This window comes from Sphingomonas sp. BK235, assembly GCF_004345855.1.
Classification (GTDB): Bacteria; Pseudomonadota; Alphaproteobacteria; order Sphingomonadales; family Sphingomonadaceae; genus Sphingomonas.
The window spans coordinates 1-114,813 of sequence record NZ_SLXN01000003.1; the positions used below are offsets into that span (position 1 = coordinate 1).

Genomic DNA, 114,813 nt, shown 5'->3' on the forward strand with positions numbered 1-114,813 from the left:
GACGTGAAACCCGACCGCGCCAATGGTACTACTGCCTAAGCAGTGGAAGAGTAGGTCGCCGCCAGGCATTGCAGCCCGCGCGTTGCACACCCATCACGAACAAGAACCCATTCACACACACCGCTCTCCACAAAGAGAGCGATCCCCACAGCACCGGACCTTGCACCCACCCCTTCGATGAAGGCAGGAGGGGGCATGGTACGTGCCCTTCTCGCGCTCGCGCTCGCCACCGGTCTCGTCGCGGCGACCCAGCAGCCGGCGATCGTGCCGCAGCCGCCGCTGCTTCCCTCCGGCCCCGACCCGCACATCGCGGCACGAGGCGGGTGGTTCTACGTGATGGTCACCCGCGGCGACCGGCTCGCGATCCGACGGACGCGTGACCTCGCGCGGCTAACCGACGCCCCCGAGCAGATCGTCTGGCGCGCCCCCGCCACCGGCCCCAATGCGCGTTCGATCTGGGCACCCGAACTGCACCATATCGATGGGCGCTGGTATATCTATTACACCGCCGCCGCGGCGGGAAAGGACGACGACGCGCATCGCGGCGTGTTCGTGCTCGAGAATGATGCCGCCGACCCGCTCGCCGGCACGTGGCGCGACCGCGGCCGGATCAACACGCGGCTGCCCGGGCTCGACGGCACCACCTTCACCGCGCGCGGACGCCGCTGGTTCGTCTATTCGGCCTATGATGGCCCGGACAGCGTGCTCGCGATCGCGCCCATGCGCGATCCCTGGACGCTGGCGCCCGGAGAGACCGTGATCGCGCGCCCGGATCAGCCGTGGGAGCGCCAGGGCGGGCGCCAGATCCTGGAGGGCCCGGCGTTTCTGCGCGGACCCACCGGTGACCTCTTCCTCGCTTACTCGGGCAGCGCCTGCTGGTCGGACGGTTATGCCGTGGGCGTGTTGCGCGCCGCTGCCGACGCCGACCCGCTCGACCCCCGCAGCTGGCACAAGGCGCCGCGGCCGATCCTGGCGAGCACCCCCGGCGCGCGCATCCATGCGCCCGGCCACAACGCCTTCTTCACCGCACGCGACGGCAGCGACTGGATCGTCTATCACGCCAATGCGGCGGCGGGGCAGGGATGTACCGCGCGCCGCGCGCCACGAGTCGCGCCGCTGCGATGGGACGCGACAGGGGCGCCGAGCGTCGCGCTCGACCGTCACGCCATGCCCGAGCCACCGCTTGACTGACCGGCACGACGCGAAAAGCCACCGTCCGCGGCGTGCCGGAGCGCACAAACGCATCGTTTAGCTTGCAGCTTCGTTCGCTCCGTGAGCAAACTACCGCCGCAGAGCATCGGCCGCTGGCGCCGTTGGGCATCTGATCTGCGAGAAAGAGGAGAGTGTGATGGCACGATCAGCAGAGAAGCGCGGCAAGGATGAAACCGCCGCGGCCGAGAAGAAGGTCAAGACCACCGGCAAGTCCGCCGGCGGCGCGCGCGGCGGCATCACCGCGCCCGTAACGCCCTCGCCCGAGCTGGCCGAGATCGTCGGCAAGAACGATCTGCCGCGAAGCGAGGTCGTCAGCAAGGTCTGGGACTACATCAAGAAGAACAACCTGCAGGACGAGAAGGACAAGCGGCAGATCAACGCCGACGACAAACTGCAGAAGATTTTCGGCAAGAAGTCGGCGAGCATGTTCGAGATGAACAAGCACCTGAGCGCGCATCTCAGCGCCAAGAAGGCCTGACCGCCGCGCCGCGCGGGGGCGGGGGCATCGTGCCGCCGTCGCCCGCGCGGCGATCCCGCTTGCGTCCGCGGCGACGCGCGATACGCTTTGTCCTTCACGTAAAAGGGGCATGGTGCATGGCGATCGGGCGCAATCTGTTTCTCGTCGGCGCGGCGTTCGCGCTGACCGCGACGCCGGCCCTGGCGCAGAACAAGGGCGCCGCGATCGGTTCCGAGGCGCAGGCGCTGGAGATCGCGCAGCGCGCGATCACGTTCCGCAGCGTTGCCGGCGCGGGCAACCAGACCCCCCAGCTCGCCGCCTATCTTCGATCGGTGCTGATCGCCGGTGGTTTCGCGCCGAGCGATGTCACGGTCACGCCGGTCGACGACACCGCCTATCTGGTGGCGCGCTGGCGCGGCAGCGACCCGGCGGCCAAGCCGCTGGTGATCTCGGGCCATATCGACGTGGTCGAGGCCAAGCCCGCCGACTGGCAGCGCGATCCCTTCACCCCCGTGGTCGAGAACGGCTATCTCTACGGCCGCGGCGCCACCGACATGAAGCTGGACGCGGCGGTGGCGATGACCGCGCTGCTGCGGATGAAGCAGGCGGGGTACAAGCCGCGCCGCGACATCGTGCTCGAATTCTCGGGCGACGAGGAGACGCGGATGAAGACCAGCGCGCTCATCGCCGAGCAGCTCAAGAATGCCGAGCTGGTGATCAACATCGACGGCGGGGGCGGGCGCTTCGCCGAGGACGGCAAGCCGCAGTTCTTCACCTGGAACGGCGCCGAGAAGACCTACGCCGACTTCGAGCTGACCGTCACCAACCCGGGCGGGCACAGCTCCGCGCCGCGGCCGCAGAATGCGATCAACCAGCTCTCCGCCGCGCTGGTGCGGATCGGGCAGTATCGTTTCACGCCGCAGCTCTCCGACGTCACCCGGACGTTCTTCCGCGAGGCGGCCAAGCAGAAGACCGGTGAGCTCGCCGCCGCGATGCGCGCCTTCGCCGAGGATCCGAAGGACGAGAAGGCGATCGCGGTGCTCGCCGCCGACCCGGCCTATGTCGGGCAGATCGGCACCACCTGCGTGTCGACGATGGTGTCGGGCGGGCACGCGCTCAACGCGCTGCCGCAACGCGCCACCGCCAACATCAACTGCCGCATCTTCCCCGGCGTGAAGCCCGCCGACGTCATGGCCACGCTCCAGCAGGTCGCGGCCGAGCCGGCGCTGACGATCCGCGACGTGAGCGAGGGCTCGGTCGCCAATGATGCCTCGCCGATGCGGGCGGACTTCGTCGCGGCGGTGACCAAGGCGCTGAGCGCGTCCTGGCCGGGCGTGCCGGTGTTCCCGAGCATGTCGGCGGGGGCGAGCGACAGCATGTGGTTCCGCTATCACCACGTCCCGAGCTACGGCGCGAGCCCGACCTTCATGAAAGAGTCGGACGATTTCAGCCACGGGCTCAACGAGCGGACCGAGGTGCGCAACATCGCGCCGGGGATCCGCTACTATGTCTCGCTGTTCGGTGACCTGGCGCGGTAGCGGCGCCGGGGTGGCTCGCGGCGCTTCGGCCGTCCCGACATGCCGGCAGTAGCGGTTCCATGCGGCCGGACCCAAGATGTTGATCGTCGCGGTAGCGGCTCGCCCTATCCGTCATCGCGGGCTCGACCCGGGATCCATGGTGCCGCGAGCGCCGCGGCGTTGCTCTCGCGGACGGATGGATCCCGGCTCAAGGCCGGGATGACAGGGTAGACCGCGTGGCCGGGGAAGGACCAGCAAACGGTTTCTCTCGTTGCAGCGTTGATCCGCACCCTTCGTCCGCACGCTCGCCGGGCGTGGCGCGGGACCGCCTCGTCGTGGCGACGTGACGGCAGGCTGCGACTCGTTCGGCCTGCTCCTGCCACCGCACTACCCGCCTGCTCACCTCAACCGGGTAGCGTTCACCCTGCCGCCGCGGCGACGATCGCGATCCAGCCTGCCTCGTCGACGACGCGGATGCCGAGCTCGGCCGCCTTCTTCGCCTTCGATCCCGCGCCCGGCCCCGCCACCAGCAGGTCGGTCTTCTTCGACACCGAGCCCGAGACGTGCGCGCCGAGCGATTCCGCCTGCGCCTTGGCCTCGTCGCGGCTGAGCGTCTCCAGCGTGCCGGTGAAGACGACGGTCTTGCCCGACACTTCCGAGGCGACGGTCTCGACGCGGAAGTCGGGCGGCGCCACCTCGGCGAGCAGATCGTCCCACACTGCGCGATTGTGCGGCTCGTGGAAGAAGTCGGCCAGCGCGTGGCCGACGGCGGCGCCGATATTCTCCACCCCGATCAGCTCGGCGATCGCCTTGTCGAGCCGGGTGCGCAGCTTGCTCGGCTCCTCCCCGAGCGCGGCAGTCGTGCGCTCGCGCAGCGCGATCAGCTCGTCCGCCAGCGCAGCGACCGCGGGCAACGTCACATAATGTTTGAGCAGGTCGCGCGCGGTGACGATCCCGACATGGCGGATGCCGAGCCCGAACAGCAGCCGCGCCGCGTCGGGCTGGCGCCGCGCCTCGATCGCGGCGAGCAGGGCATCGACCGATCTGGCCTGCCAACCCTCGCGCCCGACCAGCTCCTCGCGATGCGCACCGAGGCGGAAGATGTCGGCGGGTTCCGCGATCCAGCCGAGGTCGACGAACTCCACCAGCGTCTTCTCGCCCAGCCCGTCGATGTCGAGCGCGCCGCGGCCGACGAAATGCTTGAGCCGTTCGAGCCGCTGCGCCGGGCAGATCAGCCCGCCGGTGCAGCGCACGTCGACCTCGCCCTCCTCGGCCACCGCCTCGCTGCCGCAGCGCGGGCAATGGTCGGGAAAGATATAGGGTTCGCGCTCGGCGTCGCGCGGCAGCACCTCGACCACCTGCGGGATCACGTCGCCGGCGCGCTGGAGCAGCACGCGGTCGCCGACGCGTGCGTCGAGCCGCACGATCTCGTCGCGGTTGTGCAGCGTGGCGTTGGTGACGACCACGCCGCCGACCGTCACCGGGGTGAGCCGCGCGACGGGAGTGAGCTTGCCGGTGCGGCCGACCTGGATGTCGATCGCCTCGAGCACGGTCTCGGCGCGCTCGGCGGGGAATTTGTGCGCGATCGCCCAGCGCGGCGCGCGCCCGACGCTGCCGAGCCGCTGCTGATAGTCGAGCCGGTCGACCTTGTAGACCACGCCGTCGATGTCGAACGGCAGGTCGGCGCGCTGGTGCTCGATCGCGCGATAGACCGCCAGCGCGGCCGCGGCATCGTCGCAGCGCGCGAAAGCCTCGGCGATGGGGAAGCCCCAGGCGCGCAGCGCGGCGACGATCGCCTCCTGCGTGTCGCCGGGTACCGCGCTGGCCTCGCCCCAGCCGTGCGCGAGGAAGCGCAAGGGGCGCGCCTGGGTGACCGCGGCGTCCTTCTGGCGCAGCGAGCCCGCCGCGGCGTTGCGCGGGTTGGCGAAGCGCCGCGCCTCCTTGCCGCTCGCCTCGGCCTCGGCGGCGAGCCGGTGGTTGAGCGCGGCGAAGGCGGCCTTCTCCATATAGACCTCGCCGCGCACCTCGAAGACGGCGGGCGCCTCGTCGGGGAGCGTGCGCGGGATGTCGTCGATCGTCAGCACGTTGGCGGTGACGTCCTCGCCGGTGGTGCCGTCGCCGCGGGTCAGCGCCTGGACGAGCCGGCGCTCCTCGTAGCGCAGCGAGCAGGACAGGCCGTCGATCTTGGGCTCGGCGGTGAGCGCGACCGGCTCGTCCTCGCCGAGGCGGAGGAAGCGGCGCACGCGGCGGACGAACTCCTCCACCTCCTCGTCGGCGAAGGCGTTGTCGAGGCTCATCATCGGCCGCGCGTGCGCGACCTTGGCGAGGTGCGCGGCGGGCGCGGCGCCGACCTGGCGGCCGGGTGAGTCGGCGCGGATCAGCGCGGGGAAGGCCGCCTCGATCGCGGCGTTGCGGCGAACCAGCGCGTCATAGGCGGCGTCGCTGATCTCGGGCGCGTCGTCGGTATGGTAGCGGGCGTTGTGGTACGCGATCTCGCGCGCGAGCCGCTCGAGCTCGGCAGCGGCGTCGGTCTCGGTGCTGGGCAGCGGCGCGTCGGTCATGCCCGCGTGGGTAAGCGCGGCGTGGCGGTGGGTCTAGCAAATAGCCGCGCGCTTACCCTTCCTCTCATCGTCATCTCCGCGGAGGCGACATCCGGACGCGCGGGTGTGGAAGGACGTAGCGGGCTGCCAGCGTCTCTGAAGCCCCGCCTTGGCGAAATTCTCGCGGGAGCCTTCGTCATCCCGGGCTTGACCCGGGATCCATCGCGCCGCGCGCGCCTTAGCCGTTGTTTCTGCGGCACCATGGATCCCGGCTCAAGGCCGGGATGACGGATAAGCAATCTCGCAGCGGCCTCGCTCCCGCGAGGATGACGGACGAGAGCGGAGAAAGTCGAGGGCGAACCCCACCACGAAAGACCTATTATCGGCGGCCCCGCGGCAGTCGCTGCCGCGTTCGCTCAAGCAGCGGCGAGCTGATTCGCGGTGGCGTCGGCCAGGCTGGTGCCGTCGAGGATGCGCGCGGTCTCGTCGCGCACGCGCATCATCGCGTGGCGGATCGCGCACTCGGCCTCGCTCTTGCAGTCCTTGCACGAGCGATAGGCGGTGCGGCTGACGCAGGGCACCAGCGCGAGCGGCCCCTCGATCACGCGGATCACCTCGCCGAGCGAGATCAGATGCGCCGGCCGCGACAGCACGTAACCGCCCATCTTGCCGCGGTGGCTGTGGAGCAGCCCGGCGTCGCGCAAATCGGCGAGGATCAGCTCGAGGAACTTGCGCGGCACGTTGGCCTCCGCGGCGATCCGGGTCATCGGGATCGGCGGCGATCCGGCCGGCGCGCCCGCCAGGAACAGCATGGAGCGAAGGGCGTAACGGGACCGCTGGGTGAGCATATCGCAGTATATACAGGGATATTGTGGCGGGCAAATGGCCGACCGGGGCTTTTCCCCTTCTCGCCGCCGCGTTCGTCGCGCGCGATGGTTGGTCCGCGCCGTTCGCCGGGCTAAACCCCCGACCGACGCGGTCATCACCGGCACGCGCGGCGGGAGGGTGCGGCATGACAGGGCGAGAGGGCGTGACCCGGCGGGGCGCGATCGGGGCGGCGGCCGGATCGGCGGCGGCGGTCGCGCTCCCCGCGGTCGCGGCGCGCGCAGCGGCCGATACCTCACGGCTCTGGTATCGACAGCCCGCCACCGTCTGGACCGAGGCGCTGCCGCTCGGCAACGGTCGGCTCGGCGCGATGGTGTTCGGCGGCACCGCGCGCGAGCGGCTCCAGCTCAACGAGAACAGTCTGTGGGGCGGCGGACCCTATGATCCCGTCAACCCAACGGCGCGCGAGGCGTTGCCCGAGGTGCGGCGCCTCATCGCCGCGGGGCGCTACGCCGAGGCGCAGCGGCTCGCCGACGCCAAGGTGATGGCGAGGCCGCTCAGCCAGATGTCATACCAGCCGATCGGCGACCTGTTGCTCGACCTGCCCGGGCTGGGCACGGTGAGCGACTATCATCGTGAGCTGGACCTCGACGCGGCGCGGGCGTCGACCCGCTTCGTCGCGGACGGGGTGCGCTATCGGCGTGTGGCGGTGGCGTCGCCGATCGACGAGGTGATCGCGGTCGAAGTGAGCGCCGACCGCACCGGCGCGATCGACCTCGATATCGCGCTTGCCTCACCCCAGCGCGCGCGCGTCACCGCGCACGGCGACACGATCGCGCTGGAAGGACAGGCGCCGGACGAACATGGCGTCGCGGGGGCGACGCGCTTCGCCGCGCTGGTCCGCGTGCTGCCGCGCGGAGGAAGGCTGCGCGCGGACGGCGACCGGCTGGTGCTGCGCGGTGCCGATGCGGTGACGATCCTGGTCGCGATCGCGACGAGCTATCGCCGCTTCGACGACGTCGGCGGCGACGCGCGCGCGCTCGCGACGGCGCAGCTCGCGACCGCGGCGGCGCGGCCGTTCGCCCGGATCGCGGCCGATGCGGCCGCGGCGCATCGGCGGCTGTTCCGCCGCGTCACGCTCGATCTCGGCCGCACCGCGGCGGCGGACCGGCCGACCGACGAGCGCGTCCGCACCAGCCAGCACGTCGCCGATCCGGCGCTGGCGCAGCTGTATTTCGACTATGGCCGCTACCTGCTGATCTGCTCGTCGCGCGCGGGAGGTCAGCCCGCCAACCTGCAAGGATTGTGGAACGACCGCGTCAAACCGCCATGGGGTTCAAAGTACACGATCAACATCAACACCGAGATGAACTATTGGCCGTCCGAGGCGACCGCGCTGCCCGAATGTACCGCGCCGCTGATCCAGATGGTGCGCGAGCTGGCGGTGACGGGGGAGCGCACCGCGCGCGCCATGTACGGTGCGCGCGGCTGGGTGGCGCATCACAATACCGACGGATGGCGCGCCACCGCGCCGATCGACGGCGCCCCCTGGGGCCTGTGGCCGACCGGCGGCGCGTGGCTCTGCACGCATCTGTGGGACCGCTACGATTACGGCCGTGACCTCGGCTATCTCCGCTCGGTGTATCCGCTGATGCGCGGCGCGGCGCTGTTCTTCCTCGACACGCTCGTGGCCGATCGCGCCAGCGGGCATCTGATGACCAGCCCGTCGCTCTCCCCCGAGAACGTCCACCCGCGCGGTGCCGCGCTGTGCGCCGGCCCGGCGATGGACCAGCAGATCCTGCGCGACCTGTTCGATCAGACCGCGCGCGCCGCCGGGCTGCTCGGCACCGACGCTGCCTTCGCGGGCGAGCTCGCCGCGGCGCGCGCGCGGCTCGCTCCGGACAAGATCGGCGCGCAGGGGCAATTGCAGGAGTGGCAGGAGGACTGGGACGCCGCGGCGCCCGAGCCGCACCATCGCCACGTCTCGCACCTGTACGGCCTGTTCCCGAGCACGCAGATCGACGTCGATCGCACCCCGGCGCTGGCCGCGGCGGCGAAGCGCTCGCTCGAGCTGCGCGGCGACGAGTCGACCGGCTGGGCGACCGCGTGGCGCGCCAATCTGTGGGCGCGGCTGCGCGACGGCGATCATGCGCACCGCATCCTCGCTTATCTGCTCGGCCCCGAGCGGACCTACCCGAACCTGTTTGACTCGCACCCGCCGTTCCAGATCGACGGCAATTTCGGCGGCGCGCGTGCGATCGCCGAGATGCTGATGCAGAGCGACGGCGACGAGATCCTGCTGCTCCCCGCGCTGCCGCGCGCGTGGCCGGGCGGCGCGGTGCGCGGGCTGCGCGCGAGGGGTGCACGGCGGGTCGACCTGACCTGGCGCGCGGGGGTGGTCGAGCGCGTCGCGATCACCGCCGACGTGGCGGGGTCGGTGACGGTGCGCGCCGGTACGAGACGCGTCACCGCGCGATTGGGTGCGGGCGAGGTGCTGCGGCTGCGCGGGCCGGACTTGCGACGCGGGTAGGATTGGATCCATCGACGCTGAAGCGTGCTCCGGCGAAAGCCGGAGCCCAGGGCCGCGAGGATGACGATCGCGGCACTGGGCTCCTGCTTGCGCAGGAGCACGCTCGGCTTTCAGATGTCGCAGATCATAATCTGCCTCGCGCCTTCGTCTCCGGGTTGCGGCGAGCGCTCCAACTGCGCCCAGCCGTCATCCCGGACCTGGTCCGGGATCCACTGTGCCGCGAGCGCCTCCGGCCGTCGCGCGAGCGGATGAGTGGACCCCGAAGCGAGTCCGGGTGACGGGGAGCGAGATGCTCGATCCGATCGGGCCACGCAGCCGCGCCCGCGCGGCCCGATCACGGCGCCTCGACGAACGGCCCGATCACGGTGCCGACGAAACCGCCGGCGCGCTGCGTGCTGAGGAAGGTCGTGTCGAGCCGCTCGGTCAGCGTTCGTCGCGCGCCGCCGACCGTATAGTCGAACGCCATCGTGCCGCCCTCGGCGCGGATCGTCAGCGTCACCGCGCTGCCGGCCTCGACCGGCGCCGAGGCGACCAACGTGTCGCTGTCCGCCAGGTCGCGCTGGTACAGCGCCACCATCGTCTTGCCGCCGACCCGCGTGACCGCGAACGCGAGCAGCGAACGGTCGTTCTGCACCGCCGCCAGACCGGCGCGTGCGCCGTCGCGCTCGGGGGCGAAGCGCAGCACCGTCGATACCGTGGCGACATGGTGCTGCTGGCGCCGACCGAGGAAGGCGGGCGTGCCGCTCAGGTCGCCGAAGCGCGCGGCGGCGCTCAGCTCGAGCACACCCCCGGCGAGCCGGTAGAAAGGGCGGCGCGGCGTGCGGATGCCGATCCACTGCAGGCCGAGCGTGGCGCCGTCGAACTCGTCGACATAGCCGAAGTCGCCGCTGGTCGGCAGCGTCGGAGCGGGGCCGGCGGGAAGCCGGGCCCGCGCCGCGGTGAAAGGGATCGCGCGGCCACGCTCCAGGATGTGCGGCCAGCCGCCGCGCCACGTCACCGGCAGCAGGAAAGTCTCGCGACCGATATTGTAATGGCCCTCGGCATAGGGGCGCGTCGCCAGGAAGGTCGCCCACCAGTCGCCGTTCTGCGTCTGCACCAGCTTGGCGTGCCCCGCCGAGGTGACCGGGTGCGCCCGGTTCGCGGGCAGATCGCGCTGGGTCAGGATCGGGTTGCCGGCATAGGGCATGAACGGTCCGCGCAGCGCGGGCGAGCGGAACACCACCTGCGAGTGATTGTCGCCGGTGCCGCCCTCCGCCGCGGTGAGATAATAGAAGCCGTCCTTCTTGAGCAGGTGCGGCCCCTCGATCCACACCGGCTTGGTGGCGAGGTCGACGCCGCCGTTGACGAGCTGCGTGCTCTCCCCGACCATCTTGCCCGCGCGCCAGTCATATTCCTGCACCCACAGCGCGCGGTGGCCGTCGTAGCGCGGCGGCTCGTTGGGCGCGCGATTGTTGATGATGTAGGCGCGGTCGCCCTCCCAGAAGATCGACGGGTCGATCCCCTCGAACGGCAGCCAGATCGGCTTGGACCAGGGGCCGGCAGGATCGCGCGCGGTGATGATGAAATTGCCGCCGCAGGAGACGCAGGTGTTGGCGATGTAGAAGACGCCGGCATGGTAGGAGATGTCCGGCGCGAACACCGCCTCCGATACGCGCCGACCGGTGAAGTCGAGCTGGTCCGGGCGGTCGATCGCATTGCCGATCTGAGTCCAGTCGACGAGGTTCGTCGAGCGGAACACCGGCAGGCCGGGAAAGTGCGCGAACGACGAGTTGACGAGGTAGTAATCGTCCCCGACCCGCGTGACCGACGGGTCTGGGTAATAGCCGCTCAATATGGGGTTGCGATACTGGCCGGCGGACAGCGGCGCCTGCTCCTGCGTGCGGCCCTGATAGGTGAAGCGCTCGAACCGCGCGACCTGCGCTGAGGCCGTGGCGCTGACGAGCGTCAGCAGCGTGGCCGCAAGGGTGCCCATCCGCCTCGTGACTTGCCGCATCTCGCCTCTCCCTTGTTTGTTACAGCGCATCGTTGAAGTTAACGCTACCATGACAAGGCGCGACCTTTCCACCAGCGTCATCCTGAACTCGTTTCAGGATCCATGGGCCCGCGTACGCCGCAGCCGGAGAGTATGCGGCACGGTGGATCCTGAAACGAGTTCAGGATGACGCTCTAGGAAGAGAGGGCGGGTGAATTGCTCCTTACACCGCCGCTCTCATCGCTTGCGCCCCTCCGGGAATGCTGTAGAACATATCAGATAGGATTCGTCGAGCCGTGTAGAGCATCGCGAACCGGGAGAGGAGAGGGTGATGAGACCAGCTCGTGCCACCATGATCGCGTGCCTCGTCGCCGCCGCGCCGGCGCTTTCGCAGACGACACCGCCGGCACCTTCCGCGGCGATCGCTGAGGACTTCAAACCGTCGTCGCTCAACCAGCCCGGCCAGGCCTATCCGCAGGTCAACTCGCAGGGCTATGTCCGCTTCCGCGTCACCGCGCCCGATGCCAAGGCGGTGCGGGTCAGCCTCGGCCTCGGCGGGCGCGGCGGCACCGTCCTGACCAAGGCGGCGGACGGCAGCTGGACCGGCACGTCGGAGGGGCCGCTCGACGAGGGCTTCCATTATTACCACCTCACCGTCGACGGCGGCACCTTCAACGATCCGGGCACGCTGAACTTCTACGGCTCGACGCGGTGGGAGAGCGGGATCGAGATCCCCGCGCACGACGCCGACATCTACGCGGTGAAGGACGTGCCGCACGGCCGGGTCGAGCAGATCCTGTTCGCCTCGCCGAGCACGCGCACGCACCGCCGCGCCTTCGTCTACACCCCGCCCGGCTATGACGCCGCGGATGGCAAGCGCTACCCCGTGCTGTACCTCCAGCACGGCTGGGGCGAGGACGAGACCGCCTGGTCCAACCAGGGCCACGCCAATCTCATCATGGACAATTTGCTCGCCGCGGGCAAAGCGCGGCCGTTCCTGATCGTCATGACCTATGGCATGACCAACGATGTCCGACCCGGCAGCCCGGGCGGGCTCGCCAGCTTCGACATCACGCCGTTCCGCACCGTGCTGATCGACGAACTGATCCCCTATGTCGACCGCCACTATCGCACGCAGGCCGATGCGCCGCACCGTGCGATGGCGGGGCTGTCGATGGGCGGGTTCGAGACCAAGCTGATCGCGCCCAAGAACCTCGACACGTTCGGCGCGATCGGGCTGCTGAGCGGCGGGACGATCGCGCCCGAGGATGTCGCCGCGGCGCCCGGCTATAAGGACAAGGTGCGGCTCACCTTCGTCAGCTACGGCAGCCGCGAGCTCGAGAACGGACGCACGCGGGGATCGGCCGCGCGGCCCAGCGTCGATCCGCGCGCCAATGCCGAGGCGCTGAAGCGCGCCGGGCTCAACAGCGTGTTCTACGTGTCGCCCGACACCGGGCATGAGTTTCTGTCGTGGCGCCGCAGCCTGTACCAGATGGCACCGCTGCTGTTCCGCGATTGAACCGCGTCCGCCTTCTACCTTGTCTATAAGCCGCTGTTATGTCGGCCAAATTTCTAGAGACGGGGCAGGCGGGGGAAGAACCGGGCGGAAAGGCAACAGCAAGTTTTTATTCGCGAGACCGAGTTGACACCGAGGGCGGTATGACTAGGCTTCCATGGTAACGTTACCGTTCTTCGCGAGCGACCCATCAAAGAGGTCGGGCGAAGGGTGGCGGTACGTACCGGTCGCGGTGCGAGAGTAGAGGAGGAGGATCGCTGCCGTCGGCGGATCGGCGGCAAGGCATTCGGTTCGACGCACGACAGCAACACGGCCACGATCGCGCATGATCGCTGGCGCCGGGTCTTGCCGCGCGCGCTCGTCCTCTTGGATCGACGAACCCATTAGTGCGGCCCGTACGCGGGCCGGCTGCCGCCGGCGCTCGTCCGGCGGAGATCAACGATAGAAGAACTGGGAGTAGGGGATGATGATGAGAGCAGAGACGATCGCGCATCGCGCGCGGGTGCGGACCGGCGCCGCGCTGGCCGCGATGGTGGCGGCCACCCTCGTTGCGGGCGCGGCCAGCGCGCAGTCGGCGCCGGCCGGACAGGAAGCGGGCACCGCGACGACGCCGCCCGAGGTGCCGCCGCAGCTCGACACCACCGCCGGCTCCACCGCCCAGCCGGAGCAGGGAACTGCGTCCAGCCGCGACGCCGCCGCGCAGGACATCATCGTCACCGGCTCGCGCATCACCACGAGCGGCTTCACCGCGCCGACGCCGACGACGGTGATCGATTCCGGCGCGATCGCGGCCAACGCCCAGCCCAACGTCTTCACCACGATCGCGCAGCTGCCGTCGCTCCAGGGCTCGAGCGGCACCAGCGTCAACACCTTCAGCACCTCGAGCGGCGCGCAGGGGCTGAGCTCCTTCTCGCTGCGCGGCGTGGGCGCGATCCGCACGCTGACGCTGATCGACGGCCAGCGCGTCGTCGGCGCCAACGTCACCGGCGTGCCCGACGTCAGCCAGTTCCCGCAGCTGCTGATCAAGCGAGTCGACGTGGTCAACGGCGGCGCCTCCGCTTCCTACGGTTCGGACGCGGTCGGCGGCGTGGTCAACTTCATCACCGACACGCGCTTCAAGGGCGTGAAGGGCAACGTCCAGGGCGGCATCACCGATTATGGCGACAACGAGCAGGTGCTCGTCCAGCTCGCCGCGGGCACCAGCCTGCTCGACGACCGGCTGCATATCGTCGGCAGCACCGAATATGCGCGCGACGAGGGTGTCGGCGGCGGCGAGTTCGGCATCGGGCTCGCCGGCGGCCGCGACTGGTTCAAGCAGACGACGCTGGTCAATCGCAACGTCACCAACGACGGCTCGCCGCAATATGTGCTGCGCGACTTCGCGCAATCGATCACCTTCGCGAAATACGGCCTGATCACCGCCGGGCCGTTGCAGGGCACCGCCTTCGACCAGTCGGGCAGCCCGTTCCAGTTCCAATACGGGTCGAACGGCGTGCCGTCGCGGACATCGTCGGGGGCGGTGATCGGCTGCTTCGCCGGTTTCTGCCAGGGCGGCGACCTCTCCGGCAACGTCGACGCCGGCCGCTCGCTGCTGTCGGGGCTGGAGCGGCTCAACAGCTATGGTCGGATCGGCTTCGACTTCGCGCCCAACAACGAGATCTATGTCACCTCGAACATCGCACAGGTGAAGACCAACAACCAGCCGGTCGGCGGGCAGAACCGCCCGGCGCTGACGATCCAGTGCGCCAATCCCTATGTCCCCGCGCAGGTCAAGGCGGCCTGCGCCACCGCGGGGATCACGCAATTCCAGTTCGGCACCAGCAACGCCGCGCTGGGCAACACCCAGGTCCATACCGATCGGCGCCAGTATCGCTTCGTGGTCGGCGCCAAAGGACGCCAGCCGGTGTTCGGATCGGACTGGAGCTACGATATCTACGTCGAGCACGGCACCAACCGTACCAAGATCGACGTCGACAACATCCTGCTGACCAACCGCTTCAACAACGCGATCAACGCCACGACGCTCGACGGCGCGATCGTCTGCGCCAATCCGGTCGCGCGCGCCGCGGGGTGCCAGCCGCTCAACGTCTTCGGCGGCAACCCGTCGCAGCAGGCGCTCGACTATGTCATGCCCGCCAATGGCCCGCGGCAGCGCACGCGCCAGACGCAGGACGTCGCCAGCCTCAACTTCTCGGGCTCGCCGTTCAGCTCCTGGGCCGGGCCGGTGTCGCTCGCGTTCGGCGGCGAGTTCCGGCACGAGTTCTACAAGGTCACCGCCGACCCTTATGGCGCGGGTATCGAGAACCAGCCGTACGACTCGATCTATCCGTTCGATCCGGTCCAGCTGCCCGGGGGCAACAACTGGTATGCCGGCAACTACAAGAACGGCACCGGCGCCTATAGCGTGAAGGAGGCGTTCGTCGAGGTCGACGTGCCGCTGCTCAACGGCGACTCGGTCGGTCGTGCCAGCGTCAACGGCGCGGCGCGCGTCACCGACTACAGCACCTCGGGCACGGTCTGGGCGTGGAAGGTCGGCGGTACCTGGGACCTGCCGATCGACGGCTTCCGCCTGCGCGGCGTGACCTCGCGCGACGTGCGCGCGCCCAACCTGTCCGAGCTGTTCGCCGCGCCGGTGACGACGACGCAGCCGAACTTCTTCGACCCGTTCCGCAACGTCAACGTGCTCGCGATCCAGAACACGATCGGCAACCCCAACCTGACGCCGGAGATCGCGCGCAACACCACCGCGGGCATCTCCTTCTCGGGATCGAGCTGGGCGCCGGGGCTGAGCCTGTCGTTCGACTGGTACAAGCTCAAGATCACCGACGTGATCTCGAGCCTGGGCGCGGGTGACATCGTCAACCTGTGCTTCCGCAATGTCCTCCCCGAGACGTGCAGCGCCTTCAACCTGAACAACCAGGCCGGCCCCAATTTCATCAACGTCCAGGCGTTCAACCTGGCGTCGATTGACACATCGGGCTTCGACATCGAGGCGAGCTACCGCTGGCAACGGCCGCTCGGGCTGCCCGGCCGCTTCACCGTGCGCGCGCTGGCGACGCATATCAGCAAGTTCGTCACCGACACCGGCCTCACCGGCACGATCCCCAACGACACCGCGGGCGTGAACACGGGCAATACGCCGGACTGGAAGTGGCTCGCGGTGCAGACCTACGAGACCGACGACTTCTCGCTGCTGGTGCAGGAGCGCTGGTTCAGCGACGGCGTGCTCGGACACCAATATATCGAGTGCGGCCCGGGCACCTGCCCGGAGTCGACGCCGCAGCGCCCGACGATCGACAAGAACTTCATGCCGGGCGCGTTCTACATGGACGTGGGCGGGACCTTCAACATCACCGAGGCGGTGACGGCCTATGCCAAGGTCGACAACCTCTTCAACCGCGACCCCGCCAAGTCGCCCTTCTTCGTCAACCCGGCGCTGTACGACGTGCTGGGGCGGACCTATCGTCTGGGGGTGCGCTTCAGCTTCTGATGGACGTGGGCGCGGTGCACGCGCACCGGTGTGCCGCCTGCTCTTAACGAAGAGTCATCCCGGCCTCGCGCCGGGACCCATCGTGCCGCCTACGCCACAGCGGTGGCGAAAGCGACACCATGGATGCCGGGTCGAGCCCGGCATGACGGGAGGGCGTCGAGCGTCGAGAAGCTTAAGAGGGGGGCGGGCCCAGCGCACGGCTCGCGGCGCCGAGCCGCTTCCCACAGCATCTTACGTTGATCGTATAAACCCTATATGATCGGGTCCGTACCTCCCACGGACCGGCGAACTCACTTGCGGCACCCCGACACGACCAGCACCGCCCCGACCCCCGCGCGCGCGGCGCGGCCTGCGCCCGGGCCGACCATGGTGGAGCGCGCGTATGACCATCTGCTCGACATGCTGATGAGCCTCAGGATCGCGCCGGGCGAGCGGATCGCGATCGACACCGTCGCGCGCCAGCTCGGCATCTCGCAGACGCCGGTGCGGGAGGCGATGAGCCAGCTCGAGGCCGAGAAGCTGGTCTACAAGATGCCGAACGTCGGCTATCGCGCCAGCCCGCAGATGACGCGGCATGAGGTGCGCGATCTCTATACACTGCGCCAGCTGATCGAGCCCTACGCCGCCGCGCGCGCCGCCGAAGCGATGACCGACGAGGCCATCGCGACCTTGCGCGCGATCGACCGCGACATGTCGGGCGTGGCGGACGGAGACGCACGCGCTTACGCCCGCTTCGCCGAGGCCGATGCCGCGCTCCACCGGCTGATCGCGACCGCCAGCGGCAACCGCCTGATCGCGGACACGATCGAACGGCTCCACGCGCACCTCCATATCTTTCGCGCGCTCTACGCCACCAACGCGCCGCACGAGGCCGCGCGCGAGCATCGCGCCATCATCGACGCGTTGGTGGCGCATGATCCCGCCGCGGCCGAGCAGGCGGTGCGCCACCATCTCTTATGCTCGCAGCAGCGGATGGACGACGTGCTCGCGGAAACGACGCCAAGCACCTGAGAACATTCGACTGGCGCGACGTTCCGGCGCTTGACAGCCAACCGGCCCCTACTTAGTCAGATCATATAGGATATGACATGGAGGGGAGTGCGATGCGGCGGTTTCGCCCAGGTCGCGCGCGGGCGATGGCTCGCGTCGGCGTCGCGGTAGCGGCGCTGTGTCTCGGCGGCGGGGCCGCGGCGGAGACGGTGGTGCTCGACCATGTCACGCTCTTCGACGGCACGGGCAGCGCGCCCCGCGCCGACCAAGCGCTGGTGATGACCGACGGCCGCATCACTTGGGTCGGCGCCTCCGCTTCGCGGCCAAAGCCGAGCGGCGCCACGGTCGAAGATCTGCGGGGCAAGTTCCTGATGCCGGGCCTGATCGACAGCCACGTCCATCTCGGGCTGGTCGACGGCGTCGATCAGAGCTTCCCCAAATATTACGACCGCGCCAATGTCGAGGCGCAGCTCAAGCTCTACGCGGCCTATGGTGTCACCTCGGTCTACACGCTCGGCACCGACGGTGACCTGATCCACCAGGTGATCGCCGATCAGCGCCGCGCCGGGCGGATCGACGTGGCGCGCGCCTACACCGCCGGACGGGGGGTGGTGTATAAGGGCAGCTACGGCGGCGTGCCGGGGCTGGAGCAGTCGGTGGCGACGCCGGCCGAGGCGACCGCGATGGTCCAGCGCGAGACCGCCAAGGGCGACGATTTCGTCAAATTGTGGATGGACGACGAGTTCGGCACCGTCGCCAAGCGCATGCCCTATGAGGTGAGCAAGGCGGTGATCGACGCTGCCCACGCCGCGGACAAGAAGGCGGCGGCACACATCTTCTACTACGACAACGCCGCGGAGCTGACGCGCGAGGGCGTCGACGTCTTCATGCACCAGGTGCGCGACCGTGTCGCCGACCCGGCGCTGACGGCCGCGATGAAGCGACGCGGCACGTGGCAGCTCGCCTCGACGCTCAGCCGCGAGGCGAGCTTCACCTACACGCTGCTGCCCTTCGTCGACGAGCCGTTCTTCGCGCGCGGGGTCGCGCCGTCGACGATCGCCACGCTGAAGAGCCAGGAGCGGCAGCAGAAGCTCGCCGCGTCACCGCTGTTCCCGAAATATCCGCCGGTGCTGCGCAACGCGATGGCCAGCCTCGCCGCCGAGGCGAAGGCGGGGGTGCGCTACGGCATGGGGACGGACAGCGGGCCGACCGCGCGCTTCCCCGGCTATTTCGCGCACTGGGAGCTGGAGCTGATGGTCAAGGCCGGGCTCACGCCGCTCCAGGCGCTCACCGCCGCGACCGGCACCAACGCCAGCTTCCTGCGCGAGAACGAGAGCGGCGTGCTGAAGCCGGGCAAATGGGCCGACCTGCTCGTGCTCGATCGCGACCCGACGCGAGAGATCCGCAACACGCGCGCGATCAACGCGGTCTATGTCGCCGGGCGCAAGGTGCCGACGATCTGGCAGACCTGCGTCGGCCGCGCCCCCGACGCCTGCGGCACGGCCAGGCCGTGACCCCCGCGAGCGCGCTGGCGGAGCCCGTACCGGCAGCGGGCGAGGGCGCGCTGCGCCCGACGCGAGTGCGCCACGCGGTGTTGTGGCTCACCGTGCTGGCCTATCTGATCACCTATATGGACCGTGTGGTGATCGCGACCGCGGCGCCGTCGATCCAGAAGGAATATGGCTTCTCCCTCGTCACGATGGGCTGGATCTTCGCCGCCTTCCAGTTCGCCTATGCGCTGTTCCAGATCCCGGGCGGCTGGCTCGGCGACCGCTTCGGCCCGCGCCGCGCGCTGACCGGGGTGGTGGTGTGGTGGTCGAGCTTCACCGCGGCGACCGCGCTGACCTGGTCGGCGGGATCGATGATGGTGTGCCGCTTCCTGTTCGGCCTCGGCGAGGCGGGGGCGTTTCCGATCGCGACGCGCTCGCTGTCGCGCTGGATGCTGCCGGCCGAGCGCGGCTGGGCGCAGGGGCTCACTCACGCCGGTGCGCGGCTGGGCGGTGCGGTGACCCCGGTGTTCGTGGCGCTGCTGATCGTCGACTTCGGCTGGCGCATGCCGTTCCTGCTGTTCGCCGGCGTCGGGCTGGTCTGGGCGATCGTCTGGTTCGCCTATTACCGCGACACGCCGCGCGAGCATCGCCGCGTCAACGCGACCGAGCGCGCGATGATCGAGGAGGCGCTCGGCACCGGTCCGGCGCGCGCCAAGGTGCCGTGGCGCCGGCTGCTGCGGCAGCCGCAGCTCTGGACGCTGTCGGCGATGTATTTCTGCTACGCTTATTGCATCAACATCTTCCTGACTTGGTTCCCCAAGTACCTCCACGACGCGCGCGGCTACGATCTCGCGGTGATGGGGCTGTTCGCCAGCCTGCCGCTGATGGCGGGGGTGGTGGGCGATCTCGCCGGCGGCTGGACCTCGGACCTGCTGGTCAAGCGCGGTGCCGGGCTGAAGATGGCGCGGCGCGTCGTCGCGTTGGTCGGGTTCGTCACCGCCGCGGTGATGATGCCGCTTGCCGCCGCGATCGACGCACCCGCCGCCAGCATCATCTGCTTCTGCGTCGCAGTGTTCGGGCTCGAGCTGACCGTCGGCGTATCCTGGGCGGTGACGCTCGACATCGGCGGCGAGTTCGCCGGCTCGGTTTCCGCGGTGATGAACACGCTGGGCAATCTCGGCGCGGCGATCGCCGCCGCGGTGACCGGCTATATCGTCACCGTCAGCGGCTGGTTCCCCGCCTTCATGGTGCTCGCGGTGCTGTGCGCGATCGCTGCCCTCCTGTTCCTGCGGATCGACGCGTCGCGGCGGCTCGCCACCGCTGACGAGGTCGTCGCGGCATGACTTCTGGAGACACTCGAATGACGTCCGACCCGACCGTGCCAGCCCTGTTCGGCGCGGCGCGCCTGCCGCGCTCCATCCTGTTCGGGCGCGGCCAGCGCGCCGCGCTCGGCTCGGCCAGCGCGCGGCTCGGGAAGCGTGCTTTGCTCTGCACCGACGAGCGCCAGGCCGCGCAGCCTGAGTTCGCCGCGATGCTCGCCGATCTCGCCGCACACGGCGTGGAGACGCGCGTGTTCGACGGCACCGTGCCCGACCTGCCGCTGCGCTCGATCGACGCCTGCGTCGCCGCGGCGGGCGGCTTCGACGCGGACGTGGTGATCGGCGTCGGCGGCGGCAGCTCGCTCGACCTCGCCAAGGTGGCCGCGGTGCTGCTCACGCATGGCGGCAGCGTGCGCGACTATTACGGCGAGTTCGCGGTGCCCGGGCCGGTGATGCCGCTGGTCGCCGTCCCGACCACCTCGGGCACCGGCTCGGAGGCGACCCCCGTCGCCGTCGTCGCCGACGAGGAGCGCGGCGCCAAGGTCGGCATCGCCAGCCCGCATCTGATCGCGCAGGTGGCGATCTGTGACCCCGAGCTGACCGTCACCTGTCCGCCCGCGCTGACCGCTTTCTCTGGTGCCGACGCGCTGACCCACGCGGTCGAGGCCTATACCACGCTGGCGCGCCCGATCGACGCGATGCTGACCGAGCAGCATGTGTTCGTCGGCAAGAACGTGCTGTCGGATCATTTCGCCAAGCTCGCCGTGACCAACGTGTTCCGCTACCTCGAGCGCGCCGTCGCCGACGGCAGCGACATCGAGGCGCGCGAGGGCGTGATGCTCGCCGCGCTCGCGGCGGGCTGCGCCTTCGGCACCGCCGGCACCGCGGCGGCGCACGCGCTGCAATATCCGGTAGGCAACCTCACGCATACCGCGCACGGGCAGGGCGTGGCGACGCTGCTCCCCTATGTCATGCAGTTCAACCGCCCCGCCTGCGCGGACGGATTCGCCGAGCTGGCCGAGCTGGTCGGAATCGCGGGTGCGACGCCGGCGGAGCGCGCGCAGGCGTTCATCGACGCGGTCGACGCCTTGTTCCAGCGGATCGCCATACCGCGCTCGCTCGCCGACCTTGGGTTGCGCGCCGAACAGCAGGACCATGTCGCGGAATATTCACTCAACGCGGCGCGGCTGATCAAGAATAACCCGCGGCCGCTCGATCTGGCCGCGATGCAGACCATCACGCGCGCCGCCTTCGCGGGCGACCGCGCCACGCTCCTCCACGCCTGATGCACGGGACGCCTCCGATGACCAGCTACACTCCGCCGGGCGACGGCCCGTTCGCCATCCCCACCGGCCTGCTGATCGGCGAGCGCTGGACCGCCGCCGCGAACGGCGCGACGATCGCGGTCGACGATCCCGCCACGGGCGCGACGCTCACCGAGGTCGCCGACGCCGCAGTGGCGGAGGGGATCGCGGCGGTGGACGCCGCGGCGGCAGCTGCGGCCGAATGGGCCGCGACCGCGCCGCGGAAGCGCGCCGACGTGCTGCTCGCCTGCTTCCACGCGATGATGGCGCAGCAGGAGTGGCTGGCGCAGCTGATCTCGCTGGAGAATGGCAAGGCGCTGACCGACGCGCGCGGCGAGGTGGCCTATGCCGCCGAGTTCTTCCGCTGGTACGCCGAGGAAGCGGTGCGCATCCCCGGCGAGCTGGGGACGTCGCCCGCGGGCGGCAACCGCATCATGGTGCAATATCAGCCGATCGGCATCGCGCTGCTGATCACGCCGTGGAACTTCCCCGCGGCGATGGCGACGCGCAAGATCGCGCCGGCGTTGGCGGCAGGCTGCACCTGCATCCTCAAGCCCGCGTCGGAGACGCCGCTGACCGCCTTGGCGGTGGCCGAGATCATGCGCCGCGCCGGCGTACCCGCGGGCGTGGTCAACGTCGTCACCACCAGCCAGCCCGGCGCGGTGTGCAGCGCGATCCTGCACGACCCGCGCGTGCGCAAGCTGTCCTTCACCGGCTCGACCCAGGTCGGCCGCGTGCTGCTGCGCGAGGCGGCCGACCAAGTGATCAGCGCGTCGATGGAACTCGGCGGCAACGCACCCTTCGTGGTGTTCGACGACGCCGACCTCGACGCCGCGATCGAGGGGGCGATGGTCGCCAAGATGCGCAACGCCGGCGAGGCCTGCACCGCCGCCAACCGGCTGTACGTCCAGCGCGGCATCCACGACGCCTTCGTGGCCAGATTGGTCGAGCGCATGGGCGCGCTGAAGGTCGGCGCCGGCACCGATCCCGCCACCCAGTGCGGCGCGATGATCAACCGCAAGGCGGTCGACAAGATCGAGCGACTCGTCGCCGACGCGGTCGCCAAGGGCGCGCGGGTCGAGCTGGGCGGCGAGACCCCCGCCGGCGACGGCTATTTCTACCCGCCCTCGGTGATCGCGGATGTGAGGCCCGGCTCCGAGATCCTGCGCGAGGAAGTGTTCGGCCCGGTCGCGGCGGTGACCGCGTTCGACACCGCCGAGGAGGCGGTCGCGCTAGCCAACGACACCGAGTACGGCCTCGCCGCTTATGTCTATTCGGCCGATCTCAAGCGCGCGCTGGCGGTAGCCGAGCGGATCGAGTGCGGCATGGTCGCGGTCAACCGCGGGCTGGTGTCGGACGCCGCCGCGCCGTTCGGCGGCATGAAGCAGAGCGGGCTCGGGCGCGAAGGGTCGCACCACGGCCTGCTCGAATATTGCGAGGCGAAATATATCGCGGTGACGTGGTGAGCGCGCCGGGTCTCACCCGCCGCCACCTGCTGGCGGGCACCGCCGCCTCGGCGCTGGTGCTCGCGATCGACCCGGCGGCGCTGGCGGCGCCGATGCAGGACGCGGACGCGCCGCCGCCCGACACCGAGTGGCGCAGCTACGCCGCGGACAAGGCGAACACGCGCTACTCGCCGCTCGACCAGATCAACGCCGACAATTTCAACGACCTCGAGATCGCCTGGAGCGTCAAGACCGACGTGTTCGGCGCGCGCAAGGAATATCAGTTCGAGCCGACCCCGCTGCTGGTGAAGGGCCGTCTGTTCCTCCCCGCCGGGTCGCGCCGCGACTGCGTCGCGCTCGACGCGGCGACCGGCGAGCTGCTGTGGATGCACCGCGTCGACGAGGGACAGCGCGCGCTCAACTCGCCGCGCCAGCTCTCCGGCCACGGCGTATCCTATTGGACCGACGGGACGGTCGAGCGGATCCTCTACGTCACGATCGGCTACCAGCTGGTCTCGCTCGACGCCAACACGGGCATCCCCGATCCCGATTTCGGCACCAACGGCATCGTCGATCTCAAGAAGGACTTCGACCAGGAGCTCGACGTCGACACCGCCGACGTCGGCCTCCACGCCACGCCGATGGTGGCGCGCGACACGGTGGTGGTCGGCGCGGCGCATACCGCGGGCGACGTGCCGGCGGTGCGCAAGAACGTGAAGGGCTATATCCGCGGCTTCGACGTGCGCACGGGCAAGCGCAAGTGGATCTTCCACACGATCCCGCGCAAGGGCGAGTACGGCTACGACACCTGGCTCAACGGCGACGCCGACGAGGCGGGCAATGCCGGTGCCTGGGCCGAGATGTCCGCCGACGAGGAACTGGGGCTCGTGTACGTCCCGGTCGAGCTGCCGACCGGCGACGAGATGGGCATGTTCCGGCGCGGCAACGCGCTGTTCGGCGAATCGCTGGTCGCGCTCGACCTCGAGACCGGGAAGCGCCGCTGGCATTATCAGCTGGTGCATCACGGGCTGTGGGATCGCGACATCCCGTGTGCGCCGATCCTGTGCGACATCCCGGTCGGCGGCCGCACCGTCAAGGCGCTCGCGCAGCCGACCAAGCAGGCGTTCCTGTACGTGCTCGACCGCGCGACGGGCAAGCCGATCTGGCCGATCGTCGAGCGCAAGGTCGAGCGCGGCGACGTGCCCGGCGAATGGTACAGCCCGACCCAGCCGGTCCCGTCCAAGCCGCCCGCCTATGACGTGCAGGGTGTGACCGAGGACGACCTCATCGACTTCACCCCGGCGCTCCGCGCCAAGGCGGTCGAGTTCGTGAAGTCGTACAAGATCGGCCCGCTCTTCACGCCGCCGACGGTGAGCAAGCCGGGCCGCTGGGGGACGATCTCGGCGCCGGGGGTCCAGGGCGGGACCAACTGGCCGGGCGGCTGCTACGACCCCGAGACGCACATGGTCTACGTCTATTCCAAGACGCAGCCCTCGCTGATGGGGATCGTGCCCAACGCCGATCCCAAGGTGTCCGAGTTCCCGCAGGTGCATGGCGTGGCCGGGCGCGAGGCGCGCGCGCTGCCGGCGATGGGCTCTACCAGGCCGAGGATGCCCAACATGGAGGCGCCGCCCGCGGGCGCCCCGGCGGGGGGCAAGCCCGCCGGCGCGTCCAAGGGACCGCCACCGGGCTTCCTCGCCGTCGACGGTCTGCCGCTGCTCAAGCCGCCGTACGGCCGGATCACCGCGATCGACCTGAGCAAGGGCGATCTCGCCTGGCAGGTCGCGCACGGCGAGACGCCCGACAACGTGCGCAACCATCCCGCGCTCAAGGGGCGCAAGATCCCGCGCACCGGCCGCGCCGGCAACCTTGGCCCATTGGTGACCAAGACCTTGGTGATCTGCGGCGAGGCGGGCTTCTACACCAACGAGTACGGCATCCGCGGCGCGATGCTGCGCGCCTATGACAAGGCCACCGGCGAGGAGAAAGGCGCGGTGTACATGACCGCGCCGCAGAGCGGATCGCCGATGACCTATCGTCTGAAAGGGCGCCAATATATCGTCGTCGCCACGGGCGGCGGCAATGCCAGCGCGGAGCTGGTCGCCTACCGACTGCCGGGAGTAGCGTGATGATGGAGCGGACGACGCGATATGGCCTCTGGGCGCTCGGCGCGGCGGCGCTGACGCTCGGCAGCGCGGTGGTGGTGCGGGCGCAGGGCGGGCAGCGCGACGTGTGGAACGGCGTCTACACCGCCGAGCAGGCCGCGCGCGGCAAGCTGGCCTATGCCGAGAATTGCGCCGCCTGCCACGGCGATACGCTGGCCGGGATCGACGTCGCGCCCGCGCTGGTCGGCGGCGGCTTCCTCAACAATTGGAACGGCACCTCCGCGGGCGACCTGTTCTCGCGCATCAAGACGACGATGCCGTTGAGCGCGCCCGGGAGCCTGCCGGGCAAGACCGTCGCCGACATTCAGGCCTATATCTTCGAGGTCAACGGTTTCCCCGCGGGCAAGCTGCCGCTGCCACCGAGCCAGCCGATGGCGGCGGGGATCATGATCGCGCCCAAGCCGGTGGGGTAGGGGAGGCTTGGACTGCCGCACTTGCCGGCGTCATCCTGAACTCGTTTGAGGATCCACCGTGCCGCACCACTAGGCGCCGGGGCGCTCGCGGGACAGTGGATCCTGAAACGAGTTCAGGATGACGCTAGTGGGAGATGCTCGCTCACTCCCCCGTCCACGCCGGCACACGCTTGGTCTTGGCCAGGAAGTCCGCCACGCCGCGCCGGAAATCGGCGCTGCCGTACACCTGCTCGATCAGCGGCTCGATCGCGGGCAGGCCGTCGAAGGTCATTCGCCGCAGCGTCTCCTTCGTCACCCGCGTCGTCAGCGGCGCGTTCTCCGCGGCGCGCGCGCACAGGGCCGCCACCTCGGCGTCGAGCGCGTCGCGCTCCACCACCTTGAGCAGGAAGCCGCTCGCGCGCAGCTCCTCCGCCCCGACGATCTCGCCGAGCAGCACCATCCGTCGCGCCACCGCCACGCCCACCGCGCCGCCGATCCGCGCCAGGCTGGCGGCGGAGAGGCAGTTGCCGATCGTCCGCCCGATCGGCGAGCCGAAGCGCGCGTCAGGGGTCGCCACGCGGAAGTCGCACGCCGAGCTGATGTTGAGCCCGCCGCCGACCGCCCAGCCTTCCACCACCGCGATCGTGGTGCACGGCAAGGCGTCGATCGCGCCCATACACTCGTCGATCTCGCGTTCGTAGGCGACGCCCTGCGCGCCCTCGGCGTAATCGGCGAATTTGGTGATGTCGGTGCCCGAGATGAACGCTTTCCCCCCGGTACCGCGGAAGGTCACCACGCGGACGCTGGGATCGTCCGCGACCGCGCGCGCGGCGTCGCGCAGCGCCAGCCACATCGCACTGGTCAGCGCGTTGTGCGCGGCGGGGTTGTCGAACCGGACATGGACCGCGTCACCGTCGCGCGTGACGACGATCCCGCTCACGCCACCGCCTCGGTCGCCGCGGGCAGCAGCCCGCGCTCGGCCAGCTCGCGGCGGATCTCGGCGTCATGCTCGTTGAGCAGGGGCGGGGGCAGGCGCACCTCCTGCGGTGTGCCGCGCATCTTCACGGGAAAGCCGAGCGCGCGGAACTCGCCCTCGACCGGATGCGGCACCTGCATCACCATGTCGCGCGCGACCGCCTGCTCGCTCGCCACCGCCTCGCCATAGTCGAGGATCGGCGCCGCCGGCACGCCCGCGGCGAGCAGCAGGTCGATCCACTCCTGGCTGGTGCGCGTCACGAAGGTCGGCGCCAGTTCCTCGATCAGCACCTCGCGGTTCGCCACGCGCGCGGCGTTGGTGGCGTAGCGCTCGTCGTCCTGCAGCTCGGGTCGGCCGATCACCTGGAGCAGCTTGAGCCACAGGCCCTGGTTCGCCGCGCCGATCACGAACCAATCGTCCGACGCGCGCACCGCCTGATACGGTGCCGACATGCGGTTGGCCGAGCCGATCGGCGTCGGCGCGCGGCCGGTGCCCCAATATTCGGTCGTCTCCCAGATCGAAAGCCCCATCGCGGCCTCGAGCAGCGAGGCGTCGATATACTGCCCCTGTCCCGACGCCTGCCGCCCGATTACCGCGCTGAGGATGCCGTACACCGAGAAGAGCCCGGCGCCGAGGTCCGCCACCGCGATCGAGTTCTTGGCCGGCTCCATGCCGGGAAAGCCGTTCGAGCTGAGCACGCCCGACATCGCCTGCGCGATCAGGTCGAAACCGGGGCGCTGCGCCCACGGGCCGGTCTGGCCGAAGCCGGAGATGCTGGCGTAGATCAGCCGCGGGTTGAGCGCGGCGAGCGTGTCATAGTCGATGCCGAGCCGCTGCGCGACGCCGGGGCGGGCGTTCTCCACCACGATGTCGGCGGTCTGCACCAAGGCGTAGAGCACCGCGCGGTCGGCCTCGTCCTTGAGGTCGAGCGTGATGCTGCGCTTGTTGCGGTTGAGCGCGAGGAAGCCGGGGCTGTCCTCGCCCTTGAGCCGAAAGCCCATCGAGTGGCGGGTCGAATCGCCGGTACGCGGCGGTTCGATCTTGATCACGTCCGCGCCCATGTCGCCGAGCAGCATGCAGCAGAACGGCCCCGCCATCACCTGCGAGATATCGAGCACTCTCAGGCCCTTCAGCGGCAAGTCCGGCATGTCTCTCTCCTCACACGTGACGCGGCCCCAGCCCGCGCCGATCCGCCACAGATCATATTGTATAGGATCGAGCGGCTTGCTAGCACCGTTGAAATGACGGGACAACGTTGTGGCCGCCCGGCGCGGAACGCAACGTCGCCGAACGGGAGAGTGGAGCGTGGCGAGCAGGATCAAGCGCCCTGAGAGGCGCGTCGCGCGGGCGGGGACGATGCTGGCCGCGGCGGCGGCGCTAATTGCGGGCGCGGGCGCGCCGCTGCTCGCGCAGGCCAAGGGCGACTGGCAGGGTTATGGCCGCGACGAGAGCCACGCGCGCCACTCGCCGCTGACCGAGATCACGCCCGCGAACGTCGCCAGGCTGCGGCAGGTGTGGACCTATCACATGCGCCCCGCGGGCACGACGGGCGAGACGATCCCGATGCCCGACAGCGTCCCCGCCAAGTTCCGCACCGGCTTCTCCGCCTCCGAGGCGACGCCGCTGGTGGTCAAGGGGATCATGTATCTCGCCACGCCCTACAAGCGCGTCGTCGCGCTGGATGCCGCGACGGGCGCGGAGCGCTGGGTCTTCGCGCTGCCGGGCAACGACCAGCCCTCGACGCGCGGCGTCGCTTACTGGCCCGGCGGCAAGGGGACGGGCGCGCGGATCGTCTTCGGCACGCGCAGCGGCAAGCTGATCGCGCTCGACGCCGCCACGGGTCAGCCCGCCGCCGGCTTCGGCACCGCCGGGGCGGTGGACATGAAGACGCCCGAGGTGATGAACGGCACGCGCGCGCCGCTCGGTATGAGCAGCCCGCCCGCGATCTACCGCGACGTCATCATCACCGGCTCGCGCGTGCAGGAGATGCCGGTGAAAGGCGCCGCCGGCGACGTGCGCGGCTGGGACGCGCGCACCGGCAGATTGCTCTGGACCTTCCACACCATCCCGCAGCCGGGCGAGCCCAATTTCGGCACCTGGGAGGGCGACAGCTGGCAGAAGCGCTCGGGCACGAACGTCTGGACCTTCGTGCTCGTCGACGACAAGCGCGGCATCGCCTATCTGCCGGTCGGCGCGCCGACGTTCGATCGCTGGGGCGGGGATCGCAAGGGGCAGAATCTGTACGGCAACTCGATCGTCGCGGTCGAGGCGGCGACGGGCAAGTATCTCTGGCACTTCCAGACGGTCCACCACGACATCTGGGACGTCGACCTGCCCAGCGCGACGCTGATCGAGGTGCGCCGCGGCGGCCGCACGATCCCCGCGATCGCGGTGATGAACAAGACTGCGACGATGTTCATCCTCGACCGCGTCACCGGCAAGCCGCTGTACGACGTGCGCGAAGTGCCGGTCCCGACCGACACCGATATCCCCGGCGAGCAGCCCTGGCCGACCCAGCCGATGCCGGTCACGCCGCCGCCGCTGGCGCGGCTGAGCTATGCCGCGACCGATCTGGTCGACGGGCCGCCCGCGCTGCGCGCCGCGTGCGAGAAGCTGGTCGCCGATCTCACCGTCGCGCCGAGCAAGCCGTTCCAGCCGCTGCGCGCCGACAGCGCGGTCAACTTCTTCCCCGGCAGCCTCGGCGGGGTCGACTGGGGCGGGGGCGCGTTCGATCCGAAAAGCGGGCTGTACGTCGTCAACGTCAACAATCTCGCCAGCCCGCAGCAGCTCGCGCAGCAGCCCGACGGCAGCTGGGGCATGAAGGCGGGCTACGCCTACTTCCAGGACAAGGAGACCGGCCTGCCGTGCCAGAAGGGGCCGTGGGGCGAGCTGGTCGCGGTGAACGTCGACACCGGCGCGGTGGCGTGGCGCAAGGTGCTGGGCACGAACGACGATCCCGCCTTCGCCGCGAACGGCGTGATCAGCGCGGGCGGACCGATCACCACTGCCAGCGGGCTGACCTTCATCGGCGCGACGCGCGACGCCACGATCCGCGGCTTCGAAACGAAGAGCGGCGCGCTGCTGTGGTCGGCGCCGCTGCCCGCGTCCAACTACGGCACGCCGATGACCTATCGCGCCGCCGACGGCCGCCAGATGGTCGCCGCGGTGGCGACCGGCGGCTTCGCCTTCCAACCCGCGACCAGCGACCAGGTGGTCGCCTTCGCCGTCCGCTGAGGTCCATCGCCATGACCGATCCGATCGTCCGTCTCGCCGCCGCCAGTGTCGCGGCCGCTGCCGCGGCGCTGCTGGGCGCGGCCGCGCTGGCGGCGCAGCAGCCCGCCACCCCCGCGCCGGGGCCGGGGCTGGACCTGATCAACGAGCGCTGCGGCTTCTGCCACACCACCAACCAGGTCTTCGCCGCGCACAAGTCCGCCGCCGAATGGCCGGCCCTGGTGCAGTCGATGATCGACCGCGGCGCCGAGCTCTCGCCCGAGGAACAGAAAGTGATGAGCGATTATCTCGTCGCCAATCTAGCGACCGACAGGAAGGCCGGCGCGACCGGGCATTGAGGGGAGGCGTCTGAGCCGGAGCGCGGCTCGCCCCAACCTTGCCGTCATCCTGAGCTTGTCTCAGGATCCACGGTGCCGCCAGCGCCTCGGCCTCTGGATGTGTGGATGGGTGGATCCTGAAACGAGTTCAGGATGACGCCAGTGTGTGATCGATCTGGTGTGACCCAGCGCAGGTGCTCCTGCGGAGGCAGGAGCCGAGGGCCACCAGCGTCACGCCTGCGGCCCTGGGCTCCGGCGTTCGCGGAGCACGGTCAACCTAAGTGGATCAAACAGCTAGGACGGGATGAGGCGAGGGCGCTAGACGGGCAGCGCAACCGCCCCCCTGTCACCGAGCGTAGCGCGGCAGCACCCCCGCCACGGTCGTGCGCAGTCGGTACACGCTGGTCGACGCCGTGATGTAGAGCGTGTGACCATCGCCCGCGAAGGCGAGGTTGGCGGCGACCTCGGGCAGCAGGATGCGGCCGAGCACCGTGCCCGCGGGCGAGATCACATGGACGCCGCCCGGCCCGGTCGCCCAGACGTTGCCGCGCGCGTCGACCTTGAGCCCGTCCGCGCCACCGTCGCCGCCCGCGGGAAAGGGGATCAGCACGCGCCGCCCTGACAGCGCCCCGCCACGTCCCACCCGATAGGCATAGATCGTGCCCGGTGGCCCGTAATCGGTGACGTACAAGGTGCGCCCGTCGGGCGAGAAGCCGATGCCGTTGGGCAGCGTCAGGTCGGTGATCACCGGCGTCAGCTTGCCGCCGGCGTAGCGGAACACCGCGTTGTACGGCAGCTGCTTGGCCGGATCACGGTCCATGCCGTTGAACAGGCCGAACGGCGGGTCGGTGAACCACAGCGCGCCGTCGCCGGCGAAGACGAGGTCGTTGGGGCTGTTGAGCCGCTTGCCGCGATAGTCGGCGATCACCGGCGTGACGCGGCGGTCCGCGCCGACGCGCACGATGCGGCGCGCGCCCATCTGCGCCAGCAGCACGCTGCCGTCGCGATCGGGTACCATCCCGTTGGGGCCGATGCTCTTGCCCGCGGGCGGGTCGGGCAGGCCGCCGGCGTTGGCGATCAGCTCCTCGACGCGGCCGGACGGGTCGACCGCGCGCAGCGTGTCGCCGCTGACGTCGGAGAACCACAGGCGCCCGTCATGCCACAAAGGACCCTCGGTGAAGCCGAAGCCGGTCGCGACCCGCTCGAGCGTCGTGCCCGGCGCGATCAGCGCGTCGAGCGCAGGGGCGAGCCGCTCGACCCGCGGGGCTTCCTCCTGCGCCGCGGCGGGGGCGGGGAGCGCCAGCAGCGCGGCGGCGAGCAGCAGAGCATTCCGCATCCTCACACCGCGTCGGTCAGCAGGACGAGATAGTCGCGGTTGAGCACGGTGCGCTCGATCAGCGGCCAGTTGCGCTCGTGCACGTCCGAGCGGATCCACACCTGGCGCTGCTCCTCGCTCTCATAGGTGAGCTGGAAGCGATAGTTCACCCCGGCGGGCGGCGCCGGCTGGCCCTGGATCACTGTCCGGAGCTTGAGCATCTTCAGGTCGATGAAGCCGCGACCGCGGAAGCTTCGCGCCGCGGGGAGGAAATGCTGGTGGAAGGCGTCGAGCATCTCCTGCTCGCGCGCGGGGTCGACCGCGAGGTCGCAGTAGAGCACGATCGGCTTGCGCGTCGGCGCGGCGGCGCGCGCGGCGGCTGGCACGGTCGAGCCGGCCCCTATCGCGGCGATCAGTTGCAGGAGCGAGCGGCGTTGCATCGGCAGGTCCTCTCCGAGGGTCAGCGTGGGGGAAGTGTGGCGGCGTAGGCGGCTTTGGCGGCGAGATCGCGCGCGACGCCGACCACCATCAGCTCGAGCGGCGCCGCGCCGGTAGCGCGCAGCGTGCGTGTGGTGCCGACCTCGACCGGCAGCGCGTCGCCGGCGCGCAGCGCGGCGCGCTCGCCCGCGACCTGCGCCTCGCCGGCGCCGGCGATGACATAGACCATCTCGCTGATGCCCGGCGCGGCGGCGCCGTCGAGCGCGGCGCCGGGAGGGACCAGCACATGATCGACGAACGCCCAGGGCGTGGTGAAGACCTCAGGCCCCAGCAGCCGGCGCATGCGCACCGCGCCGCGCGGCGTGAGCTTGTCGCGGTCGAACCTCACCGCCGCGAACTGCGCGACGCGGTCGAGCGGCGCGCCCTCGCGCGAGTCGCCGAGGTCGAGATTGTCGTAGCGCTTGGTCTGGCCGACGTTGATGTTGAGCCATTGCACCGGCCGGTCCGAGGCATTGTACAGCGCGTGCGCGTGGCCCATTCGGTCGGGTACCGCCGCCGGTCCCGCGATCGTGGCGGTGCGGCCGTCGACGGTGAACTGCGCCTCGCCGTCGAGGATGACGAACATCTCCTCGCACTGGTGGTGGAAATGCTGCCCGATCCCGCTGTGCGGCGCGATCACGCCGCGGTGGACGAAGATGAGGTTGGTGGACAGCGCGTCGGCGCCGAGCAGCGGCGCGAACGCCATCGTGCCCGCGCCGCCATGGACCTGGGCGAGCTGGCGATAGCGCGCGGGGTCGGTGTGGCCGATGCGCTGGTCGAGGGGGCGTGTCGGCGCGCGCGCGCCGTCGGCGACTATCGCATCGCCCGCGACCGCCGAGCCGCCGAGTGCCAGCGCCAGTATCGCGGCCGCACCGTGCGTGAAGGATCGCCTCGCCCCCACCCTGTCTCTCCCGTCAGCGCCCGATCGGGTCGGGCTTTACGCACGCTTACAACGGCTCTACACAGAATCATATAGGATATAATGCGGTCGTTAGCCGCGCGTCCGGGAGAGAGAGATGGCGGCGACGAGACGCACGTCGGTGCGGGTGAGGCTGGTGGCGATGCTGTTCGTCATCAGCGCGATCGCGTTCCTGGATCGCACCAACATCTCGGTCGCGGGCCTCCAGATGCGCCGGGACTATGCCATCGACCCGATCCAGCTCGGCTGGGTCTTCAGCGCCTTCCTGATCGGCTATGCCGCCTTTCAGATCCCGGCGGGCTGGCTCGCCGCGCGGATCGGCCCGCGCCTGCTGCTCACGCTCGCGCTGCTCTGGTGGGGCGTGTTCAGCGTCGCCACCGCCTGGGTGCCCGCGGGCAGCGCGCACGCGATCACGCTGCTGATCCTGGTGCGCTTCGGGCTCGGGATCGGCGAGGCCGCGGTCTACCCCTCGGGCAACCAGTTCGTCTCGCGCTGGGTGCCGGCGCAGGAGCGCGGCAAGGCCAACGGCCTGATCTTCGCGGGGGTGGGGGCGGGCTCGGGACTGACCCCGCCGCTCATCAGCGCGGTGATCGCGTTGGGCGGCTGGCGCGCGTCCTTCTACGTCTGCGCGCTGATCGGCGTGGTCGCGGCGGCGGTCTGGTATGCGATGGCGCGCGACCGGCCGCAGGATCACCCGAAGATCGATGCGGCCGAGCTGGCGCACATCGAGGCCGGGCTGCCGCACGAGCCCGACGAACCCGCCGGGCCGATCCCGTGGCGCGCGATCCTGACCAGCCGCGCGGTCTGGGGGCTGTTCCTCGGCTATTTCGCGTTCGGCTATGTCGTCTGGATCTTCTTCAGTTGGTTCTTCATCTATCTGGCGGAGGCGCGCGGGCTCGATCTGAAGGCGAGCGCGCTGTTCGGCATGGCCCCCTTCGTCGCGATGACGATCGGCTGTCTCGTCGGCGGCGTCGTCAACGACTGGGTGTCGCGGCGGCATGGCCTCTATTGGGGACGGTCGGGGCTGGCGATGCTGTCCTTCGCGCTGACCGCCTTGTTCCTGCTGATCGGGTCGCAGGTCGCCAGCGCGCCGCTGGCGGTGCTGACGCTCGCGCTCGGCGGCGGTGCGATGTACCTGTCGCAGAGCTCCTTCTGGTCGGTCACCGCGGACATCGCGGGGCGCCATACCGGGGTGGTCTCCGGGCTGATGAACGTCGGTTGCCAGCTCGGCGGCGCGCTGACCGCCTCGCTGACGCCGTGGATCGCGGCGCGCCACGGCTGGGCCGCGGCGTTCGGCACGGGCGCGGCGGTGGTGCTGGTCGGCATCGCCGCCTGGGCCGCGGTGGACCCGCGCCGGCTGATCGGCGGCGCGCGCGCCGCGGCGCTCGACCCAGCGCTGGCCGCGCGATGAGCCATGAGCATGAGAGGGGAGCAACGATGATCCACCACCGCCGCCGGAGCCGTGCCGTCGCGCTGGCGCTCGCCGCGCTCGCGCTGACCGCGCAAGCGCCCGCACCGCGTCCCGCGCCGCCCGCCCCGGTCGAGATGTGGGTGCCCAAGAAGACGCCCTACGCCGCCTATGACGCGCCCAACCGGCCGTGGTGGAAGCTCGCCGACGTCCGCGCGCTCCATCGCGGCGCGGCGGACTGGTCGCAGCCGATCGTGCGCAACCGCGATCTCGTCGCCGACTGGCACCAGCAGGCGCCGGGCAAGCGCACCGCCGCGGTGGCCTATGCCGACAATCGCACCGCGATCATCGTGTGGGAGGGGCAGCTACGCGTCGCGGTCGAGGGGCAGGCGCCGTTCGTCGCGGGCAAGGGGTTCGAGATCGACGTGCCGCTGCGCGTGCCGTTCACGCTCGAGACGGTCGGCGACCGGCCGGCATTATGGTTCGAGATCCATGCCGCGAGCGACCTGCCGCTCTATCCCGCCGTTGCCGAACGGCCGCGCGACGCGCCGGGGTTCCGCTACGAGCGGCGGCTCGTCTCGGGCGGGGCCGGCGCGCCCGACGCGACGCACCCGCTCTACCTCGATTATTTCAAGGACGTGGTGGAGGGTGGCGCGCGCGCCACCGCCTTCGTCGCGACCCAGCATCTGTTCGTGAACAACATCCGCGGCCGCGCCACGCCCACCCCGCCCGCGTCGAACCTGGGGCATTTCCATGTCGGCTACGACGAATTCTGGTTCGTGATGGAGGGCAATGTCGACCTCCAGATCGAGGGCGAGCCGCTGATCCGCGGTGCCAGCCCGGGGGACGTGCTGATCGCCAAACAGGGGCGCTGGCATCGCGCCAGCTTCGGCGGGCCGGAGGGGCAGATGGGGACGCGCGTCGCGGTCAATCCCTATCCGCAGGGGCTCCACGGCTATAGCGTGGAATCGCGCGGCCGGCAGTAGCGGCCGCGGCGCGGCGCCTTGAAAACGACCCCGCAGCGCTTATAACGGAAGCGCTGCCTCGGCAGCTATGATGGTAGAAGGTTTGGTGTAATAGGCGCAGCGGACCCGGGGGCGGTACCCGGCGGCTCCACGGAAAGCGACGGTCGTGATCGCCGTTTTCCGCGGGGCCGAACTAGGATCGACGTGTGTTGAAAGACCAGATTGCTGTCCGGCCTGATTGCGCCGTAAAACCGATCATATCCACAAGTGCCAACGACAACGAAGCACTCGCGATTGCGGCGTAACTGACGGCCTAACGGCCTGACGTTACACCAAAAAAGCGCGGTCGGACCCCACCGGGCAACAGAAGGGGATTCCAGCGGTTCGGGAGGCACCGGGCAACAGAAGCCTCCCACTCACGCGATCGTCGTCACCACAGGACGCTGCGCACCGGCTGGAGCGGGGCGGGGGCGTCATAGCCCGCGGCCTGGAGCAGATCGATCTCGATCGTCCGGCACATCGCGCTCAGCGGCACGTCGTGGACGGTGTTGGCGAAGGGATCGACCAGATCGTCCGCCACCTGCAGTCCCGCCAGGAACATGAACCCAGCGACCGACGAGCCGATCGGGGTGGCCCATTCCAGCGTCTCCACCAGCCCGAACGGCAGGAGCAGGCACATCAGCTTGGCGAAGAACACCGGGAAGGTGCGATATTGCGCGGGCAGCGGGGTGTTCTTGAGCCGCTCCATCCCGCCCTGCGCGTTGGCGATGTCGACCATCACGCGCTCGATCTGGGTCTGCTCGATCGTGTCGATCAGGCCCTCGCGGCGGATGTCCGCGATCATCCGCGTCGTGCCGTCGAGCAGCGCGTTGGCGGGGTTGGTGCGCGCGGTCACCTCGGCGGCGACCTCCGCGCCGAGCAGCCGCTCGATCTCGGGCGCGGGATCCTGCCGCCGCAACTGGCAGCGCAGGGCGTGGACATAAGCGATCTGGCGCCGGACGATCAGCCGCTTCATCGACGCCGCCGCGACGCTGTCGTCGGGGATGAAGCCGAGCACGGCGCGCGCGAGGCTGCGCGAGGCGTTGATCATCGCGCCCCAGAGCGTCCGCCCCTCCCACCAGCGCTGATAGGCCGAGTTGGTGCGGAAGCCGAGGAACAGGCCCAGCACCGTGCCGAACAGCGTGATCGGCAGCGCGGGCGCGGTGAAGGGCAGGGCGTAATAGAAGAGCGTGACCGCCGAGTCCCAGACGAACAGGACGGCGAGCGTCCGCCACGCCGGATAGAGCGTCTGGCGGATGCGCGGCGCGCGACCGACGATCATTCGGCGGGCGCGGCCTCGATCGCGAGCGCGCTGTCCTCGGCATCGTCGGGATCGTCGGCGCGCGCGACGATGTCGCCCAGCAGCTTGCGCGCACCCAGCAGGAAGACCAGCGCGAGCGCCTTGACGAACTCGCCCGACAGGGCGGGTGCCAGCTCCTGCTGCATCCGCGCCACCGCGATCACCAGCAACAGCGCGAAGGCGACGATCGGCAGCGCCTCGACGTCGCGCCAGCTCAGCGGCTCGTCATGATAGCGGTCGACCAGATAATGCATCATCCCGCAGCATCTCCGAGAGCGTGGCCACCTGCTCTCGGTTGCGACGCAGCAACGGGTCAACGCCGACGTGCGCGCGGAAACACTATGTCTCGCCGTTCGGAACGAGTGTTTCCGCGCGCACGCCTACGTGTCTGCAACGTTGCTGCGGTGCGGCACGAGCGTGTCCCGCGCACGGTCGGGCCGCGCTCGGGCGCGCGCCGCGACGAATCAGTCATCGCCGAGCAGCGACGACTTGCGCGGGATCGTCTCTCGCGCCGGCTGGCCCTTGTCGAGCGTGTCGCTGGGGCGACGCGCGTCGCCCTCGCGCTGGTGCTCGGTCGACAGATTGGGCCGCTCGGTCAGCTCGGTCGGCTTGGTGTCGTCCTCGGTCATGCACTGTCTCCTTCGCGCGGAGAACAAGCGGCGGCGGTGGGGCGTTCCGGATGTCGTCGTGCGGCCGATGCGTCGGGATCGAGGCGGCGACGCCGCTCGACGGGGCGGGGCCGACACCGCCTCGCCCACGCGGTCACGCGTCGATCCCGCCGCCCAGCGAGGCGTTGACCAGCCCGCCGTCGACCGCGATCGTCTCGCCGACGACATAGTCGCCGGCGCGGCTGGCAAGGAAGATCGCGGTGCCCGCCATGTCCTCGGCCTCGCCGATCCGCCGCGCCGGGATGCGCTTGGCCACGGCGTCGCCATGGTCGCGCGCGGCGCGGTTCATCTCGCTGGCGAAGGCGCCGGGCGCGATCGAGCTGACGTGGATACCGTCCTCGACCAGCCGCGCCGCCAGCCGGCGGGTGAGATGGATCAGCGCCGCCTTGGACGCCTGATAGCTGTACGTCTCCCATGGGTTGAGCCGCAGCCCGTCGATCGAGGTGATGTTGATGACCTTGGCCGGGGGATGCGCCGCCGCGCCCGCGCGCAGCAGCGGGTGAAGCGCCTGGGTCAGGAAGAAGGGCGATTTGACGTTGAGGTCCATCACCTTGTCCCAGCCGCTCTCGGGAAAGTCGGTGAACGGCATGCCCCAGGCCGCGCCCGCGTTGTTGACGAGCACGTCGAGCCGCTGCTCGCGCTCACCCAGCGCCGCCGCGAGCGCGCGGCACCCGTCGACCGACGCCACGTCCATCGGCAGCGCGTGGCAGCGCTCGCCCAGCGCGGCGGCGGTTTCCTCGCACGCCTCGGCCTTGCGGCTGGAGACATAGACGGTGGCGCCCTGCGCGACGAAACCCGCGGCGATCATCCGCCCGATCCCGCGGCTGCCCCCGGTGACGAGCGCGACGCGACCGTCGAGCCGGAACAGATGGTCGGTGTTCATATGCCTCTCCTGCTGCGAGACCGCCCGGTCACGACGCGGCCGATCCCCTGGTTCTCGATCGGCGCCGCCGCGCGCGCCGGCGCAGCGTGCGCGGTCATCTCAGCCGCCGCGCTTCAGCGTCTCGCGCGCGATGATCAGCTGCTGGATCTGGCTGGTGCCCTCGTAGAGGCGGAACAGCCGCACGTCGCGGTACAGCCGCTCGATCCCGTAATCGGCGATATAGCCCGCGCCGCCGTAGATCTGCACCGCGCGGTCGGCGACGCGGCCGACCATCTCGCTGGCGAAATATTTGGCGGCCGCGCTCTCCAGCACCACGTCGTCGCCGGCGTCCTTGGCGGCGGCGGTGGCGAGCACCAGCGCGCGTGCGGCGAGCGCCTCGGTCTTGCTGTCCGCGATCATCGCCTGGATCAGCTGATGCTCCGCGATCGGCTTGCCGAACTGGCGCCGCTCGCCGGCGTAAGCGACGCAGTCGGCGATCAGCCGCTCGGCCACGCCGACGCAGACCGCGGCGATGTGGAGCCGCCCGCGGTCGAGCACGCGCATCGCGATCTTGAACCCCTCTCCCTCCGCGCCGAGCCGGTTGGCGACGGGTACCGCGACGGCATCGAGATGGACGTCCGCGACCCTAGCGCCCTTCTGCCCCATCTTCCGTTCGGGCTCGCCGATCGACACGCCCGCGAGGTCGCGCGGCACCAGGAAGGCCGAGACGCCGCGTCCCCCGCTCTCCTCGCCCGTGCGCGCCATCACCGTGAACAGGTCGGCGCGATCGGCGTTGGTGATGTAACGTTTGGTCCCCGACAGGCGATAGACGTCCCCGTCGCGCACCGCGCGCGCCGTGACCGCGCCCGAGTCGCTTCCCACCGCGGGTTCGGTCAGCGCGAAGCTGGTGATGATCTCGCCGCTCGCGATCCCGGGCAGCCACTGCGCTTTCTGCTCGGGCGTGCCCGCGAGCACCAGCCCCTGGCTGCCGATCCCGACATTGGTGCCGAAGGTGGAGCGGAACGCGGGCGTGGTGCGACCCATCTCGATCGCGACCCGCGCCTCCTCCGCCATGGTGAGGCCGAGCCCGCCATAGTCCTCCGCGATCGACAGGCCGAACAGCCCCATCGCGCGCATCTCGGCGACGACCGCCTCGGGCACCGCGTCGTCGGCTTCCACCTGCGCCTCGAGCGGGCGCAGCCGCTCGGCGACGTAGCGGCGGACGGTCTCGATCAGCGCGGCGAACGTGTCGGGGTCGAGGGCCATGGGCGGGCAATCGGCTGTTGGTGGCGCCGCGACCCTAGGCGCGCAGCACGGGGCCGGCAAGCCGTTCGGCAAACCCGACGTTCGAAAATGGCGGAGTTGGTCGCCGCAGACACCATACTGGTCCGATGAAGGATGCGTGCGATCCAGCGAGGGCGTGGCGGAGCGAGGCGCGACGAATCGGGATTGCGGCGATTCGGGGGCCGCCAGACGTCGATTTTAATAGCTGATTCACACTCAGCGGCAGCCTTACTGACCCATCGGATCGGCGAGGTGTCGGCTCGTCGCCGCCGCAACTCGACTCGTCCGGAAAGGTTCCTCGCGCGTTTGTCGCGGTGCGATTTGCTGCCTAGCAGATCATCACCGTTTCGAGAGACCGGGGGGTCGCCCGTGAATTCCAAGACGCTGACGGCGCGCGTCGCGCTGGTGATGTCGTGCGCACTGATGACGGTGGCGCCCGCGCAGGCCCGCTACCTGCAATGCGTGCCGTTCGCGCGTGAGGTGTCGGGCATCGCTATCCGCGGCAACGCCAACACCTGGTGGGGCCAGGCCGCGGGCCGCTACGAGCGCGGGCACGTGCCGCAGGAAGGCGCCGTGATGGCGTTCAAGGCGACGCGCGGGATGCCGATCGGCCATGTCGCGATGGTCAGCCGGATCGTCAGCGAGCGCGAGGTGCTCCTCACCCACGCCAATTGGTCGCGCCGTGGCGGGATCGAGCGCGACGTGCGCGCGGTGGACGTCTCGCCCGCGGGCGACTGGAGCATGGTGCGGGTCTGGTATGCCGGCAACGGCGATCTCGGTACCACCAATTACCCGCTCGCCGGCTTCATCTATCCGGACAAGGCGCCGATGATCGAGGCCGAGGCGCCGCTCGCCCCGATGACGATCGCGACCACCGCCGCCGCGCCGGTCGCGGGCACGCTGCCGGTCGAGTAAGCGTCGCCGGTCGCGCGCCGCTCAGGCCGCGCGGAACGTCATCGCCACGCCGTTCATGCAATAACGCTTGCCCGTCGGCCGCGGTCCGTCGTCGAAGACGTGGCCGAGATGCCCGCCGCAGCGCCGGCAATGCACCTCCACCCGCGCCATGCCGAGGCTTCGATCGGTCCGCGTCGCCACCGCGCCGGGCAACGGCGCGTAGAAGCTCGGCCAGCCCGTCCCGCTGTCGAACTTGGTCCGCGACGCGAACAGCGGCGCGGCGCAGCCGCGACACGCGAAGGTACCGGCGCGATGCTCGTCGTTGAGCGGGCTGGAGAAGGGCCGCTCGGTGCCCTCGTGACGCAGCACGTCATAGGCGGCGGGGCCGAGCTGCTGGCGCCACTGCGCGTCGGTGCGGGTCACCGCGAACTGCTCGGGGGCGGCATCGGCCGCGCGGCCACAGCCCACCAGCGCGATCGCCGCGGTGCCGAGCGAGGCGAGCGCGACGAAGCCGCGACGGTCGACGGGGTCGGTCATCGTCGGGATATAAGCGCGCCCAGCGCCGACGCCAGCGCGGGAACCGGAATTTCCTCGCATGGGTTAAGTCGTGGCAACGGAGCGTTTTTCCATGTCATTCCAGCAGCTCGACCCGCCTCTTCCGGTTCATGTGCTCGATCGCGGGCCGGGCTATGCCTTCGCGGTGATCGATTACGGGCAGGAGCATAATCTGATCTGGGTCACCGCGATCAACGACACCGGCGAGATCTGGTGCGCGCCCAACCCGCGCGTCCGGCTCCAGGCGAATTGGACGATGGGCCGCGCGCGTCCGCCCGCGGTGGCGGCCGCGCGCGATGGCAGCTGCGCCCCGGCCGATCCGCCGGTGGCGGCGCAGGCGGTCTGAGCGACCCGGAAAAAGCACCGGGCGTGCTGGGCGATGACCCGGGCGCGTGCTACCCGCACGCGATGCTCGATCCCCAGTCACCCGTCGCCCTGATCGCCGCGCTCACCGCGCGTGCGCGTGTTGCCGCCGCGTCGCTCGCGGGGGCGGCGGATGCGGCCAAGGCACGCGCGCTGCGCCTCGCCGCCGACGCGCTGCGCGATCGCGCCGACGCCATCCTCGCGGCCAACGCCGAGGATGTGGCGCGCGCCACCGACAACGCTCTGTCGCCCGCGCTGATCGACCGCCTCCGGCTCGATCGCGCGCGGCTCGGCGCGACCGCGGACGGCGTGGCGACGGTGGCGGAGCTTCCCGACCCGGTCGGGCAGGTGATCGACCGCGCCACCCGCCCCAACGGACTCGCGCTCAGCCGCGTGCGCGTGCCGATCGGCGTGATCGGCATCGTCTACGAGAGCCGGCCCAATGTCACCGCCGACGCCGCGGCGCTGTGCGTTCGCTCGGGCAATGCGGTGATCCTGCGCGGCGGCTCGGAGGCGGTGGCGAGCAATCGCGCGCTCCATGCCGCCTTGGTGGAGGGGCTGGTCGCGGGCGGGCTGCCCGGCGACGCGGTCCAGCTGGTGCCCACCACCGATCGCGCCGCGGTGGGGGCGATGCTCGCCGCCGAGGGCGCGATCGACCTCATCATCCCGCGCGGCGGCAAGAGCCTGGTCGCGCGCGTTCAGGCCGAGGCGCGCGTGCCGGTGCTGGCGCACCTCGACGGGATCAACCACGTCTTCGTCGATCGCTCGGCGGAGCCCGCGATGGCGCGCGCGGTGGTGATCGACGCCAAGCTGCGTCGCACCGGCGTGTGCGGCGCGATGGAGACGCTGCTGATCGATCGCGCCTGGCCGCATGCCGCGGCGCTGCTCGCGAGCCTGGCGGAGGCGGGTTGCGCGCTGCGCGGCGACGCCGCGGCACAGGCGCTGCTGCCCGCGATCGCCCCCGCCGAGGCGGCCGACTGGGACACCGAATATCTCGACGCGATCGCCGCGGTCGCCTTGGTGGACGGGATCGACGGCGCGCTGGCGCATATCGCGCGGCACGGCTCGCACCACACCGACGCGATCGTCGCCGCCGACGCGGCGGTGGCCGAGCGCTTCCTCGCCGAGGTCGATTCGGCGATCGTGCTGTGGAACGCGTCGACCCAGTTCGCCGACGGCGCCGAATTCGGCCTGGGCGCCGAGATCGGCATCGCCACCGGGCGGCTTCACGCGCGCGGTCCGGTCGCGCTCGAGGGGCTGACCACGTACAAGTGGATCGGGCGCGGCAGCGGCCAGGTCCGCGGGTGAGCGCGCGCGGCGCGGCGTCGCGCGGCAACGCGCCAGCGCGGCCGTGAACCGCCGCATCGGCCTGCTCGGCGGCTCGTTCAACCCGGCGCACCGCGGCCATCGCCACCTGACGCTGGCGGCGATCCGCGCGCTCGACCTGGACGAGGTCTGGTGGCTGGTCTCGCCGGGCAATCCGCTCAAGCCGCGACGCGGGATGGCGCCGCTCGCGGCGCGGCTCGCCTCGGCGCGCGCGATGGCGCGACGCGCACCGATCCGCGCCACCGACATCGAGGCGCGGCTGCGGACGCGCTACACCGCGGACACGCTGTCCACTTTGTCGCGGCGCTACCCGCGCGCACGGTTCCTGTGGATCATGGGCGCAGACAATCTGACGCAATTTCATGAGTGGCAACGCTGGCGCACGATCGCGCGGACGATGCCGATTGCGGTGGTGGCGCGTCCGGGTTATGATGCGCGCGCCCTCGCGGCCCCCGCGATGGGTTGGCTGCGGCGCTTTCGGCGGCCCGCACGCCAGGCGAGGAAGTGGACCAAGTGGAGTGTGCCAGCCCTGGTGCTGCTGCGTTTCCGCCCTGACCCGACGTCCGCGACGCAGCTTCGCGCGGCTGATCCTGCCTGGCACGTACGTTTCGCCGGATTCCGATCCGCCACCGACACGCCCGCCGCAGCGCCCGCGGCATCTTGAGGAGCCACCTTGCCCGCCACTGACCCCGCTCACCGCACCGCCGACGCCGACCAGGCCGCGGCGCTGCACCGGCTCGTCCTGCAATCGCTCGACGACGACCAGGCGGTGGACACGATCTCGATCCCGCTCGCGGGCAAGTCGTCGATCGCGGACCATTTGGTGATCGCCAGCGGGCGCTCGACCCGCCAGGTCGCCTCGATGGCGTCGAAGCTGGCCGAGAAGATCAAGGGCGAGACCGGCCGCTCGGCACGGATCGAGGGCCTGCCCAGCGCGGACTGGGTGCTGATCGACGCCGGCGACGTGATCGTTCACCTGTTCCGTCCCGAGGTGCGCAGCTTCTACAATCTCGAGCGGATGTGGTCGTTCGGCGACGCGCCGCCCGCCGCCGGCGTGGCGTAGGACGGGCGGCAACGCCCCTCGGTAGAGGGGGCATCCCGATGATGGCGAGAGCCTTGCAGAAGGCTCCCGTCATCCCGGGCCCTTCGACAAGCTCAGGAGAGCCTTGACCCGGGATCCATCGCGCCGCGAGAATCGCCGGCGTTGCTCTCGCGGCACCATGGATCCCGGCGTGAGGCCGGGATGACGGTGATGAAAGACTAAGCCGCCTTTTGGGTCCGGACCCAAGGCGCATAGAGAGCCGCCGGCGTTGCTCTCGCGGGACGAAGGATCGCCGCGCCTGTCGCAGACATCGGATGACGCCGCGGCGCGCAGCCGCTAGTCTCGCGCCATGTTGCTCCACATCGTCGCGCGCGGACGGATCGGACGCTCGCCCGAGGCCGAGTTGGTCGACCGCTATCTCAAGCGGATCGCCTGGCCGACGCGGCTGAGCGAGCTGCCCGATCGCGGCGGACGCGAGCCCGACGGCATCGCGCAGGGCCGTCGCGTGCTGCTCGACGAGAAAGGCGAGGTGCTCGCCTCCACCGGCTTCGCGACCCTGCTCGGCCGGTGGCGCGACGATGGGGTGCGTGAGGCGCGCTTCCTGATCGGTGCCGCCGACGGCTTCTCCGACGCCGAGCGCGACAAGGCCGATCTGCTGCTGTCGTTCGGGCGCGCCACCTGGCCCCATCTGCTCGCCCGCGCGATGCTGGCGGAGCAATTGTTCCGCGCGACCAGCATCCTCGCCAACCATCCCTATCACCGCGAGGGCTGAGGCGATGCGGCTGATCCGCCTCGGCGCGGCGCTGTTCGCCGCGGCGCTGCTCGGCCCGGGCGCGGACGCGCTGCCCGAGCCGGCCGCGCGCCGCGCCGCGCCGTCCTTCGCCGGGGCGGAGGCCGAGATCGCGGCCGAGCGCGCGCGCGCCGCGGCGATCGCGACGCGGCTGGCGCGGCAGCGCGCGCGGCTGGCGGCGGAACAGGGGCCGGTGGTCCGGCTCGTCGCCGCGGCCGCGGCGATGGCACGCCGCCCGCGCGCCGCCGTGCTGGCCCGCCCGGGCAGCGTGAGCGATCTCGTCCATGTGGAAGCGGTGCTCGGCGCGCAGGCGGCGCGGCTCGACCAGCGCACCGCGCGCCTGCGCGGAGCACTGGCGCGGACGCGCGCGCTGTCGGCGAGTGCGCAGCTGACCGAACGCGCGCTCGTCGCGGAGCGCGCGCGGCTGGTCGAGGCGCGCGAGCGGCTCGCCGCGCTGGCCGGCGACGACGAACGCGCGCTGGCGCTGGAGGAAAGCGCGCGCGACACCGCGGATCGGATCGCCGCGCTGGGCGGGGCGGAGGCGGTGCTCGGTGACCTGATCGCGCTGCCGGGGCCGCCGCGCAGCGACGCGCCGGCGGCGCGGCCGTCGCCGGCCTATCGCCTGCCCGCGACCGGGCGCCTGATCACCGGGCTGGGCGAGCTGTCGGACAATGGGGTCCGCTCGCGCGGCCTGACGCTGGCGGTGACGCGCGGCGCGACGCTGGTCGCGCCCGCGGCGGGGGTGGTGCGCTATGTCGGGCCGTTCCGCAGCTATGGCACGATCGTGATCCTCGACCATGGCGCCGGCTGGCAGACGCTGGTGACCGGTGTCGGCGCCGCAGCGGTGGCGCGCGGCGATCGCGTGGCCGCGGGCGCCGCGCTCGGCCGGGCGCCCGACCGGCGCGATGCCACCGTGACGGTGGAGCTGCGCCGCCGTGGCGTACCGGTCGACGTGGCGCAGCTGGCGGGATGAGCGATCACGCGGGCGCCGCGCCTGCGTCCCCCGCTCAGCCGCGGTTCAGCCGCGCGGGCGCTAGGATCGCGGGTGCAATTCCGCTACATCGCGGGATCGCTCTCACCGGGGTCTCGACCGTTCGCATGAAGTCCAAGCTGCTCCAGGCCGCCGCGCTGGTCACCACGATCGCGATGGTGCCGGTCGCCACCGGTGCGATGGCCGCCGCCGATACCAGCACCTATCGCGAGATGGACACGTTCCTCGATGTCTACAATCGCGTGAAGGCCGACTATGTCGACAAGGTCACCGACGAGCAGCTGATCAAGGGCGCGATCGACGGCATGCTCGCCGCGCTCGACCCGCATTCCAGCTATGTCGACGCCTCGGACTTCGACAACCTGCGCATCCAGACCGAGGGCAATTACGGCGGCCTCGGCCTCACCGTCTCGATGGAGGACGGCGCGGTGAAGGTCGTCTCGCCGCAGGAGGACACGCCCGCGGGGCGCGCCGGGATCAAGTCGGGCGACTTCATCACGCATATCGACGGCAAGCTGATCTACGGCGGCACGCTCGACGAGGCGACCGCGCAGATGCGCGGCAAGCCCGGCACCAAGATCTCGCTCACGCTCGTCCGCCCCGGCCGCGACAAGCCGATCGACGTCACGCTCGTGCGCGAGGTCATCGTCCAGCGCCCGGTCAAATGGGAAGTGAAGGGCGACGTCGGCTACATCAACATCAACACCTTCTCGGAGGCGACCGGGGCCGACACGCGCGCCGCGGTCATGGCGATCGACAAGTCGCTCGGGCACAAGCCGCTCGGCTATGTCGTCGACCTGCGCGAGAACGGCGGCGGGCTGCTGACCCAGGCGATCGAGGTGTCCGACGCTTTCCTCGAGCGCGGCGAGATCGTCAGCCAGCGCGGCCGCGAGAAGGACGACATCGAGCGCTATTTCGCCAAGCCCGGCGACGTCGCGCACGGCCTGCCGATCATCGTGCTGACCGACTCGGGCACCGCCTCCGCCAGCGAGATCGTCGCGGGTGCGCTGCAGGATCACCACCGGGCGCTGGTGATGGGCGAGCGCAGCTTCGGCAAGGGATCGGTGCAGACGCTGCTCCAGCTCGGGCCGCGCACCGCGCTGCGGCTCACCACCGCGCGCTATTTCACGCCGTCGGGGCGAAGCGTGCAGGAGGGCGGGATCGAGCCCGACATCCGCGTGCCCCAGCTCTCCGACCCCGATTACAAGTCGCGCCCGGTGTTCCGCGAGGCCGACCTGCGCCGCCACCTGATCAACGAGATCAAGTCGCCCGACAATGCGGTGCTGGAGGAGGACACCAAGGACGACCCGCGCTTCACCGCGACGCCGGAGTCGCTCAAGAAACAGGGCGTCGAGGACTTCCAGCTCTGGTACGCGCTCAAGACGATCGCGCGGCTCGGCGGGCCGCAGCAGGTCGCCGCGGTAACCCAGTCGATGGCGAGCAATCCGCCGGCGGCGGGCAAGAAGTGACCGGCGCGACGCTCGATCGGCCGTTCGGCGCGCGCACGGGGCAGGGGCTGCGCAACGCGCGACTGCTCGCGCTGCTGGTGCCCGCGGCGCTGCTCGCGGGCGCCTGGGCGTTCCAGCTGATCGGCGAGCTCTATCCGTGCGAGATGTGCCACTGGCAGCGCTGGCCGCATTATGGCGCGGTGGCGATGGCCGCGCTGGCCTTCGTGATCCGCGCGCCGCGCGTGCAGGCGACGCTGGTGGCGGGCGCGGCGGCGCTGATCGTCGTCTCGGGCGCGATCGGCGTGTTCCACGCCGGCGTGGAATATCACTGGTGGCAGGGCGTGACCGCCTGCACCCAGACGACCAGCACGGTCGGCCTCTCCACCGACCAGGCGCTCAAGGACCTGCTCGCCGCGCCGATCGTTCGCTGTGACGCGGCGCAATGGTCGCTGCTCGGCGTGTCACTGGCGGGATGGAACGCTCTGCTCTCCTTCGTCGGCGCGGCGCTGATCGTATCGCAGCTCTGGAGGCGCGCATGACCTGGAAGCCCGGCGACAAGCCCGCCGCGACCGACTCGATGATCCGCGTCGACCAGGCGGGTGAGTTCGGCGCCATCCGCATCTACGCGGGGCAGCTCGCGATCATGGGCCAGCGCTCGCCGATGGCGCGCAAGATCTCGGCGATGGCCTTGCAGGAGGAGAAGCACCGCGCCTTCTTCGATCGCATGATCGTCGAGCGCGGCGTGCGGCCAACGCTGTTCCAGCCGTTCTGGGACGTCGCGGGCTTCGCGCTGGGCGCCGTCACCGCCGCGATCGGACCGGAGGCGGCGATGGCCTGCACCGCCGCGGTCGAGACCGAGATCGACAAACATTATGAGGAGCAGCTCGTCGCGCTGGGCGACAGCGACCCCGAATTGTCCGAGGCGATCCGCGAGTTCCAGGCCGAGGAGCTGGAGCACCGCGACACCGCGCTGGCGCACGGCGCGGAGAATGCGCCGGCCTATCCGCTGATGTCGGCGATGATCCGGCTCGGCTGCCGGGTGGCGATCGCGACCGCCAAGAGGATCTGAGAGGAAAGGTGATGGTAGGACGGGTCTTCGCCGCGGCGCTGCTGCTGACCGCACCGGCGGCCGCACTGGCACAGAGCGGGCCGCCGTCGCCCGACGCGCCGCGCGTGCCGCGCACCACCGCGACCGAGGGTGTGTCGCGCAACGCGCCGGTCAACGGCGTGCTGGTGCTCTACGGCAACGAGCGTTGCCCCACCAACGCCGACGGCGCCGAGGTCGTGGTCTGCACCCGCCGCCCCGCCGAGGAACAGTTCCGCATCCCCAAGGAGCTGCGCAACTTCGAGGTGACGCCCGAGAACCAGGCCTGGGCGGCCAAGGAAGCGGCGAACCAGGGCGTCGGAGTCGTCGGTGTCGGCAGCTGCTCCACGGTCGGCGCCGCGGGCGCGACCGGCTGCGTCGCGCAGAATGCGACGCGGTGGAAGCGCGAGCGCAGGGCGGCCACCAAGGCGGAGACGCCCGAGCTGCCCTGACGGGGGGCGCTGGCGCCGGTCCGGCTCAGCCGCCAGCGCCGATCCGGTTCTTGCCCGCATGTTTGGCGGCGTAGAGCGCGAGGTCGGCCTCGCCCAGCGCCGCGGCGGCCCCGGTGTCGCCGAGTTGCGCCACCCCGCCCGAGAAGGTCACCCGGTCGAACGCGATCCCGGTTTCCTGGTTGACCAGCGAGCGTGCCGCCAGCCGCTCGCGCGCGCGATCCAGCCGGGCCAGCGCGGCATCGGCGGTGGTGCCGCGGAACAGGCACGCGAACTCCTCGCCGCCGTGGCGCGCCACCAGCACGTCGCTGCCCAGCTCGCGCTGGAGGAAGGTGCCGACGAAGCGGAGCACCCGGTCCCCCGCGGGATGGCCGAAGCGGTCGTTGACCTGCTTGAAGTCGTCGATGTCGCACAGCGCCACCGTCGCCGGGGCGTCGCCATGGGCGAGCGCGCGCAGCGCCGCCTCGAACGCGCGGCGGTTGGGCAGGCCGGTCAGATGGTCGCGCTCGGCGGCGCGGCGCGCCTGGTGGAGGTCGCGGCGCAACGCGTCGGCCTCGCGCCGAGCGCGTTCGAGCTGCTGCTCGACGAGGCGGGTGGCGGTGATCGCGTCGCGCGTCAGCGCCACGACGCGCTCGATCGTCGCCCCGGGATCGTCGGCGAAGCGCGCGGCCTCGCCCTCCAGCGCAGTGCCGAACCGCTCCGCCGACTGGCGCGACGCGCCCGCGGCACCGAGGCAGTCGGCGATCCGGGCCTCCAGCGTCTCGGTCAGCCGCGCGATCGTGTCCGCGCCCAGATCGGTGGCGGCATGGCCCTCGGCGATCTTCGCCGCGGCGCCCTCGCTCAGCCGGCCCGAGTCGCGCACCGCCTCGGCCACCGCGGCGCTGGTGGCGACGTCCTCGCCCGAGAGGAAGGCGTGGACCAACCCATAGTTGCGCGGCGACGGCGCGAGCGCGCTGGCGAACAGCATCTCGCCGATCGAGTCGAACAGCCGGCGCCGCGCCGCGACGCGCGCGTCGGCGCGCTCGGCGCGCGACGATCCGAGCCAGCCGAGCACCCGGCGCAGCGGCGGGGTAGGCGCCGCCGCGGGGCAGGCGCGCGTGTGATGGCTCGCCATCATCATGCCGCTCGCGCGCACGACGGCGTTCCCGCCGCAGCGGCGTCCGCGTCGACCAGCCGTTCGCGCAGCGCGTCCCAGTCCGCGCCGAACCAATAGCCGCCGCGCTCGCCGCACAGGATCGGGTCGCCCGCGGCGTCGGTGGTGCGGTCGTGCGGGGCGAGCCGCTGTTGCGTGGGCACGTCGAAGAAGGCGCGCACCGGTGGCGCGGTGGGGTCGTCGGCATTGGTGCCGAGCACCAGTGCGAGCAGGTTCGAGCGCAACCGCACCAGCGCCCCGGGCGGGTGGATGCCGATATGATCGATGAAGCTCGCCAGCAGCTCGGGGTCGAAATGCCCCTCCCAGGAGAGCATCCGCGCGAGCGCGTCGCCGGGCAGCCACGGCTTCTTGTAGGGGCGCACCGAGGTGACCGCGTCATAGACGTCGCACACGGCCGCCATGCGCGCGGCGAGGCTGAGGTCGGCGCCGCTCAGTCCGTACGGATAGCCGCGACCGTCGACGCGCTCGTGATGGTGCAGGCAGACGTCGCGCACCACCTCGGGCACCGCACCCGCGAGCAGCAGCCGGTGCCCCTTCTCGGGGTGATGCCGCACCACCGCCAGCTCGGCGGGATCCAGCCGGTCGCTCTTCTCGAGCACCGCGCTGGGCACCGCCATCTTGCCGATGTCGTGGAGCAATCCCGCGAGCCCGAGGTCGCGCAGCCCCTCCTCGGGGAGGCCGAGATGACGCCCGAAGCCGATCAACAGCGCGCCCACCGCGAGCGAGTGGAGCCAGGTATATTCGTCCTTGCTGCGCAGCCGGGTGACCGTGATGAGCGCGGTGGCGTCGCGGGCCACCGAGTCGGCGATCGCCTCGGCCAGCGGGTGGAGCGCGTCCGTGTCGACCGCATGGCCCATCCGCGCGTCGGCGAACATCTGCATCATCGCGGCGCGCGACTGTTCCACCAGCGCGCGCGCGCGGTCCAGCTCGGACAGCGCGCGGCGGCGGACGCGGCGCGCCGGGGCGGCGGGCTGCTCGGTGGCGGGCGGGGTGTCGACGGCGGCGGGTGGCGCCACGCGTGGCGTGACGAGCGGACCGACGCCCTTGTCGGTGTCGATCACGATCTCGGCCACGCCGCTGTCGATCAGTTTGGCGACGTCGCGCGCATCGGCGAGCACGAGCTGCTTGCGCCAGAACGGGCTCGCGATCCATCCGCCCGCCACCGCGTGGACGTACATTCCCGGACGCGCCGCACTCGTCTTGATCGTTACCAGCACCGCCCGACCAGCCCCCCGACTTGGCGTCCCCCGTCAGGCGCTATGCGACAGCGAGTCTAAATTTAGCTTTAGCGCCGGGGCCGGCCGGGCGGTTCAGCAACAAATCGTCGCCGCCGCGTCAGGAACAAAGCCCGTGTCGGAACCTTATCGTTGGAAAGGGGGCGACATCATCGGATCGGGGCGGCAATCCGCATTCACCACATTCGGCACGGAGGCCGCGTGGCTCGCCGGGCTGACGGGCTGGATGGTGCTCGGCGCGGTGGCGATCGCGCTGGCGCTCGCCGCGCTGATGGTCGCCGCGTCGCGCTCGCGCGAGGGCGCGCTGACGCACCGGCAGGGGATGCGGCTGGTGCTGTGGGCGGGCGGCATCGTGCCGAGCGTCGTGCTGCTCGCGCTGCTGATCGCGACGCTGCCCGCGATGCGCCCGATCCGCGCCGCGCGGGATGACCTGCGCGTCACCGTCACCGGCGAGCAATTCTGGTGGCGCATGGCCTATCGGCCCGCCGGCGCCGCGGCGGTGACCTCGGCCAACGAGCTGCGCCTGCCGGTCGGGCGCGACGTCGTGCTCGCGCTCGAGGGCGGCGACGTGCTCCACAGCTTCTGGGTGCCCGGGCTCGCCGGCAAGATGGACATGGTGCCGGGGCGGACCAACACGCTCGTCGTCCACGCCACGCGCGCCGGGCGCTTCCGCGGGCAATGTGCCGAGTTCTGCGGGCTGAGCCACGCGCTGATGGCGTTCGACGTGGTGGCGATGGAACCCGCCGCCTTCGACGCCTGGCTCGCTGCCGAGCGCCGCCCGGTCACCACCGCCGCTTCGACGGGTGCGCGGCTGTTCGACGCCCACGGCTGCGGCGGCTGCCACGCGGTGCGCGGCACCGGCGCGGCGGGCGCGATCGGGCCGGATCTCACCCATCTCGGCGCGCGGGCGAGCATGGCGGCGGGGATCCAGCCGCTCACCACCGCCAACCTCGTCCGCTTCATCCGCGACGCGCCCGCGGTGAAGCCCGGCGCGCGCATGCCCGCTTACCCGCAGATGTCCGCCGCCGACGCCACCGCGATCGCGCGCTGGCTGGAGACGAACCGATGAGCCTCCACGCGCAGGACGATCCCGCGCTGCGCGCGGCGCAGGAGGAACGGCTGCGCGCCGTCTGGGCGCCGCCCAAGGGCCTGTTCCTGCGCTGGACCGACACCAACAACAACCAGGTCGGCGTGTGGTACACGCTGACCGCCTTCGGCTTCATGCTGTTCGCGGGCGTGCTCGCGCTGATCATGCGCGTGCAGCTGGCGCAGCCGGGCAACGAGCTGGTCACGCCGTCGACCTTCAACCAGCTGTTCACGCTGCACGGCTCGATGATGATGTTCCTGTTCGCGGTGCCGATGTTCGAGGCGGTCTCGATCATCCTGCTGCCGCAGCTGCTCGGCGCCCGCGACCTGCCGTTCCCGCGGCTCAGCGCGTTCGGCTATTGGAGTTTCCTGATCGGCGGCGTCTTCGTCTCGGGCTCCATCTTCTTCGACGCCGCGCCCGACGGCGGCTGGTTCATGTACCCGCCCTTCACCACGCGCACCGACCTCAGCGGGCTCGGCGCGGACATTTGGATGCTGGGGCTGAGCTTCATCGAGGTGTCGTCGGTCGCCGCCGCGGTCGAGCTGATCACCGGCGTGCTCAAATGTCGCCCGCCGGGCATGCGGCTCAACCTGATGCCGCTCTACGCCTGGTACATCCTGGTCGTCGCGGTGATGATCCTGTTCGCCTTCCCGCCGCTGATCGCGGGCGACGTGCTGTTCGAGCTGGAGCGGCTGCTCGGCTGGCCCTTCTTCGACGCGGCCAAGGGCGGCGACCCGATCCTGTGGCAGCACCTGTTCTGGATCTTCGGCCACCCCGAGGTCTATATCGTCTTCCTGCCCTCGATCGCGCTGTTCGCGATGATCGTGCCGACCTTCGCGCGGCGCCACCTGCTGGGCTATCCCTGGATCGTGCTCGCCGCGGTGGGTACGGCGTTCCTCAGCTTCGGGCTGTGGGTGCACCATATGTTCACCACCGGGCTGCCCAAGATCAGCCTGGCCTTTTTCTCCGCCGCGTCGGAGGCGGTGGCGATCCCGACCGGCATCCAGATCTTCGCCTTCATCGCCACGCTCTGGGCCGGGCGCGTGACCTGGTCGACGCCGCTGCTCTACGTGACGGGCTCGATCGCGATCTTCGTGATCGGTGGGCTGACCGGGGTGATGGTGGCGATCGCGCCGTTCGACTGGCAGGCGCACGACACCTATTTCATCGTCGCGCACCTCCACTACGTGCTGATCGGCGGCACGCTGATCCCGCTGTTCGGCGGGCTGTATTATTACTGGCCGCTGATCACGGGGAAGAAGCTGTCCGACCGGATCGGGCGCGCCGCCTTTTGGCTGCTGTTCGGCGGCGCCAACCTCACCTTCTTCCCGATGCATTTCTCCGGGCTGATGGGCATGCCGCGGCGCGTGTTCACCTATCCGGAGGAGCTCGGCATCGGCGGGCTCAATCTCGCCTCGACGATCGGCTCCTGGGTCTTCGCCGCGGGCGTGCTGCTGGTGTGCGTCGACCTCGCGCTGAGCCCGCGCCGCGCCAAGTCGCCGCGCAATCCCTGGGCCGCGGGCACGCTCGAGTGGCTCGCCCATCCCGACGACGAGGATTGGGGCATCCGCTCGATCCCGCTGATCGAGAGCCGCTACCCGATCTGGGACCAGAAGGATTTCGTGGCCAAGGTCGACGAGGGCCGCTTCTTCCTGCCCGACGCGGAAGAGGGGCGGCGCGAGACGATCGTCACCAGCGTGCTCGACGCGCGGCCGGTGCAGGTGCTGCGGCTCGGCGGGCCCAGCGTGGTGCCGATGCTCACCGCGATCGCGCTGGGCAGCGTCTTCATCCTGACGACCTACCATCTCTACTGGGCCGCGCTGGTCGGGGCGGTGGTGACGCTGGCGCTGGTGCTCTACTGGCTGTGGACCGGCACCGCCGAGATCCCGGAGAAGGACTGCAAGCCGATCGGGCACGGCATCGACCTGCCGCTCTATATTTCGGGCGCGTCGGCGAGCGGCTGGTGGGCGATGTTCATCACGATGATGGCCGATGCCACCGCCTTCTCGGGGCTGGTGTTCGGCTATTACTTCTTCTGGACGCGGCACGAGGACTTCCCGCCGAGCGGCCCGGGCATGGACGGGCCGGGCAGCTTCTGGCCGATGCTGGCGATGGCGGTGATGCTGGCGAGCTGGGCGCTGACGGTCGCCGCGCGCGCGCTCAACCGGCGCGAGGCGGTCGGCGCCGCGCGCGCGGCGCTGGCGACGGCGGCGCTGCTGTCGCTCGGCGCGATCGGCGCGGGGCTGGCGGGGCCGTGGCTGAGCGGCCTCCAGCCCGAGCTCCACGTCTATCCCGCGATCGTGTGGACGCTGGCGATCTGGACGACGGCGCATTGCGGCGTCGGCGCGATCATGCAGCTCTACACGCTGGCACGGAGTCTCGCTGGGCGGATGACGCCGCGCCACGACGCCGACCTGCGCAACATCACCGTCTACCAGCATTTCATGGCGCTGACCGCGGTGGTGACTTACGCCACGATCGGCCTGTTCCCGGGGGCGGCATGAAGGAGGACGCCCCCCGCGGCCGGCAGCGCCTGGGCGAGCGTATCCGCGGGCTGCGAGTCACGCTGTGGACGCTGATCGTGCCGCCGACCGTCTGGGCGGTGCATTTCCTGTTCTGCTACCTCTGGGTGGCGGTGAGCTGTGCCAAGCTCGGTGCCTTCCCGCGCTTCCCGGCCGCCTTCGTGGTCGGCACGGGGGCGGCACTGGCGATCATCCTCGCCTCGGGCTGGATTGCCTGGGTGCAGTCGCGCACGCCGGGGGACGACCCGCCGCATGACGAGGGCACCGACATCGACCGGCTGCGTTTCCTCGCCACCGCGACGTTGCTGCTCGCCGGGCTGAGCTTCGTCGCGGTGCTCTTCACCGCCGCGCCCGCGCTGCTGCTGACGGACTGCCGATGAGAGCCGCGCCCGGCCTGACGCTCGCGCTCGGCGCCACCGCGCTCGCCTTCACCGGGCTCGGCATGACCGGGCATATGGCGGCGCACATGGGCGCGGTCGCGGTCGCCGCGCCCGCGCTCGCCGCCGCGCTGCCGCGGCGTCCGCGAAGCGTGGGAGCGCCGCTGCTCTGGGCGATGGTGGAGTTCGCGATCGTCTGGGCGTGGCACTTTCCCGCGCTGCGCGCGCTCGCCGATGCCCACGCCGCCGTCGCGCTGGCCGAGCAGGCGCTGTTCCTCGCCGCGGGCGTGGCGCTGTGGCGCGCCGCGCTGGCGCAGGCCGCGGCGGGGGCGGCGGCGCTGCTGCTCACCTCGATGCACATGACGCTGCTGGGCGCGCTGATCGGGCTGGCGCCGCGCCCGCTCTACGCGATGATGGCGATGCACCCCGCGCCGGGGCTGGACGCGCTGGCCGACCAGCAGCTCGGCGGCGTGGTGATGCTGGTGGTGGGCGGCGCGAGCTACTGCCTTGGCGGGCTGTGGCTGCTCGCCACCCTCTTGCGGGAGCCGCGCGCGGCATGACGATCCGGGTGACCTGGAAGCGGCTGGTCGCCGCGCTGGCGACGCTGGCGGCGGCAGGGTTGCTGTTCGCCTGGTCGGGCATCTTCAACATCGCCGCCTCGTCGGGTCATTGGGCGGTGACCGAGTGGTTCCTCCACTGGACGATGCGCAATTCGGTCAAGACGCACAGCTTCTTCGACTCGCCCAGGGACCCGATCGCGCATGACGGCGCGATGGTGAGCGCGGCGGGCCATTTCGCGGCGGCCTGCGCGACCTGCCACGGCGCGCCGGGCCAGCGCCCCTCGCCGGTGATGCAGCAGGCGATGCCACCCGCCCCCGACCTGTCGGTCAACGCGAAGCAATGGACCGACAAGCAGCTGTTCTACATCCTGCGCCACGGCGTCAAATATAGCGGCATGCCGGCGTGGGGCGGGAAAGGGCGCGACGACGAGATCCGCCGCATGGTCGCCTTCGTGCGGCGGCTGCCGGTGATGTCGGCGGCCGAGTACCGCCTGCTCAGCGGCGGCGCGACCGGCGCGGGGACCACCGACGCGCGCGCGCTCGCCGGCGCGACGCTGGCGGGCTGCGTCGCCTGCCACGGCGCGGACGGGCGCGGGCGCGGCCAGCCCGACATTCCCGTGCTCGGCGGACAGCGCGCCGGCTACCTCGAGGCGGCGCTGGCGGCCTATGCCGACGGGCGGCGGCAGAGCGCGGTGATGGCCAACGCCGCCGTGGTGCTCACGCCCGCGCAGCGCCGCGCGCTGGTGGCGCATTTCGCGGCGCTGCCGGGGCTGGGCGCGGCACCGGGGCGCGACGCGCGCGCGCGGCTGATCGTCGAGCGCGGGTTGCCCGAGCGCCAGCTGCCGGCCTGCGCGAGCTGCCACGCGCGGGGCAAGCCGCAGCCGGTGCTCGCGGGCCAGCGCGCGGTGTATCTCGCCGAGCGGCTGCGGCACTGGCGCGGCGACGAGAAGATCGTCGACGCGCGCCAGCCGCAGCAGGTGATGCCAGTGATCGCGCGGCGTCTCCCCGAGGAGATGATCGAGCCGCTCGCGCGCTATCTGGCGGGAGAGTGAGGCGGGCGCTTTGCCGACGCCGTGTTCCTGCGCAGGCAGGAACCCAGAGTCGCAGGCGGTGCGCGTAGTGGCCCTGGGCTCCTGCGCAAGCGAGACCCTCGCGAGAGCCCTCCGTCATCCCGGCCTTGAGCCGGGATCCATCCTTCCGCGGGAGCAACGCCGGCGGCGCTCGCGGCACCATGGATCCCGGGTCGAGCCCGGGATGACGGGAAGGGGGAGCCGCCTCAGCGACAATGAACAGTTAGGGTCCGGAGCCGCGGCGTGGATCCTGAAACGACTTCAGGATGAGGCCAGTGGACGGGGGCGGGCACGCCGAGCGACCACACCGCTCCCCCATCCCTCACACCCGGATCGCGGTACTCTCTTCCTCGGGCATCAGCGTCCAGCCGCGCGGGCCGAGCATCTCGAGCGGGCGGTAGCGCGTCTTGTACGCCATCCGCGCCGAGCCCTTCACCCAATAGCCGAGGTACACATAGGGCAGGCCGGCCTCGCGCGCGCGCGCGATGTGATCGAGGATGATCAGATTGCCCAGCCCCGGTCGCGCGTCCTGCTCGGTGGCGAAGAAGCTGTAGACCATCGACAGGCCGTCGGTCTGGCGATCGGTGAGGCAGGCGCCGACCAGCCGCCCGGGGCGGTCGCCGACCGCGGGCTCGCGATATTCCACCACCACCGAGTTGACCGGCGACTGCTCGACCATGTCCGCATAGTCCATCTCGTCCATGCCGATCATCCCGCCGCCGGGATGACGCGCCGCGAGATACTGGCGCAGCAGCTGATATTGCTCGTCGGTCGCCCAGGGGCGGCACGCGCTCACCTCGAGATCGGCGTGGCGGCGCATCAGCTTGCGCTGGCTCGCGTTGGGCTCGAACTGGTGCGTCAGCACGCGCACCGACACGCAGGCGGCGCAACCAGCGCAGCTCGGCCGATAGGCGACCGACTGGCTGCGGCGGAAACCGATGCGGCCGAGCGCATCGTTGAGCTCGCCCGCGTTGGGGCCGCTCAGCTCGGTGAAGACCTTCCGCTCCTGCCGGCCGGGCAGATACGGGCACGGCTGCGGGCTGGTGACGAAGAAGCGCGGAAATCGGAATGGCGCGGTCACCGCCTTCAGCCTCCTCTTCGACTCCGCCCCGGTGCGTGATCTCCCATATGTAGGGTCGCGCCGATGGTGAAAAGTGGATTCACCAAGATTTCCGCGCCATTGCCTTGCTCATATCGGTTCAGGCGAGGTCGACGGGGCGCACCTCATAGCCGGCCTCGCGCAGCGCCACGATCAGCCGGTCGAGATGCGCGCGGTCGCGCGCCTCGCACTCGATGTCGGTGATCAGGCCCTTGGCGGGCAGCGTGGTGAACACGCGCTGGTGATAGATCTCGATGATGTTGACCCGCTCGCGATCGAACACGCGCATCACGCCGTACAGCGCGCCGGGCTGGTCCTGCAGCTGGAGCCGCAGCCGCGCCAGCCGCCCCGAGCGCGCGAGGTCGCGCAGCAGCACGTTGGCGAGCAGCCGCGTGTCGATATTGCCGCCGCACAGCACGACGCCCACGGTGCGCCCGCGGAACCGCTCGGGATGCGCCAGCAAGGCGGCGAGCCCGGCCGCGCCGGCGCCCTCCACCACGGTCTTCTCGATCTGGAGCAGCAGGCTCACCGCCTCTTCCAGGCTGCGCTCCGAGACGAGCACGATCTCGTCGACCAGCCGCGCCACCATCTGCGCGGTGATGCCGCCCGGCTCCTTGACCGCGATGCCCTCCGCCAGCGTGTCGCCGGCGCAGGCGAGCTGCGTGGCGTTGATGCGGTTGTACATCGAGGGGTAGAGCTCGGCCTGGACGCCGACCACCTCGATCGGGCGCGCCGCGGCGCGTGCCACCGTCGCCATGCCCGAGATCAGCCCGCCGCCGCCGATCGGCACCACCAACGTGTCGATGTCGGGATGGTCCTCGAGCATCTCGACCGCCACCGTGCCCTGGCCGGCGATGATGCGCGGATCGTCGAACGGGTGGACGAAGGTGAAGCCGCGCTCCGATTCCAGCAGCCGCGCGTGCGCGTAGGCGGCGTCGAACGTGTCGCCCTCGAGGATCACGTCGGCGCGGTGCGCCTGCGTCTGGGTGACCTTCACCGTCGGCGTGTTGCGCGGCATCACGATCGTCGCGGGCACGCCGAGCCGGTTGGCGTGATAGGCCAGCCCCTGCGCGTGATTGCCCGCCGAGGCCGCGATCACGCCCTTGGCGCGCGCTTCGTCGGACAGCTGGAGCAAGGTGTTGAGCGCGCCGCGCTCCTTATAGGCCGCGGTGAACTGGAGGTTCTCGAACTTGAGATAGACGGTCGCGCCGGTCAGCTCGGAGAGCGTTCGGCTGATCAGCGTCGGCGTGCGCACGATCGAGGGCGCGATGCGCGCGTGCGCGGCGCGGACGTCGTCGATCGAGACGGGCAGGGCGGGATCGGACACGGGAAGGCTGGCCATCGCGCCGTGCTAGCCGATGATCGCGGAGAGAGGAACACCCCCGCGCCGACGCGCATTGGTCATCGGTGCAGCGCTACTTCTTCTCGCTTCGCATCGCGCTGCTGGTGATCGTCGCGGGCGTGGCGGTGAGCGCGATCGACCTGGCCACCCGCGGCTTCGTGGTGGTGCACGACCCGCGCGCGCTGATCGCGGGGGCGGTGCTGGAGGACGGGCTCGGCGCGAGACGCCGGCCGCTGCGCACGTTCGCGCGCGATTATTGGGCGACGCGCCCGGCGTTCGACGGCACGGTGCGGCTGTTGTGCCGCAGCGGGCGCGAGGTGCTGCGTGGCGACGTCAGGCCGGGCGAGCAGACGAGCTACACGGTGACGGCGGAGGATTGCCGGCGGGGTGGGGGGAGGTACCGCTCAAGCGGTGCAAGCGGTTGATCCTCATGCGACCGCGCACGCGATGACACCCGTGACGTCGGTTCAATTGACCAAAGATATTTCCGAGAACGCCAGCCACCCCTTCCGTCATCCTGAACTTGTTTCAGGATCCACCGTGTCGCTTACGAGCCGGTGGCGGCGCTCGCGGTTGAGTAGATCCTGAAACGAGTTCAGGATGACGGAGGGGGCAGTGCGTCTACGCGGCGACCGACTGCCACGTGGGCGCGGCGACGATGACTCCTACTGCTGCACCCGAAACACCCCGCGCCACTCCGGCCGAACCGCGGCGAGCAGCTCGGGCGTGACCGGCACGGTCATCTCGTACATGCCTTCCGCGTAGGACCCCGCGACATATTGCCCGGCGATCAGCCCGACCCGGTCGATCGCGCGCCGGTCAGTCGAGCCGAGCAGCAGCGTCAGCTCGGCGATCTTGGGGCAGGGGAAGGTGGGATCCTTCGCCACCGGCCCGCCCAGCCGCCGCGCGCGCTCGCGCGCCAGCCAGGCGCACCAGCGAGCGCCCAACACGCGCTGGAGTAGCGCGGGCGAGGAGAAGAAGGCGGTCGGTTCCACCAGCGTCGCGCGCGCCTTGTCCCAGACGAACGAGTCGATCAACGTCCGGCCGTGCGCGCCGCCGGTATACAGATAGGTCTCATTCGAGAGGCTGAGCAGCCGCGGTGTCTGCGCCACCACCTTCCATGTACGCCTGCCGTCGTAAGCGAAGAAATCGCGGTCCTTCGCTCGTCGCATCTCGGCATAATCCGCCTCGGCCTCCGCCGTGAAGCGTCGGCGAAAACCGGCCTGATCGCGCTCGAGCCAGCGGCGCAGCGGCGCGATGTCGCCGGCGGCACGCGGGATCGTGTAGGCGAAGGCGTAAGCGGGCGTCTTCTTCGTCCACGTCAGCGGCTGCGCGGTCGCCACCGACGTGGCCGTCCACAGCGCCAGCGTCACCGCTCCTGCCCGACCTACGTACCCGCGCATCGCACCCTCGCCAAAGACCGCGCGCGATCATATGGCGATCGCATGAACCGCCGCTTGCTCCCGCGCCTGCTCGGCGCCGCCCTCGCGATCTCCTGCCTCGCCTCGGCGCCCGGGGCCGCCGCCGACGCGCTGATCGACAATGTCACCGGCCTCACGCTCGACCGCGACCAGCGAGTCGTCCGCTTCAAGGCAATGGTGATCGACGCGCAGGGCAAGGTGGTCCGGCTGATCGCGCCCGACGAGCAGCCATCCAAGCCGACCAAGAAGAACCCCGGCCCGCGCTACGACTGGCGCGCCGACATGAAGGGTCGCGTGCTCGTGCCCGGCATGATCGACGCGCACGGCCATGTCGTCCAGCTCGGCATCGCCGCGCTGACGCTCGATCTCTCCGACACGCGCACGCTCGACGAGGCCAAGGCCAAGATCGCCGCTTATGCGCGCGAGAATCCGGAGCGGCCGTGGATCGTCGGTCGTGGCTGGAACCAGGAAGTGTGGGGGCTCGGCCGCTTCCCCACCGCCGGCGACCTCGACGCCGCGGTGGCCGACCGCCCCGTGGTGATGACGCGCGCCGACGGGCACGCGCTATGGGCCAACTCGGCCGCGCTCAAGGCCGCCGGCGTGACTGCCGCGTCGCCCAACCCGGCGGGCGGGCGGATCGAGAAGCCGCTCGGCACCTTGGTGGATCGCGCCACCGACCTGGTGGAGAAGGTGGTCCCCAAGGTCAGCCCGAAGGACCGCACCGCCGCCTTCCTCAAGGCGCAGCAGATCCTGCTCGGCTATGGCGTCACCGCGATCGCGGACATGGGGACGAGCCTCGACGACTGGATGACCTATCGCCGCATGGGCGACACCGGCGCGCTGCGCGTGCGGATCATGTCCTACGCGCTCGGCATCGACACCGCGGTGACGATCGGCGGCACCGGGCCGACGCCGTGGCTGTACGACGACCGGCTGCGGCTGGAGGGGGTCAAGCTCTACGCCGACGGCGCGCTCGGCTCGCGCGGGGCGTGGCTCAAGGCCGATTACGCCGACGCGCCGGGGCAGCGCGGGCTCGGCTTCCTCAGCGACGACCAGCTGCAGAACATCATGAGCCGCGCCGCGATGGACCGCTATCAGGTGGCGGTGCACGCCATCGGCGACCGCGCCGACTCGCAGGTGATCGACTCGATCGCCGAGCTGTCGCAGACCTATAAAGGCGACCGGCGCTGGCGGATCGAGCACGCGCAGGTGGTCGACCCCGCCGACTTCGCGTCGTTCGGCCGCTACGGCATCATCGCCTCGATGCAGCCGACGCATCAGACCAGCGACCGGCTGATGGCGGAGGCGCGGCTCGGCCCGGCGCGGCTGGGGGGCGCCTATGCGTGGAAGTCGCTGCTCGACAGCGGCGCGAAACTGGCGTTCGGCTCGGACGTGCCGGTCGAGCGGCCCGATCCCTGGGCCGGCTGGGCGGCGGCGTTCACGCGCACCGACGCGAACGGCGAGCCCGCCGGCGGCTGGCACCCCGAGCAAGCGGTGACGCGCGAGCAGGCGTGGTGGGCCTATACCGGCGGCGCGAGCTATGCGGGGTTCGCGGAGGATCGCTTCGGGGTGCTGGCGCCGGGCCAGCGCGCCGACTTCCTGATCCTCGACCGCGACCCGATGCTCGCGGGCGCGTCGGAGCTGCGTCAGACCAAGGTGCTGGAGACGTGGATCGGCGGCCAGCGCGCGTGGGAGGCGGGGAAGTAGGGATGAGAGCGGGGGCCGGGTGGGCGTTTCCCCATAGTTCCCTGGAAGAAATCTTCGCCACCTGTCGTCATCCCGGCCTTGAGCCGGGATCCATCGTGCCGCGAGCGATCGAGCCGTTGTTTCTGCGGCGCCATGGATCCCGGCTCAAGGCCGGGATGACATGGTGGAGCGTCCGCGCTCAATGATGCATCGACGGCCCTGCAGGGCAGGATCGGCGAGCATAGCCGTCATCGGTTCCTGATGCATGCACCCGTGCTTCCACCGACCTTAACGTCATCGCGGCGGGCGCATCGTCAGCCGCCTCTTCCCCTCACTTCGCGCCCGACATCGTCCCGTTCGACAGGTCGCCGAGCGTGTCGCCATTCTCCATCGTCATGCCGTTGCCGCTCATGGTATTGTCCGTCGCCATCACGTCGCCCGCCGCGCCAGAAGCGGTGAGGCCGTTGGCCTGGCTCTCGTTGGCGACGACATTGTTGTTCTCGTCGGTGGTGATCGTCTGGTCGCCCTTGCCGCAGGCGCCAAGCGCGAGCGCGAGCGGGAGGGCGGCGAGGACGGCGGCGCGGGGCAGGGCACGGGTCATGACAATCTCCGTCGGCTGAAGCGCGCCAACGTCGCGCCGGCCGCCCTCGTTCCCTCGTGCACGCCGCCAGACCCGCTGTGTCCGACGCGCCACAGCCCGCCCCGAGGCGGCTGAATACGTATGTGGCTTTCTTGTGACGCGGTCCGGCGCGGGCCTAATCGGCGGCATCAACCCAGGCACGGTCGCACCAACGCGGCCGCCGGGACAGGGGAGGATCGTCTTGGACCGCTCGTCATCCGTATCGTCGGCGCGCACGCGCCTCGTCTCGCACGCAAGCGGCGGCGCGCTCGCCGCGGCGCTGCTGCTCGTCGCCACCGCCGCGCAGGCGCAGGAGGCGCCGCCGCAGCCGGCCGCGCCGACCGCCAACCCGACCGCCAAGGCGACGGTCGACCAGCCCGCGCCGCCGGCCGATCCCACGCCCGACGCCAACGCCAACCCCGATCCCACCGCGACCGAGGCGGGCGCGGACGAGATCGTCGTCACCGGCATCCGCGCCAGCCTCGCCAAGTCGGCCGAGATCAAGCGCAACTCGACGATCATCGTCGACTCGGTCTCGGCCGAGGACATCGGCAAGCTGCCCGACGTGTCGGTCGCCGACTCGCTCGCGCGCCTGCCCGGCGTCACCGCGCAGCGCGTCGAGGGCCGCGACCAGAGCCTGTCGATCCGCGGCCTCGGCCCCGATTTCTCGACCACCCTGCTCAACGGCCGCGAGCAGGTCACCACGGGCGACAACCGCGGCGTCGAGTTCGACCAATATCCGTCGGAGTTCTTCAGCAACGTCAACGTCTACAAGTCGGCCGACGCGTCGCTGATCGCGGCCGGCGTGTCGGGCACGGTCGACCTGCGCATGCTGCGCCCGCTCGACCAGAAGGAGCGGCTGTTCGTCGTCTCGGCGCGCGGCCAGATGAACGGCATCGGCAAGCGCAACCCCGACGGGCAGCGCTACGGCTATCGCGCCACCGCCACCTTCGTCGACAAGTTCGCGGGTGACACGCTCGGCATCTCGATCGGCCTCGCCGCGCAGGAATCGCCCACCAACTACGACAAGTACGAGGCCTGGGGCTATCCGGGGCTCAACGACCGCAACGCCAATTGCGACGCGGCAGGCGGCAACCCGTGCCTGCTCGGCGGCGCCAAGCCCTATGTGCAGTCAAACCTGCTCAAGCGCTACGGCGGAGTCGGCACGATCGAGTGGCAGCCGAGCGACTCGTTCCACTCGACCTTCGACGCGCTGTACACGCATTTCGAGGAGACGCAGCACCTGCGCGGGATCGAGTTCCCGCTGGGCTATAACGTCGCGCCCAACCCCGGCTCGGTGACGGTGCAGGACGGCTACGTCCAGACCGCGACCTTCTCGCCGCAGTATACCGTGCAGCGCAACGACCTCAACGAGCGCCGCGCCGACATGTATTCGTTCGGCTGGAACAACGATCTCAAGCTGTCCGAGTCGATCCACCTCAACGTCGACGCGAGCTGGTCGCACGCCAACCGCCGGGACGAGCTGATCGAGACCTATTCCGGCACCGGCTATGGCGGGACCGGGCAGCGCGACACGATCACGATCACGCGCCAGAACAGCGGCATCTACTCGATCGTGCCGACGCTCGACTATAGCAACACCGACGTGATCCGCATCACCGACCCGGGCGGCTGGGGCTATAACGGCACCAACGCGGTGGTGCAGGCGGGCTTCCAGAACCGGCCCAAGTTCAGCGACGACCTCAAGTCGCTGCGCGCGAGCCTGGCCGGCGACTTCGCCGACCTGGGCGTGATCCGCGGCTGGGAGGCCGGCGCCAATTACTCGCAGCGCGAGAAGAAGGCGCGATACACCTCCTATTTCTACTGCCCGTCGGGCATGGGCACGGGCTGCACCGTCGCCAGCGGGACCACCACCTCGATCGCGGTGCCGAGCGACGTGGTGCTCGATCCGGTCTCGCTCGGCTTCATCGGCGTGCCCAACATCCTCGCGCTCGACTCGCGCGGCGTGCTCGACCTGCTCACCCCGGTGTTCGACAACCGCCCGGAGAGCCTCGCCAAGGTGTGGGGCGTGAAGGAGAAGGTCGCGACCGGCTACGCCAAATTGGTGTTCGACGGCACCGCCGGCGGCAAGGCGATGAAGGGCTCGCTCGGCGTCCAGGTGGTGCACACCGACCAGAGCTCGACCGGCCGCATCGCTGGCCTCAACGCCGGCACGGTGACCTTGTCCGAGGTGGCGGGCGGCGTGAAATACACCAACGTGCTGCCCAGCGCGACGCTGTCGGTCGAGCTGATCCCGAGCGGCTTCGTCAAGATGGGCGCGTCGCAGACGATGGTGCGCCCGCGGCTCGACCAGGAGCGGATCTCGCAGAACGTCGCGATCACGCCGGGCAACGTCGGGCGTGGGTCAGACCCGCTCAACAGCCCCTTCTCGTCGGACGGCGGCAACTTCCAGCTGCGCCCGTACAAGTCGACCAACATCGACATGTCGTTCGAGAAATACTTCCCCGGCGGCGGCTATGTCGCGCTGACCGGCTATTACAAGCGGCTGACCGATTACGTCGATCCGAACAACAACGTGCTGTATGACTTCTCGCCGCTGCTCAGCTCGCTGACGCCCGAGCAGCAGGCCATCGTGCGCGCGCAGAACGCGCAGAACGGCCTGTTCAAGCTGCCCGCCAACTCGGGCCGCGGCGAGATCCTCGGTGCCGAGGCGACCTTGTCGCTGCCGCTGCGCATGCTGACGCGCTCGCTCGACGGCTTCGGCCTGTTCGGCAGCGGCAGCTACACCAGCTCGGCGGTACGCTACGACAGCGCGCCGGCGGACACGCAGACGGTGCCGGGCCTGTCGAAGTGGGTGCTCAACGGCACCGCCTATTTCGAGAAATGGGGCTTCCAGGCGCGCACGACCTACCGCTACCGCTCCGAGTTCCTCGCCGAGGTGCGCGGCCTGTCCGCCACGCCGGAGCTGAACACCGCCAAGGCGGAGGGAATCCTCGACGCGCAGATCGGCTATGAATTCCAGAGCGGTCCGCTCCAGGGGCTGGCCATCCTGGCGCAGGCGAAGAACCTGACCGATCAGGCCTTCTACCAGTACACCAACGGCGACCCGCGCCAGGTGCGGCGCTATCAGCGCTACGGCACCGATTATTATGTCGGGCTGACCTACCGGTTCTGACCGGGTTCCCGCCCTCCCTTCCGCCGCGGGGGGGAGGGCGGAGCCGCGCTCGCTTGCCTCGAAGCGCGCGACCTCTCACGATCCACGCCCCGATCCGCCGCGGAGAGCCACGCATGCGCACCATCGTCATCGCCGGCGGCGGCAGCGCGGGGTGGATGTGCGCCGCGGCCTTCTCGCACCTGCTCGGCCCCGGCTGGCGCGTGCGGCTGGTCGAATCGGAGGCGATCGGCACCGTCGGTGTCGGCGAGGCGACGATCCCGCAGATCCGCACCTTCAACCAGGCGCTAGGCCTCGACGAGCGCGCCTTCCTCGACGCCACCCAGGGCACGTACAAGCTCGGCATCGAGTTCGTCGGCTGGGGCGCGCCGGGCGAGCGCTACCTCCACGCCTTCGGCGACGTCGGGCGCGATTCGGGTCTGGTGCCGTTCCACCAGCGCTGGCTGCGCGCGCGGGCGGCGGGGGTGGTGGCGCCGCTGGGCGACCATTCACTCAACGACCTCGCCGCGCGCGAGGGGCGGATGCAGCTCGGCCGCGCGCGCACCGCCGCGCTGCTGCCCGAGATGCCCTACGCCTTCCACTTCGACGCCGCGCTCTACGCCGCGCTGCTGCGCCGCTTCGCCGAGGCGCGCGGGGTGGAGCGGATCGAGGGGCGCATCCTCGGTGTCGAGCGCGCGGGTGAGGCGCTCACGGCATTGCGGCTCGACGGCGACCGGCGCGTCGACGGCGAGCTGTTCGTCGACTGCACCGGCTTCGCCGCGCTGCTGATCGGCGAGGCGATGGCGGTGCCGTACGAGGACTGGACCCGCTACCTGCCGTGCGACCGCGCGCTCGCGCTGCCCTGCGCACGCGTCGCGCCGCCGATCCCCTACACGCGCGCCACCGCGCACGACGCTGGCTGGCAGTGGCGCATCCCGCTGCGTCACCGCACCGGCAACGGCATCGTCTACAGCAGCGCGCACCTCGACGACGCCGCGGCCGAGCAGGTGCTGCGCGCCGGGCTGGACGGCAGCACCGAGGCGGCGCCGCGCGCGATCCGCTTCACCACCGGGCGGCGGCGCGAGCCGTGGTGCGGCAACGTCGTCGCGATCGGGCTGGCGGCGGGGTTCATGGAGCCGCTCGAATCGACCAGCCTCCACCTCGTCCAGTCCGCGATCGCGCGGCTGATCGCGCTGCTGCCCGGTGCGGCAGCGGGACCGGCGACGCGCGACGCGTTCAACCGCCAGAGCGCGACCGAGTGGGAGCGGATCCGCGACTTCCTCGTGCTCCACTATCATGCCAACCGGCGCGACGGCGGGTTCTGGCGCGACTGCCGCGAACTGCCGCTGCCCGAGGCGCTCGCGGCCAAGCTGGCGCTGTGGCGCGAGCAGGGCGTGGTGCTGCGCGAGCAGGACGAATTGTTCACCGAGGTGGCGTGGGTGCAGGTGCTGATCGGGCAGGGGGTGCTGCCGGACGGCCACCACCCGCTCGCCGACGCCGAGCCGCTGGAGGAGGCGCGCGAGTTTCTCTCTTTATGGGCGCAGCTGGTGCGGCGCGAGGTGGCGCAGATGCCGGCTCATGCGACGCTGGTGGGGGGCTGACGCCGTCATGATCACGCGAAGACGCGGAGACGCGAAGAGGGTGTTGCCGCGGCAGCGGCTCTCCTTCCTTCTCCGCAGCTCGTGGGACGGACGCGGAAGCAAGATGGAGTGTTCACGCGGAGGCGCGGAGACGCGGAGGAAGAAGCGCCTGTGGCGGCGTGGCGGCCTTTGCTACGGCTGATGCGGAGAGAGCCGCTGCGCGGCATCGGCCGCCTCTCTGCGCCTCCGCGCCTCCGCGTGAACATTCTTCTTCGCGTCCTCGCGTCTTCGCGTGAACCTGAACTCGGGCAACCTCACGTCGACGCGCGCACCACCAAGGTCGCGGGCAAAGTGAGGTGATCGGTCGGCTCGCCCGCGATCTGGCGCACCAGCGTGTCGACCAGCACCGCGCCGGCGCGCGCGTAATCCTGCGCCACGGTGGTGAGCGGGGGCCGTGTCAGGCTCGCCGCGGGAATGTCGTCGAAGCCGACCACCGACACCGCGCGCGGCACCACCAGCCCGGCCTCGTCGAGCGCGCGCAATGCGCCCAGTGCGATCAGGTCGGAGGCGGCGAACAAAGAGTCGAAGCCGATGCCGCGCGCGATCAGCCGCTGCGTCGCCTCATAGCCGGCCTGCTCCGACGACAGCGCGTCGACGTGCAGCCCCGGGTCCGCCGCCAGCCCGGCCTCGCGCAGCGCGTCGCCGAGGCCGCGGTAGCGGTCGCGGAACTCGGGGTAATGGTCGCTCGCCTCGCCGATGAAGGCGACGCGGCGGCGCCCGCGCTCGATCAGGTGGCGGCCGACCGCACCGCCGCCGGCGCGATTGTCGCAGCCGATCACCGTGCCCAGACCGCCGCTCGCCGCGACCGAACCGTAGCGCACGAACCGCGTCTTCTGCCCGACCAGCTGCTCGACCCGCGCCCGGTACAGCTGCCAGTCGCCGTAACCGAGCAGGATCAGCCCGTCGGCCTTGCGCGAATCGGCATAGTCGACGTGCCAGTCGGCGGAGAGCTGCTGGAACGAGGTGAGCAGGTCGTAGCCGCGCAGCGCGCAGGTCTTCAGGATCGATCCCAGCATCGACAGGAAGAAGGGGTTGATGTGCGAATCGTCGGGCAGCGGGTCCTCGAAGAACAGCAGCGCCAGCGTGCGCGCCTCGCCCTTGCGCAGCGACGAGGCGGCGCGGTCGACCTTGTAGTTGAGCTGGCGCGCGATCGCCTCGATGCGCAGCCGCGTCGCCGCGCTCACCGTCTTGTCGCCGCGCAGCGCGCGCGACACGGTGGGCTGCGAGACGCCGGCCAGCGCCGCGATGTCGAACGAGGTGACTTTGTCGGACAGCGCCATGGCGGCGGATCGGTCTCTCCAGCGGGAGCATCTTCTACCGCGCGGGCGGCGCGCTGTGAATACGTATGCCCTGCGCTGGCCAAGCGCGCCCGCGCGCCGCATCAGGCGGCGAAGCGCGCGGCCTGTCCCGACGCGGCACGGGGAGGGTGAGCGGATGGCGGTGTCACGGTCTGCGCTGGAGCTGTGCTCGCGCGGAAGCGGGAGTCCAGGGTTGAGGAACGGCGCGTTCGCGGCTCTGGGTTCCCGCGTGCGCGGGAACACGGGGGAGGGGGGGACTGCTTCTTCCTCACCGTCGCTGCGCCAGACGGACAGCGCCGCTCCCTCCTTCCTACCGTCACCAGGGGGGCACGCCGCCGCTCCCTTCTCTTTGGCGTCATCCCGAACTTGTTTCGGGATCCACCGTGCCGCGTATTCAGCGGCCGCGGCGCTCGCGGGACCGTGGATCCTGAAACGAGTTCAGGATGACGCCAGTGGGAAGGCGCGGCGGCGCGGTAAGGAAGGAAGCGTGCGCATCCGCCCCTTCACCCTCGCGTCCCTCGCCGCGCTGCTCACCACCGCGACCCCGGCGCTCGCCGACCCGCTGGCCGACCTGCGTGCGCGACCGCCGCAGGACGAGGTGATCTATTTCGCCCTCCCCGACCGCTTCGACAACGCCGATCCGACCAACGACCGCGGCGGGCTGACCGGCGACCGGCTTGTCACCGGCTACGACCCGACCGCCAAGGGCTTCTATCACGGCGGCGACCTCAAGGGGCTGACGCGACGGCTCGACTATGTCCAGGCGCTCGGCGCGACCGCGATCTGGGTCGGGCCGATCTTCCGCAACAAGCCGGTGCAAGGCCCCAAGGGGCAGGAGAGTGCTGGCTATCACGGCTATTGGATCACCGACTTCGAGCATGTCGACCCGCATCTCGGCACCGACGCCGACTTCAAGGCGCTGGTCGATGCCGCACACGCGCGCGGGATCAAGGTCTACATGGACATCATCGTCAACCACACCGCCGACGTGATCCAGTATCGCGAGTGCGGCGACTGCGCCTATCGCAGCCGCGCCGACTATCCCTATCAGCGCCGCGGCGGCGTCGACGGCGCCGCGATCAACCCCGGCTTTGCCGGCGACCAGGACGGGAGCGCGGCCAATTTCGCGCGCCTGACCGATCCCCGCTACGCCTACACCCCTTTCGTTCCGAAGCGCGAGGAGAAGGCCAAGTCGCCGGCCTGGCTCAACGACATCACGCTCTACCACAATCGCGGCAACACGACCTTCACCGACGAGAGCTCGACCATGGGCGATTTCGTCGGGCTGGACGATCTGATGACCGAGAACCCGCGCGTCGTCAGCGGTATGATCGACATCTTCGGCGGCTGGATCGACCGTTTCGGCGTGGACGGCTTCCGCATCGACACCGCGCGCCACGTCAACCCCGAGTTCTGGCAGCAGTTCGTCCCCGCGATCCGGGCGCGGGCCAAGGCGCGCGGCATCCCGAACTTCCACGTCTTCGGCGAGGTGGCGGCCGACCAGCTCGAACCCGGCCCGCTCGCGGTCCACACGCGCGTCGACGAGCTGCCCGCGGTGCTCGACTTCGCCTTCCGCCGCGCGGTGCTCGACACGGTGGCGGGGAAGCGCGGCACCGACGCGTTCGAGACGCTGATCCGCGGCGATGCGCTGTACGAGGGTGGGGAGGCGACCGCGCGCACGCTGCCCACCTTCGTCAGCAACCACGACAACGGCCGCTTCGCCTTCTACGTGCGGCAGGCGCTGCCGCAGGCCAGCGACGACGAGGTGCTGCGCCGGGTCGAGCTCGCCAACGCGATGCTGCTCACGCTGCGCGGCGTGCCGACGATCTACTCGGGCGACGAGCAGGGCTTCACCGGCGACGGCAACGACCAGGACGCGCGCGAGGATATGTTCGCCAGCCGCGTCGCCAGCTACAACGACAATCGCCTGCTCGGCACCACCACGACCACCGCCATCGCCCATTTCGGCCGCGACAACCCGCTGTTCCGCCAGATCGCGACGCTGGCGCACGTGCGCCGCGCCGAGCCGGCGCTGCGCGAGGGGCGGACGCTGCTGCGCGCGCGCGAGGACAAGCCCGGGCTGCTCGCGGTCTCGCGCGTCGATGCGGCGAGCGGGCGCGAGATCCTGCTCGCCTTCAACACCTCGACCCGGCCCATCGAGCGGCTGGTCGAGATCGGCGTGCGCGGCGCCACCGCCGCCACGCTCGCGGGCGAGGGCTGCGCCGCGCGCGCCGCCGCGCCCGGATCGCTGCGTGTGACCTTGCCGCCGCTCGGCTATGCCGTATGCGCTATCGGAGAGACAGAATGACCGACCCGTGGTGGAAGGGCGCCGCCGTCTACCAGATCTACCCGCGCAGCTTCGCCGACGCGAACGGCGACGGCGTGGGCGACCTGCGCGGCATCACCGCGCATCTCGATTATGTCGCCGCGCTCGGGGTCGACGCGATCTGGATCTCGCCCTTCTACACCTCGCCGATGCGCGACTTCGGCTATGACGTCGCCGATTACTGCGACGTCGACCCGACCTTCGGCACGCTCGCCGACTTCGACGCGCTGGTGGCGCGCGCGCACGCGCTGGGGCTCAAGGTGATCACCGACCAGGTGTGGTCGCACACCTCGGACCAGCACGCCTGGTTCCGCCAGAGCCGCCAGCGCCGCGACGGCGACAAGCACGACTGGTATGTCTGGGCGGATGCCAAGCAGGACGGTTCGCCACCCAACAATTGGCAGTCGGTGTTCGGCGGCCCGGCCTGGACCTGGGACGCGCGGCGGCAGCAATATTATCTCCACACCTTCCTGCGCGAGCAGCCCCAGCTCAACGTGCGAGAGCCGGCGGTGCAGGAGGCGCTGCTGGCGGTGGGACGGTTCTGGCTGGAGCGCGGCGTCGACGGCTTCCGGCTCGACGCGATCAACCACGCGATGGGCAGCGCGGCGCTGACCGACAACCCGCCCGCGCCGCCCTCGAACAAGCCGCGCACGCGCTCGTTCGACTTCCAGCTCAAGCAGCACAGTCAGGACCAGCCCGACATGCTGCCCTTCGTCGAGCGCATCCGCGCGCTGACCGACGAATACCCGGACCGCTTCACCGTGGCCGAGATCGGCGGTGAGGAGAGCGACTGGGTGCGCAAGGACTATACCGCGCCGCGCCGGCTCGACACCGCCTACGGCTTCGACTTCCTCTACGCCGAGCAGCTGACCCCGGAACTGGTGCGCGCCGCGCTGGCGCAATGGCCCGGTGCGGCGGGCGAGGGCTGGCCGAGCTGGGCGTTCGAGAATCACGACGCGCCGCGCGCGGTGTCGCGCTGGGCGCTGCCGGAGCACCGCGACGCCTTCGCGCGCGCCAAGATGGTGCTGCTGGCCGGACTGCGCGGGAATATCTTCCTCTACCAGGGCGAGGAGCTGGGGCTGACCCAGGTGGCGGTGCCGTTCGAGCTGCTCCAGGACCCCGAGGCGATCGCCAACTGGCCGCTGACGCTCAGCCGCGACGGCGCGCGCACGCCGATGCCGTGGCGGGCGGAGGGGCCGGGGCACGGCTTCACCGCGGGGACGCCGTGGCTGCCGTTCGGCGCGGATCACGGCGCGATGGCGGTGGACGCGCAGGAGGCCGACGCGGGCTCGCTGCTGCACTGGACGCGGCGACTGCTGGCGCTGCGGCGCGCGCATGCCGCGCTGCGGGTGGGGACGATCGCCTTCGTCGATCTCGGACCGGGGGTGGTGGCGTTCGAGCGCGTCGCCGGCGACGAGCGGCTGCTGTGCGTGGTGAACCTGACGCCCGAGCCGCGCGCGCTGGCGCTGCCAGAGGGGGTGACGCTGGTGGCGAGCGGGGTGAGCGGGTCGCGGTTCGAGGGTTACGGCGCGCTGCTGGCGCTGCGTGCGCCGGTGGGGGCCGAGGTGGGGGAGGCCGCCGCATCTCGCGTGCCGCCCGCAACTGGGCTCCGGCCTTCGCCGTCGCATGCGGGTGGCGAGAGGCGGAACTCTCCCCCCTTCTCCACCGCCCCGGCGGACGCCGGGGCCCAGTTGGGGGACGTTTTCGCATCTCGCGTGCCGCCCGCACCTGGGCCCCGGCCTGCGCCGGGGCACGCGTGGAGTGAGGGGCGGAACTCTCTCCCCAGCGGTGCCCCGGCGGACGCCGGGGCCCAGTTGGGGGACGTTTCCGCATCTCGCGTGCCGCCCGCAACTGGACCCCGGCGTTCGCCGGGGCGGTCGGAACTGGGGGGTAGGTCGTCGCCGCTCGCTCACAACGTCGCCGCCGCCGTCGCCGACGCCGACCCCATCGCCACCGCCACCGCCGCCACCGCCGCCACCGCCGCCACCGCCGCCACCGCCGCCGACACCGACGCGGACGCCACCCCCGCCGCCACCCCCCGCGCGGCTCCCCGCGCATGACCCAGCCGCGTCGCCGCCGTCAGTCGCTCGCCGGACTGGCCAACATCAGCTTCGGCTTCTTCGGTATCCAGATCGGCTTCGCGCTGCAGAACGCGAACATGAGCCGTATCTTCCAGTCGCTCGGCACGCGGCTCGACGATCTGCCCGCTCTGTGGGTCGCCGCGCCGCTCACCGGGCTGCTCGTCCAGCCCGTGATTGGTCATCTGAGCGATCGCACCTGGCTCGGCCGCTTCGGGCGGCGGCGGCCCTATTTCCTCGCCGGCGCGCTGCTCGCCGCGCTATCGCTGCTGGTGATGCCGCTCAGCCCCGGGCTGCTCGTCGCCGCGCTGATGCTGTGGGTGCTCGACGCCTCGCTCAATATCTCGATGGAGCCGTTCCGCGCCTTCGTCGGCGACATGCTCGACCGCGACCAGCACGCCGCCGGCTATGGCGTGCAGACCGCCTTCATCGGTGCGGGCGCGGTGGTCGGCTCGATCTTCCCCTGGCTGCTCGAGCGGGCGGGCGTGTCGAACGTCGCGCCCCCCGGCGTCATCCCCGACTCGGTACGCGTTGCCTTCTGGGCCGGCGGCGCCGCGCTGCTGCTGAGCGTGCTGTGGACAGTGCTGACCACGCGCGAATATGCGCCCGAGGAGATGGCCGCCTTCGACGGCGCGCCGGCCGCCGACGAGGCCGCGGGCCACGCCGCGCTCGCGGCGCGCGGTGACGGCGCGCCGTTCGCCTGGGTCGGCGCGGGCGCGGCGGTGGTGGCGCTCGTCGCCGCGCTCGGGCTGGAGAAGGAAATGTACCTGCTCGGCGCGCTGCTCGCCGGCTACGGCCTCGCCAGCCTCGTCGCGATCCGGCGCGCGCGGCGGGGGCGGGGCGCGGGGATGCTCGGGCATCTCGTCGGCGATTTCGCGGGCATGCCGCCGCTGATGAAGCGGCTCGCGCTCGTCCAGTTCTTCAGCTGGTCGGCGCTGTTCATCATGTGGATCAACACCACCCCGGTCGTCACCGGCGCCTTCTACGGCGCGCCCGACGCCGCCAGCCCGGCCTATCAGGAGGGTGCCAACTGGGTCGACGTGCTGTTCGCCACCTACAATGGCGTGGCGGCGGTCTCCGCGCTGCTGCTGCTGCCGTGGCTGGCGCGGCGCGTCGGCAAGGCGCGCACTCACGCGATCGGCCTCAGCTGCGGCGCGCTCGGCTTCGCCAGCGTGTTCGTGGTGCCCGACGCGCGCTGGCTACTGCTGAGCGAGGTGGCGATCGGCATCGCCTGGTCGACCATCCTGGCGATGCCCTATGCGATCCTCGCCTCAGCGCTGCCGCAGCGCAAGCTCGGGGTGTACATGGGGCTGTTCAACGTCTTCGTGGTGCTGCCCCAACTGCTGGTGGCGACGGTGATGGGCTCGATCACCAAGCATTTCTTCCCGACCGCACCGATCTGGACGATGGCCTTCGCTGCCGCGACGATGCTGGCGGCGGCCGCGGCGATGCTGCGGGTGCGGGTGGAGTGAGCGGGGGGTGGTTGGGGCGGCAAACGTGATCCACCCACCGCCGTTCCCGCGGTGCGGCGGCGGGGTGGAGATTCACGCGAAGACGCGAAGAAGGTTGTTCACGCAGAGGCGCGGAGGCGCGGAGGCGCAGAGAGGAGGTCTCCGCCGCGTCAGCGGCTTTCCATCCACATGATGATGTGGCGCGTGCCGTTGTGCTTCGCGTCTCCGCGCCTCCGCGTGAACAATCTGCTCTTCTTCTGCGCTCGCCCGATCACCGCTTTACGGCGAGGAGATGAGAGCCGCTGCCGCGGCCGAGACATCTTCGCGTCATCGCGTCTTCGCGTGAACTCAACCGATCCCCTAAGGCCGCGCGGGCGCGGTCTCGCCGCCCTGCGCCGCCAGCGCCATCGCGCGCGCGGTGCCGGTGGCGGGCTTGAGCCGCGTCGCCGACGCGTCGCGGCCGTAGTTGAGGTACAGTACCGTCGCGATCAGCAGCGCGATCGCCAGCAGCGCGGGCCAGCCGGCGAAGCTGCGGTAGGAGAAGCCGTGCTTGTTCGTGTCCATGGCGATCCTCGTCGTCGGAACTCGCCGCTGCAATGACATAGCGGGCGGACACGTTCCCGCTGATCGAGGTTACATTTTCTTGCTGTCAGGCGGCGCGGGGATGCGCCGCCAGCGCGGCCTCGGCCTGGTCAAGCGCGCGGGGATCGTCGACGTCGAGCCACCAGGCGTCGCCGACGTCGACCACCCGCGCCTCGCCGCGCGCCGCCAGCGCCTCGACCCCGGCCGAGATCGAGCCGCTGCCACCGGCCGCGATCGACTCGCGCAGCGCGTCATGGAAGCGCGCGTCGACCGCGAACACGCCGGTGTCGTAGCAGTCATAGTCGGGCAGGTGCTTGCCGATCGCGACGATGCGGTCGCCCTCGGTGCGGACGCGCGTGACGTCGTCGAGGTCGACCAAGGGATTGTCGAGCCGGCGGTCGACCCCGAGCGTCAGCGCCGCCTCCGGCGCCGCGATCACGCGCGCGATCAGCGCCGGGTCGAGCAGATGGTCCGCCATCATCAGCAGGTGACGGCGCGGGCCGATCGCCTCGGCGCCGGTCAGCACCGAATGGCCGTTGGCGAGCGACCAGTCGGGGGTGCGCACGAAGCGCAGCGGCACGTCGAGCGTCGCCGCGACCGAGGCGAGATGACGCTCCAGCCGCTCGCCCTCGTGTCCGGTGACCACCGTCACGTCGGTGACGCCGCCGTCGAGCGCGGCGCGCAGCACGCGCTCGATCAGCGGCACGCCCTGCACGAGCGTCAGCGGTTTCGAGGGGGATACCGCGCGCAGCCGGCTGCCATAGCCGGCCGCGACGATGAGCGCGTGCAAGGGGAGGGCCTTACTCGGCGGCGAGGCGCGCGTCGGCGTGGATGAACTCGTTGGTCATCGCCGCCGCCACGTCGTCGGTCACCTGCTGCGGCGGGTGCTTGCAGAAGAACGCCGACGGACCCTCGAGCGCACCGGCGATGCCGCGCTCCAGGCCGAGCTTCACGCAGCGGATCGCGTCCACCACGACCGCGGCCGAGTTGGGCGAATCCTCGACCGACAGGCGCAGCTCGAGGTTCATCGGCACGCCGCCGAACAGGTCGCCCTCGAGGCGGAGGAAGCACAGCTTGTTGTCGCCGAGCCAGGGGATGTAGTCCGACGGACCGACGTGGATGTTCTCGTCCGCGAGCCGCTCGGCGATCACCGCCTGCACCGCCTCGGTCTTCGACTCCTTCTTGCTCGCCAGCCGGTTGCGGTCGAGCATGTTCATGAAGTCGGTGTTGCCGCCGGTGTTGAGCTGGTAGGTGTGATCGATCGTCACGCCGCGCTGGCCGAACAGGTTCGACAGCACGCGATGGACGATCGTCGCGCCGACCTGCGCCTTCACGTCGTCGCCGATGATCGGCAGGCCGGCGTCGGCGAACTTCTTCTCCCACTCGGGGCGCGAGGCGATGAACACCGGCATGCAGTTGACCACGCCGAGGCCCGCCTCGAGCGCGCACTCCATGTAGAACTCGGTCGCCTCCTGGCTGCCGACCGGGAGGAAGTTGACCAGGATCTCGGCGCCGGTGCGCTTGAGCTCGGCGATGATCTCCGCCTTCTCCGCGTCGCGCGTGTCGTTGATCTCGAAGCCGCGGTCGTTGGCGGCGGTGAGCATGTGCGGCGCGACGCCGTCCAGCTTGGCGCCCATCTTCACGATCGTCCCGGTCTTGGGCACGTCCGCGTGGAACACCTTGGTGCAGTTCGGCTTGGCGAAGATCGCCTCGCCCAGGTCGAGCCCGACCTTGCGCGAATCGACGTCGAACGCCGCGACGAAATCGAGGTCGCCGACCTTGTAGCCGCCGATCTCCTCGTGGATCAGGCCGGCGGCGGTGTTGCTACCGGCATAGTGGTATTTGCCCTGCACGAGGCTGCTCGCGCAGTTCCCAACCCCGATGACCGCCACCTTGATCGAAGCCATTCTACCCCACTTGTCGGCCCCTAGCCGAGCTGAAGACATATACGTTGCCGCTTCGTGACAGATACGTGGCAACTGTCAAGCGGACCGATCGCCTGTATAGGCGCGCCGGGGCAAATGCACGAGGAACGCGTGAACGATTCCGAACCGGCTGTGGCGGGGAAGCCGCGCGAGCTACAAGGTTTTCTGAACAGGACGATTTATCACCCGCTGGCGCACCTGCTGGCGCGCGCGCTGGTGCCCACGCCGGTGACGCCGAACATGGTCTCGATCGCGGGCGCGCTGATGGTGATGGCGGCGGCGGTGCTCTACGCGCGGGTGGGGACGCCAGGGGCGATCGCGCTCGGTTTCCTGCTCCACTGCCTGTGGCACGTGGTGGACGGCGCCGACGGCGCGCTGGCGCGGCTGTCGGGGCGCGCCTCGCCCTCGGGCGAGATCGTCGACGGGCTGTGCGACTATGCCGGCCACGCGGTGATGTACACGCTGCTGGGTGCGGCGATGGACGACCGCATCGGCTGGGTCGCCTGGCCGATCGTGGTGCTCGCCGGCGTGAGCCGCGCGGTGCAGTCGGTCTTCGCCGAGAGCCAGCGCCGCACCTATCAATGGTGGGCCTATGACGTGCCGTGGCTGCAGACCGCGAAGTCGGGCGGCGACGGCATCGGGGTGAAGCTGTCAGCGCTCTATCTCTGGGCGTGGCACAGGATGTCGGGGCCGACGCAGGTGGTGAACGCGCTGGTGGCGAGCGCCGCCGCCGACCCGCCCGAGCGCCGCCGCATCGCGCAGATCGCGCGCGAGCAGGGACGCAAGCTGCTGCCCGCCGCCGCGGTGCTCGGCGCCAACCCGCGCACGATCCTGCTCGGGCTCAGCATGATCGCGGGGACGCCGCTGTGGTTCTTCCTGATCGAGATCGTGGTGCTCAACGTGGTGCTGGTGCTCGCGATCGTGCAGGCTGCCTATGTCGGGCGGCGGATGACCGCGCTGATCGCGCACGGGCACCGCTGACCCAAGCCGGTCGGGCGCGGAACCGCGCGCGCGGCCCGCGGGTTGCCTGCGGCAAGAACATGGATCAGCGAGATTTTAGGGAGCGAGCGATGCGACGGATCACGGCGATGACGACGGTGGGGCTGGCGACGCTGGCGCTCGCCGCGTGCAACGACCAGGCGAAGATGGACACGGGCGCGCCGGTCGCGGGCGGTGCCAGCGCCACCGCGCAGCTCGCCACCGCGACGGGCGCGCCGGCCGGCCGCGCCACCGCGACCGAGGTGGCGGGTGGGCTGCGCTTCACCGTGGACGCCAGCGGGATGCCGCCGGGCACGCACGGCGCGCACGTCCATATGGTTGGCCGCTGCGACCCGCCGGGCTTCGAGAGCGCGGGCGGCCACTGGAACCCGACGCAGATGAAGCACGGCACGATGAACCCGCAGGGGCCGCACCAGGGCGACCTGCCCAACCTCGTGATCGGCAGCGACGGCCGCGGCACGATCGGCGCGACGATCCCGGGCGCGACCATGGCCGGGCTGCTCGACGCCGACGGCGCCGCGATGGTGATCCACGCCGGGCAGGACGATCTGAAGACCGATCCCAGCGGCAACTCGGGCGCGCGCATCGCCTGCGGCGTGTTCCAGGCGGGGTGAGGAGGGCGGGGCCGGTAACGCCGGTCCCTTCTCACTGGCGTCATCCTGAGCTGGTCTCAGGATCCACCGCGCCGCATGCTCAGGTGCCGGGGCGCTCGTGGCTCATCGGCCCGCCCCCCACTGGCGTCATCCTGAGCTCGTCTCAGGATCCACCGGGCCGCATACTCAGACGCCGAGGCGCCGAGGCTCATCGGCCCGCTCCCACTGGCGTCATCCTGAGCTCGTCTCAGGATCCACCCTGCCGCATACTCAGATGCCGAGGCGCTCGCGGGACGGTGGATCCTGAAACAAGTTCAGGATGACGCCATGACGTGAGGGGCGCTCGGGAGGGCGAGGAGAGGCAGGCGCCGTCCCCGTCTCACCTCACCCCAGCTCCCCCGCCGCCCGCGCGCGCGCCTCGCGGGTCCGCTCCGCCTCGGGCACCAGCCGGTAGGCCGCCACGCCCGCGGCCACACCCAGCGGCACCACCGCGAGCAGCGCCAGCATCCCGGTCGACAGGCTGCCGCTCAGCGTCGAGATCCGTCCCGCGAGGTACGGCCCGAGCGCCAGCCCGAGCAGCGTCGTCCCGATGAAGAAGGTCGCCGTCGCGGTACCGCGCATGCGCGGCAGCACCAGGTCCTGCGTCGCCGCCGCGGCCGAGCCAAGCCCCCAGCTCGCCAGATATTGCGACGCGAACAGGCACAGGTAGAGCGTCAGCGGCGCGCCCGCGGTGAAGCCGATCACGAGGAAGGGCACCGGCAGCACCGCGCCGCACAGCACCGGCACCAGCCGCCCCGACGGGTTGGTCCGCCGCAGCCGGTCCGCGATCAGCCCGCCGCTCGTCACGCCGAGGAAGCCAGACAGCGCCGCGCCGCCGCCCAGGATCAGCCCGGCCTCTGCCGGCGACACCGCGAGCGCGCGCATCGCATAAGGTGCCGCCCAGAAGGACGCGGCGTAGCTCAGGAAGGCGTTGAGCCCATAGGCCACCACGACGCACAGGAAGGCGGGCGTGCCGACGATCAGCGCGAAGGTCGGCGGGTCGCGCCGGCGCAGCGCGCTCGCCCAGGAGAAGACCGCGTAGACCCCGGTGGCGACCGCGATCCACTGCGGCAGCGGCTCGCCCAAAGCGTGCAGCAGCGCCACCGCCGCGCCCACCGCCGCGAGCGCGACGACATTGGCCGCCAGCGCGCGGACCCCGCGCCGCGCCGCCGCGATCAGCGTGAGCGGGGGCAGGATCGTCAGCAGCTCGCTGCCGAAGGCGCGGAACGGCGCGGGATGCGGCGGGGGCGGGGGCAGCCCCTCGACCGCGCCGCGCACCGGCTCGCGCAGCGTCGCCACCAGCGCGGCGAGCAGCAGGCCGGGCAGCCCGACCGCGAGGAAGGCGGCCTGCCAGCCGGCGAGCCCGAGCGGCGGGTCGGTCGGGAAGGCGCGCTGCCAATGCTGCACCACCAGTCCGCCGACCAGCAGCGAGCAGCCCCCGCCGACATAGATGCCCGCCGAGTAGATCGACAGCGCGGTGGCGCGCAGCTTGCGCGGGAAATAGTCCGAGATCAGCGAATAGGCCGAGGGTGACGCGGTCGCCTCGCCGACCCCCACGCCGACGCGCGCGGCGGCGAGCTGCGCGCCCCCACTCGCCAGGCCGGAGAGCGCGGTCATGGTCGACCACAGCGCCAGCCCCACCGTCATCAGCCGCACGCGGTGCCAGCTGTCGGCGAGGCGGCCGAGCGGGATGCCGAACAAGGCGTAGAAGACGCCGAAGGCGGTACCGTAGAGGAAGCCCAGGTCCTCGTCGCGCAGGCGGAGGTCGCGCTTGATGTCCTCGGCGAGGATCGAGATCACCTGCCGGTCGACGAAATTGAGGATGTAGACGACGAACAGGACCGCGAGCACGTACCACGCATAGCCGCTCGCGCGCTGGTCGCCGTCCGGGGTCATGCCCGTTCCCTCCCGATGTTCGTCGTTGCGGGGAGCGTAACAGAGGCGGGCCGGGAGGGAAGGGGGCGCGGCCGATATGGGGCGGTGGAACGCGCTTGGCCGGCGTCGTGCTGGGCTCGTTTCAGGATGCGCCGTGAGAAGGACGACTGGCCTGCGATCAACGATGCCGCTGTCCACGCATCCCCGTCACCCCGGCTTTGGGGCGACCTTCGCGAAAGTAGCGGAACCTTCCTCCTCTTCCGTCATCCCGGTATTGTTCCGGGATCCACTTCACCGGGAGAGCAACTTCTGGTGGGTTCGCGGGACGGTGAGTCCGGGCCCAAAAAGGTGGCTCGCATCTTCGGCCGTCTGATCTCCGGCTGCTTTTCACGGGTGATACGCTGCGACGAAGGGACCGCTTTCTCTTTCCTCATTGTCATCCCGGCCTCGCGCCGGGATCCATCCCTCCGCGGAAGCAACATCGACGGCTTTCGCGGCACCATGGATCCCGGGTCGAGCCCGGGATGACGGGATAAGCTGCTTCCGCGACAATGAACCTTTTGGGTCCGGACCCGTGGATCCCGGAACAAGTCCGGGATGACGGGAGGGGCTGCGAAGGTTCCGCTTTCGCCATGGTGACGGCTACCGGGTGGAGCGGGAGGCCGTCAGGGGACCTGACGCTCTCGCCTCATGTGCACGCCGCCGGCCGACAGCGCCAGCCGGCCGCGCGCCCTCGCACCCCCGCCAAACCTCCTCCACCCGCCTCATTGCGCCGCCGATACTTTCGTCCATGATCGCGCGCGTCCCACCTCCCGCGGAGTCGTCCCCATCGTGCGTCCAGCGCTCTCCCGTCTCGCTCTCTGCCCCGCTCTCTTTCTCGCCCTGCTCGCTGCCCCCGCCGCCGCGCAGCAGCCGCCCGCCGCCACGCCGGCGGACGGTCCGACCCGCCGCTTCACCGGCGCCGACCTATTCGGCCTGTCGGTCGCGAGCGACCCGCAGATCAGCCCGGATGGGAAGACGATCGTCTACGTCCGCCGCTCGGGCGACATCATGACCGACCGCATGGCCTCGTCGCTGTGGCTGATCGACGTCGCCAGCGGGCGCCAGACCCCGTTCGCCACCTCGGGTAGTTCGCCGCGCTGGTCGCCCGACGGCACGCGGATCGCCTATGTCGCGGGCGACGGCGACCAGTCGCAGCTGTTCGTGCGCTGGCTCGCCAGCGGCAGCAGCGCGCGCGTCACCTCGCTGCCCGGTGATCCCAGCGCGCTCGCCTGGTCGCCCGACGGCACCCGTCTCGCCTATGTCGCCAACGTCGCGGGCGAGGGCACGACGCTCGGCAAGCCCCCCGCCAAGCCCGAGGGCGCGAAATGGGCGCCGGGGCTGGAGGTGATCGACCGCGTCACCTATCGCAACGACGGCCCCGGCTATCGCAAGCCCGGCTATGCGCATGTGTTCGTCGTCGCGGCGGACGGCGGCGCGGCGCGCCAGCTCACCTTCGGCCGCTTCGACGACGACGGCCCGCTGGCGTGGAGCCCGGACGGACGCCGGATCCTGTTCGCCGCGATCCGCGCCGGCGACACCGAGCGCGAGGTGCTCAACACCGACGTCCAGTCGGTCGACGTTGCCAGCGGCGCGGTCACCGCGCTGACCACGCGCCAGGGACCCGACGCCAACGCGCGCGTCTCGCCCGACGGCCAGCGAGTCGCCTGGATCGGCTTCGACGATCACCGCCGCGGCTATGAGGACGCGCAGCTCTACGTCGGCGGGGCCGACGGTGGCGCGCCACGCTCGCTCACCGCGTCGCTCGATCGCAGCGTCGAGGACGTGCAATGGGCGCGCGACGGCCGCAGCCTCTACGCCAGCTACGACGACCACGGCCAGCGCAAGCTCGCGCGCGTCGGCACCGACGGCAAGCTCAGCGTGATCGCCGACAATCTCCAGGGCAGCGGGCTCGACCGGCCCTATACCGGCGGCGACTTCTCGGTCGCGCGCGACGGCACCGTCGCCTACACCGGCGGTGACGCGGGCGCGCCGGCCGACGTGTGGGTGCTCGCCGGCGGCAAGCCGCGCCGGCTGACCCAGCTCAACGCGGTGATGACCGCCGCCAAGACGCTCGCCCCCGTCCGCAAGCTGAGCGTCACCGCGCCCGACGGCCGCGCGATCGACGCCTGGCTCGCCACCCCGCCGACGCGCGCCGCGGGGCAGCGCGTTCCGCTGATCCTCGAGATCCACGGCGGCCCGCACTCGGCCTATGGCCCGACCTTCGCCAGCGACGTCCAGCTCTACGCCGCGGCGGGCTATGCCGTGCTGTGGGTCAACCCGCGCGGCTCGACCTCCTACGGCGCCGAGTTCGCCAACCTGATCGACAAGAACTATCCCTCCGCCGATTATGACGACCTGATGGCCGCGGTCGACGCCGCCATCGCCGACGGCACCGCCGACGCGGACAACCTGTTCGTCACCGGCGGTTCGGGCGGCGGGGTGCTGACCGCCTGGATCGTCGGCAAGACGCACCGCTTCAAGGCGGCGGCGACGCAGAAGCCGGTGATCAACTGGATCAGCGAGGCGCTGACGATGGACAACACCACCTTCACCTCGCGCTACTGGTTCAGCAAGCTGCCGTGGGAGGATCCGATGAGCTATTGGGTGCGCTCGCCGCTCAGCCTGGTCGGCAACGTGACGACGCCGACGCTCGTGGTGGTGGGCAGCGAGGATTATCGCACGCCGGTGAGCGAGTCGGAGCAATATTATGCCGCGCTCCAGATCGCCAAGGTGCCGACCGCGCTGGTGAAGGTGCCGGGCGCGAGCCACGGCGGCTTCACGTCGCGGCCGTCACAGTCGGCGGCCAAGGCGGCGGCGATCCTGGCCTGGTTCGACCGCTATCGCGCGCGCGGCGGGGCGGTGCCGGCGAACTGAGCCGGGTGTCGGGCATGGCGCCCGACGCAGGCACCTCCGTCATCCCGGCCTCGAGCCGGGATCCATGGCGCCGCGAGAGCAACGGTCGAGGCGTAGGCGGCCCGTTGGATCCCGGCTCAGGGCCGGGATGACGGACGAGACGCTTCCGGCCGTGCTTTACCTCGACTGGAGGCGTGGGCGCCTGCCACCCCCGCGGCGGCTGCCCCAGGACATAGGTTAAGATGTTTGATCTGAGGTATTTACGTCGCTGGACGTTGGCCGGGGGAGGGTGAGAGCGATGAGGATGGAGCCTCGCGACGAGACCAGCCTGCTGGCGACGCTCGCGCGCAAGAACGCGGTGCTGGAGGGCATCAACCGGATCTTCCACGAGGCGCTCACCGCGCCCTCGCTGGAAGCGCTCGGCCGCGTCTGCCTGCGCGTCGCCGAGGACGTCACCGGGGCGTCGTTCAGCTTCATGGGCGAGATCGACCGCGCCACCGACCGGCTCGACGAGATCGCGATCAGCGAGCGCGGCTGGGCCGCATTCGAGGCGGCGAAGAGCGACTGGCCGCACGGCAAGGTGCCTACCGGGCTGACCATCCACGGCCTGTACGGACGCGTGCTGCGCGAGGATGCGGCATTGATCTTCAACGATGCCGCGACTCATCCCGACCGGATCGGCACCCCGTCCGGACACCCGCCGCTGAAGAATTTTCTCGGCGTGCCGCTGCGCCGCAACGGGGCGCTGATCGGCATGATCGGGCTCGGCAACCGGCCCGAGGGGTTTCGCGACGTCGATGTGGCCGCGGTGGAGGAACTCGCGCCCGCGATCGTCCAGGCGCTCCACAGCAAGCGTGCCGAGGCGGCGCTGCGCGACAGCGAGGAACAGCGCCGGCTGACGCTCGAGTTGGTGCCCGCGATGCTGTGGCGGGTCGATGCCGCCGGGCGCATCACCTCCAACCAGCAATGGCAGGCGGTGACCGGGCAGAGCGACGCCCAGGCGTCGGGTGGCGGTTGGATGGAACTGATCCACCCGAGCGAGGCGGGCAAGGTGACGCGGGCGTTCCGGCGCGCGCATGCCGCGGGCGAGCCGGTGACGGTGCAATGCCGCGTGCGTCAGGCGGGGGGCGGCTATCGCGCGGTGCTGATCCGGCAGGTGCCGGTGCGCGATCCGACGGGCGCGATCAGCCATTGGTTCGGCGCCGCGACCGACGTGGGCGACATGCAGTCGATGGAGGAGCGCCAGCGCGTCCTCGTCGCCGAGCTCCAGCATCGCGTCCGCAACATCCTCACCGTGATCCGCTCGGTGTTCGCGCGCACGGTCGCGTCGGGCGAGTCGCTCGACGACGTCGCCGACCATTTCCGCGGCCGGCTCGATGCGCTGGCGCGCACGCAGGTGAGCGCGACGCTCAACGCCAGCGGCACGGTCGACCTGGAGAATCTGATCCGCGACGAGTTGCTGAGCGTCGGCGTCTCCGACGGGAATTCGGTCAGCATCGCCGGGCAGGATGTCGCGCTGCCCGCCGCCAGCGTCGAGCTGCTCGGGCTGGCGATCCACGAGCTGGCGACTAACGCGCTAAAATTCGGCGCCTTTCGCGTGAACGGCGGCTCGCTCGCGATCACGTGGGATGTTAAACTAGGTGAGAGCGGGACCCGCCAGCTCCACCTTAGGTGGAGCGAGAGCGGGGTTCCCGCGGTACCGGTCGTCCCGCCGCGGCAGGGCTTCGGGATCGAGCTGATCGAGGAAGCGCTCCCCTATCGGCTCGGCGCCGAGACCGGGCTGACGTTCGCCGGGGGCGGTGTGTGCTGCACGATCGTGCTGCCGCTGCCCGACGAGGAAGGGAAATGACCATGGCAAGCCGGCTCGCGGGCAGACGGATCCTGGTGGTGGAGGATGAATATTTCATCGCCTCCGATCTCAAGCGCGCGCTCGCGGGCGAGGGCGCGGAGGTGATCGGCCCGGTCAGCAGCGTCGCCGCGGGGCTGGAGCAGGTCGAGCGCGGCGCGGCGGAGGCGGCGCTGCTCGACGTCAATCTCGAGGGCGATTCGTCGCTCGCGATCGCCGATCGGCTCAGCGCGCTCGGCATACCCTTCATCTTCATCACCGGCTATGACGGCTGGGCGCTGCCCGACGCCTATCGCGACGTGGTGCGCGTGCCCAAGCCGTTCGCGGTGTCCGCGGTGCTCGCCGCGGTTAACCGACTTCTCGCACCGGAGGACGTGCCATGATCCGCGCCGCCACCATCGTCGACGACCGCCAGCCCGCGTTGCAGCGACTGGCGTCGCTCGCGCCGCTCGACGTCGCGGCGCTCGACGCGCTCGCCCGCGCGAGCAACCAGGCGCAGACGATCCGCGCGCGGCGCGAGCTGGTGAGCGAGGGGCGCGAGATCGCCGAGCCGCTGCTGCTGCTGCGCGGCTGGGCGGCGCGGGTGCGACTGCTCCCCGACGGGCGACGGCAGTTCCTCAGCTTCCTGCTGCCCGGCGACGTGATCGGCCATTGTCCGCAGCCGCGCCCGCTCGCGGTCGCGACGATCGTCGGGCTGACCGACGTGCTGGTCTGTCCGGCGCCCGCGGCGGAGCCCGGCTCCGCGCTCGGTGTCGCTTATGCGATCGGCGACGCGCTGGATCAGGCCTATGTGCTGGCGCAGGTCACCCGGCTGGGCCGCCTCAACGCGCAGGAACGGATCGGCGACCTGCTGCTCGAGCTCCACGAGCGGTTGATCGCGAACGGCATGGCGCGCGGCAGCAGCTTCGACCTGCCGCTGACGCAGGAGACGCTCGCGGATGCGCTCGGGCTCACCTCGGTTCACGTCAACCGCATGGTCCAGCAGGCACGGCGCGAGAACGACCTGCAGTGGAAGGGCGGCCGCGTGACGCTGCTTGACCCGCCGGGACTGGCGCGCAAGATCGGCCGGACAGCGGTGCGCGTGTCGGCGACGGTGGGGCCGCAGCCGGCGCGCGGGCGCTGACCGGGAAAGCAGCTTATCGTCACGCCTCGCTCCCGACGCGAGCAGGGCGGGACCAGTCGCCGGACGACTCCCTGACCCTCAGCGGTCGGTCCGCCGCGCCCCCGCGTCGCGCACCGCGGCGAGCGTGGGCCAGCCGTTGACCGCCATCAGCAGGTCCGCCTCTGCCAGCAGGCAGCGCAGCACGTGCGCGCAGCCCGCCGCGCCGCCGAGCGCGAGACCGTAGCTGTACGGGCGTCCGACGCCGACCAGATCCGCGCCCAACGCCACCGCCTTGATCACGTCGGTACCGCTCCGCACCCCGCCGTCGAACCACAGCGGCACGCGTCCTGCCACCGCCGTCGCCACCTCCGGCAGAAGGTCGATCGCGGCGATCCCGCCATTGGCCTGTCTCCCGCCGTGGTTGGACAGATAGACTGCGTCCGCGCCGCCATCGATCGCGCGGCGCGCGTCGTCGGGATGGCAGATACCCTTGAGGACGATCGGCAGGCGGGTGAGCGAGCGCAGCCAGGGCAGGTCGTCCCAGGTGAGCACCTGGCCGAAGGTCGCCGCCCAGGTCATGATCGCGGCGCGGCGATCCTCCTCGGGCGGGCGCGCGAGCAGCCGGCGGAACACCGGGTCGCTGAAGTAATTGGCGAGCACATGCCCGCGCAGCTGCGGGAAGTTGGCGGTGTTGAGGTCGCGCGGGCGCCAGCCAGTGACCCAGGTGTCGAGCGTCACCACGATCGCGCGATAGCCCGCGGCTTCGGCACGGCTCACCAGACTCGCGGCGAGGTCGCGGTCGCGCGGGGTGTAGAGCTGGAACAGCGCCGGCGTGTCGCCGCTCTCCGCGATCACCGCTTCCAGCGGATCGTTGGCCAGCGTGGAGGCGCAGAGCGGAACCCCCGTCTCCGCGGCGGCGCGCGCGGCGGCGAGATCGCCGTGCGCGTCCTGCGTACACATGCCCGTCACGCCGATCGGCGCGAGGAACAGCGGGGAGGCGAGCCGCGCGCCGAACAGATCGGCGGAGAGGTCGCGCCGCGAACAATCCACCATCATCCGCGGCACCATGCCCCAATGGCCGAACGCCTCGGCATTGGCGCGCTGCGTCCGCTCGTCGCCGCACCCGCCCTGGACATAGCTGAGCAGATCGGCGGGCATCGCCGCCGCGGCGCGACGTTCCAGCGTCGCGGCGTCGACCGGCCAACGCGGCGTAACGCCCTCGAGCCCGGCGCCATAGATCGCCAGCTGATAGTCGCCGAACTGCGCCATCCTCGCCTCTCCCGTCTGGGACAGCGACCTACGCCGATCGCGGGCGCTTCTCCACGCCGATGCGATGGAGCGTGACACGAAGAAGGGCCGGGATCGCTCCCGGCCCTTCCGCTGTTCGTCTTCGAAGGTGCCCCGGGCGAGCCGGGGCGTCCGTTCGTCGAGGTGCCCCGGGGTGAGCCCGGGGCGGGGGGCGTCAGGCGCCCGCGACCTCGGCGACGTCGACCTTGATCCCCGGGCCCATCGTCGAGCTGACCGCGATCTTCTTGACGTACTTGCCCTTGGCGCCCGACGGCTTGGCCTTGACCACCGCGTCGACCAGCGCGTCGAAGTTGCGGCGCAGGTCCTCGGCGCCGAAGCTCGCCTTGCCGATGCCCGAGTGGATGATCCCGGCCTTCTCGACGCGATACTCGACCTGACCGCCCTTGGCGGCCTTCACCGCCTCGGCCACGTTCATCGTCACCGTGCCCAGCTTGGGGTTCGGCATCAGGCCCTTGGGGCCGAGCACCTTACCCAGGCGGCCGACCACGCCCATCATGTCCGGAGTCGCGATGCAGCGATCGAAGTCGATCGTGCCGCCCTGGACCGTCTCCATCAGGTCCTCGGCGCCGACCACGTCCGCCCCCGCGGCGCGCGCCTCGTCGGCCTTGGCGCCGCGCGCGAACACGCCGACGCGGACGGTCTTGCCGGTGCCGGCGGGCAGGGTGACGACGCCGCGGACCATCTGGTCGGCGTGCCGCGGATCGACGCCGAGGTTCAGCGCGATCTCGATCGTCTCGTCGAACTTGGACGATGCGTTCTGCTTCGCCAGCGCGATCGCCTCGTCGACGCCGTGCAGCTTCTCACGGTCGATCGTCCAGGCCTTCTGCTTCTTGCTCACCTTCGCCACGGCCTCAGCCCTCCACCACTTCGAGGCCCATCGCGCGGGCCGAGCCTTCGATGATGCGGGTCGCCGCCTCGAGATCGTTCGCGTTCAGATCCTTCATCTTGGTCTGCGCGACCTCGGCCAGCGCCGAGCGGGTGATCTTGCCCGCGGATACCTTGCCCGGCTCCTTCGAGCCCGACTTCAGGTTGGCCGCCTTCTTGATCAGGAAGGTCGCCGGCGGCGTCTTCGTGATGAACGAGAAGCTGCGATCGGCGTAGACGGTGATCACGGTGGGCAGCGGCGAGCCCTTCTCCATGTCAGCGGTCTGCGCGTTGAACGCCTTGCAGAATTCCATGATGTTGACGCCGCGCTGACCCAGCGCCGGGCCGATCGGCGGCGACGGGTTGGCAGCGCCCGCGGGCACCTGCAGCTTGATATAGCCTGTGATCTTCTTTGCCATTCGTCTCACTCTGTTACTGGGCGCGCCCGAGGGAAGCGCCCGGTTCAAGTCTAGCGGTTCGTCCGGGCGCGGCCGCAGCCCCGCCCTCCCGCGGCGTTCCATCGTGTGATGCGGTGGAAGCCGGCGCGCGTAGCGCAGACGCGGGGCTTTGGCAATGGCGTGAGGAGGCGGACGTTCTCCCGCCGCGGCGCACAGCAGCCAACGACCGGTCATCTCGGTCGCCGTTGCCGTCTCCCGCTTCATCTTCGGCGCCGCGGTCGGCCGGAAGCGGCGGCCGGCATAGCGAAGATGGTCCAAGAAGATCACGATGGTAGCGGGCGATGTCGTCGCATCGATCGAGCGATGCGACCCTTGCGCTCGGACGACTATAGTGGGTGCCGCAAGGCCGAGCGGCGCTAGAGGCACGCCGCGGTACAGACGGCGTGACGCGTTTCGCCACGAAGAGGTTCGTCTATAGCAGTGTCGTCACCCGGCGCGAAGTGTAACCAGCAGAAGCACTTGGCGGGGCGTGCCATGATGGCACTCGGTAATTGGTGTAAGTCTGTTGTAAGTTTCTGCCATCTCGATTGCCGTTTGGCCCGCAGTTGGTTAATCATAGGCTGTGCCCGGCTTCATCCCCCGTACAGGAACGACACGCGACGGCGCGCCGCTGTCGCTGAGTCGGACGCCGCCGGACGATCTCGCTCCCTTTGTCGCGCGCTTCTTCGTCACGGTGTTCGAGCGGCCCGCCGATGCGGTGCTCGATGACTTCCTGCTCCACGAGACCGCTTACGTCCGCGTCCCGGTGATCGGCCGCTGGTCGATGCTGGTCGAGGGCGCGTGGCAGGATCACGAGGGCCCGATGCTGTTCGGCGCGCAGCAGCGGCGCTTCCCCGTGCGCTGCGTCGGCCCGATCGTCGCCGCGGGCTTCGCGATCCGGCCGGGGGGGTGGTTCGGCTTCTCGGATGTCCCCGCCGACGCGCTCGCCGACCGGTTGGTGCCGATCGCGCCGGGGCGCTGGCACGACTCGCTGCGCTGGGCCTGCGCCGACGTCTATGACCATGAACAGACCTTCGCGCGGCTCCACCAGGTGGTGCGCGATCAGCTCGTCGTGCGCGGCGCGGTCGCCGATCTGCTCAGCGCGCGGTTCGAGCGCATCGCGCGGGTCGATCCGACCCGCCCGGTCACCGAGATCGCGGCCGAGTTCGGCATCTCCGGGCGCCGGCTCGATCGTGCGGTGCGCCAGCATTTCGGCCACCTGCCCAAGACGGTGATGCGCCGCAGCCGCTTCCTCGACATGGCCGCGGTGATGCGCGGCCTGGCGGTGCCGAGCGCGGACGAACTCGCCGAGCTGCGCTTCTACGACGCCTCGCACCTCAACCGCGAGTTCCGCGAGTTCGTCGGCATGACGCCGGCGCAGTTTCGCCGCACGCCCACGCCGCTGCTCACCCCCGGTCTGGAGGTGCGGCAGCAGCGCAAGCGCGCCGATCTGGCGCCCAATGCACCGGTGCCCTGGCTGGCGGAGGGGCAGCCCTGCCCCCCGGAGCCGGGTCGGCCCGAGACCGACCGCGGCTGAGCCGTCGCGCGCGCGACGGCGCGGCGCTTACTTGCTGCGCTCGACCTGCTCGAAATCGAGCTCGACCGGCGTGGCGCGGCCGAAGATGCTGACCGACACCTTGACCTTGGACTTGTCGAAGTCGAGCTCCTCGACCGTGCCGTTGAAGCTCGCGAACGGCCCCTCGAGCACCTTGACCGCGTCGCCGATCTCGTAATCGACCTTGACCTTGGTCTTGGGCGCGACCGCCGCCTCTTCCTTGGAGTTGAGCATGCGCGCGGCCTCGGTGTCCGAGATCGCCTGCGGCTTGCCCGACGAGCCGAGGAAGCCGGTCACCTTGGGCGTGTTCTTGACGAGGTGATAGACGTCGTCGTTCATGTTCAGCTTGGCGAGCACATAGCCCGGCATGAACTTGCGCTCGACCGCGATCTTCTTGCCGCGGCGCGCCTCGGTCACCGTCTCGGTCGGCACCTCGATCTGCTCGACCAGCTGCTCCAGCCCCATGCGGGTGGCCTCGGCCATGATCGAGTCACGGACCTTGCCCTCGAAACCCGAGTAGGCGTGGATGATGTACCAGCGCGCCATCTTAGTGCTTCCCGTCCTTACTTCGCCAGGCTCAGCAGCGCTTTGACCACGGCGTTGAAGAACGAGTCCACCGCCAGGAAGAACAGCGCCAGGATCGTGGTCATCACGACGACCATCACGCCCGTCATCATCGTCTCGCGGCCGGTCGGCCACACGATCTTGGCGGTCTCGGTACGGACCTGGCGGATGAATTCGAGCGGGGTCGTCTTCGCCACGATGTTGAGCCCTTGTTGAGCCTTGAGAGAATGTCCCGCCAGCCGCCGGCATGGCCCCGCCACCGCTGCCCCGTGATCGGAGAAGCGGTGAGAAAACCGTCCGTGCTGTCGGATGTGCCAGCGGACATAGGATCGTCGCCGACAAAAGGCAAGCGCGCGGGGGGGCTTGCCGCGGCGGGGATGAGGAGCGGGCCGGGACGAAGAAGGGGCTGGCACGAAGAAGGGGCCGGACGCGTGTCGCGCCGGCCCCTTCGATCGACACTGATGTCACTACCGGGTCGCGTCGCGACCCGGCGTGCGATCAGTTGCTGTCCGAATCGTCGTCGCTGTCGTTGACGATCGCGATCACGCCGATCGCGGCGATGCCGGCGGCGATGATCGCACCGAACACGCCCGCACCGGCGAGCTGGCTGTCCTTCGCGGTCGGGCTCGCGGCGCGCGCACCGGCGACCGAGAGGCTCGAGGCCGGGTTGGCGGTGGCGGCGAGCGCCGGGGTGGCAACGAGGCTGAGCGCGGCGGCGCCGGCGAGAATGGAACGCATTGGGCTACTCCCTTGGTGGTTGACGCGCGGCAAGCTAATACGTCGCACCTGCGAACGCGCAAGTCCGATAATCTTTCCGTCGTCACCGATCTGAGCAGAAGAAGCGGTGAGCCCGTGCCCAAGGATCACGCCCCGATGGGGCAAAGCACTGGCAGGAGTGGAGGGACTCGAACCCACGGCCCTCGGTTTTGGAGACCGATGCTCTACCAACTGAGCTACACTCCTGTGCGGGAGTGCTGTTGAACGTGCCCGCCGCGTTCGTCAAGGGCGCGTTCGCCGCGGCGTGATCGTCGCTGTGCCGCGGTCGGGCGCGCCGCCGCCGCGATCAGGCGGCGCGGTCCGCGGGCGCGGCGACTCGCGGGGCGGGGGGCGCATCGGGGCGACGCACCGACAGCGCCAGCGCGCGCGCCTCGGCGACCGGCAGCGGGCGGCCGAAATAGAAGCCCTGGATACTGCCGCAGCCCAGCTCCTGTGCCAGCCGCAGCTCGGCCTCGCTCTCCACGCCCTCGGCGGTGGTCGCCATGCCCATGCTCTGCGCCATCGCGACCACCGCGCGGATGATCGCGATCGCCTCGGCGGTCCCGCGCGACGCGGCCTGAACGAAGCTGCGGTCGATCTTGATCGAGGAGAAGCGCGTCGCGCTGAGATAGCCGAGCGACGAATAGCCGGTGCCGAAATCGTCGAGGCTGAGCCCGACGCCGAGATCGAGGATCTGCTTGAGCAACTGCACCGCGCCCGTGCCCTCGCGCAGGAAGACGCTCTCGGTCACCTCCAGCTCGAGCCGCCGCGCGGGCAGCCCGGTCTCGGCCAGCGCCGCGGTGATGACGCCGACGAACTGCGGGTTGTGGAGCTGGTCGGGCGAGACGTTGACCGCGATCCGCACGTCGTCGGGCCAGCCCGCCGCCTCGGCGCAGGCGGTGCGCAACACCCAGGCGCCGATCGGGGCGATCAGCCGCGCGTCCTCCGCGATCGGCACGAACTTGGCCGGCGGGATATTGCCCAGCTCGGGATGATGCCAGCGCAGCAGCGCCTCGAACCCGCGCACCGCACCGGTGCGCGCGTCGACCACGGGCTGATAGGCGAGATGGAGCTCCTCATTGTCGAGCGCGCGGCGCAGCGCCAGCTCGATCACGCGCCGCTCCTCCGCCTCGACGTGGAGCTGCGGGACATAAGCGTGATAGACTCCTCCGCCCTGGTCCTTCGAGCGATACAGCGCGAGATCGGCGGAGCGGATCAGCGTCTCCGCGGTGCGCCCGTCGCGCGGCCCCGTCGCCACCCCGACCGAGGCGCCGATATACAGCGTGTGCTGGTCCACCTCATAGGGTTGCGACAAGGTCTCGATGATCGTGCGGGCCAGTCGCTCCAGCCGGGCCGCGTCGCTGGCGTCGCGCACCACCACCGCGAACTCGTCGCCGCCGAGCCGGCCGATCAGCTCATTGTCGGTGACGAGCTGCGCGAGCCGCTCCGACACGCGACGCAGCAGCCGGTCGCCGACGGGATGGCCGAGCGTGTCGTTGACCGCCTTGAAGCGATCGAGATCGATCATCATGAACGCACAGCGCGCGCGCCAGCGTTCGGCGTCGGTCAGCGCGCGCGCCAGTTCCTCGTTCACGAACAGCCGGTTGGGCAGGCCGGTCAGCGCGTCGAACCGCGCCATGCGACTGATCTTCTCGGCCGAGGCGCGCTGCTCGGTGATGTCCGATGCGACGCCGCGATAGCCAGCGAAGCGGCCGGCGGGATCGAGCCGCGGCGTGGCGGTGAGCTCCCACCAGCGCGCCTCGCCCGCGACCGTGACCCGCAGCGCCACCGCGTTGAACGGCTCGCGCCGCGTCATCCGGTCCGCGATCAGCCGCAGCTCCTCGGCGCAGGTGCCGCGTTCCCAATCGGGGCCGGCGAGCAGCTGGAGGAAGGGCATCCCCTCCAGATCGTCGCGCGCGCACGCGCAGGCATGGGCCAGCCGCTCGCTGGCGCCGATGATGCGGCGCGCGGCGTCGGTTTCCCACAGCCAGTCACCACCGCCGTCGCCGACCTCGCGCAGCAGCAGCCGCACCGTCGCCTCGCGTTCCTCGAGCGCGAGCACCGCCGCGCTGAATCGCGCCACCGCACGGGCGCGTGCCAGCACGATCAGTGCGAGCAGCAGAGTGAAGACCATCGCGCCGACCGCACCGAGCCGGTCGCCGCCCAGCATCAGCCCCAGCGCCGCGGCGGCGCCGCCGACCAGCAGGAAGGCGAGCGCGGCGGGCGCGAGCGTCGCCGCGGCCAGCGCGATCGCGGTGGAGACGGTCCCGATCAGCAGGTGCAGCGCATGCGCGGTGCCCGCGTCCGCGCGCGGCGCGAACAGCAGCGGCACGATCGCCCAGACCAGCCCGAGCGCGGCGGCGGCGCGCACCGCCCCTCCCGAGAGCGCGGGCTCGTCGGCGTCGCGTTGCCGCAGCCGGTGGACCAGCGCCGCCGCCGCCAGCGTCGCCGCGGCGAGCCACGCGCCGAGCCAGGTCGCGGGCAGCGCGTCCGCCAGCAGCGCGACGGTGACCCCGCTCGCGACCAGCAGGATCGCGAGCAGCGCGGGGGCGAGCCGTCGCGCCACCACGCGCTGCGCCGCGGCGAGACGCGCCGCGGTCGAGTCGCCGGCGGCACGACGCCAGCCGAGCAGCGCGCGCACGGCGACCGGGGAAAGCGGGGGAGGCGGAGAGGCGGCTGTCACTCCCGTTCCTTAGCGCTTGGGTCATTGACGAAGCGTTGCGACCGGCAAGATCCCGCCACCCGGGCGGCACGCGCCTGCCGGAGCCAAATCGGTCGGCCTCAGTCACTTACAGTCGGAAGATGCGTCCGACGAGCAATTTACCATGCGAAACGAACGGAAAATATCTGGATCGACCGCCGCGGGGCGCGCGGCGGCGCGAGTCAGGCGGCCAGGTCGTAGGGCTTGATCTCACCCGCCAGATAGAGGTTGCGCGCCTTGGCGCGGCTGAGCTTGCCCGAGCTGGTGCGCGGCAGCGTGCGCGGGGGGATCAGCTCGACGACGCAGTTCATGCCGGTGACCGAGCGGACGCGGTCGCGGATCTCGTCGCGCAGCCGCACGCGCTCGACCTCGTCCGAGCTGCGGCACTGCACCAGCACCGCGGGGGTCTCCTCGCCGCCGGGCGTGGTGATCGCGAAGGCGGCGATGTCACCGGCCTTGAACCCGGGCAGCTGCTCCACCGCCCATTCGATGTCCTGCGGCCAGTGGTTGCGCCCGTTGATGATGATCATGTCCTTGGCGCGGCCGACGATGAAGATGTAGCCGTCGGACATATAGCCCATGTCGCCGGTATCGAGCCAACCGTCGACCAGGCACGCCGCGGTCGCCTCGGCGTCGCGGAAATAGCCCACCATCACGCTCGGACCGCGGCACCACACCTTGCCGATCGCGCCGTCGGGGAGCGGCGTGCCGTCCTCCTCGCGCACCGCGATCTCCATGTCGCGCACCGGCTTGCCGCAATTGACGATCGCGCGATAGCGCTGCGGCCGGTCCTCGCCGTGCTGCATGCCCGAGAGCTCGGTCTCCTCGACCAGCTCGACGCGGATACCCTCGCCCGGCGGCATCAGCGACACCGCCAGCGTCGCCTCGGCGAGCCCGTAGCTCGGCAGGAAGGCGGTCGCCTGGAAGCCCGCGTCGGCGAAGGCGTCGACGAAGGCCTGCATCACGTCGGGCCGGATCATGTCGGCGCCGTTGCCCGCGACGCGCCAGCGCGACAGGTCGAACCGGTCCGACGCCTTGGTCTGGCTGGAGATGCGGCGCGCGCAGATGTCATAGCCGAAGGTCGGCGAGTAGCTCAGCGAGGTGCCGGGGTTGCGACTGATCAGGTCGAGCCACGACAGCGGGCGGCGCGCGAAATCCTCGGTCTTGAGATAGTCGGTCGAGACCTGGTTGGCGACCGGCGAGAGGAAGCAGCCGACCAGCCCCATGTCGTGGTACCACGGCAGCCACGAGACGCAGCGGTCGGTCTCGATGATCTGCACGCCGTGCGCGTGCGCGGCGAGGTTGCTCAGCAGCGCGCGGTGCGTGATCGCCACGCCGTGCGGGAAGCGCGTCGAGCCGCTCGAATATTGCAGGTAGCAGACGTCGTCGGCGGTGCTCGTCGGCAGCGGCGCTTCCGGACCGGACTGGGTGGCGAACTCGACCCAGTCGACCCCGCGCACGCCCGAGGCCTCGGCGGCCGCGCCCGCCATCTGCGCCAGCTCGGGCGGGAAGACGAGCATCACGGGATCGCAGCTGGCGAGCTGGACGCGCAGCTGGTCGATATAGGAGTCACGCCCGCCGAACGAGGTCGGCAGCGGTAGCGGTACCGGCCAGGCACCCGCGAGGACGGCGCCGAAGAACAAGGCGGCGAATTCGGCACTGGTCTCGGCCACCAGCGCGACGCGGTCGCCGGGCACGACGCCCGAAGCGATGAGACGATAGGCGCAGGCGCGCGCGTCGTCGCGCAGTGCGGTGAAGCCATAGGCGCGCACCAGCGTGCCGCGCGCGTCATGGAAGTTGAGCCCGCGGCCGCCCCGCGCGGCATAATCGAGCGCCTCACCCAGCGTGGCGAAATCGGCGAAGCGGCGCGGCAACGGATCGGCCGTCGGCGTCGGCTGGGGAGAAATCGGGGCGATGTCGGTCGTCATCCTGTGTTCCTGTCGCAGCGGTCACGCCGGTGCAATAGTTAAGCGGCTATAGGCGTACTTTGGCCGAGCGTTCAAAATCGGATGCCAGTGTGGCACAAACATGGCCGTGTCGCTGCCCCATTCACCACGCTCCGCCGCGCGCCGCCGTCCGCCGCCGCTCGATCCCGCCGCGCTGGAGCGGCTCGCGCTGCGCTACGTCGAGCGGTTCGCCACCTCGCGGGGCAAGCTGGCGGACTATCTGGCGCGCAAGGTGCGGGAGCGCGGCTGGGACGCGGCCGCCGGTATCCCGCCGCCCGATCCCGCCGGCGTGGCGGCGCGGATGGCGGCGCTCGGCTATGTCGACGACCGGGGCTATGCCGACATGAAAGGCGCCGCGCTGGGGCGGCGCGGCTATGGCGCGCGGCGCATCGCCGCCGCCTTGCAGGCCGCGGGGCTCGCGCCCGAGGATGCGGCCGCCGCACTCGATCAGGCCCGCGCCGACGCGCTCGAAAGCGCGCTACGGCTCGCGCGACGCAAGCGCATCGGCCCCTATGCGGCGACGCGCGGCGACCCGCGCGAGCGCGAACGCCAGCTCGCCGCGTTGATCCGCGCGGGACACGATCCCGCCACCGCGCGCCGCGTGATCGATGCCGCGCCGGGGGACATTCCTGACCCCGAATGATGTTTCGGCGCTTGCCTTCGCGCATTGTGCAATGCACCAGTAGCAGCGCGTTAACGCTGCGGCACGGAAAAGGGGACGACGACGCGAGGTGCGAGACGAGGCTTCCGCGACCGCCGGCGATCCCCTCGATCCGGCCGGACCGACGCCGGCCGACGCCGCGCCGGTAGCGGTATCCGGCGTTCTGAAATGGTTCGACGCGACGCGCGGCTTCGGCTTCATCGTCGCCGACGATGCGGCGATGGGCGACATCCTGCTTCATTTCACCGTGCTCCAGGCGTTCGGCCGGCGTACCTTGCCCGAAGGGGCGAAGGTGGAAGGGCAGGCGATCCGCGGACCGCGCGGCTGGCAGGCGGTGACGATCACCGCGCTCGACCTCAGCGTCGCGGCGGAATCGATGCGCGATCGCGACCGCGACCGCGTCGATCCCACCGCACTCGCCGCTGAAGCGGGTGAGTGGGAGGAGGTGACGGTCAAATGGTTCAACCGGATCAAGGGCTATGGTTTCCTGGTGGCGCTGGCGCGACCGGGCGACATCTTCGTTCACATGGAGACGCTGCGCCGCGCGGGCATCAACGAGGCGCAGCCCGACCAGCCGCTGCGCGCGCGCATCGTCCAGGGGCGCAAGGGGCCGCTGGCGGTGGCGGTGGGCCTGCCCGAGTGACGCGCGCGCCGCTGCTGCTCGCGCTGGCGGTGGCGCTCGCCGCCTGCGGGCGCGGCGAACAGGCGCCGGCGACCGGCGCGACGACGACCAACGAGGCGACGACTGATGCGACGAGCGGCGCGGTGCAACGCGTGACCACGCCGGTGACGATCGAGAGCGGCGGCCGGCGCCACGTCTTCCGCGCGGAGGTCGCCTCCACCACCGCGCAGCAGGCGCAGGGGCTGATGTTCCGCACCGACCTGCAGCCCGACGATGCGATGCTGTTCGCGCCCTACCCGCCCGAGGGCGGGGCCCCGCGCGTGGCGGACTTCTGGATGAAGAACACGCCGCTGTCGCTCGACATCGTGTTCATCCGCGCGGACCATAGCATCGCCGCGATCGCGCAGAACACCACGCCCTTGTCGGAGGCGAAGGTGAGTTCGGGCGAGCCGGTCGCGGCGGTGCTCGAGCTGGTCGGCGGGCGTGCCGCGGCGCTGGGCATCGGCGTGGGCGACCGCGTCACCTGGTGACGTACTCACCTCCTCCCCTGCCGGGGGAGGATTGGCATCACGACACCCGCGGGGCATTGAACCGCGCGGGCGGGGCGGGTAAGCGCGGGGCACCATGGGCATCAACCTCAATCCCTTCACCTGGTGGAACGGCGCCAGCTGGGGCACCATCCTCGGGCTGCGCGGCAAGCGCCAGGTCGGCGAGGATTCGCTCGGCAACACCTATTGGGAGGGCGGTCGCGATACCGCGGGCAATCCGCGGCGCTGGGTGATCTACGCCGGCGCCAACGACGCCAGCCGCGTCCCGCCCGAGTGGTTCAGCTGGCTGCACCATCAGGTCGACGGCGCACCCGATCAGACGCTGCCGCCCGCGCGTCGGTGGGAGAAGCCCGCGGTGCCCAATATGACCGGCACCGCGCTCGCCTATCGCCCGCAGGGCGCGCTGGAGAAGGGCGGGCATCGTGCCGCCGCGACCGGCGACTATGAGGCGTGGAGCCCCGACGCGTGAAGCGCGGGCTCGCGATCGGCGGGCTGATAGTGGTGGCGGCGGCGGCGACCTGGGCGGGCCTGGGGCTGCGCGGCGGACGCCACGCCGACTCGCCGGCGGTGAGCAAGGCACTGCCCGCGCCGGCCGATGCGCCTGCGCCGCGCGCCTCGGACGAAGTGTCGCTCGATTCGCAGGATGATCCGGTCGATCTCGGCGCCACGCCGATGGCGCAGCGTGTCGCGGTGCTGGGATTGCTCAACAAGCGCAACGGCGTCAGCCGCGACATCACGCTCCGGCCGGGCCAGGCGGTGCGCGCGGGCGACGTGATCGTGCGGCTGCGCGCGTGCGAGCAGACCGCGCCGTGGGAGCCCGAGCCGCTCACCGGCGCCTTCGTCCAGCTCGACGTCCGCGCGGTGGAAGGCGGCTGGCGCCGCGCCTTCTCGGGCTGGCTCTACAAGGAGCGGCCCAATGCGAACGTCGTGATCCACCCGGTCTACGATGTCTGGACCAAGAGCTGTGCGATGAGCTTCCCCGGCACCGCGCCGGCGGCGAAGCCGTCGAGCGCGCCGAAGTCACCGACGCCCGCGCCGACCGCCGCGCCCACCCCCGCTGCGGAAGAGGCGGCGCCGCCCGCCGACGAGGCGGTCGAAGAGAGCGCCGCGCCCAGCAGGGTCATGTAATCGGCGCGCGCCACCTCGATCGCGCCGAGCGAGGCGAGGTGGTCGGTCATGAACTGGCAGTCGAGCAGCTTGAACCCGCCCGCCCGCAGCCGCGCCACCAGCGCGGCGATCGCGACCTTGGAGGCGTTGGGCGCGCGGCTCACCATGCTCTCGCCGAAGAAGGCGCGGCCGAGCGCGAGGCCATAGAGGCCGCCGACCAGCCGATCACCGTCCCAGCATTCCACCGAGTGCGCCAGCCCCTGCGCGTGGAGGCGGACGAAGGCTTCTTCGATCGAGGCGTTGATCCAGGTGTCGGGCCGGTCGGCCGCGCTCTCGGCGCAGAGCGCGATGACCTCGGCGAAGGCGCGATCGGCGGTGACGCGGAAGCGATCGGCGGCGATCACCTTGCGCAACGAGCGCGACAGGTGAAAGCCGTCGAGCGGCAGGATCGCGCGGCGGCGCGGCTCGACCCAATAGATGTCCTCCGCGCGGCGGCTGTCCGCCATCGGAAAGACACCGACCGAATAGGCGCCGAGCAGCAGCGACGGATCGAGCGGCTCGGCGCTCAAGCGCAGCGCTGCTCGACCGTGCGCCACAGTTGCGCGAACGCCTTCGCCGCGACGCTGCGCGGCGCGGCGGCGCCGACCGGCATCCGCTTCGCGGTGGCGGTCTCGATCGCGCTCGCGGCGGGGATGGCGGGCCAGTCGGGGTGGCGCTCGACCGCGGCGACGTGGAGCGCGCGGCGGCGGTCGACCATGTTATGCACCGGCAGGATCGCGACCTGGCCACCGAACTGGCGTTCCACCGTGGCGTAAGCGCGCTGCGAGAAAGCGGAAGGGACGACGGGGACGACGATGAGATCGGCCGCGCGCGCCACCTGGTCGGCGGTCTCGGTCAGCCCCGGGGGGCAGTCGAGGATCACATGGTCGTGCTCGCCGAGGTCCGCGATCATCTTGCGCAGCCGGCGCTTTTTGTCGATCTCGCGGAACAGGTGGTTGAGGTCGCGCAGCGAGGCGTCGGCGGGCAGAAGCTCGAGCCGGTCGAAGCGTGTCGGCGCGATCAGCTTGGCGGGCGCGACGTCGCGGGAGAACAGCGCCTGGGCGCGATCATGCGCCGCACCGTCGCCGAGCATCCAGCTCGACGCCGCCTGGGGATCGAGGTCCCACAACAAGGTGCGTCGCGCGGAGAGCGTGGCCGCGCACCAGGCGAGATGGACCGCCAGCGTCGACTTACCGACGCCGCCCTTGAGGCTGTAGATCGCGATGGTCGCCATGGCGGCGGAGGCTAAGGGCAGCCGCGGCGCGGGGCAAGAATGGATCGGCGTTGAGCCGCCGGTGCGGGCCAACCCGCACCGGCGTCGTTTGGTTCAGGCGTGGCAGGAGAGCGCGCCCTTGCCGGGGCGGGTGATCTCGATGTCGGTCGGCGAGCCGGTCAGCTTCCAGCCGCCGTCGGCGGTGAGCGGCGCGGTGCCACCCTCGCCCTTCAGCATCGTCGGCGTGCCGTTCTTCTCGGTGCGGACCACGGCCTGCTTGTCGCCGGTGAAGAAGGTGACATAGACGAGGCTGCCGTCCTTGCAGCGCATCGTCTTGTCCGCCTTGATCGCGGGCGGCAGTTCGACCGGGGCGGCATTGGCCAGCTGCGACGCCATCGGGTCGGGGTTGGAGTCGATCACCTGCGGCTTTGACGGCTCGGAATTGCACGCTGCAAGCGCGAACAGGGAGGCGGCGAGGGAGAGGAATGCGAGCTTTTGCATAGGCCCACACGCTTCGCGCATGCGGAAAAGGTCGTCAAGCCTGTCATACCAAAGTCATTGTTCCAGTGGCCCGTTTTGGCAGGGCTCATTCGTGGAACTCGCTCAATTCAGGGATGCGGCCGAAGGCGATCTTGGTGCCGACCCGGTCGATCCGGCCGCCGCCGAGCGGCCCCACCGACACCGCATTGCGTCCGAACCGCTCGTTGATCCGGTCCAGCGCGCGACTCAGTGCCAGCGTCCGCGTCTCGCGCGCGAGGGGATCGTCGGGATCGAGCGCGGCGAACAGCGAGCCCTGCTCGGCCGCGACCGGCTCGATCTCGACCAGGGTCACGCCGATCATGCGGCAGCCGCTGCGATGCGCCGCGCCCGCGGCGCGCAGCCGCGGGAACAAGGTGTCGAGTCGCGCGAGCATCACGAAACTGTCTTGGGTCGCGGGCAGCCTGACGCTCGCGCGCCACTTGCTCTTGTCGTCCTCGAAGCGCGCGTGCAGCACCAGCAGGCGCGCGCGATAGCCCTTGCGCCGCAGCCGGCTGCCCGCCTTGAGCGCGAGCCGCCGCGCCGTCAGCCGCACCGACTCATAGCCGCGATGGCGTGGCGACAGCACGTGGCTGTGCCCGATCGTGCGGCTCTGCGTCGGTTTCTCGGGCAGGTCGACGCCGTGGAGCAGATACCAAAGACGATCGCCGTCGCTGCCGCCCCAGGCATGGCCCGCGTCACGCGGGCGGCGCGCGAGCAACTGGCGGATGTCGTTGACGCCGTCGCGCGCGAGGCGGCGTTCCATGTTGGCGCCGATCCCCGCGATGTCGCGCAACTTCAGTGGGTAGAGCGCGTCGGGCAGATCCTCGGCCTCGAAGACGATCAGCCCGTCGGGCTTCTGCAGGTCGGAGGCGAGCTTGGCGAGCAGACGGTTGGGCGCGATCCCGATCGAGCAGGTGAGAACATCGCCGACCGCGGCGGCCAGCCCGTGCTTGATCCGCCCGGCCAGCGCGATCGCGGCGTCGCGGCCGTTCTCATTGTCGAGCAGCCGGCACGCCACCTCGTCGATCGAGCAGACGCGCGTCACGGGCACGTGCCGCTCCACCTCGGCGACGATGCGGTGGTGATAGGCGACGTACAGTTCGTGCCGCGCGGGGGTGACGACGAGGTCGCGGCACTTGCGCTTGGCTTCCCACACCGGCGTGCCGGTCGAGATGCCGTACAGCTTGGCCTCGCGCGAGGCCGCGATCGCTACCGTGGTGTCGCTGCCGACCGGCGCGACGATCACCGGACGCCCGCGCAGCGCGGGCTGCACCTGTTGCTCGACGCTGGCGAAATAGCTGTTCAGATCGAGGAACAGCCAGCGCAGCGGGCGTGGGGGCAAGGTGAGATCGGCGCTGGGCACCGGCGGGCGACTCGCGAGAGGGAACGGATAGGGAACATGGCACGGGGCGGCCGCGCTGGCCAGCCGTGCTCGCGCGCCTCCTTCGTCATCCCGGACTTGGTCGGGAATCCATCGTTCAACCCCCGTCATCCCGGGCTCGACCCGGGATCCATGGTGCCGCGAGCGCCGCCAGCGTTGCGCTTGCGGAAGGTTGGATCCCGGGTCGAGCCCGGGATGACGGGTCGGGTCAGCCGCTTCCGCGATAATGAACATTCTGGGTTCGAACGCATGGGGCCGCGAGCACCGCAGACCTTATTCTCGCGAAAGGATGGATCCCGGACCAAGTCCGGGATGACGGCAGTAGGAGAGGAGGAGTCTCGCTCCGTCGAGGGTCGTCGCCAGCCTCGTGCCGCGAGCGCCGCTCTGCTAGGATGGATCGTTCGCTCGGAGCCGATCTCATGCCGCCACGCAGCTTCGCCGAATTCTGGCCGCACTATCTACGCGAACACGCGCGCCCCGCCACCCGCGCGCTCCACTACACCGGCACCGCGCTCAGCTTCGCCTTCGCGGCGCCCGCGCTGGCGTTCGGTGGCTGGTGGTGGGCCGCGGTCCCGGTGGCGGGCTATGCCTTCGCCTGGGGCGCGCATCTCGCGGTCGAGCGCAATCGGCCGGCGACCTTCCGCCACCCGCTCTGGTCGCTGCTCGCCGACTATCGCATGTTCTTCCTGTGGCTCGCCGGGCGCCTCGCGCCGCACCTCGCCAAGGCCGGGGTGGCGCCGCGATAGTTCTGCTCGCTTGCGCTTCGCCCCCGCGCTCCGCATCTAGCGCGCCATGCATACCACAAGCGACACGCTCGCGCTGATCGGCAACACCCCGCTCGTGCGGCTCAAGGGGCCGAGCGAGGCGACCGGCTGCGACATTTTCGGCAAGTGCGAGTTCACCAACCCGGGCGCGAGCGTCAAGGACCGCGCCGCGCTGTTCATCGTCGAGGACGCCGAGGCGCGCGGGCAGCTCCAGCCCGGCGGCACGATCGTGGAGGGCACCGCGGGCAACACCGGGATCGGGCTGGCGCTGGTCGCCAACGCCAAGGGCTATCGCACGATCATCGTGATGCCCGACACCCAGTCCAAGGAGAAGATGGACACGCTGCGCGCGCTCGGCGCCGAGCTGGTGACTGTCCCTGCCGCGCCTTATTCGAGCCAATATCATTTCGTCCACACCTCGCGCCGCATCGCGGAGGAGACGCCGGGCGCGATCTGGGCCAACCAGTTCGACAATATCGCCAACCGCCGCTCGCACATCGTCGGCACCGCCGAGGAGATCTGGGCGCAGATGGACGGGCGGGTCGACGGCTTCACCTGCGCGGTCGGCACGGGGGGGACGTTCGCGGGCGTCGGGCTGGGGCTCAAGGCCAAGGACGAGCGCGTCTGCATCGCGCTGAGCGACCCGCATGGCGCGGCGCTCTACGATTATTACGCCTGCGGCGAGCTGCGATCGGAGGGTTCCTCGGTCGCGGAGGGGATCGGGCAGGGGCGGATCACCGCCAATCTCGAGGGCGCGCCGGTGGATACCCAGTTCCGCATCCCCGATCAGGAGGGCTTCGACTGGACCGAGCGACTGCTCGCCGAAGAAGGGCTGTGCCTCGGCCTGTCGTCGGGGATCAACGTCGCGGGGGCGGTGCGGCTGGCGCGGCATCTCGGCCCGGGCAAGCGGATCGCCACGATCCTGTGCGACACCGGCTTCCGCTATCTGTCGACGCTGTACGACCCGGAGTGGGTGGCCAGCAAGGGGCTGGTTCGCGGCCGACGTGACCCGGCATGATCGACAGCGGCGCGACGATCGGTTAACGTCGCACGACGAGATGAAGGGTTTGCAGAGAAAGAAGGCGGCCGCCGAGCGCCAACAGGCGGAGCAGGCACGCCAGCGCGTCCGCGTCGGCATGGTCGGTCTGGCGATGGTGGTGCTGCTGATCGGCGTCGCCAGCGCGATCTTCTCGACCGTCGACCGCGAGCGGCCGGTCGCGGTCGCGGGCGCCGCCCAGCCCGCGGTGGTGGTCAACATGAGCGTGCCCGGCCCGATCCCCACCGTCACCCCCACCAACGAGCCGCTCGCCGAACTCGGCGTCACCCCCAGCGCCGCCAACACTCCGCCGGCCGAGAAGCCCGCGCCGCCCGCGCAGTGAGCGGCGGCGCGCCCGGGTACGCGCCCGGGGCAGGGGAGGGTGGTGCCCTTCATCGGCGCGCTTCAGCGGGGTTGGCGCTCGCTTCACGCTGGGTACCGCGTCATGCCGGGCCTGACCCGGCATCCATGGTGCCGCGAGCGCTCCGGCCGTTACGTCGGCGGCACGATGGATCCCGGCTCAAGGCCGGGATGACGATAACATCGGAACTGGCCTGCTCATCGAGACGAGCGCGGCCGCTTGCCAGATCGGGGTCCTGCGCGAACGGCGGACCGACCCGCTCGATAGCTGCTCCGGTCTCCCAGCTGGCGCCGTCGCTCCCGCGCCTTCCCCGATTCTCCCGGGGAGAAGCGGGGAAAGCCTGCCTGCGCCCCCGCCACGCGCCGAGTCTCGCCCGCGCCGGCGCCCGCTCACGCCCACCGCCGCCGGCCTAGCGAGCGAATCGGCCAAGAAAATCCGGTCATTCCCCGCTCATCCCCGAATTTCCCTTCTCATCCCCGCTTAACCCTGATACCTCCGTGTGACGACATTGGGGGCAAGACCACTGTTGTTTGCTGACGGGCAACGTCGGCGGGTGGTGATGGCCGTCCGCCGGACAGGGAGGTTTTGCGTCCCGGGTGTGAGGTGGGCGTGGTCGACAGGGTGGACTATCAGGGAAAGGGGCTCGGTCTTGTCGACGACAAGGGCCGTGTCGCGATTCCCAACACCCTGCGCGCGATGCTCGCCAAGAACGCCCCCCGCGACGACGGCAAGGACGGCGGCACGGTCATCATCGCCCCGCACCCCGAGCACCGCTGCCTGATCGCCTATGATCCCGGTTTCGTGCCCTTCTGGAAGACGCGGCTGGAGGCGCTCGACGCGGCGCAGTTCGAGCGCACCGGCAAGGTCGATTACAACATCCTCGATCGTGCCGGCGGTGCCGAGCCGCTGCCGTTCGACGGCTCGGGCCGCTTCATCATGCCCGCGTTCGAGCGCCGCTACGCGCGGATCGCGGGCGCGGCGGTGTTCCTGGGCGCGTTCAACTGGATCACGATCTGGGCGCCCAACATCCTGCTCGAGACCCCGGATATCGACCCATTCCTGAAGGAATATGTCGAGTTCACCTGCGAGGAGAAGGGGATCGCGCTATGATAAGCGAGACCGTTCTGCCCCCCGGTCCCGCCGCCGCGCCGCACGTGCCCGTGCTGCTCGCGCCCGTGCTCGTCGCGCTCGCCCCCGCCCCCGGCGAGCGCCACGTCGATGCCACCTTCGGCGCCGGCGGCTACACTCGCGCCCTGCTCGCCGCGGGCGCGGAGGTGGTCGCGTTCGACCGCGACCCTGACGCGGTCGCGACCGGCCGCGCGCTCGCGGCCGATGCGCCGCGGCTGACGATGGTCGCCGCCACCTTCTCGGCGCTCGCCGAGGAGCTGGAGACGCGCGGGCTCGCGCCGGTGGACGGCGTGACGATGGACATTGGCGTCTCGTCGATGCAGCTCGACCAGCCCGAGCGCGGCTTCTCCTTCCAGGGCGACGGCCCGCTCGACATGCGGATGAGCCAGGAAGGGCCGTCCGCCGCCGATTTCCTCAACACCGCCGACGAGGAAGCGATCGCCGACGTGCTCTACCGCTACGGCGAGGAGCCCAAGTCGCGCCGGATCGCGCGCGCGGTGGTGGCGGCGCGCCCGCTGACCACGACCGCACAGTTCGCCACCGTGGTGCGCCGCGCGCTCGGCCATCGCCCGCACGACAAGAAGGATCCCGCGACGCGCGCCTTCCAGGCGGTGCGGATCCACGTCAACGGCGAGCTCGACGAGCTGGAGCGCGGCCTCGCCGCGGCGGAGCGCGTGCTCAAGCCGGGCGGGCGGCTCGCGGTGGTCAGTTTCCACTCGCTCGAGGACCGCATCGTCAAGCGTTTCCTGCGCGATCGCGCGGGCGCGGCACCGGGCGGCTCGCGCCACCTGCCGGCGGCGGCGCCGGGGCGCGCGGCGACCTTCGAGATGATCGGGCGCGCGCAGCGCGCCGACGAGACCGAGCTGGCGGCGAACCCGCGCGCCCGCTCGGCGACATTACGCGCGGCACGGCGGACGGCGGCGGCGGCTTGGGTAAGGGAGGCGTGAGGATGGCGGCGATGTATCGGTTGAAGGGGCTGGGCTGGCTCACCAGCTGCGCGATGGTCGCGATCGGCTTCTACCTCGTTTCCTCGCAGGTCGCCGCCGAGCGCAAGCGGCTGGAGCAGGTCGACCGCAAGATCGTCGGCGCCGAGCGCGACATCCGCGCGCTCGAGACGGAGTTCGACGTGCGCGCCAACCTCGCCCAGCTCGAGCGCTGGAACGGCGACACGCTGGCGCTGACCGTGCCGACCGCGGCGCAGTTCGTCCGCGACGAGGCCGCGCTCGCGTCGCTGTCGCCCAACCAGCCGGTGCCCGCGCCGCTGCCGGGCGCCGCCGCCCCGGTGCAGACCGCGCAGCTGATCGTCCCCGCCGCCGCGCGCGCGACCGTGCCCGCTCCCGCCTCCGCCCCCACTTCTGCCAACGCTCCCGTGACGCTCGCCGCCGTCGCGCCCGTGGCCGCCCGCACCGCGACCGCCACGCCCGTTCGTGCCGCCCCCGCCACCGTCCGGACCGCGGCCGCCGCGCCGGTCGCGACGGTGAAGGTGGCGGCGACGAAGCCGGTCGCCGCTCCCCGCCTGACACCGGCGGCGGTGGCGGCGGCCGCACCCGCCTCCGCCGCGACCGCGCGCGCCGCCAAGGTGGCGATGCTCGATCGCGCGCTGCTGAGCGACACCACCGTCGGCGACCTGCTCAGCCGCGCCCGCACCGAGCGCGGTCGCCTGCGGTGACCGCGCTCGTCGCCCGTCCGGTCCGCGGCGCGCGCGCGGGCGACCAGCGCCAGCAGCTGCTCGCCACCCAGCACCTGCGGCTGATGGTGCTGATGCTGCTGTTCGTCGCGGGCGTGCTGGTGGTGGTCGGGCGGCTGACCTTGCTGGGCGTCGTCGCCGGCAGCGACCGCGGCGCCAGCGTCGCGGCGGCGGTGCCGCGCGGCGATATCGTCGACCGCAACGGCGCGCCGCTGGCGCGCACGATCGATGCCTGGACGATCGGCGTCCACCCCAAGAAGCTGATCGGCGACCCGTCCGAGATCGCGCGCAAGCTCGCCGAGCTGATGCCCGAGAAGGGCGACCGGTCGTGGTTCTACGCGCAGATCACCAAGCCGGTGAGCTTCACCTATCTCCAGCGCCGCGCCAGCCCCGCGCTGGTCGAGGCGGTCAACGCGATCGGCGAGCCCGGCATCGTGTTCGAGCGCGAGACGCAGCGGCTCTACCCGCAGAGCACGCTGGCCGCGCACGCGCTCGGCTTCATCAGCGGCGGTCATGGCATGAGCGGGATCGAGCGCGCGCTCGACGAGCGCCTCACCAACCCGGCGACGGTCGGCCAGCCGGTCGCGCTGTCGCTCGACACGCGCGTCCAGGCCGCGCTGGAGAGCGAGCTGGGTCGCGCCATGACCACCTTCTCGGCGCGCGGCGGCGGCGGCATCGTGCTCGACGTCCATACCGGCGAGGTGCTGGCGATGGTGTCGATGCCGACCTTCAACCCCAATCGCGTCGGCATGTCGGGCACCGACCAGCTGCGCAACCTGACGACGCAGAGCGTGTTCGAGCTGGGTTCGACCTTCAAGCCGATCACCATGGCGACCGCGATCGACACCGGCGTGGTTACCTCGATGGAGGCGCGCTTCGACGCCACCCACCCGCTCCAGGTCGGCCGCTACACCATCCACGACGAGCGCGGCGACCCGAAGCGCTGGCTCAACATGGCGGAGACGCTGATCTACTCGTCGAACGTCGCCACCGCGCGCGTCGCCGACGAGGTCGGCCAGCAGCGCATGGAGACGATGTTCCGCAAGCTGGGCTTCGACACGCGCCCCGACATCGAGGTGCGCGAGAAGGGCCGTCCGCTGTGGCCGAAATATTGGGCGCGCACGACGACGATGACGACCGCCTTCGGCCACGGCATCGCGGTGACGCCGCTCCACCTCGCCAATGCTTATGCCGCTTTGGTCAACGGCGGCACCTGGCGTCCCGCGACCCTGCTCAAGCTGCAGCCGGGCCACGCCCCGGTCGGCCGCCGCGTGATCAGCGAGGCGACCAGCGCCCGGATGCGCCAGATGCTGCGGCTGATCGTGATGCGCGGCACGGGTCGCAAGGGCGACGCGCCGGGCTATCGCGTCGGCGGCAAGACGGGTACCGCGGAGGCGGCGGTGGCGGGTGGCTATGACCGGTCGCGCAACGTCGCCACCTTCGTCGCGGCTTTCCCGATGGATGAGCCGCGCTACGTCGTGCTGGCGATGCTCGACTCGCCGCAAGGGACCAAGGAGACGTTCGGGTGGAAGACCGCAGCGTGGAACGCCGCCCCGGTGGTGGGGCGCACGATCGCGCGGGTCGGCTCGCTGCTCGGCGTGGTGCCCGACGATCACCGCGACGTCGACGTCTCGGACATCCTGCCGACCTTGTGGCAGGGCGACGACGTGCCCAAGAGCGGCGGCCAGTGAGGCGCGCGCGATGAGGCTCTCCGCGCTCCTCGGCGACGACGCCGCCATCGCCGCCGACGCGACCGTCACGGGCTTCGCGATCGACCATCGCAAGGTCGCGCCGGGCAATGTCTTCGGCGCGTTCGCGGGGCTGCGCGTCAACGGCGAGGATTATATCGACGCCGCGGTCGAGGCCGGGGCGGTGGCGGTGGTGGCGCGGCCCGGCGCGCACGTCGAAGGGGCGGTCCACGTCGCCGACGACAACCCGCGCGAGGCCTTCGCCCGCCTCGCCGCACGCTTCTACGCGCCCTTCCCCGCGACCGCGGTGGCGGTGACGGGCACCAACGGCAAGACCTCCACCGTCGAGATGACGCGCCAGCTGTGGCGCATGGCGGGCGAGCACGCCGCCTCGATCGGCACGCTCGGCGTCACCACCGCGGACGAGCGCGTCGTCACCGGGCTGACGACGCCCGACGTGGTCACCTTCCTGTCCAACGTCGCCGGGCTGGCGCGCGAGGGAGTCACGCACCTCGCCTTCGAGGCGTCGAGCCACGGGCTAAGCCAGTATCGCACCGAGGGGCTGCCAGTGCGCGCTGCCGCCTTCACCAACCTCGGCCGCGACCATCTCGACTATCACGGTGACATGGCGGCCTATTTCACCGCCAAGCTGCGGCTGTTCGCGCAGGTGCTGAGCGCTGACGGCAGCGCCGTGGTGTGGGCCGACGACCCGCAGTCCGAGCGCGTCATCGACATCGCGCGCGAGCGTGGCAACCGCGTCGTCACGGTCGGCGAGCACGGCGACGACCTGCGGCTGATCGAGCGCGTGCCCACCTTGCTCGGGCAAGGACTGGTGATCCGCGCCGGTGGCGTCGACCACCGCGTCCAGCTCCCGCTGATCGGCGGCTATCAGGCGGCCAATGCGCTGATCGCGGCGGGGCTGGTGATCGCCACCGGCGGCGACGTCGCAGCGACGATCGCGGGGCTGGCGCGGCTCCAGCCGGTGCGCGGACGGCTCGAGCGCGCCGCGATCACAGCGAGCGGAGCGCCGGTCTATGTCGATTACGCGCATACGCCGGACGCGATCGAGGCGGCCTGCGCGGCGCTGCGCCCGCACGTCGCGGGGCGGCTGATCCTGGTGGTGGGGGCGGGCGGCGACCGCGATCGCGGCAAGCGCGAGCCGATGGGGCAGGTGGCGGCGGCCGCGGCGGACGTGGTGATCGTCACCGACGACAACCCGCGCTCGGAGGATCCCGCCGCGATCCGCGCCGAGCTGCTGGCCGGCGCGCCCGGCGCGCGCGAGATCGGCGACCGCCGCGCCGCGATCGCCGCGGCGCTGCGCGAGGCAGCGGCGGGCGACATCGTGCTGATCGCGGGCAAGGGCCATGAGCAGGGCCAGATCGTCGGCGACCTGGTGCTGCCGTTCGACGACGTCGCAGTCGCGCGCGAGATGGCGGCGTGAGCGGGGTAGTGGGCCAGATCTCCCCTTGGATCGGGCGAGGGACCGCGCGCGGAGCGTGTGAGGGAGGGCGCACGCCACGGGCATTGCGCTTTCCGTGGGTTAGTCCATCGACACTCAATTGCCCTCGTGCTCCTGCGCACGCAGGAGCCCAGGGCCACGAGCGTCATCCCTGCGGCCCTGGGCTCCTGCGTGCGCAGGAGCACGGTTCGGCCTCCGTCAACCAATCAGAAGCGTTCCGTATGCCGGACCATTCCTCCACCACGCCTTCGGCGCGGTCCCCCTCTCCATGCTGGGGAGGCGTGGCATGAGCCTCTGGACCTCGTCCGACATCGCCGCTGCCACCGGCGGAACCGCCACCGCCGACTTCGCCGCCGATGGCGTGGCCTTCGATTCGCGCGAGGTGGGCGAGGGCGACCTGTTCGTCGCGCTGGCGGGCGAGCAGAGCGACGGCCACCGCTTCCTCGACCAGGCATTCGCGCAGGGCGCCGCCGGCGCGATCGTCTCGAGCGAGACCGCGCACCCGGCGGTTCGCGTCGCCGACACCTTCGCCGCGCTCGAGGCGCTCGCCCGCGCCGCGCGCGCGCGGGTAAAGGGCAAGGTGATCGGCGTCACCGGCTCGGTCGGCAAGACCTCGACCAAGGAGGCGCTGTTCGCCGCGCTCGACCGCTCGCCCAGCCGGCACGCGCACCGCTCGGTCAAGAGCTACAACAACCACACCGGCGTCCCGCTCAGCCTCGCGCGCATGCCCGCCGACAGCGACTATGCGGTGCTGGAGATGGGGATGAACCACCCCGGCGAGCTGGCGCATCTGACCACGTTGGTGCGCCCGCATGTCGCGATCGTCACCGCGATCGCGCCGGCGCATACCGAGTTCTTCCCCGACGAGAGCGCGATCGCCGACGCCAAGGGCGAGATCTTCCGCGGTCTCGAGCCCGGCGGCATCGCGATCGTCCCCTATGACAGCCCGCACCGCGACCGACTGATCGCGGCGGCGCATCCCTATGCGGGCAAGATCGTCACCTTCGGGCTCGACAAGCGCGCCGACGTCCACGCCGCCGAGGTGATGCCCTCGCCGCGCGGCGGCACCTTCGTCGGCGCCAAGGTCGGCGCGCGCGAGCTGAGCATGACGATCGCGCAGCCGGGCCAGCATTGGGTATCGAACGCGATGGCGGTGCTCGCCGCGGTCGACGCGGTCGGCGCCGACCTCGCGCTCGCCGGCCTCGCGCTGGGCGAGCTCGGCGGGCTGGCGGGGCGCGGCGCGCGGCGCGACGTGGCGGTCGGCGAGGGACGCGCGCTGCTGATCGACGAGAGCTACAACGCCAACCCCGCCTCGATGCGCGCCACGCTGGCGGTGCTGGCGCAGGAGCCCGGCCGCCACGTCGCAGTGCTGGGCGAGATGCGCGAGCTCGGCGCGGGGTCGGCGGGCTATCACGCGGCGCTCGCCCCGGCGGTGGTGGCGGCGCGGGTCGAAACGGCCGTGCTGGTCGGCGAGGCGATGGCGCCGCTCGCGCAGGCGCTTGAGGGGCAGGTCGATTTCGTCCATGTGCGCGATGCCGCCGCGGCGCTGGACCAGGTCCGCGCCCTGCTCCGTCCGGGAGACGCGGTGCTCGTCAAGGGATCGAACGGGGTCGGGCTGTCGCGGCTGGTCGCCGCGCTCGCCGACAAGGTGAGTTGAGTGTTGTACTGGATCGCCGAGCATCTGGGTTTCCCCGGCGGGCTCAACCTCATCCGCTATCTCTCCTTCCGCGCCGGCGCGGCGGTGGCGACCGCTTTGTTCATCGGCCTCATCATCGGCCCGCGCTTCATCGGCTGGCTGCGCGTGCGCCAGGGCAAGGGCCAGCCGATCCGCGCCGACGGGCCGCAGACCCACCTCGCCAAGCGCGGCACGCCGACGATGGGCGGGCTGATGATCCTCACCTCGCTGGTGCTGTCGATCCTGCTGTGGATGAACCTGGCCAACCCGTTCGTCTGGGCGTGCCTGTGCGTCACGCTCGGCTTCGGCGCGATCGGTTTCCTCGATGACTATGACAAGGTGCGCAAGGCGAGCACCGCGGGCGTGTCGGGGCGCACCCGGCTGCTGCTCGAGTTCCTGATCGCGGGCATCGCCGCCTGGATCATCATGCAGGAGAACGGCTCGGCGCTCTACCTGCCGTTCACCAACCGCTATTTCATCGACCTCGGCTATGCCTATCCTTTGTTCGCCGCCTTCACGATCGTGGCCTTCGGCAATTCGGTGAACCTCACCGACGGGCTCGACGGGCTCGCCACCATGCCCGTGATCATCGCCGCGGTGGCGTTCATGATCATCGCCTATCTGGTCGGCAACGTGAAGTTCGCGGACTATCTCGGTATCCCGCACGTGCCGCGCGCGGGCGACATGGCGATCTTCTGCGGCGCGATGGTCGGGGCGGGGCTCGCCTTCCTGTGGTACAATGCGCCGCCCGCGGCGGTGTTCATGGGCGATACCGGCAGCCTCGCGCTCGGCGGCGCTTTGGGGACGATCGCGGTGGTGGCGCACCATGAGATCGTGCTCGGCATCATCGGCGGGCTGTTCGTGGTGGAGGCGCTGAGCGTCATCATCCAGGTGTTCTGGTACAAGAGGACCGGCAAGCGCATCTTCCGCATGGCGCCGATCCACCACCATTTCGAGCAGCTCGGCTGGAGCGAGCCGACCGTGGTGATCCGCTTCTGGATCATCGCGCTGGTGCTGGCGCTCGCCGGCCTGTCGACGTTGAAGCTGCGGTGAGGGCGATGTCGTCATCGCCCTCATCGCACCCCGGCGCGGGCCGGAGTCCAGAACGATGATTCTCGCGCGCGCCTGGGCGGGGAAACATTATGCGGTGCTCGGGCTGGCACGCTCGGGCGCCGCGACCGTGCGCGCGCTGCTCGCCGCCGGCGCGCGCGTGACGGCGTGGGATAGCGACGCGGCGAAGCGCGACCAGATCCTCCCCGCGCACGGGGAGGATCTGCGGATCGCCGACCTCGCCACTTTCGACCTCGCCGCCTTCGACGCGCTGGTCGTCTCCCCGGGCGTGCCGCTCAACACGCACCCGCTCGCCGCGGCGGCGCGCGACGCGGGCGTGCCGATCGTCGGCGACATCGAGCTGTTCGCGCAGGCCCGCGCCGACCTGCCGCCGCACAAGGTGGTCGGCATCACCGGCACCAACGGCAAGTCGACCACTACGGCGCTCGTCCACCACCTGCTCGACACCGCGGGCGTGCCCGCGCGGATGGGCGGCAACATCGGCCTGCCGATCCTCGCACAGGCGCCGCTGCCCGCGGGCGGCGTCTATGTGCTCGAGCTGTCGAGCTACCAGATCGACCTGACGCAGACGCTCGACTGCGACGTCGCGGTATTGCTCAACGTCACCCCCGACCATCTCGACCGCTATGCCGGGTTCGCGGATTATGCCGCCAGCAAGGCGCGGCTGTTCGCGATGCAGTCGCCGCACCACCGCGCGGTGATCGGCACCGGCGACGCCGCCTCGGCCGCGGTCGCGCAGGGCTTCGCGCACCGCGGCGAGACGATCACCACGATCGCGCCGGGCACGCCGCTCGACCAGTCGCGCTGGCCCTCGCTGCAGGGGCCGCACAACGCGCAGAACGCGCTGGCCGCGATCGCGGTGGCGGAGGCGTTCGGGCTCGACCGTGCCGCGATCGAGGCGGGGCTGGAGAGCTTCAACGGCCTGCCGCACCGGATGGAGCGGGTGGCGACGCTGGGCGGCGTCACTTGGATCGACGACAGCAAGGCGACCAATCCCGAGAGCGCCGCCCCCGCGCTCGCGGCTTTCCCGCGCGTCCACTGGATCCTCGGCGGGCGCGCCAAGGGCGATGACCTCGACGCCTGCGCCCCGCATTTCGGCAACGTGGTCCGCGCTTATACGATCGGCGAGGCCGGCCCGCGCTTCGCCGCGCTGCTGCGCGACCGCGTCCCCGTCGCCGAGGCGGGGACGCTGGAGCAGGCGGTGCGGATCGCCGCGGCCGAGGCGCGGCGCGGCGAGGTGGTGCTGCTGTCGCCCGCCGCCGCCTCGTTCGACCAGTTCCGCGATTACGAGCATCGCGGTACCGTGTTCCGCGCGGCAGTGGAGGCGCTGGCATGACCGACGTGAGCAGGGCACAGCGGGCGGGGCTCAAGGGACGCGGCGGGCGCGGCGACCCGTCACCGCTCGGCACCTGGTTCTGGGACATCGACCGGGTGTTGCTGCTGCTCGCGCTGTTCTTGATCGCGATCGGGCTGATCGCGGTCGCGGCGGGGTCGCCGGCGAGCGCCTCGCGCTACTCGGGCGAGCACCTCAAGTTCGCGCCGCTGCATTATTTCTGGCGCCAGCTGCTGTGGGCGGGCGTGTCGCTGCCGGTGCTCTTCGGCGTGTCGATGCTCCCCGTCACGGCGGCGCGGCGCATGTCGCTGATCGGCGCGGCGGTGTGCGTCGCGCTGCTGATGATCGTGCCCTTCGGAGGGGTGGTGGTGAACGGCGCGCGGCGCTGGATCAGCTTCGGCTTCGCGCAGTTCCAGCCGTCCGAGTTTCTCAAGCCCTTCTTCGTCGTCGCGGTGGCGTGGCTGCTGTCGCTCAAGTCGCGCGACGAGGAGCTGCCGGTGACGATGATCACGGCGGGGCTCACCGGGCTGATCGCGGTGCTGCTGATGCTCCAGCCCGACTTCGGCCAGACCGTGATCTTCTGCTGCATCT

At 71.0% G+C, this 114,813-nt stretch carries 101 protein-coding genes, 1 tRNA gene, 1 other RNA gene and 1 pseudogene (1 of these 104 only partly in view); 65 read left to right on the forward strand and 39 right to left on the reverse strand.

Going from position 1 to position 114,813, the window contains the following annotated elements; genetic code table 11:
- The first annotated feature begins 195 nt into the window (after positions 1 to 195).
- From EV292_RS09000 to EV292_RS09010, 3 genes are all read left to right on the forward strand, one after another.
- The gene (locus tag EV292_RS09000; protein WP_132908896.1) at positions 196 to 1,191 is read left to right on the forward strand and encodes a glycoside hydrolase family 43 protein; all 996 of its coding nucleotides are present in this window, start codon (positions 196 to 198) and stop codon (positions 1,189 to 1,191) included.
- A 256-nt stretch (positions 1,192 to 1,447) separates the two neighbouring features.
- Entirely contained in the window at positions 1,448 to 1,690 is a 243-nt protein-coding gene (locus EV292_RS09005; RefSeq protein ID WP_243693733.1) for an SWIB/MDM2 domain-containing protein, read from the forward strand.
- A 116-nt stretch (positions 1,691 to 1,806) separates the two neighbouring features.
- Positions 1,807 to 3,207: a M20/M25/M40 family metallo-hydrolase gene (locus EV292_RS09010; protein WP_132908898.1), complete on the forward strand. Its 1,401-nt coding sequence runs from the start codon at positions 1,807 to 1,809 to the stop codon at positions 3,205 to 3,207.
- 398 nt (positions 3,208 to 3,605) lie between these two features.
- On the opposite strand, the gene ligA is transcribed toward EV292_RS09010, so the two are convergent.
- Both ligA and EV292_RS09020 read right to left on the reverse strand, forming a co-directional pair.
- The gene (ligA, locus tag EV292_RS09015) at positions 3,606 to 5,747 is read right to left on the reverse strand and encodes an NAD-dependent DNA ligase LigA (RefSeq protein WP_132908899.1); all 2,142 of its coding nucleotides are present in this window, start codon (positions 5,745 to 5,747) and stop codon (positions 3,606 to 3,608) included.
- A gap of 395 nt (positions 5,748 to 6,142) precedes the next feature.
- Positions 6,143 to 6,574 (reverse strand): Rrf2 family transcriptional regulator, encoded by a 432-nt coding sequence (locus EV292_RS09020; protein ID WP_132908900.1) that lies wholly within the window; start codon positions 6,572 to 6,574, stop codon positions 6,143 to 6,145.
- Positions 6,575 to 6,738: 164 nt separating this feature from the next.
- Between EV292_RS09020 and EV292_RS09025 the strand changes: the two genes are divergently transcribed.
- Complete coding sequence (locus EV292_RS09025) at positions 6,739 to 9,081, forward strand: glycoside hydrolase family 95 protein (protein WP_132908901.1); 2,343 nt, start codon at positions 6,739 to 6,741, stop codon at positions 9,079 to 9,081.
- A 334-nt stretch (positions 9,082 to 9,415) separates the two neighbouring features.
- Here EV292_RS09025 and EV292_RS09030 read toward each other — a convergent pair whose 3' ends face one another.
- Entirely contained in the window at positions 9,416 to 11,074 is a 1,659-nt protein-coding gene (locus EV292_RS09030; protein ID WP_132908902.1) for a glycoside hydrolase family 43 protein, read from the reverse strand.
- 310 nt (positions 11,075 to 11,384) lie between these two features.
- Here EV292_RS09030 and EV292_RS09035 point away from each other — a divergent pair, with 310 nt between their 5' ends.
- Entirely contained in the window at positions 11,385 to 12,572 is a 1,188-nt protein-coding gene (locus EV292_RS09035; protein WP_132908903.1) for an alpha/beta hydrolase-fold protein, read from the forward strand.
- Between the two features lie 144 nt (positions 12,573 to 12,716).
- On the opposite strand, the gene EV292_RS09040 is transcribed toward EV292_RS09035, so the two are convergent.
- Positions 12,717 to 12,953, reverse strand: coding sequence for a hypothetical protein (locus EV292_RS09040; RefSeq protein ID WP_132908904.1), 237 nt, complete (start codon positions 12,951 to 12,953; stop codon positions 12,717 to 12,719).
- A gap of 145 nt (positions 12,954 to 13,098) precedes the next feature.
- Between EV292_RS09040 and EV292_RS09045 the strand changes: the two genes are divergently transcribed.
- From EV292_RS09045 to EV292_RS09080, 8 genes are all read left to right on the forward strand, one after another.
- Positions 13,099 to 16,059, forward strand: a complete 2,961-nt coding sequence (locus EV292_RS09045; protein ID WP_132909392.1) for a TonB-dependent receptor — start codon at positions 13,099 to 13,101, stop codon at positions 16,057 to 16,059.
- A 294-nt stretch (positions 16,060 to 16,353) separates the two neighbouring features.
- Positions 16,354 to 17,070 (forward strand): GntR family transcriptional regulator, encoded by a 717-nt coding sequence (locus tag EV292_RS09050; protein ID WP_243693685.1) that lies wholly within the window; start codon positions 16,354 to 16,356, stop codon positions 17,068 to 17,070.
- Positions 17,071 to 17,195: 125 nt separating this feature from the next.
- Entirely contained in the window at positions 17,196 to 18,563 is a 1,368-nt protein-coding gene (locus EV292_RS09055; RefSeq protein ID WP_132908906.1) for an amidohydrolase family protein, read from the forward strand.
- Positions 18,560 to 19,882, forward strand: a complete 1,323-nt coding sequence (locus EV292_RS09060) for an MFS transporter (protein ID WP_132908907.1) — start codon at positions 18,560 to 18,562, stop codon at positions 19,880 to 19,882. The genes EV292_RS09055 and EV292_RS09060 overlap by 4 nt, the downstream gene beginning before the upstream one ends.
- 17 nt (positions 19,883 to 19,899) lie before the next feature.
- On the forward strand, positions 19,900 to 21,144 hold the full coding sequence (locus tag EV292_RS09065; protein ID WP_132908908.1) for an iron-containing alcohol dehydrogenase: 1,245 nt from the start codon (positions 19,900 to 19,902) through the stop codon (positions 21,142 to 21,144).
- A 17-nt stretch (positions 21,145 to 21,161) separates the two neighbouring features.
- Complete coding sequence (locus tag EV292_RS09070) at positions 21,162 to 22,628, forward strand: NAD-dependent succinate-semialdehyde dehydrogenase (RefSeq protein WP_243693686.1); 1,467 nt, start codon at positions 21,162 to 21,164, stop codon at positions 22,626 to 22,628.
- On the forward strand, positions 22,625 to 24,736 hold the full coding sequence (locus tag EV292_RS09075) for a PQQ-binding-like beta-propeller repeat protein (protein WP_132909393.1): 2,112 nt from the start codon (positions 22,625 to 22,627) through the stop codon (positions 24,734 to 24,736). The genes EV292_RS09070 and EV292_RS09075 overlap by 4 nt, the downstream gene beginning before the upstream one ends.
- Before the next feature lie 2 nt (positions 24,737 to 24,738).
- Entirely contained in the window at positions 24,739 to 25,185 is a 447-nt protein-coding gene (locus EV292_RS09080; protein ID WP_132909394.1) for a cytochrome c, read from the forward strand.
- A gap of 142 nt (positions 25,186 to 25,327) precedes the next feature.
- Here the strand turns inward: EV292_RS09080 and EV292_RS09085 are convergent, their stop codons facing one another.
- On the reverse strand, positions 25,328 to 26,104 hold the full coding sequence (locus EV292_RS09085) for an enoyl-CoA hydratase (protein ID WP_132908910.1): 777 nt from the start codon (positions 26,102 to 26,104) through the stop codon (positions 25,328 to 25,330).
- Positions 26,101 to 27,288 carry a CoA transferase gene (locus EV292_RS09090; protein WP_132908911.1) on the reverse strand — a complete coding sequence of 396 codons (1,188 nt, stop codon included), beginning with the start codon at positions 27,286 to 27,288 and terminating at the stop codon, positions 26,101 to 26,103. Before EV292_RS09090 ends, EV292_RS09085 begins: the two co-directional genes overlap by 4 nt.
- A gap of 157 nt (positions 27,289 to 27,445) precedes the next feature.
- Here EV292_RS09090 and EV292_RS09095 point away from each other — a divergent pair, with 157 nt between their 5' ends.
- Both EV292_RS09095 and EV292_RS09100 read left to right on the forward strand, forming a co-directional pair.
- Positions 27,446 to 29,374 carry a PQQ-binding-like beta-propeller repeat protein gene (locus EV292_RS09095; protein ID WP_243693687.1) on the forward strand — a complete coding sequence of 643 codons (1,929 nt, stop codon included), beginning with the start codon at positions 27,446 to 27,448 and terminating at the stop codon, positions 29,372 to 29,374.
- An 11-nt stretch (positions 29,375 to 29,385) separates the two neighbouring features.
- The gene (locus tag EV292_RS09100; protein ID WP_132908912.1) at positions 29,386 to 29,709 is read left to right on the forward strand and encodes a hypothetical protein; all 324 of its coding nucleotides are present in this window, start codon (positions 29,386 to 29,388) and stop codon (positions 29,707 to 29,709) included.
- A 325-nt stretch (positions 29,710 to 30,034) separates the two neighbouring features.
- Here EV292_RS09100 and EV292_RS09105 read toward each other — a convergent pair whose 3' ends face one another.
- Genes EV292_RS09105 through EV292_RS09115 form a run of 3 tightly spaced genes read right to left on the reverse strand, consistent with a single transcriptional unit; the run spans position 30,035 to position 32,381 of the window.
- On the reverse strand, positions 30,035 to 31,024 hold the full coding sequence (locus tag EV292_RS09105; protein WP_132908913.1) for an SMP-30/gluconolactonase/LRE family protein: 990 nt from the start codon (positions 31,022 to 31,024) through the stop codon (positions 30,035 to 30,037).
- Between the two features lie 2 nt (positions 31,025 to 31,026).
- Positions 31,027 to 31,443 carry a hypothetical protein gene (locus EV292_RS09110; protein ID WP_132908914.1) on the reverse strand — a complete coding sequence of 139 codons (417 nt, stop codon included), beginning with the start codon at positions 31,441 to 31,443 and terminating at the stop codon, positions 31,027 to 31,029.
- 20 nt (positions 31,444 to 31,463) lie between these two features.
- Complete coding sequence (locus tag EV292_RS09115) at positions 31,464 to 32,381, reverse strand: cupin domain-containing protein (RefSeq protein WP_243693688.1); 918 nt, start codon at positions 32,379 to 32,381, stop codon at positions 31,464 to 31,466.
- A gap of 115 nt (positions 32,382 to 32,496) precedes the next feature.
- On the opposite strand from EV292_RS09115, the gene EV292_RS09120 reads away from it, so the two are divergent.
- From EV292_RS09120 to ssrA, 3 genes are all read left to right on the forward strand, one after another.
- Positions 32,497 to 33,810 (forward strand): MFS transporter, encoded by a 1,314-nt coding sequence (locus EV292_RS09120; RefSeq protein ID WP_132908915.1) that lies wholly within the window; start codon positions 32,497 to 32,499, stop codon positions 33,808 to 33,810.
- 26 nt (positions 33,811 to 33,836) lie between these two features.
- Positions 33,837 to 34,793 carry a cupin domain-containing protein gene (locus tag EV292_RS09125; RefSeq protein ID WP_132908916.1) on the forward strand — a complete coding sequence of 319 codons (957 nt, stop codon included), beginning with the start codon at positions 33,837 to 33,839 and terminating at the stop codon, positions 34,791 to 34,793.
- Between the two features lie 14 nt (positions 34,794 to 34,807).
- Positions 34,808 to 35,189, forward strand: a transfer-messenger RNA (tmRNA) gene (ssrA, locus tag EV292_RS09130).
- 13 nt (positions 35,190 to 35,202) lie between these two features.
- On the opposite strand, the gene EV292_RS09135 is transcribed toward ssrA, so the two are convergent.
- From EV292_RS09135 to EV292_RS09150, 5 genes are all read right to left on the reverse strand, one after another.
- Positions 35,203 to 36,093 carry a bestrophin family ion channel gene (locus EV292_RS09135; protein WP_132908917.1) on the reverse strand — a complete coding sequence of 297 codons (891 nt, stop codon included), beginning with the start codon at positions 36,091 to 36,093 and terminating at the stop codon, positions 35,203 to 35,205.
- The gene (locus tag EV292_RS09140) at positions 36,090 to 36,368 is read right to left on the reverse strand and encodes a hypothetical protein (RefSeq protein ID WP_132908918.1); all 279 of its coding nucleotides are present in this window, start codon (positions 36,366 to 36,368) and stop codon (positions 36,090 to 36,092) included. The genes EV292_RS09135 and EV292_RS09140 overlap by 4 nt, the downstream gene beginning before the upstream one ends.
- A 207-nt stretch (positions 36,369 to 36,575) precedes the next feature.
- Complete coding sequence (locus tag EV292_RS22595; protein ID WP_165927068.1) at positions 36,576 to 36,740, reverse strand: hypothetical protein; 165 nt, start codon at positions 36,738 to 36,740, stop codon at positions 36,576 to 36,578.
- 133 nt (positions 36,741 to 36,873) lie between these two features.
- Entirely contained in the window at positions 36,874 to 37,662 is a 789-nt protein-coding gene (locus EV292_RS09145; protein WP_132908919.1) for an SDR family oxidoreductase, read from the reverse strand.
- A 99-nt stretch (positions 37,663 to 37,761) separates the two neighbouring features.
- Positions 37,762 to 38,907, reverse strand: a complete 1,146-nt coding sequence (locus tag EV292_RS09150) for an acyl-CoA dehydrogenase family protein (RefSeq protein ID WP_132908920.1) — start codon at positions 38,905 to 38,907, stop codon at positions 37,762 to 37,764.
- A gap of 426 nt (positions 38,908 to 39,333) precedes the next feature.
- Here EV292_RS09150 and EV292_RS09155 point away from each other — a divergent pair, with 426 nt between their 5' ends.
- Positions 39,334 to 39,840 (forward strand): CHAP domain-containing protein, encoded by a 507-nt coding sequence (locus EV292_RS09155; protein ID WP_132909397.1) that lies wholly within the window; start codon positions 39,334 to 39,336, stop codon positions 39,838 to 39,840.
- Between the two features lie 21 nt (positions 39,841 to 39,861).
- Here EV292_RS09155 and msrB read toward each other — a convergent pair whose 3' ends face one another.
- Complete coding sequence (gene msrB, locus EV292_RS09160) at positions 39,862 to 40,356, reverse strand: peptide-methionine (R)-S-oxide reductase MsrB (RefSeq protein ID WP_132908921.1); 495 nt, start codon at positions 40,354 to 40,356, stop codon at positions 39,862 to 39,864.
- Positions 40,357 to 40,447: 91 nt separating this feature from the next.
- Between msrB and EV292_RS09165 the strand changes: the two genes are divergently transcribed.
- The 10 genes from EV292_RS09165 to EV292_RS09210 all read left to right on the forward strand — a co-directional run bounded on the left by EV292_RS09165 (position 40,448) and on the right by EV292_RS09210 (position 47,870).
- On the forward strand, positions 40,448 to 40,720 hold the full coding sequence (locus tag EV292_RS09165; RefSeq protein ID WP_132908922.1) for a hypothetical protein: 273 nt from the start codon (positions 40,448 to 40,450) through the stop codon (positions 40,718 to 40,720).
- A 62-nt stretch (positions 40,721 to 40,782) separates the two neighbouring features.
- Entirely contained in the window at positions 40,783 to 42,045 is a 1,263-nt protein-coding gene (locus EV292_RS09170) for a glutamate-5-semialdehyde dehydrogenase (protein ID WP_132909398.1), read from the forward strand.
- A 43-nt stretch (positions 42,046 to 42,088) separates the two neighbouring features.
- Positions 42,089 to 42,727 (forward strand): nicotinate-nucleotide adenylyltransferase, encoded by a 639-nt coding sequence (locus tag EV292_RS09175; RefSeq protein WP_132908923.1) that lies wholly within the window; start codon positions 42,089 to 42,091, stop codon positions 42,725 to 42,727.
- Between the two features lie 9 nt (positions 42,728 to 42,736).
- Entirely contained in the window at positions 42,737 to 43,126 is a 390-nt protein-coding gene (rsfS, locus tag EV292_RS09180) for a ribosome silencing factor (protein WP_132908924.1), read from the forward strand.
- Positions 43,127 to 43,454: 328 nt separating this feature from the next.
- Positions 43,455 to 43,877: a 23S rRNA (pseudouridine(1915)-N(3))-methyltransferase RlmH gene (locus EV292_RS09185; protein WP_132908925.1), complete on the forward strand. Its 423-nt coding sequence runs from the start codon at positions 43,455 to 43,457 to the stop codon at positions 43,875 to 43,877.
- A 4-nt stretch (positions 43,878 to 43,881) separates the two neighbouring features.
- Positions 43,882 to 44,868, forward strand: coding sequence for a peptidoglycan DD-metalloendopeptidase family protein (locus EV292_RS09190; RefSeq protein WP_132908926.1), 987 nt, complete (start codon positions 43,882 to 43,884; stop codon positions 44,866 to 44,868).
- A 125-nt stretch (positions 44,869 to 44,993) separates the two neighbouring features.
- Positions 44,994 to 46,355, forward strand: coding sequence for a S41 family peptidase (locus tag EV292_RS09195; protein WP_132908927.1), 1,362 nt, complete (start codon positions 44,994 to 44,996; stop codon positions 46,353 to 46,355).
- Entirely contained in the window at positions 46,352 to 46,873 is a 522-nt protein-coding gene (locus EV292_RS09200; protein WP_243693689.1) for a disulfide bond formation protein B, read from the forward strand. The genes EV292_RS09195 and EV292_RS09200 overlap by 4 nt, the downstream gene beginning before the upstream one ends.
- The gene (locus EV292_RS09205; protein WP_132908928.1) at positions 46,870 to 47,403 is read left to right on the forward strand and encodes a demethoxyubiquinone hydroxylase family protein; all 534 of its coding nucleotides are present in this window, start codon (positions 46,870 to 46,872) and stop codon (positions 47,401 to 47,403) included. The genes EV292_RS09200 and EV292_RS09205 overlap by 4 nt, the downstream gene beginning before the upstream one ends.
- 11 nt (positions 47,404 to 47,414) lie before the next feature.
- Positions 47,415 to 47,870 carry a hypothetical protein gene (locus EV292_RS09210; RefSeq protein WP_243693690.1) on the forward strand — a complete coding sequence of 152 codons (456 nt, stop codon included), beginning with the start codon at positions 47,415 to 47,417 and terminating at the stop codon, positions 47,868 to 47,870.
- A 25-nt stretch (positions 47,871 to 47,895) separates the two neighbouring features.
- Here EV292_RS09210 and EV292_RS09215 read toward each other — a convergent pair whose 3' ends face one another.
- Complete coding sequence (locus EV292_RS09215; protein ID WP_165927069.1) at positions 47,896 to 49,002, reverse strand: GGDEF domain-containing protein; 1,107 nt, start codon at positions 49,000 to 49,002, stop codon at positions 47,896 to 47,898.
- A complete protein-coding gene (locus tag EV292_RS09220) occupies positions 48,984 to 50,237 on the reverse strand; it encodes an HD-GYP domain-containing protein (protein ID WP_132908930.1) in 1,254 nt (417 codons plus the stop codon). Before EV292_RS09220 ends, EV292_RS09215 begins: the two co-directional genes overlap by 19 nt.
- Before the next feature lie 133 nt (positions 50,238 to 50,370).
- On the opposite strand from EV292_RS09220, the gene coxB reads away from it, so the two are divergent.
- From coxB to EV292_RS09245, 5 genes are read left to right on the forward strand one after another with little or no spacing between them, the layout of a single operon-like run.
- Entirely contained in the window at positions 50,371 to 51,324 is a 954-nt protein-coding gene (gene coxB / locus EV292_RS09225; protein ID WP_243693691.1) for a cytochrome c oxidase subunit II, read from the forward strand.
- A complete protein-coding gene (ctaD, locus tag EV292_RS09230; protein ID WP_132908931.1) occupies positions 51,321 to 53,846 on the forward strand; it encodes a cytochrome c oxidase subunit I in 2,526 nt (841 codons plus the stop codon). Before coxB ends, ctaD begins: the two co-directional genes overlap by 4 nt.
- Positions 53,843 to 54,244: a hypothetical protein gene (locus EV292_RS09235; RefSeq protein ID WP_132908932.1), complete on the forward strand. Its 402-nt coding sequence runs from the start codon at positions 53,843 to 53,845 to the stop codon at positions 54,242 to 54,244. The genes ctaD and EV292_RS09235 overlap by 4 nt, the downstream gene beginning before the upstream one ends.
- Positions 54,241 to 54,801, forward strand: coding sequence for a cytochrome c oxidase assembly protein (locus EV292_RS09240; RefSeq protein WP_132908933.1), 561 nt, complete (start codon positions 54,241 to 54,243; stop codon positions 54,799 to 54,801). The genes EV292_RS09235 and EV292_RS09240 overlap by 4 nt, the downstream gene beginning before the upstream one ends.
- Positions 54,798 to 55,853 (forward strand): c-type cytochrome, encoded by a 1,056-nt coding sequence (locus tag EV292_RS09245; protein WP_132908934.1) that lies wholly within the window; start codon positions 54,798 to 54,800, stop codon positions 55,851 to 55,853. Before EV292_RS09240 ends, EV292_RS09245 begins: the two co-directional genes overlap by 4 nt.
- A 340-nt stretch (positions 55,854 to 56,193) precedes the next feature.
- Here EV292_RS09245 and EV292_RS09250 read toward each other — a convergent pair whose 3' ends face one another.
- Positions 56,194 to 56,952, reverse strand: a complete 759-nt coding sequence (locus EV292_RS09250; RefSeq protein ID WP_132908935.1) for an arginyltransferase — start codon at positions 56,950 to 56,952, stop codon at positions 56,194 to 56,196.
- Between the two features lie 118 nt (positions 56,953 to 57,070).
- Positions 57,071 to 58,312 carry a threonine ammonia-lyase gene (locus EV292_RS09255; RefSeq protein ID WP_132908936.1) on the reverse strand — a complete coding sequence of 414 codons (1,242 nt, stop codon included), beginning with the start codon at positions 58,310 to 58,312 and terminating at the stop codon, positions 57,071 to 57,073.
- 65 nt (positions 58,313 to 58,377) lie between these two features.
- Between EV292_RS09255 and EV292_RS09260 the strand changes: the two genes are divergently transcribed.
- A complete protein-coding gene (locus tag EV292_RS09260) occupies positions 58,378 to 58,737 on the forward strand; it encodes a hypothetical protein (RefSeq protein WP_132908937.1) in 360 nt (119 codons plus the stop codon).
- A gap of 240 nt (positions 58,738 to 58,977) precedes the next feature.
- On the opposite strand, the gene EV292_RS09265 is transcribed toward EV292_RS09260, so the two are convergent.
- Positions 58,978 to 59,715 (reverse strand): DUF4163 domain-containing protein, encoded by a 738-nt coding sequence (locus EV292_RS09265; protein WP_132908938.1) that lies wholly within the window; start codon positions 59,713 to 59,715, stop codon positions 58,978 to 58,980.
- Between the two features lie 42 nt (positions 59,716 to 59,757).
- On the opposite strand from EV292_RS09265, the gene EV292_RS09270 reads away from it, so the two are divergent.
- On the forward strand, positions 59,758 to 61,440 hold the full coding sequence (locus tag EV292_RS09270) for an amidohydrolase (RefSeq protein ID WP_132908939.1): 1,683 nt from the start codon (positions 59,758 to 59,760) through the stop codon (positions 61,438 to 61,440).
- Positions 61,441 to 61,750: 310 nt separating this feature from the next.
- On the opposite strand, the gene EV292_RS09275 is transcribed toward EV292_RS09270, so the two are convergent.
- Positions 61,751 to 62,020, reverse strand: a complete 270-nt coding sequence (locus tag EV292_RS09275) for a hypothetical protein (RefSeq protein ID WP_132908940.1) — start codon at positions 62,018 to 62,020, stop codon at positions 61,751 to 61,753.
- A 220-nt stretch (positions 62,021 to 62,240) separates the two neighbouring features.
- Between EV292_RS09275 and EV292_RS09280 the strand changes: the two genes are divergently transcribed.
- Both EV292_RS09280 and EV292_RS09285 read left to right on the forward strand, forming a co-directional pair.
- Positions 62,241 to 65,174: a TonB-dependent receptor gene (locus tag EV292_RS09280; protein ID WP_243693692.1), complete on the forward strand. Its 2,934-nt coding sequence runs from the start codon at positions 62,241 to 62,243 to the stop codon at positions 65,172 to 65,174.
- A gap of 113 nt (positions 65,175 to 65,287) precedes the next feature.
- Positions 65,288 to 66,751: a tryptophan halogenase family protein gene (locus EV292_RS09285; RefSeq protein ID WP_132908941.1), complete on the forward strand. Its 1,464-nt coding sequence runs from the start codon at positions 65,288 to 65,290 to the stop codon at positions 66,749 to 66,751.
- A 293-nt stretch (positions 66,752 to 67,044) separates the two neighbouring features.
- On the opposite strand, the gene EV292_RS09290 is transcribed toward EV292_RS09285, so the two are convergent.
- The gene (locus EV292_RS09290; RefSeq protein ID WP_132908942.1) at positions 67,045 to 68,070 is read right to left on the reverse strand and encodes a LacI family DNA-binding transcriptional regulator; all 1,026 of its coding nucleotides are present in this window, start codon (positions 68,068 to 68,070) and stop codon (positions 67,045 to 67,047) included.
- 544 nt (positions 68,071 to 68,614) lie between these two features.
- On the opposite strand from EV292_RS09290, the gene EV292_RS09295 reads away from it, so the two are divergent.
- The 3 genes from EV292_RS09295 to EV292_RS09310 are packed head-to-tail and all read left to right on the forward strand — an operon-like array spanning position 68,615 to position 73,964.
- Positions 68,615 to 70,396, forward strand: a complete 1,782-nt coding sequence (locus EV292_RS09295; protein WP_132909403.1) for an alpha-amylase family glycosyl hydrolase — start codon at positions 68,615 to 68,617, stop codon at positions 70,394 to 70,396.
- Positions 70,393 to 72,474: an alpha-glucosidase family protein gene (locus EV292_RS09300; RefSeq protein WP_207913391.1), complete on the forward strand. Its 2,082-nt coding sequence runs from the start codon at positions 70,393 to 70,395 to the stop codon at positions 72,472 to 72,474. The genes EV292_RS09295 and EV292_RS09300 overlap by 4 nt, the downstream gene beginning before the upstream one ends.
- Positions 72,471 to 73,964 (forward strand): MFS transporter, encoded by a 1,494-nt coding sequence (locus EV292_RS09310; protein ID WP_132908943.1) that lies wholly within the window; start codon positions 72,471 to 72,473, stop codon positions 73,962 to 73,964. The genes EV292_RS09300 and EV292_RS09310 overlap by 4 nt, the downstream gene beginning before the upstream one ends.
- Before the next feature lie 339 nt (positions 73,965 to 74,303).
- Here EV292_RS09310 and EV292_RS09315 read toward each other — a convergent pair whose 3' ends face one another.
- From EV292_RS09315 to EV292_RS09325, 3 genes are all read right to left on the reverse strand, one after another.
- Positions 74,304 to 74,507, reverse strand: coding sequence for a hypothetical protein (locus EV292_RS09315; RefSeq protein ID WP_132908944.1), 204 nt, complete (start codon positions 74,505 to 74,507; stop codon positions 74,304 to 74,306).
- A gap of 85 nt (positions 74,508 to 74,592) precedes the next feature.
- Complete coding sequence (locus EV292_RS09320) at positions 74,593 to 75,315, reverse strand: NTP transferase domain-containing protein (protein ID WP_132908945.1); 723 nt, start codon at positions 75,313 to 75,315, stop codon at positions 74,593 to 74,595.
- Between the two features lie 10 nt (positions 75,316 to 75,325).
- Positions 75,326 to 76,432, reverse strand: a complete 1,107-nt coding sequence (locus EV292_RS09325; RefSeq protein WP_132908946.1) for an inositol-3-phosphate synthase — start codon at positions 76,430 to 76,432, stop codon at positions 75,326 to 75,328.
- Between the two features lie 129 nt (positions 76,433 to 76,561).
- On the opposite strand from EV292_RS09325, the gene EV292_RS09330 reads away from it, so the two are divergent.
- Together EV292_RS09330 and EV292_RS09335 are read left to right on the forward strand one after the other, a co-directional pair.
- A complete protein-coding gene (locus tag EV292_RS09330) occupies positions 76,562 to 77,431 on the forward strand; it encodes a CDP-alcohol phosphatidyltransferase family protein (protein ID WP_165927070.1) in 870 nt (289 codons plus the stop codon).
- Between the two features lie 89 nt (positions 77,432 to 77,520).
- The gene (locus tag EV292_RS09335) at positions 77,521 to 78,063 is read left to right on the forward strand and encodes a superoxide dismutase family protein (RefSeq protein WP_132908948.1); all 543 of its coding nucleotides are present in this window, start codon (positions 77,521 to 77,523) and stop codon (positions 78,061 to 78,063) included.
- Between the two features lie 363 nt (positions 78,064 to 78,426).
- Here the strand turns inward: EV292_RS09335 and EV292_RS09340 are convergent, their stop codons facing one another.
- The gene (locus tag EV292_RS09340; protein WP_132908949.1) at positions 78,427 to 79,977 is read right to left on the reverse strand and encodes an MFS transporter; all 1,551 of its coding nucleotides are present in this window, start codon (positions 79,975 to 79,977) and stop codon (positions 78,427 to 78,429) included.
- Positions 79,978 to 80,787: 810 nt separating this feature from the next.
- Between EV292_RS09340 and EV292_RS09345 the strand changes: the two genes are divergently transcribed.
- The 4 genes from EV292_RS09345 to EV292_RS09360 all read left to right on the forward strand — a co-directional run bounded on the left by EV292_RS09345 (position 80,788) and on the right by EV292_RS09360 (position 85,820).
- Positions 80,788 to 82,872 carry a S9 family peptidase gene (locus EV292_RS09345; RefSeq protein WP_243693693.1) on the forward strand — a complete coding sequence of 695 codons (2,085 nt, stop codon included), beginning with the start codon at positions 80,788 to 80,790 and terminating at the stop codon, positions 82,870 to 82,872.
- 277 nt (positions 82,873 to 83,149) lie between these two features.
- Complete coding sequence (locus EV292_RS09350; RefSeq protein WP_132908951.1) at positions 83,150 to 84,700, forward strand: GAF domain-containing protein; 1,551 nt, start codon at positions 83,150 to 83,152, stop codon at positions 84,698 to 84,700.
- Positions 84,697 to 85,080: a response regulator gene (locus EV292_RS09355; RefSeq protein WP_132908952.1), complete on the forward strand. Its 384-nt coding sequence runs from the start codon at positions 84,697 to 84,699 to the stop codon at positions 85,078 to 85,080. Before EV292_RS09350 ends, EV292_RS09355 begins: the two co-directional genes overlap by 4 nt.
- Positions 85,077 to 85,820 carry a Crp/Fnr family transcriptional regulator gene (locus EV292_RS09360; RefSeq protein WP_132908953.1) on the forward strand — a complete coding sequence of 248 codons (744 nt, stop codon included), beginning with the start codon at positions 85,077 to 85,079 and terminating at the stop codon, positions 85,818 to 85,820. Before EV292_RS09355 ends, EV292_RS09360 begins: the two co-directional genes overlap by 4 nt.
- Positions 85,821 to 85,898: 78 nt before the next feature.
- On the opposite strand, the gene EV292_RS09365 is transcribed toward EV292_RS09360, so the two are convergent.
- From EV292_RS09365 to rplK, 3 genes are all read right to left on the reverse strand, one after another.
- On the reverse strand, positions 85,899 to 87,068 hold the full coding sequence (locus EV292_RS09365; protein ID WP_132908954.1) for an alpha-hydroxy-acid oxidizing protein: 1,170 nt from the start codon (positions 87,066 to 87,068) through the stop codon (positions 85,899 to 85,901).
- Positions 87,069 to 87,261: 193 nt separating this feature from the next.
- Positions 87,262 to 87,954 carry a 50S ribosomal protein L1 gene (gene rplA, locus EV292_RS09370; protein WP_132908955.1) on the reverse strand — a complete coding sequence of 231 codons (693 nt, stop codon included), beginning with the start codon at positions 87,952 to 87,954 and terminating at the stop codon, positions 87,262 to 87,264.
- Between the two features lie 4 nt (positions 87,955 to 87,958).
- A complete protein-coding gene (gene rplK, locus EV292_RS09375) occupies positions 87,959 to 88,390 on the reverse strand; it encodes a 50S ribosomal protein L11 (protein ID WP_132909404.1) in 432 nt (143 codons plus the stop codon).
- A 601-nt stretch (positions 88,391 to 88,991) separates the two neighbouring features.
- On the opposite strand from rplK, the gene EV292_RS09380 reads away from it, so the two are divergent.
- Positions 88,992 to 89,945, forward strand: a complete 954-nt coding sequence (locus EV292_RS09380) for a helix-turn-helix domain-containing protein (RefSeq protein WP_132908956.1) — start codon at positions 88,992 to 88,994, stop codon at positions 89,943 to 89,945.
- 27 nt (positions 89,946 to 89,972) lie between these two features.
- On the opposite strand, the gene nusG is transcribed toward EV292_RS09380, so the two are convergent.
- From nusG to EV292_RS09410, 6 genes are all read right to left on the reverse strand, one after another.
- Complete coding sequence (gene nusG, locus EV292_RS09385; protein WP_132908957.1) at positions 89,973 to 90,509, reverse strand: transcription termination/antitermination protein NusG; 537 nt, start codon at positions 90,507 to 90,509, stop codon at positions 89,973 to 89,975.
- A gap of 17 nt (positions 90,510 to 90,526) precedes the next feature.
- A complete protein-coding gene (secE, locus tag EV292_RS09390) occupies positions 90,527 to 90,724 on the reverse strand; it encodes a preprotein translocase subunit SecE (RefSeq protein WP_132908958.1) in 198 nt (65 codons plus the stop codon).
- Positions 90,725 to 91,025: 301 nt separating this feature from the next.
- The gene (locus tag EV292_RS09395; RefSeq protein WP_132908959.1) at positions 91,026 to 91,265 is read right to left on the reverse strand and encodes a hypothetical protein; all 240 of its coding nucleotides are present in this window, start codon (positions 91,263 to 91,265) and stop codon (positions 91,026 to 91,028) included.
- Between the two features lie 149 nt (positions 91,266 to 91,414).
- Positions 91,415 to 91,490 (reverse strand) — tRNA-Trp (locus EV292_RS09400).
- Positions 91,491 to 91,590: 100 nt separating this feature from the next.
- Positions 91,591 to 93,966, reverse strand: coding sequence for an EAL domain-containing protein (locus tag EV292_RS09405; RefSeq protein ID WP_132908960.1), 2,376 nt, complete (start codon positions 93,964 to 93,966; stop codon positions 91,591 to 91,593).
- A gap of 200 nt (positions 93,967 to 94,166) precedes the next feature.
- Positions 94,167 to 95,912, reverse strand: coding sequence for a fatty acyl-AMP ligase (locus EV292_RS09410; protein ID WP_132908961.1), 1,746 nt, complete (start codon positions 95,910 to 95,912; stop codon positions 94,167 to 94,169).
- A gap of 100 nt (positions 95,913 to 96,012) precedes the next feature.
- Here EV292_RS09410 and EV292_RS09415 point away from each other — a divergent pair, with 100 nt between their 5' ends.
- The 5 genes and pseudogenes from EV292_RS09415 to EV292_RS23450 form a co-directional block, all read left to right on the forward strand.
- Positions 96,013 to 96,573: a RecX family transcriptional regulator gene (locus tag EV292_RS09415; RefSeq protein ID WP_132908962.1), complete on the forward strand. Its 561-nt coding sequence runs from the start codon at positions 96,013 to 96,015 to the stop codon at positions 96,571 to 96,573.
- 88 nt (positions 96,574 to 96,661) lie between these two features.
- The gene (locus EV292_RS09420; RefSeq protein WP_243693694.1) at positions 96,662 to 97,234 is read left to right on the forward strand and encodes a cold shock domain-containing protein; all 573 of its coding nucleotides are present in this window, start codon (positions 96,662 to 96,664) and stop codon (positions 97,232 to 97,234) included.
- Positions 97,231 to 97,743, forward strand: a complete 513-nt coding sequence (locus EV292_RS09425) for a DUF192 domain-containing protein (protein ID WP_132908963.1) — start codon at positions 97,231 to 97,233, stop codon at positions 97,741 to 97,743. Before EV292_RS09420 ends, EV292_RS09425 begins: the two co-directional genes overlap by 4 nt.
- A gap of 94 nt (positions 97,744 to 97,837) precedes the next feature.
- Complete coding sequence (locus tag EV292_RS09430) at positions 97,838 to 98,230, forward strand: NADH:ubiquinone oxidoreductase subunit NDUFA12 (RefSeq protein WP_132908964.1); 393 nt, start codon at positions 97,838 to 97,840, stop codon at positions 98,228 to 98,230.
- A 203-nt stretch (positions 98,231 to 98,433) separates the two neighbouring features.
- Positions 98,434 to 98,667 (forward strand): annotated as a pseudogene (locus EV292_RS23450) (DUF2155 domain-containing protein); the annotation flags it as partial.
- Between the two features lie 35 nt (positions 98,668 to 98,702).
- On the opposite strand, the gene aat reads toward EV292_RS23450, so the two are convergent.
- The 4 genes from aat to EV292_RS09455 all read right to left on the reverse strand — a co-directional run bounded on the left by aat (position 98,703) and on the right by EV292_RS09455 (position 102,002).
- Entirely contained in the window at positions 98,703 to 99,437 is a 735-nt protein-coding gene (aat, locus tag EV292_RS09440) for a leucyl/phenylalanyl-tRNA--protein transferase (RefSeq protein WP_132908965.1), read from the reverse strand.
- Positions 99,434 to 100,141, reverse strand: a complete 708-nt coding sequence (locus EV292_RS09445) for a ParA family protein (protein WP_132908966.1) — start codon at positions 100,139 to 100,141, stop codon at positions 99,434 to 99,436. Before EV292_RS09445 ends, aat begins: the two co-directional genes overlap by 4 nt.
- Before the next feature lie 93 nt (positions 100,142 to 100,234).
- Positions 100,235 to 100,621: a hypothetical protein gene (locus EV292_RS09450; RefSeq protein ID WP_132908967.1), complete on the reverse strand. Its 387-nt coding sequence runs from the start codon at positions 100,619 to 100,621 to the stop codon at positions 100,235 to 100,237.
- Between the two features lie 85 nt (positions 100,622 to 100,706).
- Positions 100,707 to 102,002, reverse strand: coding sequence for a type VI secretion protein ImpB (locus tag EV292_RS09455; protein ID WP_243693695.1), 1,296 nt, complete (start codon positions 102,000 to 102,002; stop codon positions 100,707 to 100,709).
- Between the two features lie 437 nt (positions 102,003 to 102,439).
- Here EV292_RS09455 and EV292_RS09460 point away from each other — a divergent pair, with 437 nt between their 5' ends.
- The 12 genes from EV292_RS09460 to EV292_RS09515 all read left to right on the forward strand — a co-directional run.
- Positions 102,440 to 102,766 carry a DUF962 domain-containing protein gene (locus tag EV292_RS09460; RefSeq protein ID WP_132908969.1) on the forward strand — a complete coding sequence of 109 codons (327 nt, stop codon included), beginning with the start codon at positions 102,440 to 102,442 and terminating at the stop codon, positions 102,764 to 102,766.
- A gap of 46 nt (positions 102,767 to 102,812) precedes the next feature.
- On the forward strand, positions 102,813 to 103,802 hold the full coding sequence (locus tag EV292_RS09465) for a cysteine synthase A (protein WP_132908970.1): 990 nt from the start codon (positions 102,813 to 102,815) through the stop codon (positions 103,800 to 103,802).
- Positions 103,803 to 103,851: 49 nt separating this feature from the next.
- Entirely contained in the window at positions 103,852 to 104,163 is a 312-nt protein-coding gene (locus tag EV292_RS09470; RefSeq protein WP_243693696.1) for a hypothetical protein, read from the forward strand.
- Between the two features lie 627 nt (positions 104,164 to 104,790).
- Positions 104,791 to 105,291 carry a division/cell wall cluster transcriptional repressor MraZ gene (locus EV292_RS09475; RefSeq protein ID WP_132908971.1) on the forward strand — a complete coding sequence of 167 codons (501 nt, stop codon included), beginning with the start codon at positions 104,791 to 104,793 and terminating at the stop codon, positions 105,289 to 105,291.
- Positions 105,288 to 106,256 (forward strand): 16S rRNA (cytosine(1402)-N(4))-methyltransferase RsmH, encoded by a 969-nt coding sequence (gene rsmH / locus EV292_RS09480; RefSeq protein ID WP_132908972.1) that lies wholly within the window; start codon positions 105,288 to 105,290, stop codon positions 106,254 to 106,256. Before EV292_RS09475 ends, rsmH begins: the two co-directional genes overlap by 4 nt.
- 2 nt (positions 106,257 to 106,258) lie before the next feature.
- Entirely contained in the window at positions 106,259 to 106,978 is a 720-nt protein-coding gene (locus EV292_RS09485) for a hypothetical protein (RefSeq protein WP_132908973.1), read from the forward strand.
- Positions 106,975 to 108,687: a penicillin-binding protein 2 gene (locus tag EV292_RS09490; RefSeq protein WP_132908974.1), complete on the forward strand. Its 1,713-nt coding sequence runs from the start codon at positions 106,975 to 106,977 to the stop codon at positions 108,685 to 108,687. Before EV292_RS09485 ends, EV292_RS09490 begins: the two co-directional genes overlap by 4 nt.
- Before the next feature lie 10 nt (positions 108,688 to 108,697).
- The gene (locus tag EV292_RS09495) at positions 108,698 to 110,125 is read left to right on the forward strand and encodes a UDP-N-acetylmuramoyl-L-alanyl-D-glutamate--2,6-diaminopimelate ligase (protein ID WP_132908975.1); all 1,428 of its coding nucleotides are present in this window, start codon (positions 108,698 to 108,700) and stop codon (positions 110,123 to 110,125) included.
- A 304-nt stretch (positions 110,126 to 110,429) separates the two neighbouring features.
- On the forward strand, positions 110,430 to 111,800 hold the full coding sequence (murF, locus tag EV292_RS09500; RefSeq protein WP_132908976.1) for a UDP-N-acetylmuramoyl-tripeptide--D-alanyl-D-alanine ligase: 1,371 nt from the start codon (positions 110,430 to 110,432) through the stop codon (positions 111,798 to 111,800).
- Positions 111,801 to 112,871, forward strand: a complete 1,071-nt coding sequence (gene mraY, locus EV292_RS09505; protein WP_132908977.1) for a phospho-N-acetylmuramoyl-pentapeptide-transferase — start codon at positions 111,801 to 111,803, stop codon at positions 112,869 to 112,871.
- A 55-nt stretch (positions 112,872 to 112,926) separates the two neighbouring features.
- On the forward strand, positions 112,927 to 114,225 hold the full coding sequence (gene murD, locus EV292_RS09510) for a UDP-N-acetylmuramoyl-L-alanine--D-glutamate ligase (RefSeq protein WP_132908978.1): 1,299 nt from the start codon (positions 112,927 to 112,929) through the stop codon (positions 114,223 to 114,225).
- Positions 114,222 to 114,813: the 5' end (the start) of a putative peptidoglycan glycosyltransferase FtsW gene (locus tag EV292_RS09515; protein ID WP_132908979.1), read on the forward strand. It continues 623 nt past the right edge of the window; 592 of the gene's 1,215 nt are visible here — the first part of the coding sequence; the start codon lies at positions 114,222 to 114,224; the stop codon falls past the right edge of the window. Before murD ends, EV292_RS09515 begins: the two co-directional genes overlap by 4 nt.

Bases quoted from the DNA above. Each gene is read 5' to 3' on its own strand.
- EV292_RS09000 (WP_132908896.1), top strand. From the start codon at position 196: ATGGTACGTGCCCTTCTCGCGCTCGCGCTCGCCACCGGTCTCGTCGCG.
- EV292_RS09010 (WP_132908898.1), top strand. From the start codon at position 1,807: ATGGCGATCGGGCGCAATCTGTTTCTCGTCGGCGCGGCGTTCGCGCTG.
- ligA (WP_132908899.1), bottom strand. From the start codon at position 5,747: ATGACCGACGCGCCGCTGCCCAGCACCGAGACCGACGCCGCTGCCGAG.
- EV292_RS09020 (WP_132908900.1), bottom strand. From the start codon at position 6,574: ATGCTCACCCAGCGGTCCCGTTACGCCCTTCGCTCCATGCTGTTCCTG.
- EV292_RS09025 (WP_132908901.1), top strand. From the start codon at position 6,739: ATGACAGGGCGAGAGGGCGTGACCCGGCGGGGCGCGATCGGGGCGGCG.
- EV292_RS09030 (WP_132908902.1), bottom strand. From the start codon at position 11,074: ATGCGGCAAGTCACGAGGCGGATGGGCACCCTTGCGGCCACGCTGCTG.
- EV292_RS09035 (WP_132908903.1), top strand. From the start codon at position 11,385: ATGAGACCAGCTCGTGCCACCATGATCGCGTGCCTCGTCGCCGCCGCG.
- EV292_RS09040 (WP_132908904.1), bottom strand. From the start codon at position 12,953: ATGGGTTCGTCGATCCAAGAGGACGAGCGCGCGCGGCAAGACCCGGCG.
- EV292_RS09045 (WP_132909392.1), top strand. From the start codon at position 13,099: ATGGTGGCGGCCACCCTCGTTGCGGGCGCGGCCAGCGCGCAGTCGGCG.
- EV292_RS09055 (WP_132908906.1), top strand. From the start codon at position 17,196: ATGGCTCGCGTCGGCGTCGCGGTAGCGGCGCTGTGTCTCGGCGGCGGG.
- EV292_RS09065 (WP_132908908.1), top strand. From the start codon at position 19,900: ATGACGTCCGACCCGACCGTGCCAGCCCTGTTCGGCGCGGCGCGCCTG.
- EV292_RS09070 (WP_243693686.1), top strand. From the start codon at position 21,162: ATGACCAGCTACACTCCGCCGGGCGACGGCCCGTTCGCCATCCCCACC.
- EV292_RS09080 (WP_132909394.1), top strand. From the start codon at position 24,739: ATGGAGCGGACGACGCGATATGGCCTCTGGGCGCTCGGCGCGGCGGCG.
- EV292_RS09090 (WP_132908911.1), bottom strand. From the start codon at position 27,288: ATGCCGGACTTGCCGCTGAAGGGCCTGAGAGTGCTCGATATCTCGCAG.
- EV292_RS09100 (WP_132908912.1), top strand. From the start codon at position 29,386: ATGACCGATCCGATCGTCCGTCTCGCCGCCGCCAGTGTCGCGGCCGCT.
- EV292_RS09105 (WP_132908913.1), bottom strand. From the start codon at position 31,024: ATGCGGAATGCTCTGCTGCTCGCCGCCGCGCTGCTGGCGCTCCCCGCC.
- EV292_RS09110 (WP_132908914.1), bottom strand. From the start codon at position 31,443: ATGCAACGCCGCTCGCTCCTGCAACTGATCGCCGCGATAGGGGCCGGC.
- EV292_RS09120 (WP_132908915.1), top strand. From the start codon at position 32,497: ATGGCGGCGACGAGACGCACGTCGGTGCGGGTGAGGCTGGTGGCGATG.
- EV292_RS09125 (WP_132908916.1), top strand. From the start codon at position 33,837: ATGATCCACCACCGCCGCCGGAGCCGTGCCGTCGCGCTGGCGCTCGCC.
- EV292_RS09135 (WP_132908917.1), bottom strand. From the start codon at position 36,093: ATGATCGTCGGTCGCGCGCCGCGCATCCGCCAGACGCTCTATCCGGCG.
- EV292_RS09140 (WP_132908918.1), bottom strand. From the start codon at position 36,368: ATGATGCATTATCTGGTCGACCGCTATCATGACGAGCCGCTGAGCTGG.
- EV292_RS22595 (WP_165927068.1), bottom strand. From the start codon at position 36,740: ATGACCGAGGACGACACCAAGCCGACCGAGCTGACCGAGCGGCCCAAT.
- EV292_RS09145 (WP_132908919.1), bottom strand. From the start codon at position 37,662: ATGAACACCGACCATCTGTTCCGGCTCGACGGTCGCGTCGCGCTCGTC.
- EV292_RS09150 (WP_132908920.1), bottom strand. From the start codon at position 38,907: ATGGCCCTCGACCCCGACACGTTCGCCGCGCTGATCGAGACCGTCCGC.
- EV292_RS09155 (WP_132909397.1), top strand. From the start codon at position 39,334: ATGTCGTGCGCACTGATGACGGTGGCGCCCGCGCAGGCCCGCTACCTG.
- msrB (WP_132908921.1), bottom strand. From the start codon at position 40,356: ATGACCGACCCCGTCGACCGTCGCGGCTTCGTCGCGCTCGCCTCGCTC.
- EV292_RS09165 (WP_132908922.1), top strand. From the start codon at position 40,448: ATGTCATTCCAGCAGCTCGACCCGCCTCTTCCGGTTCATGTGCTCGAT.
- EV292_RS09170 (WP_132909398.1), top strand. From the start codon at position 40,783: ATGCTCGATCCCCAGTCACCCGTCGCCCTGATCGCCGCGCTCACCGCG.
- EV292_RS09185 (WP_132908925.1), top strand. From the start codon at position 43,455: ATGTTGCTCCACATCGTCGCGCGCGGACGGATCGGACGCTCGCCCGAG.
- EV292_RS09190 (WP_132908926.1), top strand. From the start codon at position 43,882: ATGCGGCTGATCCGCCTCGGCGCGGCGCTGTTCGCCGCGGCGCTGCTC.
- EV292_RS09195 (WP_132908927.1), top strand. From the start codon at position 44,994: ATGAAGTCCAAGCTGCTCCAGGCCGCCGCGCTGGTCACCACGATCGCG.
- EV292_RS09205 (WP_132908928.1), top strand. From the start codon at position 46,870: ATGACCTGGAAGCCCGGCGACAAGCCCGCCGCGACCGACTCGATGATC.
- EV292_RS09210 (WP_243693690.1), top strand. From the start codon at position 47,415: ATGGTAGGACGGGTCTTCGCCGCGGCGCTGCTGCTGACCGCACCGGCG.
- ctaD (WP_132908931.1), top strand. From the start codon at position 51,321: ATGAGCCTCCACGCGCAGGACGATCCCGCGCTGCGCGCGGCGCAGGAG.
- EV292_RS09235 (WP_132908932.1), top strand. From the start codon at position 53,843: ATGAAGGAGGACGCCCCCCGCGGCCGGCAGCGCCTGGGCGAGCGTATC.
- EV292_RS09240 (WP_132908933.1), top strand. From the start codon at position 54,241: ATGAGAGCCGCGCCCGGCCTGACGCTCGCGCTCGGCGCCACCGCGCTC.
- EV292_RS09245 (WP_132908934.1), top strand. From the start codon at position 54,798: ATGACGATCCGGGTGACCTGGAAGCGGCTGGTCGCCGCGCTGGCGACG.
- EV292_RS09255 (WP_132908936.1), bottom strand. From the start codon at position 58,312: ATGGCCAGCCTTCCCGTGTCCGATCCCGCCCTGCCCGTCTCGATCGAC.
- EV292_RS09265 (WP_132908938.1), bottom strand. From the start codon at position 59,715: ATGCGCGGGTACGTAGGTCGGGCAGGAGCGGTGACGCTGGCGCTGTGG.
- EV292_RS09270 (WP_132908939.1), top strand. From the start codon at position 59,758: ATGAACCGCCGCTTGCTCCCGCGCCTGCTCGGCGCCGCCCTCGCGATC.
- EV292_RS09275 (WP_132908940.1), bottom strand. From the start codon at position 62,020: ATGACCCGTGCCCTGCCCCGCGCCGCCGTCCTCGCCGCCCTCCCGCTC.
- EV292_RS09285 (WP_132908941.1), top strand. From the start codon at position 65,288: ATGCGCACCATCGTCATCGCCGGCGGCGGCAGCGCGGGGTGGATGTGC.
- EV292_RS09290 (WP_132908942.1), bottom strand. From the start codon at position 68,070: ATGGCGCTGTCCGACAAAGTCACCTCGTTCGACATCGCGGCGCTGGCC.
- EV292_RS09300 (WP_207913391.1), top strand. From the start codon at position 70,393: ATGACCGACCCGTGGTGGAAGGGCGCCGCCGTCTACCAGATCTACCCG.
- EV292_RS09310 (WP_132908943.1), top strand. From the start codon at position 72,471: ATGACCCAGCCGCGTCGCCGCCGTCAGTCGCTCGCCGGACTGGCCAAC.
- EV292_RS09315 (WP_132908944.1), bottom strand. From the start codon at position 74,507: ATGGACACGAACAAGCACGGCTTCTCCTACCGCAGCTTCGCCGGCTGG.
- EV292_RS09325 (WP_132908946.1), bottom strand. From the start codon at position 76,432: ATGGCTTCGATCAAGGTGGCGGTCATCGGGGTTGGGAACTGCGCGAGC.
- EV292_RS09335 (WP_132908948.1), top strand. From the start codon at position 77,521: ATGCGACGGATCACGGCGATGACGACGGTGGGGCTGGCGACGCTGGCG.
- EV292_RS09340 (WP_132908949.1), bottom strand. From the start codon at position 79,977: ATGACCCCGGACGGCGACCAGCGCGCGAGCGGCTATGCGTGGTACGTG.
- EV292_RS09350 (WP_132908951.1), top strand. From the start codon at position 83,150: ATGAGGATGGAGCCTCGCGACGAGACCAGCCTGCTGGCGACGCTCGCG.
- EV292_RS09355 (WP_132908952.1), top strand. From the start codon at position 84,697: ATGACCATGGCAAGCCGGCTCGCGGGCAGACGGATCCTGGTGGTGGAG.
- EV292_RS09360 (WP_132908953.1), top strand. From the start codon at position 85,077: ATGATCCGCGCCGCCACCATCGTCGACGACCGCCAGCCCGCGTTGCAG.
- EV292_RS09365 (WP_132908954.1), bottom strand. From the start codon at position 87,068: ATGGCGCAGTTCGGCGACTATCAGCTGGCGATCTATGGCGCCGGGCTC.
- rplK (WP_132909404.1), bottom strand. From the start codon at position 88,390: ATGGCAAAGAAGATCACAGGCTATATCAAGCTGCAGGTGCCCGCGGGC.
- nusG (WP_132908957.1), bottom strand. From the start codon at position 90,509: ATGGCGCGCTGGTACATCATCCACGCCTACTCGGGTTTCGAGGGCAAG.
- EV292_RS09395 (WP_132908959.1), bottom strand. From the start codon at position 91,265: ATGCGTTCCATTCTCGCCGGCGCCGCCGCGCTCAGCCTCGTTGCCACC.
- EV292_RS09410 (WP_132908961.1), bottom strand. From the start codon at position 95,912: ATGACGACCGACATCGCCCCGATTTCTCCCCAGCCGACGCCGACGGCC.
- EV292_RS09415 (WP_132908962.1), top strand. From the start codon at position 96,013: ATGGCCGTGTCGCTGCCCCATTCACCACGCTCCGCCGCGCGCCGCCGT.
- EV292_RS09430 (WP_132908964.1), top strand. From the start codon at position 97,838: ATGGGCATCAACCTCAATCCCTTCACCTGGTGGAACGGCGCCAGCTGG.
- EV292_RS09445 (WP_132908966.1), bottom strand. From the start codon at position 100,141: ATGGCGACCATCGCGATCTACAGCCTCAAGGGCGGCGTCGGTAAGTCG.
- EV292_RS09450 (WP_132908967.1), bottom strand. From the start codon at position 100,621: ATGCAAAAGCTCGCATTCCTCTCCCTCGCCGCCTCCCTGTTCGCGCTT.
- EV292_RS09460 (WP_132908969.1), top strand. From the start codon at position 102,440: ATGCCGCCACGCAGCTTCGCCGAATTCTGGCCGCACTATCTACGCGAA.
- EV292_RS09465 (WP_132908970.1), top strand. From the start codon at position 102,813: ATGCATACCACAAGCGACACGCTCGCGCTGATCGGCAACACCCCGCTC.
- rsmH (WP_132908972.1), top strand. From the start codon at position 105,288: ATGATAAGCGAGACCGTTCTGCCCCCCGGTCCCGCCGCCGCGCCGCAC.
- EV292_RS09485 (WP_132908973.1), top strand. From the start codon at position 106,259: ATGGCGGCGATGTATCGGTTGAAGGGGCTGGGCTGGCTCACCAGCTGC.
- EV292_RS09495 (WP_132908975.1), top strand. From the start codon at position 108,698: ATGAGGCTCTCCGCGCTCCTCGGCGACGACGCCGCCATCGCCGCCGAC.
- murF (WP_132908976.1), top strand. From the start codon at position 110,430: ATGAGCCTCTGGACCTCGTCCGACATCGCCGCTGCCACCGGCGGAACC.
- murD (WP_132908978.1), top strand. From the start codon at position 112,927: ATGATTCTCGCGCGCGCCTGGGCGGGGAAACATTATGCGGTGCTCGGG.